This is a genomic window from Streptomyces sp. NPDC088785, from assembly GCF_044750685.1.
In the GTDB taxonomy this organism is placed as follows: domain Bacteria; phylum Actinomycetota; class Actinomycetes; order Streptomycetales; family Streptomycetaceae; genus Streptomyces.
Genome location: NZ_JBIVKH010000013.1, coordinates 1 through 115343 on the forward strand (window position 1 = coordinate 1; position 115343 = coordinate 115343).

Sequence of the window (115343 nt, forward strand, 5' to 3'; positions counted from 1 at the left end):
CCGACCTGATGGCCGGAGACGGGGTATCAACATATCTGGCGTTGATTTTTGGCACGCTGTTGAGTTCTCAAGGAACGGACGCTTCCTTTGTACTCGCCCTCTCGGGCTTTCCTCCGGGCGCTTCCCTTCGGTCTTTCGTGTTTCCAACCTTACCAGATCCTTTTTCCGTTCCGTTTCCGGTTCGGAATTTGTTTCCGGTGGCCGTTGGAGGGCCTTTGCCTTTCGGCTGCTCCGACTTTATCAGAGGTTCTGAGTCGGAATTTCCGGCCCCTTGGGGAGCTGGGTCCGAGCGCGTAATCACGTCGGGTTCCCCTCAGGCGGAGCCGTAAACGTACTGGAGCGGGGCGCCTCGATGCAAATCGAGGCGCCCCGCTCCTGAGGTGTCTCAGACCTCGACGACGACCGGGAGGATCATCGGGCGCCGGCGGTAGGTGTCGGAGACCCACTTGCCCAGCGTGCGGCGGATGAGCTGCTGCAGCTGGTGGGGTTCGACGACGCCGTCCTGGGCCGACTTCTCCAGGACGTCCTGGATCCTCGGGACGACCGCGTGGAACGCGGAGTCCTCGATGCCGGATCCGCGGGCCTGGATGTTCGGACCGCTGGTGATCTTGCCGGTGCTGGAGTCCACCACCACGAAGACCGAGATGATGCCCTCGTCCCCGAGGATCTTGCGGTCCTTCAGGGCCGGCTCGCGCACGTCACCGACGGACAGCCCGTCCACGTAGACGTAGCCCGCCTGAACCTTGCCCACGATCTTGGCCTTGCCGTCGACCAGGTCGACGACGACGCCGTCCTCGGCGATCACGATGCGGTCGTGCGGGACGCCGGTGAGGGCGCCCAGCTCGGCGTTGGCGCGCAGGTGGCGCCATTCGCCGTGGACCGGCATCAGGTTCTTGGGCTTGCAGATGTTGTAGAAGTACAGGAGCTCGCCCGCGGACGCGTGGCCCGAGACGTGCACCTTGGCGTTGCCCTTGTGGATGACGTTCGCGCCCCAGCGGGTCAGGCCGTTGATCACGCGGTAGACCGCGTTCTCGTTGCCGGGGATCAGGGACGACGCCAGGATCACCGTGTCGCCGGAGACGATGCGGATCTGGTGGTCGCGGTTGGCCATCCGGGAGAGGGCGGCCATCGGCTCGCCCTGCGAACCCGTGCAGACCAGGACGACCTCGCTGTCCGGCAGGTCGTCGAGGGTCTTGACGTCCACGACGAGACCGGCCGGCACCTTCAGGTAGCCGAGGTCACGCGCGATGCCCATGTTGCGGACCATCGAGCGGCCGACGAAGGCGACCCTGCGGCCGTACTCGTGGGCCGCGTCCAGGATCTGCTGGATGCGGTGGACGTGGCTCGCGAACGAGGCGACGATGATCCGCTTCTGGGCGCCGGCGAAGACGCCGCGGATCACGTTCGAGATGTCGCGCTCGGGCGGGACGAAACCCGGGACCTCGGCGTTCGTCGAGTCGGACAGGAGCAGGTCCATGCCCTCCTCGCCGAGCCGCGCGAAGGTCGGCAGGTCGGTGAGGCGACGGTCCAGGGGGAGCTGGTCCATCTTGAAGTCGCCGGTGTGGACGACCATGCCCGCCGGGGTGCGGATGGCGACGGCCAGCGCGTCCGGGATCGAGTGGTTGACCGCGACGAACTCGCAGTCGAACGGGCCCAGGCGCTCGCGGTCGCCCTCGGCCACCTCAAGGGTGTACGGGCGGATGCGGTGCTCCTGGAGCTTCGCCTCGATCAGCGCGAGGGTCAGCTTGGAACCGATCAGCGGGATGTCCGGCTTCTCGCGCAGCAGGTACGGGACACCACCGATGTGGTCCTCGTGCCCGTGCGTGAGCACGATCCCCTCGATGTCGTCGAGGCGGTCCCTGATGGACGAGAAGTCCGGCAGGATCAGGTCGATTCCGGGCTGCTCCTCCTCGGGGAAGAGCACTCCGCAGTCGACGATCAGCAGACGGCCGTCGAATTCGAAGACGGTCATGTTGCGCCCGATCTCGCCGAGGCCGCCGAGCGGGGTGACGCGCAGGCCGCCCTTCGGGAGCTTCGGCGGGGCGCCCAGTTCAGGATGCGGATGACTCAAAAGACTCTCCTCACCACGCACGCCACGTACCGGGAGGCACGTGGCGCGCGTGACGTTCGTGCAGTAGCTGTTGTGGTGATGACAGAGGTGTAGCTGTTCGTGCTGCTTGTTCTGTTGATTCAGTTGTGAAGCTTTGCGAAGTCTGTGTTTAGAGCTGTACCCCGCCGGCAGCAAGATCGATCTTGAGCTGCGCGGTTTCATCAGGACTGAGCTCCACGAGCGGCAGCCGCAGGGGGCCCGCGGGCAGTCCCTGGAGGGCCAGCGCGGCCTTCGTCGTGATGACGCCCTGCGTGCGGAACATGCCGGTGAAGACCGGGAGCAGCTTCTGGTGGATCTCCGTCGCCTTGTGCACGTCGCCCGACATGTAGGCGTCGAGCATGGTGCGCAGCTCGGGGGCCACCACATGGCCGACGACGGAGACGAAGCCGACGGCGCCCACGGACAGCAGCGGCAGGTTCAGCATGTCGTCGCCCGAGTACCAGGGCAGGCCCGAGCGGGCGATGGTCCAGGAGGCGCGTCCGAGGTCGCCCTTGGCGTCCTTGTTCGCGACGATGCGCGGGTGCTCGGCCAGCCGGACGATCGTCTCGCTGTTGATCGGCACGCCGCTGCGGCCCGGGATGTCGTACAGCATCACCGGCAGGTCGGTCGCGTCGGCGATCGCGGTGAAGTGGCGGAGCAGGCCCTCCTGCGGGGGCTTGTTGTAGTACGGCGTGACCGTGAGGAGGCCGTGCGCACCGGCCTGCTGGGCCTGGCGGGCCAGCTCGATGCTGTGGCGGGTGTCGTTCGTGCCGACTCCGGCGACGACGTGGGCGCGTTCGCCGACCGCCTCCACGACGGCTCGTACGAGATCCGATTTCTCCGCGTTGCTGGTGGTCGGGGACTCGCCGGTGGTGCCGTTGACGATCAGGCCGTCGTTGCCTGCGTCCACCAGGTGGGCGGCGAGCCGCTGCGCGCCGTCGAGGTCGAGTGCGCCGTCCGCCGCGAAGGGCGTGACCATGGCGGTGAGGACCCTCCCGAAGGGGGTCTGCGGAGTGGAGGTCGGAGCCATGGGTAACACGCTACTCGCTGCTCAGTGCCGGGTCCCCCCTCGGGGGATACGACAAGTCGCGACAAAGGAGGAGCCCGGCACTGCCTGCTCGGGGGTTCAAGCAGTGCCGGGTCCGTTTGATCAGGCTAGATGAACTTTACGAAATGCCGCAATACGGACACTTCGGTCGGCTCATCCGTACATGTGTGCTCCGGCCGTACGGAGCGGGCCCCGCTCGGGGCTACGGCGCCACCCTGCCGTTGGCGTTGAAGGCCGCGTAGGTGAGCGGCATGAGGGTCGCCCACTCCGCCTCCATCTTCTCGCCGACCATCTCGATCTCCCGCTGCGGGAACGACGGCACCTTCGCCAGCTCGTGCTGGGTGCGCAGGCCGAGGAAGTGCATCAGCGAGCGCGCGTTGCACGTCGCGTACATCGACGAGAACAGGCCGACCGGAAGCACCGCGCGGGCCACCTCGCGGGCCACCCCCGCCGCCAGCATCTCCTGGTACGCCTCGTACGCCTGACGGTAGGAGTCCTCCATGCAGCGGGCCGTCAGCTCCTGCTGCGCGCGAGTGCCCTCGACGAACTCGTACTTGCCGGGACGGCCCTCCTGGACCAGCTTGCGGTCGGCGTCCGGGACGTAGAAGACCGGCTGGAGCTCCCTGTAGCGGCCCGATTCCTCGTTGTACGACCAGCCCACGCGGTGGCGCATGAACTCGCGGAAGACGAAGATCGGCGCGCTGATGAGGAACGTCATCGAGTTGTGCTCGAACGGGCTGCCGTGACGGTCGCGCATCAGGTAGTTGATGAGCCCCTTGGACCGGGCGGGGTCCTTGGACAGCTCGTCCAGGGACTGCTCGCCCACGGTGGAGACACGGGCCGCGAACAGCACGTCGGAGTCGCTGGCGGTGTGCTTCACCAGTTCCACGGTCACGTCTCCGCGGAACGTCGGCTTGAGGTCTTCAAGAGGGGTTTCGGTCACGGCTCGGGGGGTCCTTCCCATCACTACGGTCGGGCGGCGCCCACTCTACGGGCCACCACCGACAACGCGGCATTCGCACCGTTCTCACCCCGTTCACCACCGATCGGGAAAAAACTTCTGGGAATTCGGCGGTTGACGGCACCTTTTGGGGCAGGCGTGCGTCTGTGTAGATGAACACACTTCGTTCGAACCCCTTGAGGAGAAGCACCACCCATGTTCCGTCGGCGCGAACCCGTACCCTTCGCCTTCATCGCCGAAGCCGACAAGTTCCGCAGTAACGTCACGCCGCCCGCGCGCGAACGGCCCTCCGTGAGCCAGCTCGCCGGCCGATGGCTGGTCGGGCTGACGGTCGTCGCGGGCATCACCGGCTCCCTGCTGTTCGGGATGCCGGCCCTGTCCGCCGATCAGTCCACGCAGCACGTCCAGCAGTCCGAGGCGTCGGACGGGCGCTGAGCCGCCGCCGGAGTGTGCCTTCCTCGTCCGGACCCCCTGAAGTGGAAGGGCTCGTGCCGCCTGGGTAGCCTCACCGGGCACAGCCCCAAGACCAGCGTGGATCGAGTGAGGACCCGTCGTGCCCCTGCCCTTCCTGACGGCCGACCGTGCTTTCGACGAGGCCGCGGACGTCGCGCTGCCCTTCGACGACCGGGACCAGTGGCGGCGCCCGTACCGCCCGGGTCCCTACCGGGTCGGCGCGGCGGCCCTGCTTCTGCTGCTGGCGTCGTACGTGCTCTTCGCAGCCGTGATCATCGCCGTGGCCGGTGACGTGACCGCCGCGACCCTGTGCGGGGTGCTGGCGGTGCTCATCATCGCGGCCGCGCTGCGGCTGCTGCGGATGGGTACCTGGGTGAGCGCGCGCGGGCTGCGGCACGTCGCGTTCTTCCAGACCCGCACGGCGCGCTGGGACCAGGTCGTGACCGCCCGCACGGTGCAGCAGCCGGTGCGCTGGCTCGGGCTGCCCCGCACGGTCCAGGGACAGGCCCTGGTCCTCGTGCGGCGGGATCGTACGGGTGAGCAGACGACGCTGCTGACCAGCCACGGCGCCGACTTCCTCGGCCGGTCCACGGCGTTCGACCGGGCCGCCGACAGCATCGAGGTGTGGGCCGAGGAGTACCGGCCGCAGAGCTGATCGACGTACGGGAAAAGGGCCCGCCGGGAGATCCCGGCGGGCCCTTCGTCGTGTGTCAGGCGCTGAGCGTGCGGCCCTCCTGGAGGGCGATCGCGCGCTGCATGGCTTTGCGGGCGCGAGGGGTGTCGCGGGCGTCGCGGTAGGCGACCGCGAGGCGGAACCAGCAGCGCCAGTCCCCCGGCGTGTCCTCCGTCTCCGCCTTGCGGCGGGCGAAGACCTCGTCGGCGGAGTCGCGGTCGATGCGGCCGTAGCCGTCCCGGCGGAGTTCGTCGACGGGCAGGCCGCCCTCCGCCTCCAGGAGCACGGCGAGCCGGTTGGCCTTGCGGACGAACTGGGTGTTCGCCCACAGGAACCAGATGCCGATGACCGGCAGGATCAGCACCGCGACGCCGAAGGTGACCGTCAGGAGGGTGCCCTGCTGGATCAGCATGATGCCGCGGTCGCCGGCCAGGACGAAGTAGACGACCAGGACCGCCGCCGTGAGGGCGTACGTGATTTTCGCGCGCATGGCCGCGGGTCAGCCGTTCAGGTCGAGGAAGTGTTCCAGGCCGAAGGTGAGGCCGGGGGCCGACACGACCTTGCGGGCGCCCAGGAGGATGCCCGGCATGAAGCTGCTGTGGTGCAGCGAGTCGTGGCGGAGGGTGAGGGTCTCGCCCTCGGCGCCCAGCAGGACCTCCTGGTGGGCCAGCAGGCCGCGCAGGCGCACCGAGTGGACGGGGACGCCGTCCACGTCCGCGCCACGCGCGCCGTCGAGCGCGGTCCGCGTCGCGTCCGGCGCGGGCGCGCTGCCGGCCTTCGCGCGCGCCGCCGCGATCAGCTGGGCGGTGCGCGCGGCCGTGCCCGAGGGGGCGTCGACCTTCTTCGGGTGGTGCAGCTCGATGACCTCGACCGACTCGAAGTAGGGGGCCGCCACCTCGGCGAACTTCATCGTCAGGACCGCGCCGATGGAGAAGTTCGGGGCGATCAGGACGCCGGTGTCCGGGGAGGCCGCGAGCCAGGAGTCCAGCTGTGCGAGGCGGTCCTCGGTCCAGCCCGTCGTGCCGACGACGGCGTGCATGCCGTGGCCGACCGCGAACTCCAGGTTCGCCATCACCGAGTCGGGCGTGGTCAGCTCGACCACGACCTGGGCGCCGGACCCGACCAGCGAGTCCAGCGCGTCTCCCCGGCCGAGGGCCGCGACCAGCTCCATGTCCTCGGCGGCCTCGACGGCACGGACCGCCTCGGAGCCGATGCGGCCCTTGGCGCCGAGGACCGCCACGCGCAGCTTGCTCATGTTCTTCCAGCTTCCTTACAGACGAAGGGGGCGAAGGGTTACGCGACGGCCTCGTGGAGGCGTGCCGCCTGCTTGTCCTTGAGCGGCCCTATCACCGACAGGGACGGGCGCTGCCCCAGGATCTCGCGGGCCACCTCGCGCACCTCGTCCGGGGTCACCCGGGAGATGCGGGTCAGCATGTCGTCGACGGACATCTGCTCGCCCCAGCACAGCTCGCTCTTGCCGATGCGGTTCATCAGCGCGCCGGTGTCCTCCAGGCCGAGCACCGTGGAGCCCTTGAGCTGGCCGACGGCGCGGGTCAGCTCGTCGTCGGTGAGGCCGTGCCGCGCGACCTGGTCCAGCTCGTCGCGGCAGATCTTCAGGACGTCGTGCACCTGGTTCGGGCGGCAGCCCGCGTAGACGCCGAACAGGCCGCAGTCGGCGAACGACGAGGTGTACGAGTACACGCTGTAGGCGAGTCCGCGCTTCTCGCGGACCTCCTGGAAGAGGCGCGAGGACATGCCGCCGCCCAGGGCCGTGTTGAGGACGCCCATGGCCCAGCGGCGGTCGTCGGTGCGGGCCAGGCCCGGCATGCCGAGGATGACGTGGGCCTGCTCGGTCTTGCGGCCGAGCAGTTCCATGCGGCCGGCCGCGCGCAGGGTCTTGCGGCCGGTGCGCGGGCCCGAGGGCGCGGCCGTGCCGGTGAGCGCGCCCGCCTTGTCGAAGGCGGTGCGGACCTGGCGGACGACCTTGTCGTGGTCGACGTTGCCGGCCGCGGCCACGACCAGGTGGGTCGGGTCGTAGTGCCTGCGGTAGAAGCGGGCGATCTGGCCGCGGCTCAGCGCGTTGATCGTGTCGACCGTGCCGAGGACCGGGCGGCCGAGCGGGGTGTCGCCGAGCATGGTGTGGGCGAACAGGTCGTGGACGACGTCACCGGCGTCGTCCTCGGTCATGGCGATCTCTTCGAGGATCACGCCGCGCTCCGCGTCGACGTCCTCCTCCTCGATGAGGGAGCCGGTCAGCATGTCGCAGACGACGTCGATGGCGAGCGGCAGGTCGGTGTCGAGCACGCGCGCGTAGTAGCACGTGTACTCCTTCGCCGTGAACGCGTTCATCTCGCCGCCGACCGCGTCGACGGCGGCGGAGATGTCGAGTGCGCTGCGCTTCCTGGTGCCCTTGAAGAGCAGGTGCTCCAGGTAGTGCGTCGCGCCGTTGAGCGTCGGTGTCTCGTCACGGGAGCCGACGTGGGCCCAGATGCCGAAGGTCGCGGAGCGGACGGAGGGCAGGGTCTCGGTGACGATGCGCAGGCCGCTGGGGAGCGTGGTCCTGCGGACGGTGCCGATGCCGTTGTCGCCCTTGATCAGGGTTTGGGTACGGGCGACGGCCCGCCCCTCCGAGGAGGTGCGGGCCGTCGTCGTGGTGCTACGGGACGTCACTTGTCGGCGTCGTCCTTCTTGTCGGCGTCGTCGCCGTCCTCGCCCTCGATGACCGGGACGAGGGACAGCTTGCCGCGGGAGTCGATCTCGGCGATCTCGACCTGGACCTTCTGGCCCACGCCGACGACGTCCTCGACGTTCTCCACGCGCTTGCCGCCGGCGAGCTTGCGGATCTGCGAGATGTGCAGCAGACCGTCCTTGCCGGGCATGAGCGACACGAACGCGCCGAAGGTCGTCGTCTTCACGACGGTGCCCAGGTAGCGCTCGCCGACCTCCGGCATGGTCGGGTTGGCGATGCCGTTGATCGTGGCGCGGGCGGCCTCGGCCTGCGAGCCCTGGGCGGCACCGATGTAGATGGTGCCGTCGTCCTCGATCGTGATGTCGGCGCCGGTGTCCTCCTGGATCTGGTTGATCATCTTGCCCTTGGGGCCGATGACCTCACCGATCTTGTCCACGGGGATCTTGACGGTGATGATCCGCGGGGCGTTCGGGGACATCTCGTCCGGGACGTCGATCGCTTCCATCATCACGTCGAGGATGTGGAGGCGGGCGTCGCGGGCCTGCTTGAGGGCGGCGGCCAGGACGGAGGCCGGGATGCCGTCGAGCTTCGTGTCCAGCTGGAGGGCCGTGACGAAGTCCTTGGTGCCGGCGACCTTGAAGTCCATGTCACCGAACGCGTCCTCGGCGCCGAGGATGTCGGTGAGGGCGACGTAGTGCGTCTCGCCCTTGATCTCCTGCGAGATCAGGCCCATGGCGATACCGGCGACGGGGGCCTTCAGCGGCACACCGGCGTTCAGCAGCGACATGGTCGAGGCGCAGACCGAGCCCATCGACGTCGAGCCGTTGGAGCCCAGCGCCTCGGAGACCTGGCGGATCGCGTAGGGGAACTCCTCGCGCGTCGGCAGGACCGGCACGATCGCGCGCTCGGCGAGCGCGCCGTGGCCGATCTCGCGGCGCTTCGGGGAGCCGACGCGGCCCGTCTCACCGACGGAGTACGGCGGGAAGTTGTAGTTGTGCATGTAGCGCTTGCGGGTCACCGGGGAGAGGGTGTCCAGCTGCTGCTCCATGCGCAGCATGTTCAGCGTGGTGACGCCCAGGATCTGGGTCTCGCCGCGCTCGAACAGGGCGGAGCCGTGCACGCGCGGGATGGCCTCGACCTCGGCGGCCAGGGTGCGGATGTCGGTGACACCGCGGCCGTCGATGCGCTTCTTCTCCTTGATGACGCGCTCACGGACCAGGGACTTGGTCAGCGAGCGGTACGCGGCGGAGATCTCCTTCTCGCGGCCCTCGAACTGCGGGAGGAGCTTCTCGGCGGCCAGACCCTTGACGCGGTCCAGCTCGGCCTCGCGGTCCTGCTTGCCCGGGATGGTGAGGGCGGCGGACAGCTCGGTCTTGACCGCGGAGGTCAGCGCCTCGAGCACGTCGTCCTGGTAGTCCAGGAAGATCGGGAACTCGGCGGTCGGCTTGGCGGCCTTCGCGGCGAGGTCCGACTGGGCCTTGCAGAGGACCTTGATGAAGGGCTTCGCGGCGTCGAGGCCCGCGGCGACGACCTCCTCGGTGGGCGCCTCGGCGCCGCCCTCGACGAGCTTGATGGTCTTGTCGGTGGCCTCGGCCTCGACCATCATGATCGCGACGTCGCCGTCCTCCAGGACGCGACCGGCGACGACCATGTCGAAGACGGCGTCCTCGAGCTCGGTGTGCGTCGGGAACGCGACCCACTGGCCGTTGATCAGCGCGACGCGGACGCCGCCGACCGGGCCGGAGAAGGGCAGGCCGGCCAGCTGCGTCGACGCGGACGCGGCGTTGATCGCCACGACGTCGTACAGGTGGTCGGGGTTGAGCGCCATGATCGTGGCGACGACCTGGATCTCGTTGCGCAGGCCCTTCTTGAAGGACGGGCGCAGCGGGCGGTCGATCAGGCGGCAGGTGAGGATGGCGTCCTCGGAGGGCCGGCCCTCGCGGCGGAAGAAGCTGCCGGGGATCTTGCCGGCGGCGTACTGCCGCTCCTCGACGTCCACCGTGAGGGGGAAGAAGTCGAGGTTGTCCTTGGGGTTCTTCGAGGCCGAGGTGGCCGAGAGCACCATGGTGTCGTCGTCGAGGTAGGCCACGGCGGAGCCGGCGGCCTGGCGGGCCAGGCGGCCCGTCTCGAAGCGGATGGTGCGGGTGCCGAAGGAGCCGTTGTCAATGACGGCCTCGGCGTAGTGGGTCTCGTTCTCCACTAGCGTTTTCTCCATTACTTTCGTCTGTTACGTCTTTTGTCCCGCTGCCCGTGTGGCAGGGGGACGGTGCGGAGAAGCGCGCCGTGTGTGCAGGCCGGTCTTCGATCGAAGCACCCGGGGATCCTCTTGCGTCTCCGGGGGCCACTACCGAGGACCGGCGGCGGCGAGGTGCGCTTCTCCTCGTCATCTTCGTGGTGGTACGCCACCACACTACAAAGCCTGCGTGCCTGTGCGCACGTACGGCAAAGGGAGCGGCCCCCGTCTTCGGGAACCGCTCCCCTTCACAGCGTCTTAACGGGCGCCGGCCGCACCGCGGCGGATGCCGAGGCGCTCGACCAGGACACGGAAGCGCGCGATGTCCTTCTTGGCCAGGTACTGCAGGAGGCGGCGGCGCTGGCCGACCAGGATCAGCAGACCACGACGCGAGTGGTGGTCGTGCTTGTGGGTCTTGAGGTGCTCGGTCAGGTCCGAGATGCGGCGGGAGAGCATGGCGACCTGGACCTCGGGAGAGCCGGTGTCGCCCTCCTTCTGGCCGAACTCGTCGATGATCTGCTTCTTCGTAGCGGTGTCGAGTGCCACGCTTACTCCTCGTAGATTCTTGAGCGCCTCCGAGCGCCCCTGGTCTACATCTCAGGGGAGCTTCCGGAACTCGGGAGGCGGGGCTCGCTGGGCGCTGTCCCCAGCTGCTGCCGGGGGCGCGTACACAAACGGCCGTGGACCAGGATAGCAGTCGCTCGACTGCTGCCCTGACCACGGCCGCCGGGGTGCGGGCCGGTCAGCTGACCATGCTGCGTACCTGCGTGTAGAGGCCGAGCACCGCCAGGCACAGCGGGACCAGGGTGAGCAGGACGAAGCCGTCGAAGAGGTCGAGGATACGGCCCCAGAACGGGGAGACGCCCTTGCGCGGCACGGTCAGGCCGACCGCCACGAGCAGCGCGGCGCCGCCGCCGATCGCCGCGGTGAACCAGAGGGTGTGGACGTTGAGCGGGCCGCTGTCGCCCTGCACGAGGCTGATGAGCAGGGACTGCGGGACGTGCAGGGACATGCCGAGGATCAGCAGGCCGAGGATGAGCAGGCCGCCCACGACCAGGGAGGCGACCTGTGCGGTGTAGTCGAACAGGCGGGCGCGGAGCATCACGGCGATGCCGCAGGCGAGGGCGAGCAGCTGGGACCAGACCTGGTCGGAGAAGCCGAGCACGACGCCGGCCGTGGCGACGGCGACCGTGGCGCAGCCGATGACGAGGCCGAGCAGCAGTTCGTGGCCGCGGCGGACCTGGGCGCCGATGCGGCCGAAGTCGACGTGCTCCTCCTCGTCGCGGCCGTAGTCGCGGCCCTGGGCGATCTGGTCGGGCGAGCGGTAGCCGATGGGGAGCCGGGCCGAGCGGGCGGAGAGGCCGGGCAGCCAGGCCACGGCGATGATCGCGACGACCGCGGTGACGGCGGCCACCTCGCGCGGGCGGGCCTCGGTGACCAGGGCGCCGAAGGTGGCGAGGGCGCCGACGGCCGAGCACAGGGCGGCGGCGACGAACACGGCGTCGCCGTGCGGGAGCAGCACCACGAGCAGCGCGGAGGCGGCGAGCACCACGACGCAGCCGGACAGCAGCTGGAGCCGGCCGGGTCCCTCGCCGCCGTCGGCGGGGAAGAGGCCGGAGCCGGCGAGGAGCAGGTGCGGCAGGGCGGCGAGGCCCAGCGCGGTGGACGCGGCGCGGTCGTCGTAGACCCGGGCGCGGACCACGGACAGGGCGACGAGCAGGACGCCGACGACGCCGGCGATGATCCCGGGCAGACCGTGCATGTCGCGGTCCGTCGGGTTCGAGAACCACAGGGCGAACGCCATCATCGTCAGCAGCAGCACGCCCGCGGCGAGGCCCACGACGCTCATCAGCTCGTCGCTCCAGCGGCGCCGGTCGCGGCGGACCGCGGAGGCGACGGCGTCGGAGACGTCGTCGAACACCGCGGCGGGCAGCGATTCGCCGAAGGGGCGCAGCAGCAGCACGTCGCCGTCGAGGACCCGCTGGTCGGCGAGGGAGCGGCCGGCGTCCAGGACGGTGCCGTCCCGGCGGACCAGGTGGTAGCCGGTGGGGTCGCCCTCGGCCTGGGTCTGTCCGGAGAGCTGGAGGATCTCGGGATAGATGTCGGCCAGGGCCGTGTCCTCGGGCAGGGCGACGTCGATACGTGCGTCCGGTGCGGCGACGGTGACGCGGCAGAAGCCGGTCCCGCCCCCGGCAAGAGCGGTGGTGCTCACCTCGCGGTTCCCCCTTGTAAAGAAATTGGTGTGGCGTCGCTGTGGAGAATTGGTGTGGCGTCGCGGATTTTCGGTGCGGACCACGTTCGTTCGGCGCCCGTGCGGCGTCCGAATGGCGTCACGCGCGGGGCGACAGCGTACCGTCCAGGTCTCATCTCACCCCATGGGCCCCGTGAGTTGACCGGAGTCAGTAGGATCATCCGGCACGCCGGAGCACTCGCTCTCCGGCCTGGGGGTACCGCCGGTAACGGGGGCGGTCCGACATATACCGATGCGCACGACATCTGTGCGTACGGAACCGAATTTACCGACGAAGCCGATGAATAAGGACTGGTGCCTCGGTGAGCGTGGTCATCGTCAAGCGCCCGCCTCGGGTATTGCCGCCCGACGTACCGACGAACGAGGTGACGCTGGAGCCGCCGCCCGAGCTGGCCCGGCCCGAAGACCAGAACCTCATGATGAGCCTGCTGCCCATGCTGGGCATGGGCACCTCCTCGGCGTTCTTCTTCACGTCGGGGCAGTCGATCATGAAGATCATGGGTGGCGTCATGATCGTCTCCACCCTCGCGATGGCCCTGGCCCAGCTGATCAAGGCGCGGCAGGGCGGCGGCGCCGAGATGGCCCAGGAGCGCCAGGACTACCTCAAGTACCTGGCCCAGGTGCGGCGCGAGGTGCGGACCACCGCGCGCAAGCAGCGGGACGGGCAGTTCTTCCTGCACCCGAACCCGGAGCAGCTGTGGGCGCTGGTCGCCGAGGGGCGGCGGGTCTGGGAGCGGCGGGCGAGCGACGGCGACTTCACTCAGGTACGGCTCGGCCTCGGCCCGCAGCAGCTGGCCACGCCGCTGATGGCGCCGGAGACCGCGCCGCTCGACGAGCTGGAGCCGCTCACCGCGCACGCGATGAAGTCGTTCCTCGACACCCACGGCACGCTCGACGCGCTGCCGCTGGCCGTGTCGCTGCGGTCCTTCTACCACGTCAGCATCTCCGGTGATCCGGACACCACGTACGGCGCGGCCCGCGCGCTGATCGCCCAGCTGTGCACCCTGCACTCCCCCGAGGACCTGCGGGTCGCGGTGGTGGCCTCGCCCGGCGCGATGGCCGAGTGGGAGTGGACGAAGTGGCTGCCGCACGTCCAGGACTCCACCGTGGACGGCGCGGGCTCCCGGCGCATGATCGTCGACGACCTCGGCGAGGTCGAGGACATGCTCGCCGACGACCTCGACGGCCGCGGCCGGTTCAACCCGAACGGGCCGCCGGTCGCCGACGCCCCGCACCTCGTGGTCGTCATGGACGGCGGCGACATCCCCGACGACTCGCTGATCGCGGGCGCCGAGGGCCTCCAGGGCGTGACCATCATCGAGGTGGTCCCCGGCATCGTCGAGGAGCTGCGCGGCTCGCTGTCCGTGCAGGTCCACCCGGGCAGCCTGCTCCTGGAGTCGCAGGGCGGAACCCAGTACACCGGTATCTGCGACACCCTGTCGGCCACCGAGGCCGAGGCCCTCGCCCGGCAGCTCGCGCCGCTGCGCGCCGGTTCGGCGGACGGCGACGAACCGCTGCTGGCCAACCTGGACTTCACCGAGCTGATGGGCATCGGCGACGCCGGTTCGGTGGACGTCTCGCGCACCTGGCGCCCGCGCACCCTGCACGAGCGGCTGCGCGTGCCGCTCGGGGTGGACCGCGACGGCCAGCCGGTCATGCTCGACATCAAGGAGGCCTCGCAGGAGGGCATGGGCCCGCACGGCCTGTGCGTCGGCGCCACCGGTTCCGGAAAGTCCGAGGTGCTGCGCACCCTGGTGCTGGCGCTGACCGTGACGCACTCCTCGGAGACGCTGAACTTCATCCTCGCCGACTTCAAGGGCGGCGCGACCTTCGCCGGCATGTCCGAACTGCCGCACGTCGCCGCCGTCATCACCAACCTGGCCGACGACCTCACCCTCATCGACCGCATGCGCGACTCGATCACCGGTGAGCTCCAGCGCCGCCAGGAGCTTCTGCGCTCGGCGGGCAACTACGCCAACATCACCGACTACGAGAAGGCGCGCGCGGCGGGTGCCCCGCTGGACCCGCTGCCGTCCCTGGTGATGGTGCTCGACGAGTTCTCCGAACTGCTCACCGCGCGGCCCGACTTCATCGAGATGTTCATCCAGATCGGCCGCATCGGCCGCTCCATGGGCGTGCACATGCTGCTCGCCTCGCAGCGCCTGGAGGAGGGCAAGCTGCGCGGCCTCGACACGTTCCTGTCGTACCGGATCGGTCTGCGCACCTTCTCGGCCGCCGAGTCCCGTACGGCGATCGGTGTCCCGGACGCCTACCACCTGCCGAACGTGCCGGGTTCGGGCATCCTCAAGTACGACACCGAGACGATGATCCAGTTCAAGGCCGCGTACGTCGGCGGTGTCTACCGGCCCGGCGGCGCGGGGCCCGGCGGGTCGCGCGCCCACCGGCAGCCGGTGCTGTTCACGGCGGCGCCGGTCGCGCAGCAGATCATCCAGGAGCCGGAGCCCGAGGAGGTGCCGGACCAGGTCGACGACGCGCTCGCGGACACCGTCCTCGACGTGATCGTGGCGCGTCTCGTCGGCCAGGGCCCGCCGCCCCACCAGGTGTGGCTGCCCCCGCTGGAGGAGTCCCCCTCCATGGACGCGCTGCTGCCGCCGCTGTCGACGACGCCGGAGCGCGGTCTGCACGCCGCCGAGTACGCGGCGCAGGGCAAGCTGGTCGTGCCGATGGCGCTGGTGGACAAGCCGTTCGAGCAGCGCCGCGACATCCAGTACCTGGACTTCTCCGGCTCGTCCGGTCACGCCCTCGTGGTCGGCGGCCCGCAGTCCGGCAAGTCGACCCTGATCCGCACGGTGATGTCGGCGTTCGCGCTCACCCACACGCCGGCCGAGGTGCAGTTCTACTGCCTGGACTTCGGTGGCGGCGGCATGCTGTCGATGGAGGGCCTGCCGCACGTCGGCGGCGCCGCCTCCCGCCTCGACGCGGAGAAGATCCGCCGTACGGTCGCGGAGGTGCGGGGCATCCTCAACGAGCGCGAGGAGTTCTTCCGCGCCAACAACGTCGACTCGATGGGCACCTACCGGGCGCGGCGCGCGGCCGGCCAGTACCCGGACCAGCGGTGGGGCGACGTCTTCCTGGTCATCGACGGCTGGGCCGCGTTCAAGACCGACTACGAGCAGCTGGACCCGGTCATCCTGGACCTGGCCGCCCGCGGTCTCGGCTTCGGCATCCACCTCTTCATCGGCGCCGCCCGCTACAGCGAGGTGCGGCCCGCCCTGCGCGACCAGCTCCTGAACCGGGTGGAGCTGAAGCTCGGCGACCCGATGGAGTCGGAGTTCGACCGCAAGAAGATGGAGGCCGTGCCGCTCGGCATGCCCGGCCGCGGCCTGACCCCGGACAAGCTCAGCTCGCTCGCCGGTCTGCCCCGCATCGACGCCTCCTCGGACGTGACGACGCTCGGCCAGGGCATCGAGCACATGGTGACGACGATCGCCGAGCACTGGCAGGGTCCGGCCGCGCCGCCGGTGCGGATGCTGCCGACGAAGCTGCACATCAGCGAGATCCCCAAGGGCAGCGACTTCCCCGAGCGGGGCGTCGCGATCGGTGTCGACGAGACGACGCTGTCGCCGGCGTTCATCGACTTCGAGAACGACCCGCTGATGGTGGTCTACGGCGAGTCCGAGTCCGGCAAGTCGGCGTTCCTGCGCATGATCGCCAAGCAGATCGCGGAGCGGTACCCGACGGACAAGGCGCTCCTGGTCGTCGGCGACTACCGGCGCGCGCACCTGAGCGAGATGCCCGAGTCGCACCTGTACAAGTACTGCGCGTCGGGTCCGCAGCTCCAGGAGGTCGTCACGAGTCTGGCGGGCTCGATGGGCCGGCGCATGCCGGGTCCGGACGTCACGCCGGAGCAGCTGCGCAACCGGTCCTGGTACGACCTGCCCGACGCGTTCATCATCGTCGACGACTACGACCTGGTGGCGACCAGCTCGGGCAACCCGCTCCAGTCGCTCCTGGAGTACCTGCCGTTCGCCCGCGACCTGGGCCTGCGCATCATCGTGGCGCGGTCGTCGTCGGGTGCGGCGCGGCAGTCCTTCGAGCCGGTCATGCAGCGCATGAAGGAGCTCGGCGCGACCGGTCTCGTGCTGTCCGGCGACCCGGCGGAGGGCCAGATCTTCGGCCCGCTGAAGCCGCAGCGCCTGCCGCAGGGCCGTGGCATGTTCATCACCCGCAAGGGCGGCGCGCAGCTGGTGCAGACGGCCTGGCTGCCGACGCACAACTGACGCGCGCGTTTCCCCGGTACGGTACGGCGCCGGAGGCACCCGCCTCCGGCGCCGTCCGCACAACCAGCTCGAAGGAGAAGTACGGTGACCACCGCACCCCGCACCACCGACGAGGCGCTCGCGATCGCGCGGACGACGTTCCAGCCGCTGTGCGCGGACGGCACTCCGGCCACGCTCAACGTCCAGGAGTTCGACATCGGCTTCCTGGTCTACGCGACCTTCCCGCCGACCGAACCGCCGAGCTACGGCGGCAGCCACCTGGTGATCTCGAAGAGCGACGGCTCGACGATGTACGTGCCGAACTTCCCGCCGGACTCGGCCATCGACGTGTACCGGCAGCAGGTGGCGCGGGGCTAGGGCCCGTCCCGGCGAACATCGGACGCTCCATGCCCGCTGTCAGCAGGCGGCACTAGACTTGACACGCAGTGGCCGGCACCGCGACCTGGTGCGGTCACGCAGACGATGAACCGGGGGAAACAGGGGTCATGAGTCAGCCAAGCAGCCCTGCGCCGCCGTCCGGCGACGGGCGAGAGCACGGTGGTGAGCTCCGTAGTGAGCTCCGTGGTGAGCTCCGTGGTGAGCACGCCTTCGAGCCGCATCCGTACATCGGCGGCCGGACCGCGGCCCTGCGCGCCCTGGCCGCGTGGCGGGCCGGCGCACCGGGCGCACCGCGCGTGGTGCTCCTCACCGGGTCGCCGGGGTGCGGGGGTTCACACCTGCTGACCGGTTTCCTGATGGTGTGCGATCCCGAGTACCGCGCCCGCATGGACCTCGGCCGCGTCGATCCCTCGACCGTCCCGCCCCCGCTGCCCGCCCCGGCCGTGCCGAGCGCCGCGGGGCGCACCGCCGCGCAGCTGCTGTGGCTGCTCGCCGACCACTACGGCATCGACGCGGTCCGGGACGCGCAGGTGTACGAGGCGCTGGGCGCCGACGGCGCCGAGCGCACCGTGGTCGTGCCCGACGTGGGCCAGGCCGGTCCGGTCCGCTCCGGGCGCGGCCCCGAGCGGCTGGCGCGCGAACTGCTGCTGCCGCTGGCCGCGCTGGACTCCGTGCGGCTCCTGGCCGAGGTGCCGCCCGGGATCGCGGAGCTGATCGCGTCGGCCCTGCCCGCCGGCACGGTCCAGGTCGTCGATCTGGACGCGCCCGAGTACGCCGACCCGGAGGGGCTCGCCCGGCAGACCGCGGCGGTGCTCGACCCGGTGTTCGGCGCGCCCGAGCTGCCGTTCACGGCGGATCCCCGGGCCCGGCAGACGCTCGCCTCCGCCCTCGCCGCGCGGGCCCTCGCCGGCCCCGGCGGGAGCCGCCTGACCGTCCAACTGGCCGCCGCGGGCTGGCTGTCGGCGCCCGACCCGGCTCCGGACCCGCACCAGCACGTGCCCGCCTCGCCCGTCGACGTCCTCGACCTGCACGCCCGCCGCCTCGGCGCCGATCCGGCGGTCCTGCGCGCGACGCTCGCCCCGCTCGCCCTCGCCGAGGGCGACGGCCTGCCCCTGCACCTGTGGGTGCCGCTCGCCTCGGCGCTCGCGGGGCGCGACATGACGGCGGAGATCGCCGACGGGATGCAGCTGGCGGGCCCGTTCGTGCGGCCCGCCGGGATCGACCCCGATGCCGCCCCGGACTCCGCCACCCGCACCGGGACCGGGACCGGCCCTCTCGTGGCGCTCGCCCATCCCGCGCTCGGCGCGGCGCTCCGGGCCCAGCTGCCCGACGTGCCGGCCGCGCACCTGTGCATCGCCATGGAGCTGCTCGGCCGGGTGCCCGACCAGGACTGGGCGCGGGCCGAGCCCTACGTGCGGGACGCCATCGCGGGCCACGCGCTCGGCGCGGGCCAGTTGCCGCGGCTGCTCACCGACCCGTCGCTGATGGCGTACGCGGATCCGGTGGTGCTGCGCGCGGCCATCGAGGAGGTCGCGGCGGACGAGGCGGCGGCCGGGCAGCTCCCGCCGCCGGCCCTGACGTATCTGCGGGCGGCCCCGCTCCTCACCCGCACCCAGGCGGATCCTCCGTTGCGCGCGCGGATCCTCGCGGCCGCGTTCGACGAGGACGGCCTGCCGGAGTACGCCCAGGCGCTGCGCGCCCGCCCGGAGCTCGCCGTCCCGGACGACCGGCCGGCCCCGGCAGCCCCTTCGACCGTGCCGCATTCCCAGCCGATGGAGACACAGGCGTGAGCACCCCCGACCACGACGACCGCCGGAACCAGGAGCCGACCCAGGCCCCGGCACCGGACCAGCAGAACGCGCCCGCCGCCACCGGCCCGGGGAACACCGCCGTGTTCACGTACGTCGACCCGCGCACCGGCGAGGAGACCTATCTGACGCGGGTCTCCGGCCCCGGCCTGCCGCCCGCCGAGTACCAGGCATGGTCGGACCTGCTCCGCGGCGACGTCCCCCCGGGCAACGTGGTGGCGATCCACACCGACCTGCGCCCCTCCTCCCTCCCCGGTGGCTACACCATGGACGCGATCGCCGCCGGGTTCCCGACGGCCGCCGTCTCGTTCGGCCACGCGTACGGCCAGGACCCGGCCGAGCGGGCGGCGGGCGTCGCCGCGCTCATCGCGCAGGTGGAGTCGATGGCGCGGCTCACGGGTCGGACACCGCCGCACCCGCACCGGGTACCGCTGCCGTCCGATGCGGCCCCGGTGCCGCGGCTGCCCGCGGAGCTGCCGGGCGGTCTGCCGGTGCAGCGCTACAGCCCGGAGGCCGTCGCCGCGGTGCCGCTTCCCGAGGCGGCCCGCGCGACGCTGACCGGCACCGGGCTCCCGGCCGACATCAGTCTCTTCTTCACCGCGGACCGGCCGGAGACGCCGCCGCCCGGCGGCCTGTTCGTCGACGCGGCGACCCATCTGCGCGCGCTGGGCACCGAGTTGTCGCCCGCCGCGGCCGACATCCTGTCCGCCCACACCCGGATCGGCTCGGACGGCCGGTACGTGATCACCGTGCAGCAGGAGGCGGGCAGTGTCTGGGCGGCCAACCCGGAGACGGGGGCCGGGCGTTACGTGAACGGCTCGCTCGCCGCGTTCGTGCACTGCCTCGCCGCGCTCGCCACCACCCGCGACCTCATGCCCGGCATGAACCCGTACGAGGCGGGCGCCGCGGTCGCCGACCTCCAGGCCCGCCTCCTCGCCCTCGACCCGACCTGCTTCGGCGATCCCGGCACCTGGTGGTCGGTGATCATCGACCAGATGTGGCACGGCCTGTTCTGACCCCGTTCCGACCCTGTTCGGACGCCGGTCCGGCCACGTTCCGGCCCCGGTCCGCCCGACCTGTCCCGTACTCCGGTTCACGTCCCCGTACTCCGGTTCACGCTCGTCACCCGAGAGGAACACCATGGCCCGCGAAGGAATCCGTACCGATACACAGTCCCTCTCCCGCGAGGGCGGCACCTTCCAGGACCTCGGCAGCCGCTTCTCGGCCGCGGCCGCGGCCCTCCAGAACGGCCTGGCGTCCGTCAACGCCTGCGCGCCCACCAGCGGCGGCCCCGCCACGGCGCAGCCCGGTCAGGTCGAGGGGTTCGTCCAGGGCCTCACGACCTTCGCCGACAAGGCGAACATGCCGCCGTGGGGCGACGACGAGATCGGCGAGAAGTTCGGCATCGCCTACGAGGGCCTCCAGACCGGCATGTTCGAGTCGATGAACCACTTGGCGCAGGAGCTGACGAACATCGGCGGCGCGCTCTCCGCCATGGCCAAGAACCACGACGAGAACGAGTCCTTCAACGAGGAGCTCATCCGGCAGCAGCGGAACGACACCGACTTCGCGGCGGGTGGCGGGGGCACCATGACGCATATGACCAAGATGGCCTGAGGGGCCGGAGAACCGGGGGGCTGGGGTCGGGAGGCCCGGGGCCTGGGGTCGGGAGGCCCGGGGTCGGGAGGCCCGGGGTCGGGAGGCCCGGAGGTCTGACGGTCTGTGGGCCTGGGGTCCGGGGGTCCGGTGGGCCCGTGGGCCGGTGGGCCGGTGGGCCTGACGGCCGGTGGGCCGGTGGGCCTGACGGCCGGTGGGCCCGTGGGCCCGTGGGCCCGTGGGCCCGTGGGTCAGAGTGCCTGGCCCACCGCGATGACCAGTGCCGATCCGACCATCAGCCACAGGCCGGTCCTGCCTGCCCCGGCCGGGCCGCGTGCGGCCTGCCACAGCGCGCCGCAGCCGCCCAGCACGCCGAGGGCGTTGGCGGTCAGAGCCACCGCGCCGGCGCCGCCGACGGCCTGTCCGACGAGGGCGGCGAGCGCCGCCGCGAGGAAGACGGCCGCGCACACGATGCCGCGCAGCCGCTCGCGGCGCAGCACCTCGGCGACCCGCGCCCGTTCCTCGGCGAGCGCGCGCTCCTCCGACGGCAGCTCGGTCTCCCACTGCCGCGCGAAGTCGCCCTCCCACTGGAGGCCGGTGCGGTCTCCACCCGTACGTGTCATGCCCGCGACCCTAACGGACCCGGACCCCGGCGGCTCACTCAGCCGGGGCGCCGTCGAGCTCGTCGAGGAGGGTGCCGTAGTCCTCGGCCTCGTACGCGAGGTCGTCGAACGCCCCCTCCCAGGCCGGGGAGTCCGCGGCGTCCGGGTCGATGGCCGCCACCCAGGACGGCAGCGTCTCGGACAGGGCCTCCATCTCCAGCTCCGAGCTGGTCAGCGGTGCGCTGAGGACGAGGTGGTTCAGGAGCGCCAGCGCGAGGAGGCGGGGCATGCTCCGCGCCACGGGCAGCAGTTCGTCGTCCTCGTCGACGAGGACCGCGCCGCTCTCCCCGTCGACGTACAGCTTCCAGGAGGCGAGCTGGCCGAGGCCTTCGAGCATGCCGGGGTGGTCGTCGGACGGCTGGAGCGGTGACTGGCCGAGGTCGAGGGTGTAAAGACCGCCGATGACGCGGGTGCACGGCCAGCCGGTCCCGCTGAGGAAGCGGCGGGACGGCTCGTGGGTCAACTCGTCCGGCAGGGCCGCCGGTTCCACGGGGCGGCAGGCGCCGTCGCGGAACGCGTCGGCACGTTCCAGGCGCTCTCGGGTGACCTCGTCGTCCGTGCGCGGGATGTCCTGGGGGAACGGCCAGGCGGCGGAGCTGGTGAGCGGTCCGGGCGCGAGCAGGTTCCGCCAGGGCGTCCGGGGCAGGTTGGAGACGGCCTTGTGGTCGACGAGCGCGCCGAAGAGGCCCCCGTATCCGGCGAAGACCCACAGCTCGGCGCCCGCGTCGTCGCGGGCCAGACGGACGGCCTCACGGACCGCCTCCGGCATCCGGGGAACGTCCTCGGCGGTTCCGCGCGAGGCCTGCCGCCAGCCGCGGCTGCGGTTCGCCGCGTAGGCGACCTCCGCGAAGGGCTGCTGCTCGGTCAGCTCCGGCCAGGCGCTGACGATCCGCTCGGGGCCGTCGGCCGGCTGCCCGGACCAGGCGTCCCAGCGTCGGCGCTCGTACACCTCTCGCGGCTCATCACCGGTGCCGTCGGTTTCGTCCTCGTCGGTCGGGGCGGCGCCGGTCTCGCGCCACTCGGCGATCAGCCGGCGGCCGTCCTCCTCGGCGGCCCGCACCTGCTGCACCCCGCCCTGGGCGGGGTACGCGACGAGGGGTCCGCCGGGCAGGCGCCAGTGGGACCAGAGGGTGCGCCAAGGGAGCGGGCCGGCGGCCTCGGCCAGGGCCTCGGCCTGTGCGCCGTCCCCGCGCGAGACGGCGGCGTGGTGGAGCGACGCGACCCATTCGCCCTGCGAACCCGGGCGCACGCCCTGCGCGTGGAGGAAGTGGACGTCGGCGGCCGTGCCCCCGCCGGGGACCCCGTCCGGGTAGGCGGTCGCGAGCCCCGACCACAGTCCGTACCAGTGGAGGGTCGCCAGAAGGGCCGGGTCGTCCAGGACCTGTTCGATGTCCTGGGCGAGGGCGGCGTGGGTGGGCAGCGCCCAGGCGGTGTACGTGGTCGTGGGGCGACGCCGGTGCAGCTGGGTCAGGGCGTTCGCGATGGCCCGGTGATCCGTACGGGACACGGGGAACGCGGCGCGCACCGCTCGATGCACGGCGGTGTCCGCGAAGCGCAGTTCCTCCGGGCGGGCGCGGTCGCCCGTGCCGTCCGCGTCTGCTCCGGATGCGGCTTCCTCGGCCCGTTCGTCGTCGGCGGTGGCGGGGCCGAGGGTCAGGACGTCGGGCCAGGCATCCACCAGGGCGCGCAGCGTCGACGTGGAGAGGGGGGACTCGGACGACGTCTCGGACGGGTCGGACGGTTGTTCCGCTGTGCCGGACGGGTCCGAGGTGTCGTCGGATGTGTGGTTGTCGAGCACGGCCTGGGCGACGGTGTGCCACACCTCCAGCGGCGCGGCCGTCTGCTCCAGCGCGGCTGCGGACGCGACCAGTTGGGCGACCGTCTCCGGTGCGATCCCCGGGACCTGCGGCAGTTCCGGCGCCTGCGCGCGGTCGGGCGCCGGGTCCGGGGAGTCGACGACGCGGGCCCGCAGCCGGAACTCGCGCTCCACCGCCAGCGGGACGGACCCCGCGACGCGCTCGGGTTCGGCCGAGGTGATCAGAGGTCCGGCGAACGGCACGTTCACCAGCTCGACCGGCTGGGGGCCGTCGCCGGACGCCTCGACGCGTTCCGCCACCGCTGACAGGACCTCGTCGGCAGTCAGGCCTGAACAGTCGATTCGCACGAGAACTCCTAGCTGTGGTCGAACAGGGCCGCTACAAGCAGCGTCGCATCATACGCATCCGGGTCGGCAGCCGCTGAGGGGTTGCCGACCCGGGCAGCCGACCCGGACTGACGACCCGGACTGTCGAGGGGCAGGGCGCTGTGGACGGAGGCCGGGCGGATCCCAATCGGCGTCCCGCGCCCTGCGCCTTACAGAGCTTCGGCTCCCCTGAGTTCCATCCAGAGCTCCACCTTGCGGTTCAGGTTCTCCTGGAAGTCCCGGCTGAAACTCCGCTGGATCTGGCTCTTCTTGGCCGTCGCCCCGTCTTCCAGGGCTCCCTTCCGGAATCCGGTGGCATAGCCGACGGGAACGCCCTCGAAGACCTTCGCACCGTGAATGTATTTCGAGCAGTCCGCCTTCGGCAGTCCGGACTTGTCTCCGCAGGGCTCGCGTTCCGTATACAGATTGCGCGCTTCGATCGGAGGCATTCCGTTCGCCTGGCGATGGGAATTGACCAGGTCCAGATAGTTTCCGAGGTGGGGTTCGGAGTGGGCCTCGTCCGGTGTCTGCTGCGGGATCGAGCTGTCCACCAGGTAGTACGTCTGGCCGTCCTGCGGGTTGAAGACCTCGACGACGGCGTAGTTGCGAGCGGTGAAGTCGGGGCGGTTCCCGCTGGTTCCCGCCGCTTCCGTCAGCCGCATCTTGCGGACGGCCTCCGGCCCGTACACCTCTTCGGCGTGCTCGTAGGCCTGGCGGCTGGGGTTGGCCTTGCCGTTGCTCTTCACGCCGAACATGTCGGCCTGCGCGTGGTAGTGGACTCCGCGCGATATGTCGTTCTGCTGCGGGAGGCCGGCCGGCGGATTCGCGTAAGGGGGATTCAGGCTCGTCGGAGGCACGCCCAGAGGAACGTGTCCCACAGCGTTCTGCCGGTGGAAGTCGAGACTCAGGCGGGCCAGGGTCGCGACGACTTCGCCTCGCTCGGAAGGCGTCAGGTCGGCGAATCCCGGGAGCGCGTCGGACAACTCGGCATGGGTATAGGGGCCGGTGTTCCCGTTCGGGCGGGAGGCCGGATCCAGTACCTGTTCCAGGTCCCCATCGTTCAGCCAGCGCCGGAGATGCGCGTCCGTGACGTCGGTGTCTATCTGGGACACCTCGTGGCTGTGGCGAAGGGTGTCCTGCGATCCCTCCGGCAGCATGCTGTAGTGGCTGTGCTGCTTCTGGCCCGGCTGCCGCTCGCCGTACGGGGTCGACCCCTCCCCCTCGGGTTCGAGCGGGACGGGCGGCTGACGCTTCGGCTTCTTCGGCGGCGGCTCGGCCGAGCCGTCGTCGTCGGAGTGGGGGTGCTTCGAGGGGGCGCCGTACGACGGGGTCTGCCCCGGCTGGGGCTGGCCGGGCGGGGTCTGCCCAGGCGGGGTCTGCCCAGGTGAGGTCTGCCCCGGCGGGGTCTGCCCCGGCTGCGGGGGGCCTTGCTGGGGCGGGGCCGTCTGGGTGGGCGGCGGTGTCTGGCCGGGGGGTGTCGTCGTGGGCGGCGTCGTGGTGGTCGGCGTCTGGCCGGGAGGTGTCGTCGTGGGCGGCGTCGTGGTGGGCGGCGTCTGGCCGGGAGGTGTCGTCGTCGGTGGTGTCTGGCCAGAGGGCGTCTGGCCGGGAGGCGTTGTGTGTGGCGTGGTGGATGCTGGCGTCGAGGTGTCGCCGGGGGTGCCGTTGTAGGTGGGGGCGGACGTCGGGGTGGACCCGTCGCCCGGCGTCGCGGTGCTCTGTGTCGTACTGGGAGACGCGTTGGGAGACGTGTTGGGCGTCGTCCCGCTGGACGTGTCGCCCGGCACACCATTCGGCGTCGGTGTCGTACTCGGCGTCGCGTTGGACGTGTTCCCGGGTGTTGTGTTGGACGTGGTGGTGGACGAATCGCCGGGCGTCCCGTTGGACGTCGTCGTGCTGGGGGTGCCCGTGGGGGAGGTGTTTCCAGGTGTCCCGTTCGGCGTCGCCCCGTTCGGCGTCGCCCCGTTCGGCGTCGCCCCGTTCGGCGTCGCCCCGTTCGGCGTCCCGTTGGGGGTCGTCGCGCTGGACGAGTTCCCGGGCGTCGTATTGGACGACGTCGCGCCCGGCGTCGTAGTGGACGTGCCGCCAGGAGTTCCGTTGGACGGCGTCGCGCTCGGCGTCGCGTTGGACGTCGTCGCGTTGGACGTCGTCGCGTTGGACGTCGTCGCGTTGGACGTCGTCGCGTTGGACGTCGTCGCGTTGGACGTCGTCGTGTTCCCCTGGTTCTCCCAAGGGGCGTTCATCGTCTGCCCGTTGGAGTCGAAGGGGACGTAGCGGACGCCCGCGGCGCCGGTGTGGATGGGGTTGGGCGAGACCTGGCCGGTCTGGTGGTCGACCCAGATGATGTTGCCGTTGTGGTTGTAGACGTTGAAGGCGTGTCCGCCACCGCCGGGCCACTGCACGCCGACCACGGCCGCGGAGCCGGGTCCGGCCTGCTGGAGGTGCTGGGCGATCCGGCCGTAGGGGTTGGGATGGTCGGCGCCGGCCCAGATCTGGGGACGGCCCGCCCAGGCGTCGAGGTTGTTGTACGAGTCGCGCTCGGGCGACATCGTGTCGAGGGAGCCGTCCGGATTCGTGTCCGGCGTGCGGGGTGCGGCGACCTGTGGGTCGCCGAACCAGGTCGACAGGCCCGAGCGGGCGTTGTCCAGACAGTTGTTGGAACGGCCGGGCTGGCTGATGCCACCGTCGTTCTGGAGCTGGGCCCAGGTCCCGTTCGGGTCCGGGTGGCGCTGCGGCGTGCCGTCGGGATTGCGCGGAACCGCGTTCAGCAGGGCCTGCTGGTCCGCCGGGTCGGGCGGGAGCAGACCGTACGGGGCGTGGTTCAGGCTGTCGCGTATCTCCTGGAGGCTCTGGCCCTGAGACAGCGGAGCGGGTGCCGGCGGCGGTGTCGGGGCCGGTGCCGGAGTGGCCGGTGTCCCCTCGCCCGGGGTGTGGCCGGGCTGCTGGTTCTGGGGCTTGCCGTTCGGGTGCTGCGTCGGGTCCGCGTACACGCCGGGCGGGATCGTGCTGGTCGGGTTCGCCGGATTGGCCTGGTTCGGCACTCCGCCGGGGGTCGTCTGACCGGGCGTCGGGGCCGGGTTCGGGGTCGGGCCCGGCGTGGGGCTCGGCGTCGGAGTCGGGTTCTGGGTGGGGCTCGGCGCCGGGTTCGGGGTCGGGTTCGACGACGGGGTCGGGGTCGGGTTCGACGCCGGGCTGTTGGGCGTGGGTGTCTGGGTGTTCGGCCGTGCCGGGGTCTGGGTGGGCGCCTGCCTGGTGGGCTGGGCCGGTGTCTGAGCGGGGTTGGCACGCTGAGGGGTGTCCGTCCGCGGCCGCGGGGTCGACGCCGCGGGGCGCGCCGGTTGCTGGGCCGGTGTGGTGGGCTGTGAGTTCGTGGCCGGTGCCGGGCCGGTCTGGGGCGCCTGGTTGGGGATGTTCGTCGCCGGGCCGGGATCGCCGGCCGGGGTGGCGCCCGGGGTGGGCCCGGGGCGCGTGGAGGTCGCGGAGACGGGTGCCTCGGTCGTCGTCACGCTCTGCGCGTGGAACGTCGGCGCCGACGAACGCGACGGCGAACCCGAACTGGAACCCGTATGCGGAGCCGGACCCCCGTTCGGCGTCGAACTCGGTGTCGAGGACTGGGGGGAACCCTGCGTGTTCCCGGGCGTGGTGCCAGGCGTGTTGCCCGGTGTCGAGGTCGAGGGCGAGGTCGAATCGGGCGTGTGTCCCGGTGTCGAGGTCGGCGTCGAACCTGGGGTGGGCCCCGGTGTGGCGCCCTGCGTCGCGTGCGCCGGGGAAGGCGTGGCGCTCTGTGTCTCGTGCGCCGGCGAGGGTGTGCTGGAAGGCGTCGTGTTCGACGGCGTCGTGTTGGACGGCGTCGATGTGTTGCTGGCCGGCGTCGTGCCCGATGGTGTCGATGCATTGCTGGCCGGCGACGTACCCGAGGGCGACGTGTTCGACGGCGAAGGCGTGCCCGAGGGTGACGACGTGTTGCCGGACTGCGGTGTGCCCGAGGGCGTCGTGTTCGACGGCGAAGACGTGCTGCTGGCCGGCGACGTGCCGGAGGGCGACGACGCAGTACTGGCCGGAGACGCATTGCTGGTCGGAGACGCGTTGCTGGCCGGAGACGCATTGCTGGTCGGAGCTGACGAAGTGTTCGCCGGGGACGACGAGGTGTTGGTCGGGGACGTCGTCCCGTCGGTGGACTGCGGCGTGCCCGTCTGGGCGGCGGCGGGCTGCTGAACCTGCGTACGCGGATCCTGCCCGGCCGACGGGTCGTGCGGGCTCCCCTGCGACGGGGTCTGCGCGGAACCCGGGGCCGGTGCCCCGTTCGTCGTGTCCTGGGCCGTCGGGGCGCTCTCCGACGACGTGTTGATGTGCTGCGCGGTCGTGCTCGACGGCGTCGGCGAGGCCGTCGACGTCTCGGTCGCCGCATGGGTCTGCGGCCCGGAATGCGGTTCCGGCGACGTGGTACCGGCGGCACCGGGATCCCGCTGCGGGCCCGAAGAGCCGGAAGACCCGTCCGCCCCGCCGGTATCGGTCTGCCCGGAGGCACCGCCGCCGGTCTGCTGCTCGTGGTAGCCGGCATCGAACGGCGTCAACGGCTTGCCACCGTCGGAGGAGGGGCCGCCGCCCCCGGTACCCGCGCTCGACCCCGTGTCGCCGGAGGCAGCCGCCGTGGTCCGCACCTGACCGCCGTCGCTCCCGGGCCCGGAGGATCCCGCGGAGGCCGAAGAGGAACCGGTGTGCCCGGCCCCGCCGCCACCGTCGCCGGACCCGGAGCCCGAGCCCGCGGGGGGGGGACCGGATCCGCCGCCCGAGCCGGTCGACGTACTTCCGGAACCGCCCGAGCCACCACCGGACCCGGACCCAGCCCCGGACCCGGCACCCGAGCCACCGCCCGCGCCCGACCCCGCTCCGGAACCGGACCCGGAATCCGCACCCGAACCCGAACCCGACGAACCGGACCCCGACCCGGAGTTCGACCCCGGACCCGAATCCGCCCCGGAACCGGAACCGGACCCGGAATCGGACCCGCTCCCGCCGTCACCACTCGTCCCGGAGTCGGAGCCGCCATGGCCGCTGTTGCCCGCGGCATGGTCGAGCCCGCCCCGGGCGTGGTGTCCGGCCCGGCCACCGGCGCCGTCCCGCAGCGACTCACCGAGCGTCGAGCCGAAGTTGTCGAAGCCGTCCTTCACCGCAGTGGTGCCGGCGTTGGCGGTGCGCCCCAGGTTGTAGCCGTCCTGCGCGCCGAAGCTCTGGTTGACGGTCTGGGCGATCAGGTCCTTGCTCATCTCCTCCAACGCGGAGATGAACGGTTCCTTCACCGCCTCCAGTACCGCCTCCAGGATGGCCTCCGCCGTCTCCTTGAGGATCTTGCGCACCGCGACTCGCGTCACCTGCGACAACGCGGCGGACGCCGCACCCGACAACCCGAACGTCAACACGGCGGTCGCCGCCGCGATCGCGATCTGGATCGCCAGCACCGTCAACTGGATGATCACCGCGATCTTCATCGCGATCACCAGCACGGCCGCCGTGTCGAACACGACCGCGATCATTTCGGCTGCCTGCCGGGCATCGTCCAGATACCCCGACCCGCCGGAGAAGTCCTGCCACTTCTCCACGAACGCGTCGATCGAGTCGCCGTAGTTGTCCGCCGTGACGTTCCCCGCCGACTGCACCGCCGACGCCTGGATGTCACCGACCTGCGACCCGAACTCCCGCCAAGTGGCGGCACACTGCGTCAGGTGGTCCTCATTGGCGGTCGGCCAGTCGAAGCCGAGCATCTCCAGCACCCACGCCAGCTCGTCCGGCAGCATCATCGCCACGACGGCATCCCCCGAATCCCCGTGTTCTGTAGCCCCGTGTCCCTGCGTCCTCGTACAACTCAACTGACGCGGGTTTGCCGCGAGTTTACCCAGTCACCCGAACAGCGGGTCAACCGCGGGCGCCCCATCCCCCGGAACTGCACACAACTCGCACGACCCGCACCGGTGTCCCGGGCCGACGTCCGGTGCGTCGGAGGCGCACGGGTCCGCGTTTCTGATGGGGGGAGGCGGCTGAAACGGCTGTGCCCCGCGTCCTGGGGACGCGGGGCACAGGTTCTCGGGCCTTACGGGTCTTACGGGTCTTACGGGTCTTACGGTCCTACTGGTGGCCGTAGGGGGACTGCGAGGGCGGAGCCTGCGGGTACGAGCCGGGTGCCGGGGGTGCCTGCTGCGGGTAGCTTCCCGGGTGCTGCGGGTACTGCTGCTGCGCCGGGTACGGGGGCTGTCCGCCGCCGCCCCAGCCGCCACCGGGAGGCGGGGGCGGTCCGCTGCCGTTGTTCTTCCTGCTCCGGACGATCAGGACGACGACGATCACCAGGACGACGAGGGCGCCGACGACGATCCCGATGATCACGCCCGGGCTCATGCCGCTGGAGTCGGAGGAGTCGGAGGCCGCCGTGCCTGCTTCGGACGACGAGGACGAGGACGGCGCCGAGGCGCTGCCGCCCTTCCCCTTCGCGATGGCGGAGTTCAGCTCGTCGATCTTCAGGGGGCCGTTCTTGGAGCCGGCCGGGATGTTCGCGGTGAGGGCCGAGTACGGTTTGATGAATCCGTAGCCGTAGTGCTCGTCGGGGAGCGTCGTCCCCTTGGCAGAGGCGGGCAGCCCGGCCGTCTTGACCAGCCGGTTGACCAGTTGGCCCGGGGTCAGGTCGGGGAACTTCTGCTTCAGGAGGGCCAGGGCGGCGGAGACGTAGGCGGTGGAGCCCGAGGTGCCATTTCCGACGTCGTAGCCATCAGCATCGAGGCCGGCGACGACGTTCTTGACTCCTGGCGCTGCGAGCAACACTTCAGGACCGTAGTCCGACTTATCCCAGATCTGTCCATTGGAGTCCACCGCGCCCACGGTGACTACACCCGGCTCGACTGCGGGATAGCTCTCGGACGACTTGGCGACCACCTCGCCGTCGTTGCCTGACGCCGTGACGACAGGTACACCATGCTCCAGGGCGTACCCGATCGCCTCCCGCTCCAATTGAACGTCCTTGCTGATGTCCCCGGCGTCTCCGATGCCCTGAGAAATGTTGATGACATCAGCGCCATGGTCAACGGCGTAGCGAATCGCCGGCCCGTAGAAACCGTCCGACGAACTTCCAACATCGCGGATGGGGAGGATCTTGGCGTCCGGGGCCAGTCCCTTCACTCCGTCGGCGCCTCCTGCGCCGTGGCCATGCGCGGCGATGACACCTGCCATGGAGGTGCCGTGCTCCGGCTTCTCCGCACTCGGGTCCGGCTCGACCGAGTCGTCACCATCGACGAAGTCCTTGCCCTTGAGGAACTGGCCTTCGAGGTCGGGGTGATCCGTCTTGAAGCCGTTGTCGATGACTGCGACCGTCACGCCCTTTCCGGTTGCGACGCCCCAGACCTTGTCGGCCGAGAAAGCGGCAAGAGGCCACTGATCGTCTCTCACCTGGTCGGCCGACGCCGTCGGCGCGGCCGCGAAGAGCAGTGCTCCCGCCGCTGCCCCGGCGCCGACCGCGCGCAGCGCTCGCGTGAAGCCCATGCCGTTACACCTCATCCCTCGCAGGTCGGGGCCCACAGCCCGAAGGCTGCGGGCCCCGTCTTGTCGTCACCGCACACTTAACCAGCAGTCCTGGCTACTCCACGACCTTGGGGTTGACGACGCGGTCGTTTGCCCAGGTCTCCTCGTCCTCGACCAGGTAGTCCGGGCGGGAGTTGTCGCGCCTCTTCTTGTCCTTGGCGTTGGTCTGGGCACCGCGGCCCATGGCGCCGTTGCGTTCCGCGCTCGTACCGGCACCACCGGTTGCGGTCTTGGGCTTCTGGCGCAGGGCAGAGCCGCCCTGCTGTCCCGATCCGGGCTTCACCACGGACTTGCCGATCTCGCCGCCCTTGGTACGGGCGAGCGAGCTGCCCTTCAGGCCCTTCGCGTCCGGTTTGCCCGCGCCGGCTCCCGTACCACCGGCACCGAGCCCGCCTCGACCAGCGCCACCGGCGCCCAGTCCACCGCGGCCACCGGCGCCGGCTCCGCCGCGCCCCACGCCACCTGCGCCGAGCGAACCGCGGCCCGCAGCGCCCCGTCCGCCTGCTCCGAGGCCCGCGCCGGCACCGATCCCGGCGCCGAGACCCGCTCCTCCGACCCCACCGGCACCTGCACCGGCTCCGGGTCCGGCGATTCCGCCGCTGATGCCGCCGCCCGTGCTGATCCCGCCACCCGTGCTGATACCGGCTCCTCCACCGGCGCCGCCGCCGAAGCTGAGGTTGCCGGCGCCGATCTGGGATCCCGTGGGAGGCTTCTGCGAACCGATTCCGCCACTGATGCCGTCGCTGCTCGCGTTCGGCGACTGCACACCTGTGATCGACGAGCCAGAGCCCGACCCGCTGGAACGGCTGAGATTGCTCGTCGCGGCACGGGCCGAGGGGCGGCTCAGGGAACCAGCAACGATCGGCACGGGGGCGATGCCACCCGGCTCACCCGGATAGTCGTCCGTGTCTTCCCGGCCCGATCCGTTCCGGTTCCACGACCCCATCGACTTGGTCTGCGCGTTGTACGCACCCCCCAAGTCCTCCATCTTCACAGCCATCTTCATCTGCGCCTCGCGCCCCGCGGACATGTCGCCCTCGCGGTTGTCCACGATGTCCTGCGCCGAGACGTTCGAGTTGGCGATGTCGCGGTCGAGGCCGTCGGTGTCGCGGCCGCCGTCGGTGAGGCGGTCGCCGATGCTGCTGGCCTTGCTCGGCTTCTGCATCGCCATGACCTCGGGCTTGATCTCCTCGAGCTTCACGGCGGCGCTCGTCATCGCGGTGGACACGTACGTCGCGTACGTCGACGTGTCCTCGATCTTCTTCGCGATGATCTTCGAGCGGGCCTGGAACTGGTCGGCCGACGAGCCTTCCCAGTCCTTGAGGACCTCGCTCACGGCCGCCTCGTAGACAGCCTTGACGTCGACCAGCTGATCGTGAACGCCCTTCCAGCCGTTGGCGGCCTGATGCACGTCCGCCGGGTTGGAGTTCTGGACCATGGCCTTCATCTGGTCCATGTCGTGGTTCTTGAAGTCGCTGGAGTGCTCGCCGACATAGCACTGGGTCGGCGCCTGATAGTTGTAGTCCGCGCCCTTGTCGCTCATCTCTGCCCCGTCTTCCCTTCGCGTCCGCTACCGGCCCAGTACGTCACGCCATCGATCCGGACGTCGTGCTGTAGTTCCCGCCCGGGGATCCGCCGGACGACGACGTCGAAGCCCCGTGCACCGAGCTGGCGGTGGTCGCTTCCGCGTCCTGGTAGGCCCCGTGCGCCCGCTTCGTCTTCGTACCGAAGTCGTCCATCACCGACTCCAGGTGGTCGACGACGGCTTCGAGATACGTCTTCATCTCGTCGTGCGCGGAGCTCAGCTTCTGGGCCTCGTCGAACCCGGTCCCCAGAGCGCCCTTCGGCAGGTACGTGTTGTGCTTGGTGTCCGCGCTGGTCTTCCCGAGGTCGCTGATGACCCCGTTCAGCTTCTTGATGACCTGGTCGAGCGCACTCAGATCGACCTTGTACCCGTCACCGGCCATGCCCTTGGCCCTCCCCGTTCGTCCCGCTAGTCCCGTTCATCCCCATGCGGGGAAGTAAGTCCGGTCCCCTGTCACAAGTCTGTCTCTAGACTATCGAACAGCACCCGCAGCCCGCCCGGTGCTCCCTGTCACAACTGCGCGACAAGCGTGGCGGATACACGGCTTGCGTCGCGGTCGCACGTGGCGGCCGGGTTCACCCGAAGGGATTCGCCCCGGCGGCGGGCCGGGTGTCCGCCGAACTGCCTTCGTGGGTCGACGTGTTGGCGCTGTCGGGCGTACGCCGCAGTGGTGCGGGCATCGCGCCGGGAGCCGAACGGGCCGTCGGGGTGTCCGCGCCCGTGCCCGCCGTCGCGCCCAGGTTCTCGAAGTCCTTGCCGGTGCGTTCGTCGTTCCATTCGTGGCCGTCGGCCGAGGCGCGGAGGTTGGCCGCTCCGGCGCGGACGCGGGCGCGGAGGCCGTCCAGGGCCGGCTTCCAGCTGGTGGAGACCTCCTGGAGCGCCGAACCGAACGCCCAGCCGGAGAGGGAGCCTCCCGCGGTGTCGGACTCCTTGACCGCCTTGTCCGCCGGGCCCTTCAGGTCGTCGGCCAGCGCGTCGGCGGCCTTGGCGGAGGCGCGGAGTTCGGCGGGGTCCACATGCGTTTCGTTCGACATTCACGGCTCCTCTGCCCTGTGCCCTCTGCTCTGTGCCCTGTGCCCTGCCGGCATCGACGGCATCTCTGCACTACTACCGCTCACCCGGCTCTCGACCACCGCCCGGTCCTCGCTCACCCGGCGCTCGCCCGTCCGGCCTCCCGGTTCAGAACTGCTGCTGCTCGGCGCCCGGCGGCAGCAGGCACGGGGTGCTCACGGAGAAGGAGAAGCGCTGCGGCTTCTTCTTGCCCGAGCCGACCGTCTCTGCCTCCACGGAGTACTGGTTCTTCTTGTTCCGCGCGCGCAGCACCGACGACTCGTAGGCGCTCTTGAACTCGCGGTAGCCGGTGACCTCGTACCCGCTCTTCCTGAGTTCGTCGCGCAGGGTGCGCACGATACGGGTGTGTTCGGTCGCGGGCGCCGGTGAATAGACGTAGTAGAGGAGGCTGTAGCGCCCGTCGTCGGCGACTTCGTCGTGTGCGCCCACGCAGTCCTCGAACACCGTCCTGGCCGTGTCGGGGAGCAGGTCGACCCCGGCGACCCGGGCCAGGTGGGCGGTGTGGTCCTTCGCCCACTTCAGCGCCGTGTCCTTGGCCATCCGCGGCAGCGGGGCGTTGCGGTCGTCGTCCTGGGACATGCATCCTCCGGTCAGCAGCATCGCGGCGCACAGGGCGACGGCGGTGCGGACGGCGCGTTCTCTAGCCGATGAAGGAGCCTTGCTCCGGATCGTCATTGACTTCCTTCGGTACTTCCGTGGGTGGTTTGCCCGCGATGATGGCGCCCTGGTTGGCCAGGGAGTCGCTGTCCCGGTCCCAGTAGCCGCTGTGCCCGTGGGTGTCGACCTCGAAGTTGTTGCCGCCGAACGGTGCCCGCAGCGGGTCGTCCCCCAGGGTGAGCCCGGCGAAGTTGTTGATGATGGGATCGTCGTCGGCGCCGCCGACCCACACGTGCTCGGGGTCCATCTGGAGGTCGGAGGCCTCGTGCACGGTCATGCCGGGGCTGCCCACGACCACCACGTCGTCGGCGCCGAGGCCGTGGCCGCCCGCCGCCGCGGCGCCGACCACGGTCGAGCCGTAGCTGTGTCCCATCACGGTGGTGTGGCCGGGGGGACCGTCGTGCGCGGCGTGCGTGCCCGCGACGAACCGCCGCAGGTCCGGCGCGGCGTCCTCGGCCCGCCCCTTCCCGCCGACGCTGTCGAAGTCGGTCCCGGACGCCTCGGGCGCGTCGTACCCGAGCCAGGTGACCATGGCGACGCTCTCGCCGTCGGACTTCTTCATGGCCGACTCCTGGAGCATGCTGATCCGGTTGAGCTGGCCGGGGACGCCCTCCATGTCGGTGTTGGTCCCGGGCACCAGGATGCCCGTGTGGTCGGCGGTGTCCGGGTTGCCCATCGCGATGATCGCCCGGCCGTCGTCCTTGGAGTCGTAGCCGATGAGGTACAGCTCCTTGCCCGGGCGCGCGCTGTCGCCCGCGTCGAGGCGGTTGCTCAGCAACTCGGCGTTCAGCAGGCGCTGGTTGACGGTCTCGTCGCTCTCGCCGGGGAAGTCCTCGTCGTAGTTGCCCTCCTGGAGGGCGTTGAGCTCCTGGCCGAGGGCGGTGCGGTTCGCGTCGTCGCGGACGTCGGTCGGCAGGCCGTCGGTCGCCCCGATCTGCTGCGGGTAGAGCGTGGTGTACTCCTGCCGCTCCTCGGGGCTGAGCGCCTTCCACCAGGCCGCCGCGCCCTTCGGGTCGTCCCGGGGGATCTGCGGGTCCTGGACGCCGATGTCCTTCATCGCCAGCCGGGTGTCGTCGGCGGACTCGGCCGCCGCGTCGTGGCTGAGCGGGTCGGTGAGGATGTCGCCGTTCAGCCGGCCGAGCGCCTTCGCGCCGTCGTCGCTGGCCTTGCGGGCGTCGGTCAGGGCCTCGTCGATCCGGGCCCGGTACTGGCCGAGCAGATGGTTGCGGTCGGCGATGATCTGCCGGGCGTCGGGGTCGTTGTGCGGGAGGTCCGCGGTGGTCGGGTCGGTGACCCAGCCGTCGCCGTCGACCGCGAAGTGGTCCTGTTCGGCGCGGCGTACGGCGTTGCGCAGGGCGGTCTGGGCCGACTCCATCCACACGCGGGTGGTGTCCACGACGCGCGCGACGGCCATCGCCTCGGTCTCGACCACGCTCAGCCGCGACTCGACGTCCTCCAGGAAGAAGAGGGCGCTGTCCGCGTCGTCGCCCTTCCAGGACCGGTGCAGAGGGCCGGTCACGGACGTTCTGTGACGGCTCGTCAGGGTGTCCGCCGTGGTGGCGAGGGCGCGCCAGGCCGCGGCCGACGCCTCCGTGTCCGAGAAGTCCTGCTTCAGCAGCCGGGCGAAGTCAGAAGCCACGACGGACCCCGCCCGCTCTGCTCGCCATCGGCATCGGCATCGGCATCGGCATCGGCGAACCGCACGTCGGAACAGGCCCTTTGGACATGGTGCGAAGCCCCCGCTTCGGATGATCTCCAGCTGCCGCCTTGCGGTCACCGACTGTAGAACAGCGAGCGAACACACGTACGCGCTTTACGGGGTTCTCCTCCGGCCACTCCCCCGGGCACGCGGGTCGCTCCCCCACGTACGCGGATCGAGTGGTGTGCCGCCCCGCGCCGGTCACCGAAGGAGTGAGCGGCGCGGGCACCCCGGGCGGTACGTCGACACGGGTCCCGCGGGTGGTGGGCGCGCGGCCGGGCCACGGGCGGTGCGCCGCGCTCCGTTGACCGTGCCCCGGTGACGCCTTCGCGCCCACTAGCGTCCGCGGCGGTAAAGCCGGTTCCAGTGGACGGAGTTGAGGGCGTGGCCGACGGCATGTACATCGACGGGGCCGGGCTGACGAGGCTCGGCAAGAGCTTCGAGGCGTACGCGTACGACCTTGAGAGCTACGCCAGGGAGTTCAGATCGAGGACCGGGAGCGAGCAGATCCACGACGGGTTCGGCGTGCTGACGGAGTCCGCCGAAGTGACCTCGGCCTACATCGAGTTGGCGGAGGGGATGGCCGCGTCGTTCGACGGCATCCGGCGCCATCTGGACGAGATCGGGGCGGGGCTGCGGGACAACGCCCACAACACCGCGTCCGCGGACGGCACCTTGGCGGACCTGTTCCACGGCGGCCCCGGCCACACCGCCGAAGGCGGCCGTGCCGGTGGTGGGCGGTGAGTGGCGAGGGGGTGGCCGAGGAGGTCTACGAGGCGGGCATCGAGGTCATCGATCCCGGTGGCCGCCCGGACGTCCTGCGGGACGCGGCCGACGGCTGGCGGGCCATGCGCACCCGCCTCGGCTCCCTCTTCTCCGAGCTGGACCAGCAGGTGGAGAGCACGCTGGGCGAGCACTGGCGGGGCGCCGCGGCCGACGCCTTCTCGGCCCACTGGAATGAGCTGACGAAGGCCGTCGACGCGACGCTGCCCCTGTTCGAGGAGGCCGCCCGCGGCCTGGACGAGGCGGCGAAGTCCATCGAGGAGGTCAACGAGGAGATCCATCAGATCTACCTGGAGATCGGTGTCTCCGTCGCCGCGGGCGTGGCGCTGTCCTTCGTCACCGTCGGATTCGGGGCGGCCGCGGGCGCCGCGAACGCGGTGCGCCTCGCCGGCCAGGCCGCCCGGGCCGCGACCCGTCTGGGCGCCCTGCTGAGCAGGGTGGCCCGGTGCTTCCGCGCGGTGCAGACCATGGCGCGTCACCACAGGGCGATGAAGTTGCTGCTGACGACGGGGGTCCAGTACGCCGGTGGCCTCGGGTCGGGCATGGCGACGAGCGTCGTCGGCGGCAAGGGCCTCCAGTGGCGGGAGAACCTCGTGAACGCCGGATTCGGTGTCCTGGGCGGCGCCGGGGCCGGGGCGGCGATCGGCGGACGGCTCGGCGGCGGGATCGTCGAGAGCGCGGTGACCGGCGGCGTCGGCGGCGCCGGAGCGAGCGTCGCGGGGGACCTGGCCACCAACGCGGTCAGGGGCGAGAGGAATGACGCCGCGCAGATCGGCATCGGCGCGGTCACCGGCGGCCTGGGCGGCGCCGCGGGTGGGGCCGCCGCCCAGCACGCCCTCCATACGCCGAGGCGGCTCGGCGGGGCGCGCGGGCTCGGCATCGACGTCGGCGTCAACGGCGCCGTCGGCGTGGGCGCGGGGACGGCCGGTGACCGCCTCAAGGACACGCGGGAGAGTGCCGCCGCGAGCGACGAACACCACGTGCGGCGCCTGCGGGGCGGGCCCGACACCGAGAAGTTCGGGGCGTTCGGATGAGCCGGCCCGGCGGGGCGGCCGGGGCGCACATACCACCGGGGGCGGCAGATGCGGATGCATCTGCCGCCCCCGGGCGGGTACCGCTGGGCGTCACGACCAGACGTTGGTGTTCCGCTGCTCGGTCTGCTGGTAGTTCTGGGCGGCCGTGTCCAGGGCGCGGGCGATGGACTCCAGCGTCGAGTGCAGGGACGCGGCGCGCTGGTCCCACTCGTTCTGCTTGGCCTGGTAGCCCTCCTGGGCGGCACCTTCCCAGCTCGAAGCGATGCGCTTGACGCCGGCCTCGAGGTCGTCGAGCTGCTGACGCACGTTGCTGGCGGTGGACTTGACGTCCTGGGACGCCTGGGAAATGGTCTGGAAATTGACCAGAACCTGACCGGACATGATCTCCCCCGGGGGATTGTGGACGAACGGTGAGAAAGCTCTGCGGGCTACGAGCTGAGAACTGCGAGCCAAGAGCTACGAGCGGCGGGCGGAAGTCCGCCGCGAGCTCGGGAAGGTCGAGCGGTCCGTGCGGCTCAGCCGAACGGGGAGGCCTCGGCACCCGAGGAGATGTGACCGATGGACGCGGCCTGCTCCTCTTCGGACGACTGGTAGTTGCTCGCCGTCGAGTCGATCGCTTCCTTGATCTCGTTGAGGACCCGGTTCAGCGCGGTCGCGTCCTCATTCACCTGGTTCTGCAGGCTGTTGTACGCGTTGGCCGCCGAGCCCTTCCAGCCGGAGGTGATCGAGTCGACCACCGTCTGGAGGCGCTGGATCTCACCCTGGATGGACTCGTTCACCTGGGAGATACGGCCGCTGAACGCGACCATCTCCTCGTGCGTGACATTAAACTGACCAGCCATGGCCACTTGCCCCCATGAGATTCGACTTCGGTCCCCGCGACTCCCGGCTTCCTCAGGGAACCCCGCGCGCGGGTGGCACTTCTCGGGAGTGCCGCGACCGTACTTTAGTCACAATTGACACGGCCACCAAGGTTGTTACCCGGGTTGGCCCGCACCGTGACAGGACTCTCACATTGTCACAGACGCATCAGGCCTCAGCCGAAGGTGGCCCTGACCCGCTCCTCCTCCGCCACAGATCCGGAACCCGAGGCCCCGGCTTCTCCCCAGGCGCCGACGGGTCCGGAGGCGCCGGGAGACGGTGGGGCCGGTGTGGTGGAAGAGGCCGCCGTGGATGTGGCTCCCGATGATACCGATGCCCCCGCCGGCCCGTCGGCACCGGACCCACCGACCTCATCGGCACCAGACCCACCGGCCTCGTCGACACCGGACCCACCGACTTCATCGGCACCGGATCCACCGGCACCCGCCCCACCGCGCAGCGCGTCCACCCCGGACCGGACCCGGTTCCCGGCCGCTTCGGTCGCCCGGTCGGTCCCCGCGTCGATGTACGTCCGCGGGTCGACGAGGCCCGTGATGCCGTCCGCCTTCTCCTGGAGCCCGTCCCTGATGCCGCTGACGGCCGTCTCCTTGAAGGACTCGTAGCCGGCCCCCGCCGCCGCGCCGAAGTCGATGCTCCGCTGCGCTCCGAAGTGGGTCTTGACGCCCTGTTCGACGATGCTCCGGCCGGCGGCCCTTCCCGCCTCGGCGGCGGCCTCCTTCAGCACCTCCACGATCATCTCCCTGATCGCCTTCACGGAGGCCTGCTCGACGGCGTCCTCGATCGTCCTGAGCACCAGCCGCTTCAGCTCGTCGAGCAGCCGGCGCACGACGAGCCGGGTGGCCTGGGTCGCGCCCGCGGCCCCGAGCTCCGACAGCCCGAGGGTGAGCGGCGCGGCGGCCTGCGCGGCGGCGATCTCGATGGCGAGCGCGATGAGCTGCGCGATCACCGCGACCTTGCTCCCGATGACCACCAGCGCGACCGCGTCGAGGGCGAAGGAGAGGATCTCGGCGGCCTGTGCCGCGTCCTCCAGATAGCCGCCGCCCGCGCCGGAGAACTTCTGCCACGCGGCACCGAAACCCTCCACCGCCGCACCGGAGTTGGCGGCGAGGACGGTCCGGGCCGCGCCGGTGCCCGTGCCCTGCGCCCGGCGGACCGCTCCCGCGAACTCCCGCCACGCCTGGGCCGCTTCGTGGATCCTGTCCTCGTCGGCGTCCGGCCAGCTGTAGCCGAGCAGATCCAGGACCCACTCGATCTCCGACGGCAAGGTCAAGGCCATGGTGTGCGACTCCCCGTGTGCGTACGTCCTGATGAACGCGCACGCCCCGTGTGTGGTGACGGGGGCGTCGGCGGAACCGCATCCCCCGTCCGGTGCTCGGTCAGTGCGTGATGCCGGGCCGCCGGGCGGCGTACGTCACGATGCTGCGGGTCCGCTCGTCCTCGGTCAGCTCGTACCGCGCGCCCATGACCGCGAGGTTCGTGCCGATCGTGTCGAGTTCCGAGGCGAGGTGCGCCATCGAGTCGAGCATGCCGTCGCGCACCGGCCCGTAGAGGCCGGCGAAGGTGCCGATGATGTCCTCGCCCCAGCCCGACTCGGCCGCTTCGAGCGACGACGCGAGCTTCTCGGTCGCGGCCTTGAAGTCGGCGCCGAGGTCCGTGAACACCCCGCCCTGGTCCTTCAGAACGGCCGGATCGACGTCGTAACCGGTGCCTGCCATGCGCTCCCCCTGAGTACCGCGGTACCGCGGAACCGCGTCGCGTGGAAAGCCGTCACTCTAGTGCTGCCGGTTACCAGCGATTCACCGCCCGCTCCATCCTCACCCCGCGCAATCCCCACCCCGCGCTCACACCCACGCCATGTCCCTGCGCTACCGTGCAGCGGCCCGCCGTCCGCGCCCCCACCGCGAGGAACCCGAGACCCCGACATGGCCGACCAGCAGCCGAATCCGTACCAGCAGGCGAACCCCTCCCAGCAGCCGCGGCCCCGGCAACCACCGTGGGGCCCACCGCCCCCGTCGCCGTACCCGGCGGGCCGGAAGGTTCCGGTCCTGGGGCGGCTGGTCGGGGCCGGCATCGTCGTCGTCGCGCTGTTCTTCGGCGGCTACTTCGCCTGGGAGGGCCTGTACGCGGCCGGGGTGCGCGGCACGCACGGCGAGCTGAAGGTCGACAAGTGCGTCACCACGTACGAGCGTCATCGCACGCACGGGCACTACCGGACGCGGCGCAGCTACGACTGCCACGGCACGTTCACCTCGGACGACGGCGGCACGAAGGACCCCGACGCGGTCCTGGACACCGAGACGCGCCGCACGGCGGGCGAGACGGTCGCGGTGACCCGGGCGGGCGGGGCCGTGTCCGCCGGGCGCGACTTCGACTACGTGCTCTCCGACGCCCGGCACGCCGGGTTCGACTTCGCCGCGGCCTGCGCACTACTCATCGGCGTCGCGCTCGGCGTCTTCTGCACCGTCACGGGCTACTTCCCCGGCAGGCGCTGCCAGGTGTCGTACCAGGAGGCCTGGCGCGCGTCGGCGCGCGGCGCGACACGGCCGGTCGTCCTCGCGCTCGGCGCGGCCGGCGCACTGGGGGCGCTGGTGTCGCTGCTCCTCGGGTACGCGCTCTAGCGCCGCCGGTCCGCGCCGCTACCGGATGCGGCTGTCGCGGACGGCGCCGCCGCCCTGCGGGTCCTCGTCCGGGTCGTACTCGCGCACCCGCTGGCGCTCCTGCGGCGACATGTTCTTCCACTGCTCGCGCAGCGGGGCCAGTCCCTCGCCGAGCGCGCGGTGGCCGGCCGGGCTGTCCAGTACGTCCTTCAACTCCATCCGGCCGGACAGGAGTTGACGGGCCAGGTCCTGGAGCGCGGCCGGGGCGTTCGGCAGGTCGCGGACCTTGCGCAGGGATGCCGTGAGGTGCTCGTTCTGCTCCTCGGTGAGGTTCTTGTCCTCGATGGGATAGTCGCGCTCGCCGAGTGCGTCGAGGCGGTCGCGGTTTCCGGGTCCGGTGTTCATGGTGTGGGGCTCCCCCTTGTGGATGCGTAGCTGGTGGTGGGTGCGTGAAGGCGTCAGCCGAACGTGGCGCGGACCTGGGCGGCCTCCGAGCCCCCGACGGACGCGGTGGCCGGTTCCGCGGGCGCGGCGGCCGGGGCCGGTGCCGGGGACGAGGACGGCGAGGACGGCGTGGACGGCGTGGACGGCGTGGACGGCTCGGACGGCTCGGACGGCTCGGACGGCTCGGACGGCTCGGACGGCTCGGACGCCGTGGTGGGGGTGTCCGCCGTGGTGGGGGTGTCCGCCGTGGACGGGGTCGAGGTGCCCGACTCCGCGGACGGCTTCTCGGTGGCGTTGTCGAACAGCTCGCCCGCGCCCTGCACGGCGGTCCGCAGCCCGCCCGGGTCGCCCGCGTCGACCGCCGCGAGGCCCTGCACGACCTTGCCGCCCGCCTTGGCCTCGAAGTCGTAGCCGTTTCCGTCGTCGTTCACGGAGATCTCGCCGGCCACCTTCCCCATCGCGGGGTTGACGGTGGCGGCCCCGAGTCCCAGCAGGGACTCCCCCAGACCGCCTCCCGCGCCGAGGCTCACCTTGATGCTCTGCGTCGCCGCCTCACTGGCGACGGACTTCAGGGTGTCCTTGGCCAGGTCCTCCAGGATGGTCTTCGCCTCCTTGACGACCCGCTCCTTGAGCGCCTCCTGGACGGCCTGCCAGACCTTCTGCGCGGCTTCCTTGAGCAGCCGCCCGACGAGCTGCCTGACCATGACGACGCGGGCGGCGAAGGCCGCCTCCGAGGCGCCGAGCGTGAAAACGGCACTGGCCTGCGCCGCCGCGAACTCGATGGCCAGGTCGATGAGTTGGATGATGATGGCCAGCTTCATCTCGGCCACGATCGCCGCACAGGCGGTGAGCGCGCCGGCCAGGGCGCCCGACGCCATGGTGATCACGTCGAGGTAGCCGACGCCCAGCGCCGCGTCCGCGAACCTGCCCCACTCGGCGGTGAACTTCTCGACGGCCTCGCCGGAGAAGGCGGTGATCGGCTGCGCCGCCGAGTTGCCCTGCGTCTGCGCGTCGGCCGCGGCCTGACCGAGCTGGAGCCACTCGTTGGCGGCCTCGATCATCTTGACTTCATTGAGGTTCGGCCAGTCGAACCCGAGCAGGTCGAGAATCCAGTCGAGTTCGGGCGGCAGTACGGTGATCTCGTCCCAGGCCACGTGCTTGCTCCTCAGCGATACGTCTACGCCGGGGCGTGCTCGCCCCGCGTCGGGTGCCCGCGCCCTGTGGGAGGGCGGACCCGGTGGGAGGGGTCAGGCCCCGCGGTTCTGCGACGCCTGCATGAGCGCCCGGTAGTGGTCCTGCTCCGTCTTGTCGTACTGCTCGGCCATGGAGTCGAGCTTCTCGCCGACGCCCTTCAGGGCCTCCGTGAGGTGTTCGAGCGAGTCCCGGATCCCGGCGCTGATCGGCTTGTAGAAGTCGAGGATCGTGGTGGCCACTCCGGCGTCGTCGTCGCCGAATCCGTCCTCGAGTTCCCCGATCGCGTCGCCCGACTTCGTCGCCGCGGATCCGAAGTCCTCGCCGAGGCGCGCGAAGGCGCGCCCCTGGGACCTCAGGACGTCCGCGTCGATGTCGTATCCAGCGCCCGCCATGGACTGCTCCCCCCGCCGCTCTGCTGCCCGTACCGGCTCCGCGAGCCGAATGTCGTACTGTAGTCGACCACATCCTCAGGCGGCACGGCAGGCACGGTGTCTTCACGCTCCGGGCCCAGCACCGCCACGGGCACCCGTCACAGCGCCGCCGACCTGGCATTTCCCCCCATCACCGGGCCTCTCACGGAAACTTCGACATGACCTCTCCCCCCTCGCCCGCCTCCCCCGCACCGCCCCCCGTGCCGGATCCCGCGGCTCGGGGGGCCGCCGCGGAGGGGTCCCCCGCCACCCCCGTACCGCCGTCCCCGGTCGGACGCTGGTTCGGGGTCGCGCTGGCCGTCGCCGCGCTCGCGGTGATCTGGTACGGCTTCTCGACCGCCGCCCTGTCCTCGGGACTCGTGGGCACGCGGGGCGCGCTGACCATCAGCACCTGCGAGACCCAGTTCGGTGCGGGCGGCGGGCGCTCCAGCGGCTCGCACCCCACCAAGCGGGTGCGTGAACTCACCTGCGAGGGCACGTTCCGCTCGTCCGACGGCTCCGTCGTGGACCGCTCCGCGCGCCTCACCCTGGACGGGAACCAGGGCGGCGGTGACGGCGACGCCATCAGCGAGATCCGCAAGCAGGACCTGGACCGCGGTTACGAGCCGGGATACGAGGTGGACGTCAACCGCTCCGCCGACGGCGGTCTGCACGTCACGAGCTGGCTGTCGATCGCCAACTGCCTGTGCCTCGGCTTCTTCGCGGTGATCGTCCTCGGCTACAGCATCACCTGTGTCGGCGCGGGCCACTTCCCCCGCAAGGGCATCGGCCCGTCGTACAGCGAGGGGACCGCGAGTCTGCCCAAGTGGGCGACGAACACCGAGAGTTGGCTGTGGGTGATCGGCGGCGTCGGGCTGCTTCTCGCCATCGTCTTCCGGGTGCTGCTGATGTTCGGGGCCTTCGCGAGCCTGCTGGTGTGAGGCCCGGTCAGGGCGCCCGGGCGGGTCGCGCCCGCCTGGGCCGCCCGGGCGCCGGGGACGGCGGCCCGGGAGCGGACGGCCACGGCATTCCGCACGTTCCTGCTCGCTGCGTTCCTCGGCTCGCTACGTTCCTCGGCTCGCCCGGGGTCGGCGCGCCCGGCGGCGAGACCACGCTGAACACCACCGCCGTGCGGCCGGGTGCACCGCCGGGACCGTTCACGTTCCCCCACGACGCCATCGACGTGCCCGCGTGGACCGCCCGGCTCGACCAGCACCCGCGGTCGTCCTTCCAGCTCTGAAGCGGGCGGATGACCGCGGGGCGCCGTACGAGGAGGGCGCCGCTACTGCGGCGGCGGCTGCTGCGTCCAGCCCGAGGGCAGGCCGCCGCCGCCCTGCTGCGGCTGCGGCTGCTGGGGGGCCTGGGGCTGCTGCGGGTAGCCGTAGCCGGGCTGGGGCGCCGGGGGCTGGGGCGCGTAGCCCTGCTGCTGGGGGTAGCCGGCCGGGGGCATGCCGGGCTGGGCGCCGAACATGGGGCCCGCCTGCAGCTGGCTCTGGCCGCGCTGCGCGAAGTCCTCGGCGATCAGGGCGGCGATCTCGAAATACGCCTCCCGGGTCTTCGGGCGCATCATGTCGAGGTCGACCTCGGCGCCCGCCGCCAGGTGCTCGTCGAACGGCACGACGACGACCCCGCGGCACCGGGTCTCGAAGTGGCTGACGATGTCGTCCACCTTGATCATCTTGCCGGTCTCGCGGACCCCGGAGATGACGGTCAGGGAACGCTGGACGAGGTCCGCGTAGCCGTGCGCCGACAGCCAGTCGAGGGTGGTGCTGGCGCTGGACGCGCCGTCCACCGACGGGGTGGAGATGATGACCAACTGGTCGGCCAGGTCCAGGACTCCGCGCATCGCGGAGTAGAGCAGACCGGTGCCGGAGTCGGTCAGAATGATCGGGTACTGCCTGCCGAGGACGTCGAGGGCGGCGCGGTAGTCGGCGTCGTTGAAGGACGTCGAGACGGCCGGGTCCACGTCGTTGGCGATGATCTCCAGGCCGGAGGGCGCCTGCGAGGTGAAGCGGCGGATATCCATGTACGAGTGCAGGTGCGGGATGTTCTGCACCAGGTCGCGGATGGTCGCGCCGGTCTCGCGGCGCACGCGGCGGCCGAGCGTGCCGGCGTCCGGGTTGGCGTCGATCGCGAGGATCTTGTCCTGCCGCTCGGAGGCGAGCGAGGCGCCGATGGACATCGTCGTGGTCGTCTTGCCGACGCCGCCCTTGAGGCTGATCACGGCGATGCGGTAGCAGGACATGACCGGCGTGCGGATCAGTTCCAGCTTGCGCTGCCGCTCGGCCTCGGCGGCCTTGGCGCCCAGCTTGAACTTGCTGGGGCCCTTGTTGTTGTTCTTCCGCTTCGGCTGGTTGCGCAGCAGGCGGTCGGAGCTCAGCTCGACCTGCGCGTTGTAGCCGAGCGGCGCGCCGGGCGCCGACCGCTGCTGGCCCGCGCCCGGGTCCCAGCCCGCACGGGGGTCGGCCGACGGCTGGGGGTACGGGGTCGGCGCGGGCGCCGGAGCGGCGGCCTGCGGGGCCGGCTGCTGGTAGGGCTGCTGCTGGCCGTACGGGCCGAACGGGGCCTGGCCCGGCTGCGGTTGGGGCTGCTGCGGGGCCGGAGGCTGCTGCTGGCCGGGCTGGGGCTGGCCGGGCTGCTGCGGGTAGCCGTACCCGACGGGCGGCTGCTGCTGCGCGGGTGCGGGCTGCTGGCCGTACGGGTTCGGTGTCTGCGGCGGCATCGGCTGGCCGGGGGCGGGCTGCTGGTGCTGCGGGTAGCCCGGGGTCGGCTGCTGGCCCGGAGCCTGCTGGTGCGGCTGGGGTTGCGGCTGCGGGTAGCCGTAACCGCCCGCGGCGGGCGGGAGCGGCGCGCCCTGCTGGGGCTGCGGGGGCTGCTGCTGGGGCTGCGGGTAGCCGTAGCCGCCGGCCGGGGGCGCGGGCTGGGCCGGGGCCTGCTGTTGCGGGTAGCCGTAGTTCTCGGCGGGCGGCAGCGGCGCGCCCGGGGTCGGCTGCGCGGGCTGCTGCTGCGGGTAGCCGTACGCCTCGGCGGGCGGCAGCGGCGCGCCCTGGGCGGGCGGTACCGGCTGGCCCGGGAGCTGCTGCTGGGGCTGCGGTGCGGCGGGCGCGGGGGTCGCCGGGGCGGGAGCGGGGGCGGGTGCCTCGGGCGCGGGGGCGGGCGGCGCGACCTGCGCGGCCTGCGGTGCCTGCGGTGCCTGAGTGGGCTGCTGTGCCGGTGCGGCGGTGTCGGCGTGGGGCTCGGCGGCCGGGGCCTCGTCGTCCTCGTCGTCGCCCCACAGGTCGCCCGTGGGGTCCACGACGCCGGACCGGTGGCTCGACTCGGCCGGGTCCTCGGCGGGAGCGGGCGGGGCCGGGGGCGCGACGGGTGCGGGTGCCGCGGCGTCCCCGGCGCCCTGCTGCTCGGCCGGTGCCGTGCCGGGGCCCGTCGGCGCGCCCGGGGTCCCGAAGCTCGGGAAGCCGGGGGCCGCCGCGGCCGCGGACTGGGCGGGCGGCGCGGGGGTCGCGGGCGTGCCGGACCGGGGGGCGTCGGGCGCCGCGGCGCCCGGTTCACCCGCATTCGTGTACCAGGACGGCGCGTCGAAGTCGAGGTGGAACTCGCCAGTCAGTTCCGTCTCGATCGATCCGTCGCCGAGGTCCGGGTTCCGCTGGTCCCGGTCACTGGTCACTACGCCTCCTGGTCTTGGCTGTGCATCTGAACGACTGGGCCTGGCAGGGCTCCCCGTTCGTCCCCCGGGCCGCTGAGGCGGTCCCGCACCATGTGCGTCATTGCCGTTCGTCACGACAGCCTAAACGCTGCGGGGCACCCACCGTAAAGGCGGTACGCACGACTCCCGTACCGCCCCTCGGCGGGGCCGGACGCAGGGTCCGGCCGTCAGTCCATGCGGCGCGGACCGCCGAGCAGACCGGTCTCCGGATCCGTCGGCTGCACCATCACGTACTGGTGCTTGCCGCCCGCGATCCACAGCATCGTCGCGTCGCTGAGCGTCGGCAGCGTCCGGGTGAGCTGCTCGGGCAGCCGCAGCACGCGCCCGATGACCTCGGCCTCCTGCGGGGAGACGCTCTGGAGGCCGATCACGTCGGCCCGGGTGAGCAGCCGCGGCGCGCGCGGGCCGAGGAACGGGACCACGGTGAGCGTCGACTGCCAGGGCATGGGCGCGAGTTGGGAGCGTCCGGGCTGGGCGCCCAGGTCGCGCACGACGAGGACGGGGCTGGCGACCGACGCGCCCTGCGCGGCGAGCTGGCCCGGCTCGTACACCGCGACGCACTGCAGACCGCCGCCCGCCGCCTGGGCCATCGGCGCCCACGCCTGGGGGCGCACCGACTCGACGGCGATGCGGGCGCCGACGGCCGCGGTGCGCAGCGCGATGATCTGGGCGGTCCACATCGAGCCGACGACGACCACGTCGAGCGGCTTGGGGCGCAGCACGTCGAGGACGGCGGGCATGCCCTGCGGGTCGACGCCGATGACGACGCCGTCGTCGCCGACGCTGACGCCGAGCGAGCCGAGGGACTTCTTCGGCAGGACGTGCCGGCGGCGGCGCGGGCCGCGCAGGCCGTAGCCCGCGTGGCTGAACTCCTCCTCGAACTCGGCGAAGTCGTCGTCGTCGGCGTCGGGCTCGTCGGGCAGCGCCCGGTGCGTGGGCCGGCCGGAGCCGACCTCGGGGGCCGGGGCGTACGTCATGGTGGTGGAGGCGGCCGGTTCCGGCGCGGGCTGCTGCTGGAGGTGGCCCGCACCGCCGGAGAAGTCGCCCTGCGCGGGGATGCCGCCCTGGAACGCGCCCTGGGGCGGCGCCTGTTGGGGCTGCGCCTGAGGCTGGGGCTGCGCCTGAGGCTGCGGCTGGGGCGGCTGCGCGAACTGCTGCTGAGCCGCCGCCTGCTGCTGCCGCTGCTGGTCCTCCCACTGGCGGCGCCGCGCCTCGGCCTCCTCGGCCCGGCGCTGCTCCTCCTGGTAGCGGGCGCGCAACTGCCGCTGTTCCTCGGCGTGCTGGGCGGCGACGGCCTGCTGCTGCGCGGCCGCCTGCTGGGCCGCGGCCTGCTGGGCGGCGGCCCGTTCGGCCTCGGCGCGCTGCTGGGCGGCCGCCTGCTGCTCCGCCGCCTGCTGCGCCTCCCACTGCCGGCGGCGCGCCTCGGCCTCGGCCGCGCGACGCTGCTGCTCGGCGGCCTGCTGCTGCGCGGCCTGCTGCTCGGGCGTGAGCTGCTGCTGCGGTTGCTGTTGTTGCTGCTGCTGCTGCTGCGGGTAGCCGTATCCGCCCTGCTGCTGGGCCGCGGCGGCCTGCTGGGCCTCCCACTGGCGGCGCCGCTCGGCGGCCTCCGCGGCGCGGCGCTGCTGCTCGGCGTGCTCCTCGGGGGTCAGCTGCCCGCGCGGGTCCCGGGGGTCGCGGTTTTCGGGGGTGCTCATCAGCTCGTGCCTCCGAGGGGAAGGGTGGCCAGGAGGCCGGGCAGCTGTTCCCGGTCGAGGCGGACGAGGCCGGCCTTGAGCGCGGTGGAGGAGCGTTCGAGCTCGCGCTTGGCCTGGTCCAGCTCGTTCTCGCTGCGCGCCGACAGCCGCACGTGCCCGCTGAGGGCGACGTCGTCGCGGCCCGCGCCGGAGACGGCGAGGGAGACGGTGGTGGCCATGGTGCGGGTGGTGGACAGTCCGCCGGTGAGCGCGGAGAGCGGCGTCGCGCCGGGGCCGAGCTGCGGCCACGTACCGACCCAGTACGAGGCGTGCCAGCGGTCGTCGCACCGCCAGGCCCGCACGGTCTCCTCGGTGCGCGGACCGGAACTGCCGCCGCGCGACTGGGCGTTGAGATTGGCGCGCGGGTTGACGCAGGCGGCCATGGACAGCGCGGAGATGATGCCGGTCTCGTCCAGGGCCTCGGCGCGGAAGCCGAGTCCGTTGAGCCGGCTGATCAGCTGGTCGGAGGCGCGCAGCAGGGCGCGCTGCGCGCCGCGCACCCCGCCGCCGCGGGCCTCGACGGCCTCGGGGCAGAGCTCGGGGTCGAGCTTGAGCGCCACCCAGGTCATCCGGACCGCGGGGGCGCCGGCCTGCGCCTGGACGGCCGCGTACGCCTGGGCGGCGAGGGCCTGCGGCGGCAGGTGCGGGGCCGGGGCGGGCTGGGTGTACTGGACCAGCTGCACCGATTCGAGGTGGATGTCCTCGACGTCCAGGGAGTCGGCGAGGAGTTCGACGGGCAGCGGCCGGGCGTCGCTCTGCGGCCGCAGCGGCCCCGGCGCGGAGTCGACCTGGACGAGGGTGGTCAGGAAGGTGCCGTCGCCGACGAAGCCGACGAGGCGCCGGTCGCGGGACTCGTACTCGTGCGTGCGCAGCGCCGGGTCCGCTTCGAGCAGCGGCGCGAAGGAGCTGTCGACCTCGGCGGGCGGCGGGCCGGTGAAGGTGCGGCGGCGGCGCTTGAGCGCGCGGCCGATCGCCATCCACTCGGGGAGCGGATGGCGCCTGCGGCGGCCGAGGTTGAAGAAGACGAGGAGTCCGCCGACGATCGCGGCGGGCACCATCAGGATGGCGCTGATCGCCGCGGCCGCCACGACGAGCGCGAGGGCGATCTGGATGATCAGCAGATGGTGGGCGCTGACCGGTCCGAAGCTGCCCGCCTTGCGCGGCAGCCTCGGACGGACCGGGCCCGCCGGCGGGCGCACGGCCGCCTCGGGCTGCGCCGGTGGTGTGGTGCGACCGCCGCGCCGGGTGGGCGGCCGGCCCTGTTGGGGCCTTCCCGTCCCGCGGCGCCCGGCCGGGGCCGGTCGCCCCTGATTGCCGCGCTGTCGGGTCCTGCTGGCGCTGGACATCCCCCGCCCTGCTCCTTCGCTCGCTGCTGTGGTGACCCGCCGGTCCGGCGGTGGCGCCGGGTCGGCCGGGGCCTCCGGGCCCTGAGTTTCACTGGCGCGTCGAAAATTGATACCCGTACGCCACGGGCCGATCGTCACACGGCATAGTAGAGGCCCGTGCGGCGCGTGCGCCGGGGGTGGTCGCGAAGTGGACCCAGGTAACTACCAGTACGGTCCGGCAAGAACGGGGAGATTACGTAACGATGGCGTCACGTCGTGATGAGCTGAATGCCTACAACTTCTCACGGAAGCGGACAGTTGCCTCTTTCCTGAAGCCGCTGCCCAACGGCTCGGTGGAGTCGGCGCCCAAGCCGCTGAAGCACGCGGTGTCGGGCATCGTGATGAGCGTCGTGATCCTCGCCGGGTTCGGGGCCTGCGGCTTGCTGAGCCCGGTGGCGCCCGAGGGCTGGGACACCCCGGAGGCCGGGATCATCGTCACCGACCCGTCGGCGACCCGGTACGTCGTCCTCAAGTCAGGCGAAAAGGACAAGAGTGGCAAGGACATTCCCGTCCTGCACCCGGTCCTGAACCTCGCCTCGGCGAAACTTCTGCTGGATCCGAAAAAGACCAAAGAAGGTTCTGTGAAGACCGTCAAGGAAAAATTCCTCGACGAGTCGAATATCGCCCAGGGTTCGATGGTCGGAATTCCGTACGCCCCCGACCGGCTGCCGAACGCCAAGGACGCGGGTACCCCGAAGGTGTGGGCCCTGTGCCAGCAGGCGAGCGCCAGCAGCACGGACAAGGCCTCGGTGCAGCAGACGATCCTCGTGCTCGACAAGAAGGACGCGAAGAAGGTCGCGGAGAAGGGGTCGGGAAAGCTGGCGGCCGGCCGGGCGCTGTACGTGCAGGACAAGCGCCGCACGCCGTACCTGGTGAGCAGCCGCGGCGTGGCCTACCAGCTCCGGGCGAGCGGCACCGGTGACCTCGACTCGGTGGTGCGCACGCTGTTCGGGGACGGCGCCGAGCCGATGACCGTCACGGACGACTGGCTGAGCACGCTCAGGACCAGCCCGCAGGCGATCTCGATGCCGTCGGTGCCGGACGACGGGCAGCCGTCGCAGGCGAAGGGCGTGCCCGCCAAGTTCCGCACCACGGGCACCCTGCTGCGCACCCGCAGGGGCCAGCACTACCTGGTGGAGCGGGACCGGCTCGTCCCGGTGACGGAGTTCCAGACCGCCCTGCTGAAGGAGGTCCTGGCCAACTCGCGTACGGAGACGGTCAATCAGACCGACATCCAGCCGGACACCGAGGGCAGGCTGGCGGGCGCCGAGTCCTGGCCCGCCCCGGCCGTCACGCTGGCCAACGGCGGCCGGACGGACACCGCCTGCTCCGTGTACGGCGGCGGCAGGTCGACCGACCTGACCACGTGGGCCGGTACGTCCCTGCCCATCCGGTCGATCGCGGCGAGCGCGTCCTCGTACGTGAGCCCGGGCAGCGGACTGCTCTACCAGGAGCAGCAGGGCACGTCGAGCACCGGCTTCAACTACCTGGTCACGGACACCGGCCTGCGCTACTACCTGCCGGTCAACAACGACTCGGGCAAGGACAAGTCGGGCTCCGACCAGGAAGAGGTCAGCAAGGCGAAGATCCGCCTGGGCTACGAGAGCGCGCAGAAGGTGACGGTGCCCTCCCAGTGGTCGAAGCTGCTGCCGTCCGGGCCCGACCTGACGACGACGGCCGCCCAGCAGACGCAGAACTCCTAGGGGGCAGTCACCGTGCGTTCCATCAACGGGCGTTCCACCGGCGGGCGCTCCATGACCTCCACGGCGCCGGCCGCCGTCGCCCGCCGGGCGGCCGCGGTCCTGGGTGCCACCGCCGCGCTGGCCGCGCTGACCAGCACTCCGGCGCTCGCCGACGGCGACGGCTCCGGCACGCAACTGGCGAGCACCGACTGCCAGTTCGGCGGTGACGTCATCAAGGGCACGCCGTGGTCGCTGCAACGGGTGATCACCGAGCAGTTGTGGCAGGGCGGCACCCTCAAGGGCGACGGGGTGACCGTCGCCGTCATCGACACCGGCGTCGACAAGAACAATCCGCAGCTGACGGGCAAGGTCCTGGACGGGAAGTCGTTCGCGAAGTCCAAGGCCACGAGCGACGGCGTCGGCCACGGCACGAAGGTGGCGGGCATCATCGCGGCCGCCGACAACTTCCCCGGCACCGGTTTCCACGGGATGGCCCCGAAGGCGCGGATCCTGCCGCTCCAGACCAGCACGGCGGAGGAGGGCGGCAACCTGGCGACGATGGTCAACGCCATCAAGGCGGCCGTCAGCGCGAAGGTCGACATCATCAACATCTCGCAGGGCACGACGGCGAACGTGAGCCAGCTCCCCTCGCTCCAGGCGGCGGTGGCCGAGGCGGAGAGCAGGAACATCCTCATCGTCGCCTCGGCCGGCAACAACGGTTCGAGCGGCCAGGAGTCCAAGACGTACCCGGCGGCGATGGACAACTCCAACGTGCTGTCCGTCGCGGCATCGGACCGCAACAACGAGCGGGCCACGTTCTCCACCCAGAACCGGCAGGTGGACATCGCGGCCCCCGGCGTCGACATGGTCTCGACGGTTCCGGTCCGGGGCCAGTGCGTCGACCAGGGCACGTCGTTCTCCGCTCCGTACGCGGCCGGGGTGGCGGCCCTGGTGAAGGAGAAGCACCCCAAGTGGACGCCGGCCCAGATCATCTGGCACCTGGAGCGGACGGCGTCGCGTTCGCACCCGTACCACGACAACCACATCGGCTGGGGTGTCATCGACCCGATGGCCGCCGTGAAGGACGACACCGAGCCGACCGGGCCGGTCACCAACGCCGATCTGCGGAGCGCGGTGACGGCGAGCAACGGCGACAAAGAGAAGATCATCGCGGCGAAGCTGACCCTCGGCGAGACCCCGGCGGAGCGCAACGCCCGCTACGGGACGTATCTGGTCATCGGGGGCGGGCTGCTGCTCGGTGTGATCTCGGCGGGGGCGATGGCCCGCCGCGACTGGCTGCGCAAGCGCGGGGCCGACGTGCTCTGAGGTGCCCTCGGGGGCCCGCGAGCGCTGTGAGCGGTTTGTGAGGAAACTTGTAAGGGGCTAGTAAAGCAGGGCACCCTGTACGTCAAGGCATGCACATGCAGGGGGCGTAAGTGGGCGCCGCGTGTAGGTCGTTGACGTTGAACGGGGAGGACAGCCGGAGATGGCTGACGGGTACGAGGTCGATCTCGACGCGCTGGACCAGGTGGTCAAGGAGCTCAATCAGGTCCTGAAGGACATGGAGGGGCCCAAGCAGAAAGCCAAGTACGGCACCGATGTGCCGGACGGGGCCTTGGGGAAGGGCTTCTCGGAGGCGCAGGAACTGTACGACGCGCACGAGAAGATGAAGACGAAGATCCAGAGCGAAATGATCGAGAAGATCGAGGATCTGGTCGACAAGTTCGGCCGGAAGACCGAGAAGGCGCGCGGCGTGTACCAGGACGCCGAGGCCGAGAACACGATCACCGACACCGGTGTTGCTGACCGCAACTCCTGAAGGGGGACGAGGGGATGATTCCGGCAGACGGCGGTTCGGGCGGCCTCCCGGGGACCAAGTTCAACTCGCACGACCTCGACAGCCTGAAGGACATGGTGTCGGGCGCCAAGCCGCAGACGGTCATGCAGGTCTCGCAGAACTGGTCGGACGTCCACGACGGTCTCGTGGGTTCGGACGGCAGCGGCGGCATCAAGCAGCGGTTCGACAACGCCGTGAAGAAGGTCCTGGAGAGCTGGAAGGGCTCGTCCGCGCAGAAGTTCCAGGCGGAGGCCGCCAAGATCAGCCAGGAGATGGCCAACGGCGGTGACCGCGCGCAGTTCACCTCGCAGGCGATGGAGAACTCCGCGGACAACCTGTACAAGATCCAGGACCAGGTCGACAGCATCGACGTGAGCTGGTGGGACGAGGCGTGGGACTCCGCCTCCGACATGTTCAGCAACATGTCGGGCACCGAGTTCGCCGCCATGCTCGCCAACCCGCTGGGCGGCGCCTACGCCCAGTACCAGGCGATGAACCGGATCCAGAACGCGCAGAGCAGCATCGAGAGCGACCTCGCCAGCGGCATGGACACGCAGTCCGTGATCGACAAGTGGGGCGACAGCATGGGGGCCCGCCGGGAGGCGGGGCTCAAGGCCGCGATCCTCATGGAGCAGTTGGGGCAGGTCTATCAGGCGAATTCGAAGCAGCTGAGCGGCGAGGACAACGACCGTCGGTATGTCGCGCCTCCCGTTGACACGGGCCGCCTGCCGAGTGACGTGAGCGTGCCTGGTTCGGGTGGTACCAATCCGAGCATTGCCGGGGGCGCCGGAGTCGGTGCGGGCGCGGGTGCGCTGGGCGGTGGCATCGGCGGGGCCGGGCTGGGCGACGTGAACTCGCCCCACCTCTCGGGGATGCCCACGCCCGACTCGACCATCTCGACGATGCCCGCGTCCGGTTCGAACCCCTTCGGCGGCGGCGCCGACGGAGGGGTCGGCGGCGGCATCGGCAGCGGCATCGGCAGCGGAGTCGGTGGGGGTATCGGCGGCGGCGTCGGCGGAATCGGCGGCGGGGCCTCCCAGATCAACACGGGCCTGGAGAGTGCCGGCGGCGGCATCGGCGGCGGAGCCGGTGGTGGCATCGGCGGCGGCATCGGTGCGGGCGCGGGCGGGCTCGGCAGCGCGGGCGGCATCGGCGGCGGAGCCGGTGGTGGCATCGGCGGCGGTGTCGGCGGCGGCGGAGCGGGTCTGGGCCCCGGTGGCGGTCTGGCCGGTGGCATGGCCGGCGGTGCGGCCGGGCTCGGCCGGACGGCCGGCGGCGCCGGTGCCGGTGCCGGACGAGGCGCGGGCGCGGCCGGTCGCGGCGGTCTCGGCCGCGGTATGGGCGGCATGGGCGGCGGCGCGGGCGGTGCGGGCGCCGGCAAGGGCGGCCTCGGCGGCGCGGGCCGGACCGGTGCCTCGGCGCGGACGAAGGGGGGCGTGGTCGGCGGCGCCAAGGGCAAGACCGGCGGCGCCTTCACCCCCGGTGGTACGGGGCTGCGCAACCGCGGCAGCAGCGCGAGCGGGACCGGCGCCACCACCGCCCGGGGCGGGAACGGCCGCAACGGCATGGGTCCCGGCGGAGCCGCCGGTGGCCGGGGCGCCGGGAAGCAGCGTGGCGAGGGCGGGAACAGCAGCCGACGTCCCGATTACCTGTACGAGGACGAAGAGACCTGGACGCCCAAGGAGCGCAAGGTCAACCCGCCCGTCATCGAGTGACCGGCTAGCCTTCGTGAGGCCCGTGACCCTCTGGTCGCGGGCCTCACGTCCGACAGCAGTCAGGGAATCCAGAGAGGTGTCAGAGCATGCGCTTCGCGCAGACGACGCTCCGCACGATGGGCGGCGCGGCGATGGTGGGAGCCTTGGTGCTCGGCACCGCACCGGCCGCATCGGCGGACGCGACCAGAGACGGCCAGTGGCAGAACAAGGCGTTCGACATCAATGCCGTCCACAAGATCGCTACAGGGAAGGGCGTCACCGTAGCGGTCATCGACGATGGCGTGAACGGCGACCAGCCTGACCTGACGGGCAATGTGCTGCCCGGTACTCGTTGTGCGGATGAGAACACCGCGGACAAAGAGAAGCTGGACAACCACGGCACAGGAATGGCCGCGTTGATCGCCGGTCACGGGCACGGCGCCGGGCAGGGCCAAGGCGTACTGGGCATGGCTCCCGGTGCCAAGATCCTGCCCATTGACATCTGGTCGAAGGACGGCGCGGGTGAGAACGAGTCCCTGACCAGGGCCTGCGAGCTGAGTGACGCGATCCGTTACGCGGTCGACAAGGGCGCCGACGTCGTCAACCTCTCCATCGGAACCGGCACCGCCACGGAGGCCGACAAGCGAGCGATCTCCTATGCGCTGGAGCACGGTGTCGTCGTCGTCCACGCCTCCGGCAACGAAGGCGACGAGGAAAGGGACACCGTCGGCACCATCCCCGGTGTGGTCCAGGTCGGTGGCTCCCTCCAGAACGGGACCGTCTGGGCGGACGAGAACTACTCCCAGTCCATGATGTTCACCGCCCCCGCCCGGAGCATCACCGTCCCGACCGCCAATGGCGCGTACGAGGACGCCGGCGGCAACACGGTCAAGGGCGACTACCTCACCACCGACGGCACCTCCATGTCGGCCGCCATCGCCTCCGGCGCCTTCGCGCTGCTCAAGCAGAAGTACCCGGACTACACCCCCGGCCAGCTCGTCAACCGGGTCGTCAAGTCCACGTACATCGCCAAGGGCGTCGACAAGGCGAAGCTGCCCGACGCCTACCACGGCTACGGCGACCTGAGCCCTCTCAAGGCCCTCACCGCCGACATCCCCAAGGGCGGCCCCGACGGTCCCTGGAAGGATCTCGGCAGCCTGCCCAAGGACGACAAGAACGGTTCGGGCGCCTCCTCGTCGCCCGCCACCGGCTCGGCCGGCGCCGCCGACAAGGCCGACGACGGTTCGCACACGATGCTCTTCGTCGGCATCGGCGCCGGTGTCCTCGTCGTCATCGTGCTGATCGTCGTCCTGGTCGCCCGCAAGAAGAACAACCGCGGCGGTCCGGGCGGCCCCGGCGGTCCCGGTGGTCCGGCGGGCTGGGGCGGCCCCGGCGCTCCGCAGCAGCCCTACCAGCAACAGCCGTACCAACAGCAGCCCTACCAGCAGCAGCCGTACCCACAGCAGCCGCCCACCGGTCCGTACGGCGGCCAGCAGCAGAACGGCCCCTCCGGCTACTGAGCACAGCTGTCCGGCTCCGCCGCGCCGCTGGTCAACTCCCGTTAAGCTGGGAGCGTTTACCGCAAGGCGACGGAAAGGGCTGATGCGGCGTGGGGACGAATGGCGAGGCTCCGAAGGAGACGCCGGAGGAGATCAAGGCCCGCAAGGAGCGCGAGAAGGACGAGCTCTACGCGCTGGACATCTCCGGCGTCGAGTGGCACAGCGCTCCCGGCACCGAGCAGCACGAGGAGCGCGTCGAGATCGCGTACCTGCCGGACGGCGCGGTGGCGATGCGGTCGTCGCTGGAGCCCGAGACCGTGCTGCGGTACACCGAGGCGGAGTGGACGGCGTTCGTGCTCGGTGCGCGCGACGGCGAGTTCGACCTGGAGCCGGCCCCGCACAACGGCGGGCTCGACGCCTAAGGCCTGTCCGGCAGGACAGGACGGGACAGTACAAGGCAGGACAGGACAGGACAGGACAGGACAGGACACCGAGGGTCCGGGCCGCCGCCGCACCGGCCGGCGCCCGGGCCCTCGTCGGTTCGTGGGTGCGGCCGGGCCTGCCGTGCTCCTGGTTTTCGTGATTAGGCTGGGTCTGGACGTGTCACGTACACCCGTGTGCGGGTGAGGCGTACGCCGGGGACCAGGGGGACGGTCCCCGGAAGTGATGACCAGACCACGCAGACCGGTCGCCCAGCACGGGACGCGGGTGGTCGACCACACCAGGAGGCATTGTGAACAGCGATCGGGACGGTCTCCACGGGGGCTCGGACTCGCCCGTCGACGATCAGTCCGACGCGCAGTCCAGTGTCGAGCGGACCGGCGAGTTCACCATCGACTACGCCCCGCCGCCCTGGTACGCGCAGAACGCGCCGGAGGCCGCCGCCGTAGCGCCGCCGCCCCCTCCGCCGCCGCCCCCCGCGCCCGCCCCGGCGCCCGCACCTGCCCCTATCTCCGCTCCTGCTCCAGCCCCTGCCCCTGCCCCTGCCCCTGCTCCAGCCCCCGCGTCCGCTCCCGCTGCCGTGCCTGCTCCCCTGCCGGAGCCCGTCGCCGAGAGCGGGGACCTGGAGAGCGGCGCCACCATGCGGTTCTCCGGGCTCGCCCAGCGGGAGCCGGAAGCGGCCCCGGCCCAGACGATCCCGGTCCAGGCACCACCGGCCCGGACAGCCCCGGCCCAGGCACCTCCGGAGCCGACGCCGCCCCCGGAGGACCGGCCCGCCGCTCCGCAGTCGGAGCGTTCCTGGGTCGACGCCCACCGGGTGCACGTGGAGTTCGACCGGAGCGGCGGCGCCACGGCGAGCGCGCCGGGCGTGGGCGAGCCCGCTCCCGTTCCCGCTCCCGTTCCCGCTCCGGGCCCCGAGACCGCACCGCCCCCTGCCCCGGCCCCGGCTCCCGTGAACAGCGGCGCCGAACCGGCCGAGCGCAACGCGCCCGCGCCGGGCGCCCCGGCGGGCTGGACTCCTCCGCCCGCACCGGACAGCGCGGTTCCGCCGCTGCCGCCCACGTTCCAGCCCGCCGCGCCGAACCCGGCGCCGCAGTGGACCGACCCCGCGCCCGGCGGTCGGCCGGCGCCGCCCGAGTCGCCTGCCGCTCCGCCCGCCTGGCCCGCGCAGCCGCAGGAGGGTTACGGCTTCCCGCAGCAGGGCCAGCCGCAGCCTCCCCAGCCCGGGCAACCGCAGCCCGAGCCCGGCGCCGCCGTGCCGCAAGGCGGTTTCGGCTTCCCGCAGTTCGACGCCCAGTCGCAGCCGCAGCCCCCTGCCCCACCGCAGGCTCAGCCGCAGCCGGGCCCCGACCCCGTACCCCCGCAGAGCGGCTACGGCTTCCCGCAGCCTCCCGCGCAGCCGGAGCAGCCCCAGCCGGCTCCCGGCCCTCCGGCCCCGCAGGGCGACTACGGCGCGCCCCGGCCCGGCGTCCCGCAGGCCGGTGACCCACCGCTCCAGCCGGGGCAACCGGGGCAACCGGGGCAACCGGGACAGCACCAGCCCGCCCCGGGCTACGGCTTCCCCCAGCCCCCGCCGCAGCCGCAGCCCCAGCCGGGCTACGGCTACCCGGCCCAGCAGCCCCAGCCCCAGCAGCAGCCCGTGGACCCCCGCACCGGTGCGGCCTGGCCGCAGCCGATGCAGCACGACCAGCGGCAGCCCACGAACGTCGGCGGCGCGCCGCTCGGCTACACGGCCGCCGTCGAGCTGTCGGCCGACCGGCTGCTCAACAACAAGCGGCAGAAGGCGAAGAGCAAGGCCCCCAGCACCTCGGGCAGCCGCTTCAAGATCGGGGCGAAGAAGGAGGAGGCCGAGCGGCAGCGCAAGCTCCAGCTGATCCGCACGCCGGTCATGTCCTGCTACCGGATCGCCGTGATCAGCCTCAAGGGCGGTGTCGGCAAGACGACCACGACGACGGCGCTGGGCTCGACCCTCGCCGCCGAGCGCCAGGACAAGATCCTCGCGATCGACGCCAACCCGGACGCCGGCACGCTCGGCCGCCGGGTGCGCCGCGAGACCGGCGCGACCATCCGGGACCTCGTGCAGGCGATCCCGAACCTGCACTCGTACATGGATATCCGGCAGTTCACGTCCCAGGCCCCGTCCGGCCTGGAGATCATCGCCAACGACGTGGACCCGGCCGTCTCGACGACGTTCCAGGACGAGGACTACCGCCGCGCCATCGACGTGCTCGGCAAGCAGTACCCGATCATTCTGACCGACTCCGGCACCGGCCTCCTCTACTCCGCGATGCGCGGGGTGCTCGACCTCGCCGACCAGCTGATCATCATTTCGACGCCCTCGGTGGACGGCGCGTCCAGCGCCAGCACCACCCTCGACTGGCTGTCGGCGCACGGCTATTCGGAGCTGGTCGCGCGCTCGCTCACCGTCATCTCCGGGGTCCGCGAGACCGGCAAGATGATCAAGGTGGACGACATCGTCAGCCACTTCGAGACCCGGTGCCGCGGAGTGGTCGTCGTGCCGTTCGACGAACACCTCGCGGCCGGCGCCGAGGTCGACCTCGACATGATGCGGCCCAAGGTGCGGGAGGCGTACTTCGAGCTGTCCGCGCTGGTCGCCGAGGGCTTCGCCCGCGGCCAGCAACAGCCCCAGCAGCACCCTCAGTCCCAGCAGCACCCTCAGCCCCAGCAGCACCAACAGCCCCCTCAGCCCTCGCCCTACCAAGCTCAGCCCCAGGCCCAACCTCCCCAGGGCTACCCCCCGCAGCCCTACCCCCAGCAGCAGCCCTACCCCGGCCAGCCCGCACCCCCCGCCCAGTGGCCCCCGCAGCCGCCCCCGCCCCACCAGTAGCAACGATTTAGCCAACTCCGTGAAAGGCCCGCACCGTTGTCGGTGCGGGCCTTTCACGTACATCACGCGGATACGTCCGCTACGTCGCCACGCGCTGGCCTGCAAAGCGACAGAGGTCTTGACCAATGTGCGTGAATTACGGGTCAACTCGTTATTTCCGCAGGCCACATGGGGTTCACCTGCCGTTGACGCACGTCAAGAGCCGCTGATAGACACCTACTTCATTCAGCCTGCTGTGAGAGTCACGACGCGAGGTGTCCGCCCCATGGCCACGAAAGCTCAGCGAGATACGCACGATCAGCACCACAGAACGGACCGCCGCGGCGCGCGGGTCCTCCTCGCGGCCGGCGCCGCGGCCCTCAGCCTCACCGCGGCCCTCGCCACGCCGCTCAACCCGGCGCCCCACGAGGCCGGGGCAGCCGACGACGGCGGCAAGAAGGTCCTCACCGTCGCGCTGGCGCAGAGCGTCGACTCGCTGAGCCCGTTCCTGGCGACGCGCCTGGTCAGCACCAGCATCCTCCGACTGGTGTACGACTACCCCACCAACTACGACCCGAAGGACAACCACGTCGTCCCGGGCTTCGCGACCAAGTGGGAGCCGTCGGCGGACAAGCTCACCTGGACGTACACGATCCGCTCCGACTCGAAATGGTCGGACGGCCAGAAGGCCACCGCGCACGACGCGGCGTTCACGTTCAACAAGATGATGACCGACGACGCGGCGGCCACCGCCAACGGCTCGTTCGTCGGCAACTTCGAGAAGGTGACCGCGCCCAGCGACACCCGGCTGGTCGTCAGGCTGAAGAAGCCGCAGGCGACGATGACCTCGCTCGACGTCCCGATCGTGCCGGAGCACGTGTGGAAGGACGTCAAGGACTACTCGAAGTTCAACAACGACCAGAAGTTCCCGATCGTGGGCAACGGGCCGTTCATCCTCACGGACTACAAGACCGACCAGTACGTGAAGCTGAAGCGCAACCCTGACTTCTGGCGCACGTCGAAGAAGCCGCAGTTCGACGAGATCGTCTTCAAGACGTACAAGGACCAGGACGCCGCCGTCGCCGCCCTGCGCAAGGGCGAGGTCTCCTTCGTCGCCGGCTCCCCCGCCCTGACCCCGGCCCAGGCCGCCTCGCTCAAGGGCGAGAAGGACATCAAGGTCAACGAGGGCCCCGGCCGCCGGTTCTACGCGATCGCCACCAACCCCGGCGCCCGCACCAAGGACGGCAAGAAGTTCGGCGACGGCAACAAGGCGCTGCTGGACCAGAAGGTCCGCCAGGCGCTGTTCCGCTCGGTCGACACCAAGACCATCGTCGACAAGGTCTTCCAGGGCCACGCCGTGCAGGGCGAGGGATACATCCCGCCGCGCTTCAAGGACTACTTCTGGACCCCGTCGGACAGCCAGAAGCTCTCCTACGACCCCGACGCGGCGGGCAAGCTGCTCGACGAGGCCGGGTACAGGCTGAAGGGCGGCAAGCGCGTCGGCAAGGACGGCAAGGCCCTCGACCTGCGCATCCTGTGCCACGCCACCGACCCGAACGACAAGGCGGTCGGCAAGTACCTCAAGGAGTGGTGGGGCAAGCTCGGCGTCGGTCTGAAGGTGGACTGCCTCGACGACGTCTCCGTCCCCTGGTACGCCGGTGAGTACGACCTCGCGTTCGACGGCTGGTCGGTCAACCCCGACCCGGACTTCGTGCTCGGCATCCACACCTGCGCGGCGCTGCCCGCGAAGGCCAAGGAGAGCGCGGCGACCGACAACTTCATCTGCGACAAGAAGTTCGACGACCTGTACGGCAAGCAGCTCGCCGAGTACGACCCGGCCAAGCGCGCGGAGTACGTCAAGCAGATGGAGTCGTGGCTGTACGACTCGGGGTACATGAACGTCATGGCGTATCCGAACGCCGTGGAGGCCTACCGCACCGACCAGATCAAGTCCATCGAGACCATGCCGACCGCCGCGGGCAACATCTACGGCCAGGACGGTTACTGGAGCTGGTGGTCGGCCGAGCCGGTGTCCTCCTCCGACAGCGGAAGTTCGGACTCGTCCGGCTCCACCGGAGTGGTGATCGGCATCGTGGTCGTCGCGCTGGTGGTCATCGGCGGCGGGATCCTCTTCGCCCGGCGCCGCCGTTCGACGGCCGACGAGCGCGAGTAACCGGCGCCCGCTCGGCCCTCACCACCCGCACGAGCAACGAGAGTTCGCATGAACAGCAGAGAACACGTGAACCATGACAGCTGACAGCACTCCGGCGCTCGTGCAGCCCGCGGACGGACCCGACGGCGACCCGGCCTCCCCGGCCGGGCAGCTGTCGGCCGGCCGCGGGCCCCGGGCCCGCACCACCGCGGAATACCTGAAGTACGCGGCGGCGAAGATCGCGGGGGCCGTGGTCTCCCTCTTCGCCGTCCTCGTCACCAGCTTCTTCCTCTTCCGCCTCATCCCCAGCGACCCGGTCAAGCAGATGACCGGCGGCCGCAAGGTCTCCACCGAGCAACTGGCCAACCTGCGCCACCAGTACGGCCTCGACCAGCCGATGTGGAAGCAGTTCACGAGTTACGTCGGCGACGCGCTGACCGGCGACTTCGGCATGTCGTTCCAGTACCACACGCCCGTCATCGACAAGATCCTGGACGCGCTGCCCGCGACGCTGCTGCTGACCGGCACGGCGTACCTGCTCTACTCGGCGCTCGGCATCTGGCTGGGCACCCGCACGGCGTGGCGCAACGGATCGCGCAGCGACCGCTTCAACACCGCGTTCGCGCTGACCCTGTACTCCATCCCGTCGTTCTGGCTGGGCCTGCTCCTCATCATCGTCTTCTCCGTCGGCATCGGCCCGATCCCCGGCATCTTCCCGACCGGCGGCCTCGAATCGGGCGGCGAGACCGGCTTCGCGTACCTGCTCGACGTCGCCCACCACCTGATCCTGCCGGTGCTCACCCTGGTCGCGGTCGGGTACGCGCAGACACTGCTCGTCATGCGCTCCTCGCTGCTCGACGAGATGGGCAGCGACTATCTGACGACGGCCCGCGCCAAGGGCCTGCGCGACGACGTGGTGCGCCGCAGGCACGCGGTGCCGAACGCGCTGCTGCCGACCTTCACCCTGATGTTCGTGAACCTCGGGCACGTCGTCGCCGGGCAGATCCTCGTCGAGACGGTCTTCTCCTGGCCGGGCCTCGGCGGGCTGTTCTACCAGGCGCTGTCCGTGCCCGATCTACCGCTGGTACAGGGCCTGTTCTTCGTCTTCGCGACCGCGGTGATCCTGGCGAACACCGTCGCCGACATCCTCTATCCGCTGCTCGACCCGAGGGTGGGACGATGACGACGCAGACCCCCGCCGCCGACAGGGCGGCCAACCCGCGCGCGCTCGCCCGCGCCCGCAAGCGCCGGTCGCTGGCCCGCTTCTGGACCGCGTACCGCTCCCACACCAGCGGACTGTGGGGCCTGGGCCTGCTCGTCCTGATCGCGCTCATCGCGATCTTCGCGCCGGCCCTGGTCGGCGCCGACTCGCAGTCCGTGACCGACGCCGACGGCTCCCCGCTGGCCGGGCCCAGCGGCGACTACCCGCTCGGCACCGACCAGTTCGGGCGCAGCGTGCTCGCGCTGCTCGTGTACGGGGCGCGCGTGTCGCTCACCGTCGGGCTGCTCGCCGCGTTCCTGTGCGTGGCGATCGGCACCGTCGTCGGGATCGTCGCCGGGCACTTCCACGGCTGGTACGCGACGGTCCTGATGCGGGTCACCGACTGGTTCCTGGTGATGCCGACGCTGGTCCTCGCGATCGCCCTGGCGACGGTGATGGACCGCTCCATGTGGACGGTCATCATCGCGATCGGCGTGACGACCTGGCCGACGACGGCGCGGCTCGTGCGGGCCCAGACCCTCGCGGTCGAGTCCCGGCCGTACATCGAGCGGGCCCGCGCGCTGGGCGGCGGCCACGGCCACATCATGCTGCGGCACGTGCTGCCGAACGTGATGCCGCTGGTCCTCGCCCAGACCACCATGATCATCTCTTCGGCGATCCTGACCGAGGCGACGCTCGCCTTCCTCGGCCTGTCCGACCCGACGATCACCTCCTGGGGCGGGATGCTCCAGGACGCGCGCGAGGCGGGCGCGGTGAGCGCGGGCGACTGGTGGTACCTGGCGCCGCCCGGCATCGCCATCGCCGTCGTGGCGCTGTCCTTCACGCTGTGCGGCCGCGCGGTCGAATCCGTCCTCAACCCGAAGCTGGGGGTGCGCTCATGACGCTGCTAGAGGTACGGGACCTCCACGTGACGTACGCGGGCGGGAGCCGGGCCGTGCGCGGGGTGAACCTCTCCGTGGCGGCCGGCCAGAAGCTCGGCATCGCGGGCGAGTCCGGCTGCGGCAAGTCGACGCTGGCGCTCGCCCTGCTGCGGCTGCTGCCCGCGAGCGCGGAGGTCACCGGCGAGATCCTGCTGAACGGCGAGGACGTCCTCGCCATGAAGTGGGGCCGGCTGCGCGCCGTCCGCTGGGCCGGGGCGTCGATCGTCTTCCAGGGCGCGATGCACTCGCTGAACGCCGTGCACCGCATCGGCGACCAGATCGCCGAGCCCGTCCTGCTGCACCAGAAGAAGACCCCGGAGCAGGCCAGGCGCAGGGCCGCCGAGCTCCTGGAGCACGTGGGGCTGCCCGCGGCGCGCGCGGCGGCGTATCCGCACGAGCTGTCCGGCGGCCAGCGGCAGCGCGTGATGATCGCGATGGCGCTCGCCTGCGACCCGGAGCTGATCATCGCCGACGAGCCGACGACCGCGCTCGACGTGATGATCCAGGCGCAGATCCTGCGTCTCATCGAGCAGTTGGTGGCCGAGCAGGACCTCGGCCTCATCATGATCAGCCACGATCTGGCGGTGCTCTCCGACACCTGCGACCGGCTCGCCGTGATGTACGCGGGCCGCGTCGTGGAGGAGGGCCCGGCCGACGAGGTCTACGGATCCGCGGTGCACCCCTACGGCCGGGCGCTGTCGGCGGCGTTCCCCACGATCGGCGACCCGGCGTCGCGGTTCGCGCCGCGCGGGCTGCCCGGCGACCCGCCGGACCCGGCGGCGCTGCCCGCCGGCTGCACGTTCCATCCGCGCTGCCCGGTCGCGCTCGACGTGTGCGCGAGCGAGGACCAGGTGCTGCGGGACGCGGGCCCCGGACGGCGCGCCGCGTGCGTCCACGTGGATTCGGACGGCTCGCCCGCACAGGGCGTCGAAGCAGGGAGCAAGACCGCATGACCGAAGCGCTGTTGAGTGCCGACCGGCTCCAGGTGACGTTCCCCGGCCGGCGCGGCGCCCCCGCGGCGCGGGCCGTGGACGGCGTCGACCTGGACATCGCCCCGGGCGAGATCGTCGCCCTCGTCGGCGAGTCCGGCTGCGGCAAGACGAGCCTGGCACGCACCCTCCTCGGCCTGGAGAGGCCGACGTCGGGGCGGGTGACGTTCGCGGGCCGGCCGCTGGACTACGCCTCGCGGGCGCTGAAGGCGTACCGCAAGCGCGTGCAGCTGGTCCTCCAGGACCCCAGCGGCTCGCTGAACCCGCGGCACACCGTGTACGAGGCGGTGGCGGAGGGGCTGCGCATCCACGGGCACCCGGGCGACGAGCGGGCGGCGGTGGCGGACGCCCTGTCGCGGGCGGGCCTGCGTCCGCCGGAGCGGTTCTTCCTGCGCTATCCGCACGAGCTGTCGGGCGGTCAGCGCCAGCGGGTGGTGATCGCGGGCGCGCTGGTCCTGGAGCCCGAACTCATCGTCGCGGACGAGCCGGTGGCGTCCCTGGACGCGTCGGTGCGCGGCGAGATCCTCGCGCTGATCCTGCGGCTCCGCGAGGAGCTGGGCCTGTCGGCGCTGGTCGTCACGCACGACCTGGGGCTGGCGTGGAACATCGCGGACCGGGTCGCCGTGATGTATCTCGGCCGGATCGTGGAGACGGGCCGGGTCGAGGACGTGCTGACGTCGCCCCGGCACCCGTACACGCAGGCGCTGTTGTCGGTGCTGCCGGAGGCGCCCGGCGAGCCGGTGGTGCTGAAGGGCGAGGCACCGGACCCGTCGCGGATCCCGGGCGGCTGCCGCTTCCACGCGCGCTGCCAGATCCTGGCGGGCGGCGAGGCGGAGCGCGCCGGGGTCGCGGGCAGGTGCCGCACGGAGGATCTGCCGGTGCTGTCCGGCGCGGGCACGTCGCAGGTGGCGTGCCACTGGGCGGCGGCCGGGGCCGCCGCGGCGTCGGGGGCCGCCGGGGTGGCGGCGGAGCAGGGGTAGGGGTGCGGCGGTCGGACCCGGTCCGGTGGGGCCGGGCCCGTCGGCCGCCGTCTCAGCTGTACATGCCGGGCTGGTAGTCGCCCGCGGGCTGCTGGGTCATCACGTTGATCCTGTTGAAGGTGTTGATCACGGCGATCGTCGCGACGAGCGCGCCGAGCTGGTCCTCGTCGTAGTGCTTGGCGGCGGCCGCCCACACCTCGTCCGGGACCCCGGCGCCGTCGGCGATCCGGGTGCCCGCCTCGGTCAGGGCGAGGGCCGCCTTCTCGGCCTCGGTGAAGACCTTGGCCTCGCGCCAGCCGGCGACCAGGTTGATCCGGACCGCGCTCTCACCGGCCGCGGCGGCGTCCTTGGTGTGCATGTCGAGACAGGCCGCGCAGCCGTTGATCTGGCTGGCGCGGATCAGCATCAGTTCGTGCGTGGCGCCGGGCACCCCGGCCTCCGCGGCGGCCTGGCCGGCCGCGACGATGTGCTTGAGGGCCTTGCCGAGGGCCGGGTTGGCGAAGAGGTCGAGGCGGGGTTCCATGGTGGGCTCCTTCGTGCGCCGTGGTGCTGACACACCTATGACGGAGCCGCCCCCGGGGATGTGACACGGCCGGACGTGACCCGTGTCACCCGCCCGGACCGGTCACGCCCCGGCGGCCCCGGTCGCCTCGATGAGTTCCCTGGACCGCTTCACGTCGTCGGCGATGGCGTCGACGAGCTGCTCCAGCGAGTCGAACTTCGACATGCCGCGCACGAAGGCGAGGAAGTCCACGGCGACGTGCAGCCCGTACAGGTCGAGCCCGACGCGGTCGATGGCGTAGGCCTCGACGGTCCGCTCGGTACCGTCGAACTGGGGGTTGGTGCCGACCGAGATCGCCGCGGGCATCGCCTCGCCGTCGACGTGCAGCCAGCCCGCGTAGACGCCGTCGGCGGGGATCGCGGTGTGCGGCAGCGTCTCCACGTTGGCGGTGGGGAAGCCCAGCTCGCGGCCGCGCTGCGCGCCGCGCACGACGACGCCCTCGACCCGGTGGGGGCGTCCCAGGATCTCGGCGGCGCCCTCGACGTCGCCCTCGGCGACGAGGGTGCGGGTCAGCGTGGAGGAGAAGGGGGCGCCGCCGCCGGCGTTCCCGCTCACCTTCAGGTCGATGACCTCGACCTCGAAGTCGTACGTGGCGCCGGCCTCGGCGAGGAACCGCACATCGCCCGCGGCCTTGTGCCCGAACCGGAAGTTGGGGCCCTCGACGACCACGCGGGCGTGCAGCTTGTCGACGAGCACCTTCGCCACGAACTCGGCCGGCGACAGCTTCGAGAACTCGGTGGTGAACGGCAGGACCAGCACCGCGTCCACGCCCAGGGCGGCCATCAGCTCGGCGCGCCGGTGGTGCGGGGCGAGCAGCGGCGGGTGCGAGCCGGGCCGCACGACCTCGCTGGGGTGCGGGTCGAAGGTGACGACGACCGCGGGGACGCCCAGCTCGCGGGCGCGCTCCACGGCACGGCCGACGATCAGCTGGTGTCCGCGGTGCACGCCGTCGTAGGAGCCGATGGTGACGACGCTGCGCCCCCAGTCCTGGGGGATGTCCTCCAAGCCACGCCAGCGCTGCACGGTGATTGCTCCTCGCAAACCTGTGTACGACGGTTCATCTCTGTGTCCGCGTATCGCCGTCACCCCTCGCTCGGGGCGGAACACGCAGGTCTAAGAGTGCCATGCCGGGGGCCCGCGCCTCTCCCCGGCCCACCCGGTGCAGGTCAGCCGGTGAGTGCGCGGGCCACGCCCAGCGCCTCGCGCACCGCGTCGGGGATGTCCGTCACCGGGAAGCGCACGTGCCGCACCACCCGGTCGCGGTCCACGACGAGGACGGCGCGCTTGAGGCGCAGCGCCTGCCCGGCCCGGAACACCGGCAGGCGCAGGGCGGCGGCGAGCCGCAGGTCGACGTCGGAGAGCAGGTCGAAGGGGATGCCCTCCTCGACGGCGAACACGCGCTGTTCGTCCGGGCGCTGGGTGCTCACCCCCCGCACCTCGGCGCCGGCCGCCCGGAAGTCGTCGTAGGCGTCGCGGAACAGCCGGTTCTCCAGCGTGCAGCCGACGGTGCCGGGGATGTCGCCCCAGCCCTCCGGCAGCGGGCTCGGGCGGCCGGTCGCCGGATAGCAGAACAGGACGGTGGCGGCGGCCCCGGCGACCGGGTCGGCCGGGCTCCCGTCGCGGTGGCGGGGCAGGGTGAGCGGCGGCAGCCGTGCGCCCGCGAGCGCGGCCGTGCGCCGCGCCTGCTCGCTCTGCTCGTCGGCGGTGCCGCTGAGCGAGCCGTCGCCGAAGACCCAGCGGTCCGCCCAGTCCTGCATGGCCAGCAGGACGGGCAGCAGGCCCCGGCCGGCGTCCGTCAGCCGGTACTCGTGGCGGACGGGCCCGCTCTGGTACGGGACCTTCTCCAGGACCCCGGCGTCGACGAGCTGGCCGAGGCGTTCGGCGAGCACCTTGCGGGAGATGCCCAGCTCCTCCTGGAGCGCGTCGAAGCGGTGGTGACCCCGCGCCGTCTCGCGGATCAGGAGCAGGCTCCACCAGTCGCCGACCACGGACGCGGCCTGCGCGATCGCGCAGGCCGCGTCCCGCTCCGGCACCGACCTGACCATGACGTCCCCGCCTTCTCCCCGTACCGCGGTCTCCTGCATCCATCTTGCGCCATCGGGTCAGTTTCCGATAGGAACTCACCTGAACGAGTGAGTTCCTAAAAGAAACCCAGTGGGGGGAGACCACCTGTGGCCGTACCGCAGACAGCGGCTGAGCCGACCGACGAACCCGACGGCAGCCGCATCGGCACGGACGGCGCGGAGGGCAGGGACGTCAGGGAAGGCAGGGACGACGGGGATTCCGCGCGCCGGTCGGCGGGCGGCTCCGCGCCGGGCGTCTTCTGGCGGTACTGGACCGCCGGCACCGTCAGCGACGCGGGCTCCGCCGTCACCGCGCTCGCCCTGCCGCTGCTCGCCCTGACCGTCCTGGACGCCACCGCCTTCGAGACGGCGCTGCTCGCCGCCGCCGGCCAGATCTCCTGGCTGCTGCTGAGCCTGCCGGCGGGGGTCGTCGCGCAGCACGTGCCGCTGCGCCGGCTCCAGGTCGGGCTCGACCTCGTCCGGTTCGTGGCGCTCGGCTCCCTGCCGCTCGCCTGGTGGCTCGGCGCGCTGACCTATCCGCACCTGCTGTTCGCGGCGCTGGTCACCGGCGCGGCGACGGTCCTGTTCGACATCGGCAACTCGACGTTCCTGCCGGCCGTCGTCCCCGCCGGGCAGCTGGCCGCCCGCAACAGCGTGGTGTCCGGCACGCACGCCGTCACCGACACCGGCGGGCCCTCGCTCGGCGGCGTGCTGGTGAGCGCGGCGGGACCGGCCGGGGCGCTGGCCGTGGACGCGGTCAGCCATCTGGTCTCCGCCGTGCTGCTGCGCACCCTGCCCGAGCTGCGTCCCGCGCCACCGGCCGGGCAGAGGCCGCTGCGGCTGATCCGCGAGGGCTGGCGGTACGTGACCCGCCACCCGGTCATGCTGCCCTGCACGGTCTGGGCGACGGCCGCCAACTTCCTGAACGCGGCCCTGGTCGCCCTCACCCCGCTCTACCTGGTCCGCGAGGCCGGTCTGAACTCCGTACAGCTCGGTCTGGTGCTCGCCATGGACGGGGTCGGCGCGCTCGCCGGGTCCGCCGTCGCCGTCCGGATCACCCGCCGCCTGGGCACCGCGCGCGGGATCATCGCGGCCGATCTGGCGGGCGCCGCGCTGCTGCTCCTGGCTCCGCTGACCACCTCGGCGGGGGACGCGTACTGGTTCGCCCTCGGCAACGCCGGGTTCGCCTTCGGCAGCGTCGTCGGCTCGATCACCACCCGCACCTACCGCCAGACCCAGTCGCCGCCCGCGCTGCTGTCCCGGGTGATGGCCACGGTCCGCTTCATCTCCTGGGGCGCCCTGCCCCTGGGCGCCCTGGCCGCGGGGCTGCTCGCGACCCTGGCCGGCACGCACGCGGCCCTGTGGACGGTGTGCGCCGCCGCGACCGTCCCCGGCCTGTACCTCCTGGCCTCCCCGGTGGGCCGCCACCGCGACCTCGCCACCACCTGACGGCCGTCTCCCGTGCCCCTGACCCGACGGAGCCCGTTCCGGCGGAGCCCGTTCCGGCGGAGCCCGGCCCGACGAAGCCCGGCCCGACGAAGCCCGGCCCGACGGAGACCAGCCCGACGGAGACCAGCCCGACGGAGACCAGCCCGACGGAGCCCGGCCCGACGGAGCCCGGTCCAGGGGCACGGGGAACCGTGCGCCCGGCCCCACCCTCACCCGGCGCCCCCACCCCGGCCCCGAACCACCACCCCCTCGGCGGCGAGGACGGCCAGCAACTCGCGAGCACGCGGGTGCCCGCACTCCGCCAGCACCCCGGCCAGCGCGTCGACGGCCCGCCGCCGATGGATGTACAGCAACGCCTGCGCGGCGGTCCCGACCGTGGCATCCGGCGACGCGGGCAGCACCCGCTCGTCACCGAACCAGCGGACCAGCTGCCCCTGCACCCGCTCCGGCTCCGCGACGAGCCGCTCGACCACGACGTCGAGGTACCGCTCCCCCGCCCCGGGCCCCGGATCCCGCACGACGAGCCGCCGCAGCAGGGCGACCCGCAGCTCGTCCGCGACCGGCAGCGCCCGCCAGAAGCCGGGCCCGAACACCCCGCGCTCGGCCAGCTCCTCCAGCACGCGCCGGTGCACGCCCGCGTCGGGAACCCGCAGCAGCACCCCGCCGAGCAGCTGCGCGGCCCACCAGCACGCCTCGCCCCGCTCCCCGGGGCCGCCCCCGGGCTCGACCCGACGGGCCAGCTCGGCGAGGCGCGCGCCCAGTTCACCGGCGCCCCGCTCCCGCCCCACCAGCAGCAGCGCCCGCACCACCGGCCCCGCCCGGTGCCGCGGCACCGGCACGGACCTCCCGCCATCCGGCCGCCGGAACACCAGCGCGTCGAGCGCCGTGTCCAGGTCCAGGTGCATGCCCTGGATCCAGTCGGCGACCTCCTCGTGCGCGAACCGGTACCCGTCCCCGGCGGGCACCAGCACCCCCTCGGCCAGCACGGCCGACGCCCACCCGGCGACCCCGTGCAGCACCCCCCACGGGAACAGCTCCTCGAACGCCGCCCGGTCCAGGTCCCCCTGCCCGGGCCCCAGACCGCGCCGCGCCGCCTCGTGCAGCCGCCCCGAGACCCGCGCCGCCAGCCGCCGCACCGCGCTCCCCCGCACCCCCGCGGGCGCCGCGAGCCGCACCGCCACCCGCAGGCACATCAGGTCCAGATACGCGCCGAAGACCTCGTCCCGGTCCGGGCATCCGGCCGGGCCCCCGCCGGGCACGGCCGCGCGCACCTCGCCGAGCAGCCGCAGCGCCAGCGGATGCCCGGCGTCGCGCGCCGCGAGCGCGCCCGGAGGGATCCCGTACCGCTCCCGCGCCAGCCGCGCCGCCTGCCCGCTCAGATCCCCCAGCGGCACACACGCGGGCAGCGGCCCCGCGGCCGGCCCGTGCAGCGTCCGCGCGCCGAACAGCTCCCCGGCCTGCTCCCAGTACTCCCCGCGGCACGCCACCACGAGCCGCACCCCGCACCGCGCGAGCCACCGCTCGGTGCGCTGCGACCAGGCGGCGAGCCGGTGCGCGAGCACCGGCGGCATCTCCTCCGGCCCGTCGAGCAGCAGGATCAGCGGCCGTCCCGCGGCGTGGGCCACGGCGGCGACGCGCTCCGCCGAGAGGCCGCCGCGCGCGCCGCCCGCGCCGGAGGCCTCCACGATCCGCCCGGCGCGGTCCAGGGCGCGCTCCAGCGCGTCCGCGACGCAGGCGTCGTCCCCCCGCAGATCCGCGCCGCGCAGCCACACCGCGGGATGCCCGGTCCGCCGCGCGGCGAAGGCCGCAAGCTCCGTCGTCCGGCCGCACCCCGGGTCGCCGACGAGGGCGAGGACGGTGGCGGCGCCGCGCGTGAAGTCGGCCAGCTCCCGGACCGTCCCGGGCCGTTCGACCGGTGCGGGTCCGCCGCCCGGCCCCGGCCCGTCGCTGTCCACGGAGACGGCGGCGACCTGGAGCACGCCCGCCAGATTGAGATCGGGGCCGTAGGCGGGCACCGTCGCCGCGTTGCGCGCGAGGAGGTCGGCGAGCGGGCCGCGGGGGTCGGCGGCGGCCGCCGCGCGCAGCGGCACCGCGAACCCGGCCGCCGGGTGCCCGGCCGTCAGCGCCGTCCCCAGCACGGCGACGACCGCACCGCTCCCGGCGTCGACGACGGGTCCGCCGGCGGCGCCACCGCCGTGCAGCAGCGCGTCGGCACCGGCCGTCCCGACCGCGAGTTCCAGGGCGCCGTCCAGCACATGGAGGCCGCCGGCCGCCGGATAGGTCACCTCGGTGCGGCCGAGCACCCGGGCCTCGCGCCAGCCGTCCGCCGGAATCCTGACGTACGCCCCGGCCCGCAGCGCACCAGACGCCGCCACCGGCACCGGCGCCACCCCGAGCCCCTCGGTCCGCACGAGCGCGAGATCGGCCTCCGGCAGCTCCACGACCGCCTCGGGCCCCACGACACAGGTCCCCCCGCCGTCCGGCGCGTGCAGCACCAGCCGGCCGAGCCCGTCGACCGCCTCATGGCTGGTGACGACGGTGCCGCGGTCGTCCGCGGCGAACCCGGCGCCGCGCGGGCGCCCCGCCGGATCGCAGATCCGGACCAGCGGCGGATCCACCATGCCCGCCACCTCCCGCCGCACCCGTCCTCCCCGACGGTAGGCGCGCGGTGATCAGCGGAACAGGACACGACCCGAACGCGCCCCCTTCCGCTCCCCCGCTTCACTCCGAGCGCCTGCTCGAAGGGGTGAAGCGGGGCGTCCGGACGGATACACCTTGGAGAGGGGGAACGTGGAGCGGCGGGCGCCGGGCGGACCTGGCAACCGCCGCTCCACCGAAAGCGGGCGCCCCGCGGAGGCGGGCTCAGCCGAAGACGGCCAGGCTCTTGGCCTTGCCCTTCGACTCCTCGACGAGCGCGACGAACCGGCCGTCCTGGTCGAACACGCCGACCGGCCCGGCGCCCGCGTACTCCCCGGGCACGTCGAGCCGCACGCCGTTCAGCAGCAGCCCGGCGCGCCGGGCGTCGACGTCCCAGCGCGGGAAGGCGGCAGCGGCGGCCTCGGCCACCGGCATCACGGCGAAGGACTCCTGGAGCTGGTCCAGCGTCCTCGCCCGGTCCAGCTTGTACGGGCCGACGCGCGTGCGGCGCAGCGCGGTCAGGTGCCCGCCCACGCCGAGGTCCGCGCCCAGGTCCCGGGCCAGGGCCCTGATGTACGTACCGGACGAGCAGACGACGGACACCACGAGGTCGAGCACCGGCGTGCCGTCCTCGGCGACCGCGTCCCGCACGTCGTACACGGCGAAGGAGGAGATCCGCACGGGCCGGGCCGGGATCTCGAAGTCCTCGCCGTCCCGGGCCCGCTTGTACGAACGCACGCCGTTGATCTTGATGGCGCTGACCTTGGACGGCACCTGCATGATGGCGCCGGTCAGCTTGGCGATCCCCGCGTCGACGGCCGTGCGCCGGACCCCGGAGGCGTCCGTGGACGAGGTGATCTCGCCCTCGGCGTCGTCGGTGAGCGTGTTCTGCCCGAGCCGGATGGTGCCCAGGTACTCCTTCTCGGTCAGTGCGAGGTGGCCGAGGAGCTTGGTGGCGCGCTCGATGCCGAGCACCAGCACGCCCGTCGCCATCGGGTCGAGGGTGCCCGCGTGGCCGACGCGGCGGGTCCTGGCGATCCCGCGCATCTTGGCCACGACGTCGTGCGAGGTGAAACCCGACGGCTTGTCGACGATGACCAGGCCGTCGGGCGGGGGGGTGCGGTCCGACATGCTCAGGCGTCGCCGTCCTTGTGGGCGGTGTCGGCAGCGTCGTCGGCCTCGTCCTCCGGCTTCCTGTACGGGTCCGCGTCGCCGGCGAACTGGGCGCCCGCGGACGCCTCGCGCACCTGGGCGTCCGAGGACCGCGCCTTGTCGAGGAGGTCCTCGATCGTCTTGGCGTTGTCCGGCAGGGCGTCCGCGACGAAGGTGAGGGTCGGCGTGAACTTCACACCGGCCGCCGCGCCGACCGCGGAGCGCAGGATGCCCTTGGCGCTCTCCAGGCCGGCCGCCACCTCGGCCCGCTCCTCGTCGTCCCCGTACACCGTGTAGAAGACGGTCGCCTCCCGCAGGTCACCGGTGACGCGGGTGTCCGTGATGGTGACGTGTGTGCCGAGCCGCGGGTCCTTGATCCCGCGCTGGAGCTTCTGGGCCACCACCTCTCGGATGAGGTCCGCCAGCCTCTTGGCGCGCGCGTTGTCGGCCACTGGTCCGTCTCCTTTTAAGTGCTTACTTCTTGTGGTGCTTCAGGCTTCAGTCTTCGTCGCTGTGGAGCCTGCGTCGAACCGAGAGCAGTTCCACCTCTGGCCGCCCGGCGACGAGCCGTTCGCAGCGGTCGAGTACATCGGTGAGGTGTCCCGTGTCCCCGGAGACCGTCGCGAGCCCGATCTCGGCCCGGCGATGGAGGTCCTGGTTCCCCGTCTCCGCGGCGCTCACTCCGTACTTGCGCTGGAGTTCGGCCACGATCGGACGGACGAGGGAGCGTTTTTCCTTCAGCGAGTGAACATCGCCGAGGAGCAGGTCGAAGGACAGAGTCCCCACGTACATGAATGGTCCGGATGTCCCGCCGGTTCGGGTTCGTATAGGTGCCCGCTCCGGACACCGATACGGGAACCGTACACGCAACGGCCGGGGCCGATCGACGGAAATAAGTCCCGCCGATCGGCCCCGAAACGTGACGCTCAGGTCAGACGCGCGGCTTCTCGCGCATCTCGTACGTCGCGATGACGTCGTCGACCTTGATGTCGTTGAAGTTGCCGAGGTTGATACCGCCCTCGAACCCTTCGCGGATCTCGGTGACATCGTCCTTGAAGCGACGCAGACCGGAGATGTTGAGGCTCTCCGCGATGACCTTGCCATCGCGCAGCAGGCGCGCCTTGGTGTTGCGCTTGACCTCTCCGGACCGGACGAGCACACCGGCGATGTTGCCCAGCTTGGACGACTTGAAGACCTCGCGGATCTCCGCCGTGCCGAGCTCGACCTCTTCGTACTCCGGCTTGAGCATGCCCTTGAGGGCCGCCTCGATCTCCTCGATGGCCTGGTAGATCACCGAGTAGTACCGGACGTCGACGCCCTCGCGCTCCGCCATCTGCTGCGCACGGCCGGCTGCCCGGACGTTGAAGCCGATGACGATGGCGTCGGAGCCGGTCGCCAGGTTGATGTCGGACTCGGTGACCGCACCCACACCGCGGTGCAGGACACGGATGTCGACCTCTTCACCGACGTCGAGCTGGAGCAGCGAGGACTCGAGAGCCTCCACCGAACCGGACGCGTCGCCCTTGATGATGAGGTTGAGCTCCTGCACCAGACCGGCCTTGAGGGCCTCGTCCAGGTTCTCCAGGGAGAACCGGACGCCGCGCCGCGCGAAGTTGGCGTTGCGCTCGCGGGCGGCACGCTTCTCGGCGATCTGACGGGCCGTACGGTCCTCGTCGACCACCAGGAAGTTGTCGCCGGCACCCGGGACGTTGGTGAGACCGAGCACGAGGACGGGGGTCGAGGGACCCGCTTCCTCCACGTTGTTGCCGTTGTCGTCGAGCATGGCCCGGACCCGGCCGTACGCGTCGCCGACCACCATGGTGTCGCCGATGCGCAGCGTGCCGCGCTGGACCAGGACCGTCGAGACGGCACCGCGGCCCTTGTCGAGGTGCGACTCGATCGCAATACCCTGCGCGTCCTGCTCCGGGTTGGCCCGCAGGTCGAGCGAGGCGTCCGCGGTCAGGACCACGGCCTCCAGCAGGGAGTCGATGTTCAGACCCTGCTTGGCGGAGATGTCGACGAACATGGTGTCGCCGCCGTACTCCTCGGCCACCAGGCCGTACTCGGTCAGCTGACCGCGCACCTTGGTCGGGTCGGCACCCTCGACGTCGATCTTGTTGACCGCGACGACGATCGGGACCTCGGCGGCCTTGGCGTGGTTCAGCGCCTCGACCGTCTGGGGCATGACGCCGTCGTTGGCCGCGACCACGAGGATCGCGATGTCGGTCGACTTCGCACCACGGGCACGCATGGCGGTGAACGCCTCGTGACCCGGGGTGTCGATGAAGGTGATCCGACGCTCTTCCTCGTTGACCTCGGTCGTGACCTGGTACGCACCGATGTGCTGCGTGATGCCGCCGGCCTCACCCGCGATGACGTTCGTCTTGCGGATGGTGTCCAGCAGGCGGGTCTTACCGTGGTCGACGTGACCCATGACGGTGACGACCGGCGGACGCGAGACGAGCATGTCCTCGCCGCCCTCGTCCTCGCCGAACTCGATGTCGAAGGACTCGAGCAGCTCGCGGTCCTCCTCCTCGGGGCTGACGATCTCGAGGAGGTAGTTCATCTCGTCCGCGAGGAGCTTCAGCGTCTCGTCGGAGACGGACTGCGTGGCAGTGACCATCTCGCCGAGGTTCATCATCACGGCGACGAGCGAGGCCGGGTTGGCACCGATCTTCTCCGCGAAGTCGGTCAGCGACGCACCGCGCGACAGACGGACGGACTGTCCGTTGCCGCGAGGCAGCATGACGCCGCCCACCGACGGGGCCTGCATGGCCTCGTACTCCTGGCGCCTCTGCCGCTTCGACTTGCGGCCGCGACGGGCGGGCCCGCCGGGACGGCCGAACGCACCCTGCGTGCCACCACGGCCACCGGGACCACCGGGACGACCGCCGAAGCCGGGACGGCCACCGCCGCCGCCGGGACGACCGGCGAAGCCGCCGCCACCGCCACCGGGACCGCCGGGACGACCGGCGAAGCCGCCGCCGCCACCACCGGGACCGCCGGGACGACCGGCGAAGCCGGGACGACCGCCGCCGCCACCGCCGCCGGGACGACCGCCGCCACCGGGACCACGGCCACCGCCGGGGCCACCACCGGGACGCGGGCCCGCGGCGGGACGCTGCGGCATCATGCCGGGGTTCGGACGGTTGCCGCCGCCGGGACGGGGACCGCCCGCGCCGGCACCGGCCGCGCCGCCCTGCGGGCGAGGCATGCCGCCCGGGGTCGGACGGGCGCCGCCCTGACCCTGGGGACGGGGACCACCCTGGCCGCCACCCTGCGGGCGGGGGCCGCCCGGGGCACCCTGGCCGCCGGGACGCGGGGCGCCGCCCGGACGGGGCGCCTGCGGGCGCGCCATGCCGGTGGAGCCACCAGAGGTGAAGGGGTTGTTGCCCGGACGGGGACCCGCGGGACGGGCACCACCGGGACGGGCGCCCTGGCCGCCGGGGCGCGGAGCACCCTGGCGGTCGCCACGGCCCTGACCGCGGTCACCGCGGTCCTGGCCGGGGGCGGGACGGCCCGCGGGCTTCGGGGCGCCCGGACGGGCACCCTGACCGCTGGGACGCGGGCCGGCCGGCGCCGGGGCCGACGGGGCGGCCGGGGCGGCGGGCGGCGCCGTGAACTCGGGCGCTGCCGGGGCCGGCGAAGCGGGCTTGGGAGCCGGCTTCGGACCCGGGGTGGGCCGCGGGCCCGGCGCCGACGAGGCGGCGGGGGCCGGGGCGGGCTTCTCCGCGGCGGCGGGCTTCGGCGCAGCCGGGCCCGGACGCGGAGCGGCAGGCTTCGAGGCCTGCGCGGGGGAAGGGGTGGGACGCGGCGCCGCGGGCTTCGCGGGCGCGGCCTTCTTCGACGCGGGCTTGCCCGCGCCATTGGTGCCCTGATTCAGGGCGTCAGTCAACTTGCGCACAACCGGCGCCTCGATCGTCGAGGACGCCGAACGTACGAATTCACCGAGTTCTTGGAGCTTGGCCATGACGACCTTGCTCTCTACGCCGAACTCCTTGGCGAGCTCGTATACCCGGACCTTAGCCACTTCGCTCCTTTTAGGTCCGGGTTACGCCGGACCGTCGCTACTTCATGGGCGTACTCATCGCGTGCTCATCGAGTGCTCATCGCAATCTCGACCTACTTCCAACTCGCGGAATACCAGGGCCGCACGGGGGTTCCGTACGGCGCTTCTTACGGTGTTGCCTGCTCGACACGGTGGCGCAGGGCCGCGGTGTCGAACGGTCCAGGGGCCTTGTAGGCCCGCTGGAACGCCCGACGGCGGACCGCCTGGTCGAGACAGATCTCGGCGGGATGCACGTAGGCACCCCGGCCGGGCAGCGTACCGCGATCATCGGGGACACATTCACCCTCGACGATCACGATCCGCAGCAGATCGCTCTTGGCCGCTCGCTCCCGGCATCCCACGCAGGTTCGCTCAGGGCAGGCGCGGGCTTGCGTCCGGCCAGACACGATTTAGTCTACCTCCCCGTAGCGGCCTCACCCCTTCGGGGGAAAAATCGAACGGCCGTCTACGTCACATTCTGTCGTGATCCAAGCGCTCTGCGCCCGGATTTATTCCCCGGAGTCGGATCCGGGCTGCTCGGTGTCCGGCCGGATGTCGATGCGCCAGCCGGTCAGCCGGGCGGCCAGGCGGGCGTTCTGCCCCTCCTTGCCGATGGCCAGCGACAGCTGGTAGTCCGGCACCGTGACCCGGGCGGAGCGGGCACCCATGTCGACGATCTCGACCTTCGAGACGCGCGCCGGGGACAGGGCGTTGGCCACCATCTCCGCCGGGTCGTCCGACCAGTCGACGATGTCGATCTTCTCGCCGTTCAGCTCGCCCATCACGTTGCGCACGCGACCGCCCATGGGGCCGATGCACGCGCCCTTGGCGTTGAGCCCGCTCCGGGTGGAGCGCACGGCGATCTTCGTGCGGTGGCCGGCCTCGCGGGCGATGGCGGAGATCTCCACCGAACCGTCGGCGATCTCCGGCACCTCCAGCGCGAAGAGCTTCTTCACGAGGTTGGGGTGGGTGCGCGACAGCGTCACCGACGGACCGCGCACGCCCTTGGCGACCCGGACGACGTAGCTGCGCAGCCGCAGGCCGTGCGGGTACTCCTCGCCGGGCACCTGCTCCTGCACCGGCAGGATGGCCTCCAGCTTGCCGATGTCGACCAGCACGTTCTTCGGGTCGCGGCCCTGCTGGACCTGGCCCATGACGATGTCGCCCTCGCGGCCCGCGTACTCGCCGAGCGTCGCGTCGTCCTCGGCGTCGCGCAGCCGCTGGAGGATGACCTGCTTGGCGGTGGTGGCGGCGATCCGGCCGAAGTCCGACGGGGTGTCGTCGAACTCCTTGGCCTCCTGGCCCTCTTCGAGGTCCGCCGGGTCCTCCGTCGCCCACACGGTCACGTGGCCGCTGTCCCGGTCCAGCTTCACGCGCGCCCGGCGGAAGCTGCCCTCGGTGCGGTGGTACGCGATGAGGAGGGCCGACTCGATCGCCCCGACCAGCAGGTCGAAGGAGATCTCCTTCTCCCGGACCAGACCCCGCAGGGCACTCATGTCGATGTCCACGGCTACGCCTCCTCTTCTTGAACGTCGTTGCCGTCGTTCTTGTTCTTGCGGTTGAACTCGACCTGGACCCGCGCCTTGGCGATGTCGGCGAGGTCGAGCCGTCGGGCGGTGGCCTTGCGGCCCTTCACGCCCGGTACTTCGAGGTCGAGACCCGTGTCGTCGACCGTGAGGATGCGCGCGACCAGTTCGCTGTCGTCCGTCAGCTGGAACCTGACGAGGCGGTCCGTCGCGCGGACGTAGTGGCGGGCTTCGGTCAGCAGGCGCTCGGCGCCCGGCGTCCCGACCTCCAGCTCGTACTCGCCGTCGCCCATGGCGTCGGTCTCGTCGAGCTTCGCCGAGAGCGCGCGGCTCACATCGGCGATCGCGTCCAGGTCGGCGCCCTCGTCCGAGTCGACGACGACACGCAGCACACGCTTGCGTCCGACCGAGGCCACCTCGATCTCTTCGAGGTCGAGTCCCTGCGAGCTGACGAGCGGTTCCAGTAGTTCCCGCAGCCTCTCGTTCTGGGTGGTGCTCATCCGGGTGACTCCTCGGCCGCGTGTGCTGTTGTGGTTACTGACATTCCCTGCGCGTCAGGTCAAAGGGTATCCGGTCCAGGGGGGTGTTGCCGTCCACCCGGCGGGTGCCGACTGTACGGTGATCACCGGTCACTCCCCGTTCCCCGCCCGCTCCGCTGCCCAAGGACGTCCGCCGTGCCGCTCACCACTCGTAGGAGTCTGCTGGCCTCGGTGGCCGGTGCCGCGCTGCTGGCCGGATGTTCGGACGGCGGTGGCGACGGCGGCGGCGCCGAGGGCGCTCCGTCGGTCTCGCGCGCGAAGCGGCTGCGGGCGAAGGCGGCCCGGGAGAGCGCCGACCTGCTCGGGCAGTACGACCGGGCGCTCGCCGCGCGGCCGTCGCTGGCCGCGCGGCTCGCCCCGCTGCGCGACGAGGTCGCCCGGCACGCGCAGGCGTTCGGCGGGGCGACCCGGCCGAGCGCGGCGAGCAGCGCCTCGACGCCGCCGGTCGCCGAGAAGGACGTACTGAGGGCGCTGGCGGCGGCCGAGCGGGAGCTGGCCGACCGCAGGATGAAGGCGCTGGCCGAGCCGGACACCCCGGCGGAGCTGGCGCGGCTGCTCGCGTCGGTGGCGGCGGCCGGTGCCGGGCACGCGTATCTGCTGGCTGAGGGGTGAGGGTCGCGATGACCGAGCAGGATGTGCTGACCGCCGTGCAGGCGGCGCTGCGGGCCGAGCACGCGGCGGTGTACGGGTACGGGGTGGTCGGCGGCCGGATCCGCGCGGGCCGCGGCGACGAGGCGAAGGCCGCGTACGACGCGCACCGCGCCCGCCGCGACGACCTGCGCCGCACGGTCCGCGAGCTGGGCGGCGCCCCGGAGGAGTCGGCGGGTGCGTACGCGCTGCCGTTCCCGGTGCCGGACTCGGCCGCCGCGGCCCGGCTCGCGGCCGACATCGAGGAGCGGGTCGCCGGGGTCTACTCGGATCTCGTACGGGCGTCGAGCGGCGCCCGGCGGCGGGCGGCGGCCGACGCGCTGCGGGAGGCGGCGGTCCGTGCGGTGCGTTGGCGCGGCGGGAGCGTAGCCTTCCCTGGGCTCACCGAACGGTCCGCGGCGCCCACGGCGTCCGCCTCCGGTTCCACGGCGACGCCCGGTACCTGAGGAGTCTTCGGAAGGGAATCACGCGCGCATGGCTTTCGAACCGCCGCAGCGGCTGGTGAACGCGCTCGGCGAGGTGCGCGACGACGGGGCGTCCGCGTGGCTCGCCCGGCTGGGCGTCCTGCTCGACGAGGCGGCGGCCCGCCGCGGGGTGACCGTGGAGCGGGTGCACCTGCCCGGCGGGCGCAGCAGCCTGGTCGCCCAGGTGCGCACCGCGGACGGCTCCCCCGCGATCCTGAAGCTGGCGCCCGAGCGGTTCCGGCCGGAGGCGGAGCGGGCGGCTCTGACGCACTGGGACGGGTTCGGCGCGGTCCGGCTGCTCGACGCCGGGACGACCGACGGCGCACTGCTGCTGGAGCGGCTGCACCCGGAGGTCTCGGTGCGGACGCTGCCGGAGGCGAAGGCGCTCCTGGAGGCGGCGGGCACGCTGCGGCGGCTGTGGGTGGACCCGCCGGCGGGCCGCAACTGCGAGACGGTGCCCGAGCGCACGGGCCGGCAGGCGACGGCGATGCGCGCGTCCGTCGACACCTTCCCCGATGTGGCGCCGCTCGTGGACGCGGCGCTGGCGGCGCGGGACGAGCTGGTGGCGGCGCCGCCCGAACTGCGGCTGCTGCACGGCACGTTCCGGCAGTCCAAGGTGCTGTCCGGGGAGCGCATACCGTGGCTGGCCGTGGGCCCGGATCCGGTGGTCGGCGAGTGCGCCTTCGATCTGGCGCGGCTCGTGCGCGACCGGGTGGAGGACCTGATCGGCTCGCCGTCGGGGCCGGCGATCACCCGGCGCCGGGTGAAGAAGCTCGCCGAGTCGCTGGACGTGGAGCAGGAGCGGCTGCGCGGCTGGACGCTGTTCCGGGCGGTCGAGTCCGGGGTGCGGGCGCTGCGCGTGGGGCGCGAGCGGGACGCCGAGAACCTGCTGGAGTTCGCGGGCTGGCTCTGAGGGGTCAGCCGGTCAGCTCGCGTACGTAGGTGATGCCCGGCTTGCCCGAGAGGGTGGTCTCGCCCGTGGGGCGGAAGCCGGTGCGGGCCAGGACCGCCCGGGAGGCGCCGTTGACGCGGGCCGCCGACGCGGTGACGCGGGTGAGGCCGTGGTCGGCGGCGGCCAGGGCCAGCACCTGGTGCACGGCGGCGGTGGCGAGGCCCCGTCCGGTGGCCGCGCGGGCGAGGCGGAAGCCCAGGTCGGCGCCGCCGTCCCGGACGTCGACCAGGTTGAACCGGCCCAGGATCGCGCCGGCCTCGCCGACCAGGACGTGCAGGTGGACGGCGCCGGTGTCCTGTTCGGCGAGCAGCGCCGCGTGGCGCTCCGCGAAGTCGGCGAAGTAGGCGTCGCCGCGGTCGGGGATGCTGGCGGCGAAGAACGCGCGGTTCTCGCGCTCGAAGACGAGGAGCGCTGCCGCGTGTTCCTGGTTCAGGCGCTGGAGTTCGGGCATGGCGCCACGATAGGGGTGGGGCGGACGCGGCGGCGCGCGCGGCCCCTGAAGCGGGCGGGACCCGCTTCAGGGGTGCGGGGAAGCCGCGACGGCGCCTATGCGCGGGGCGCGGTGAGGCGGGCCACGGCGTCCTCGACCGAGAGTTCCTCGCGCTCGCCGGTGCGGCGGTCCTTCAGCTCCAGGACACGGTCGCCGCTGCGGCGCCCGGCGACCAGGATCTGCGGGACGCCGATCAGCTCGGAGTCGGTGAACTTCACGCCGGGCGAGATGCCCGGGCGGTCGTCGACGAGGACGCGGACCCCGGCCTCGGCCAGCAGCTCCGAGACCTCCAGGGCCAGTTCGGTCTGGAGCGCCTTGCCCGCGGCGACGACGTGCACGTCGGCGGGGGCGATCTCCGCGGGCCAGACCAGGCCCTTGTCGTCGGCGTGCTGCTCGGCGAGGGCGGCGACGGCGCGGGAGACGCCGACCCCGTACGAGCCCATGGTGACGCGGACCGGCTTGCCGTTCTGGCCGAGCACGTCGAGCTGGAAGGCGTCGGCGTACTTGCGGCCGAGCTGGAAGATGTGGCCGATCTCGATGGCGCGGTCCAGCTTCAGGCCCGTGCCGCAGGCGGGGCAGGGGTCGCCCTCCTGGACCACGACGACGTCGACGTACGCGTCGACCTCGAAGTCGCGGCCCGCGACGACGTTCTTGGCGTGCACGCCGTCCTTGTTGGCGCCGGTGATCCAGACGGTGCCGGGGGCGACGCGCGGGTCGGCGACGTACTGGACCTTCTCCAGGCCCTGCGGGCCGACGTAGCCGCGCACCAGGTCGTCGCGGCCCGCGAAGTCCTCGGCGGTGACCAGCTCGACGGCGGCCGGGGCGAAGTGCGCCTCGACCTTGTCCAGGTCGACCTCGCGGTCGCCGGGGACGCCGACGGCGACGATCTCGCCGTCGACCTTGACCAGGAGGTTCTTCAGGGTGGCCGACGCCGGGACGTTCAGGTACGCGGCGAGCGTCTCGATCGTGGGGGTGTCGGGGGTGGGGATCTCCTCGACGGCCGGGGTGTCCTCGGCGGGGACCGGCTTCAGGGCGTAGGAGACGGCCTCGGTGTTCGCCGCGTAGTCGCAGTTCGGGCAGTCCGCGAAGGTGTCCTCGCCGGCCGCGGCCGGGGCCAGGAACTCCTCGGACTTGGAGCCGCCCATGGCGCCGGCGGTGGCGGCGCAGATGCGGTGGTCGAGGCCGAGGCGCTCGAAGATCTTCTGGTAGGCGGCGCGGTGCAGCGCGTAGGACCGGGCGAGGCCCTCGTCCTCCAGGTCGAAGGAGTACGAGTCCTTCATCAGGAACTCGCGGCCGCGCAGGATGCCGGCGCGGGGGCGGGCCTCGTCGCGGTACTTCGTCTGGATCTGGTACAGGATGACCGGCAGGTCCTTGTAGGACGTGCACTGGTCCTTGACCAGCAGGGTGAAGATCTCCTCGTGGGTCGGGCCGAGGAGGTAGTCGCCGCCCTTGCGGTCGTTGAGGCGGAACAGCTCGGCGCCGTACTCGGTCCAGCGGTTCGTCGCCTCGTAGGGCTCCTTGGGCAGCAGGGCCGGCAGGGAGACCTCCTGGGCGCCGATGGCGTCCATCTCCTCGCGGACCACGCGCTCCACGTTGGCCAGGACCTTCTTGCCGAGCGGCAGCCAGGACCAGATGCCCGCGGCGGTGCGGCGCACGTACCCGGCGCGCACGAGGAGCTTGTGGCTGAGCACCTCGGCGTCCGCCGGGTCGTCGCGCAAGGTCTTCACCATCAACCGGGACATGCGCTGGACCTGGGCCTTGGCCATGATTATTGACTCCTGCTGCGAAAGGGTGGTCCCAGGAGGTTAGCCGTGCGGGCCCGGCGGCCGGAAATCGGTCAGCGCAGCAGCGGGAGGGGCGCGCCCATCACGCAGTACGGCTTCGGGGCGCTCGGGAACAGCACCTGCTGTGCCAGGTCGTCGTAGCCCAGGGAGCGGTACAGGCCGCGGGCCGGGCTCTCGTGGTCGATCGCGGAGAGGATCGAGCGGGGCTGGCGCGCCGCGTCGGTGATGGTGGTGATCAGGGTGCGGCCGATGCCGCGGTTCTGGTGGCCGGGGTGCACGTGCAGCTCGGTGATGACGAAGGAGTCGTCGAGCCAGTGGTCGGTGCCGCGGGAGCGCAGGTACGGCTCGACGACGGTGGACCACCAGTGGGTGCGGTCGTTGGGCATGCCGTAGACGAAGCCGACGAGGCGGCCGGTCCCGGTGGTGGCGCCGAGGGCGCGGGCTCCGGGGTACATGATGTGCCGCAGGACGATCTGGCGGCGGACGGCGATCTCGTCGTCGCTGAGGCCGAAGGCGTGGGCCTGGACCGCGAGGGCCTCGTCCACGCGGTCGCGCAGGTCGAGGGGGCCGATGGTGACGGAGGGTTCGTCCGGGCTGCTGCGGTGCGGCATGCCCCGGAGAGTACCCCGGGGCGCACCGATGATGGGTCGGGCGGCCGGGGCGGCCGGGCCGTGCGCTAGAACAGCACGCTCATGAACGCGCCGATCTCCTCGAAGCCGACCCTGCGGTAGGCCGCACGGGCCGGGGTGTTGAAGTCGTTGACGTAGAGGCTGACGACGGGCGCCACGTCGGCGAGGGCGTAGCGGACGACCGCCGCCATGCCGGGGGCGGCGAGGCCCTTGCCGCGGTGTTCGGGCGCCACCCAGACGCCCTGGATCTGGCAGGCCTCGGGGGTCGCGGCGCCGATCTCCGCCTTGAAGATGACCTTGCCGTCGTCGTCGAGGCGGGCGAAGGAGCGGCCCGAGCCGACCAGTTCGGCGACCCGCGCCTGGTAGAGCAGGCCGCCGTCGCCCGCCAGCGGGGAGACGCCGACCTCCTCGGTGAACATCGCCACGCACGCGGGCATGATCGTGTCCATCTCGTCCTTGCGGATGCGGCGGACATAGGGGTCGGGGACGACGTGGGCCGGCAGCCGGTCGGTGACCATGAGGGGCTGGTTGGCGCGGACGTCGCGGGCGGGGCCCCAGGACGGTTCGAGGAGCTGCCACAGGCGGGCCGTGGGCTCGGCCGGGCCCACGATGGAGGAGCAGCGGCGGCCCGCCCTGCGGGCGCGGTCGGCGAAGCCGCGGACGGCTCGGTCGGTGGCGCAGATGGGGACCAGGTTGGCGCCCGCGTAGCACAGGGACCGGAGCATGCCGTCCTCGTACCAGCCCCACATCTCGCCGCCGAGCCGCCACGGGTCGAGGCCCGCGACGCGGACGCGGGCCGTCACGAAGGCGTTCACGACCGGCTCGCGGTCGAGGACGGCGAGCGCGGCGTCGAGGTCACTCGGTTCGAGGACCCGGGTGGTGGTCTGAGTCAACACGTGCGGGGCCTTTTTGGCGGGGAGGGCTGATCTCCGCACTGTACCTGCCGCCGAATGGGGGTGGCTCGGTGTGTACCGGGGTGCGGGTGCCTCCGGCGGTCTCAGCGGGGGTGCCGTCCCCTCGGCCACGTCGCCGCCGGGCTCTGGGCGGGGGCTTCTCGCGCAGGTCGTGCCTCGGCTGACGGCCGGTGGCCGCTTCTCGCGCCGTTCCCCGAGCCCCTGGGGTCGTTGCTCGTGCGCGGGCCGGTGGCCGCTTCCCGCGCCGTTCCTCGCGCCCCTGGGGTGGTTGCTCGTGTGCGGGCCGGTGGCCGCTTCTCGCGCCGTTCCCCGCGCCCCTGGGGGGCGCTTCGGGCTCGGGGCGTGCTTCGGGTCGCGGCCGGTGGCCGCTTCTCGCGCCGTTCCCCGCGCCCCTGGGAGGCGCGGGGGCGGGAGTCAGCCGGCTACTGCGACGGACGGCTCGCCGGAGGCTACGCCGTCCTTCTCCATCTGCTCGGCGATCTTGAGGGCTTCCTCGATGAGGGTCTCCACGATCTTCGACTCGGGGACGGTCTTGATGACCTCGCCCTTGACGAAGATCTGGCCCTTGCCGTTGCCGGAGGCGACGCCGAGGTCGGCCTCGCGGGCCTCGCCCGGCCCGTTCACGACACAGCCCATGACGGCGACGCGGAGCGGCACCTCCATGCCGTCGAGCCCGGCGGTGACCTCTTCGGCCAGCTTGTAGACGTCGACCTGGGCACGCCCGCAGGACGGGCAGGAGACGATCTCCAGGCGGCGGGGCTTGAGGTTCAGCGACTCCAGGATCTGGTTGCCCACCTTGATCTCCTCGACCGGCGGGGCCGAGAGGGAGACGCGGATGGTGTCGCCGATGCCCTCGGAGAGCAGCGCGCCGAAGGCGACGGCCGACTTGATGGTGCCCTGGAAGGCGGGGCCGGCCTCGGTGACGCCGAGGTGCAGGGGGTAGTCGCACTTCTCGGCCAGGAGGCGGTACGCGTTGACCATGACCACCGGGTCGTTGTGCTTGACCGAGATCTTGATGTCGCGGAAGTCGTGCTCCTCGAAGAGGGACGCCTCCCACAGGGCCGACTCGACGAGGGCCTCGGGCGTCGCCTTGCCGTACTTCTGGAGCAGGCGGCGGTCCAGGGAGCCCGCGTTGACCCCGATGCGGATCGGGGTGCCGTGGTCCTTCGCCGCCTTGGCGATCTCCTTGACCTTGTCGTCGAACTGCTTGATGTTGCCCGGGTTGACCCGGACCGCGGCGCAGCCCGCCTCGATGGCGGCGAAGACGTACTTGGGCTGGAAGTGGATGTCGGCGATCACCGGGATCTGCGACTTCTTCGCGATGATCGGCAGCGCGTCGGCGTCGTCCTGGGTGGGGCAGGCCACCCGCACGATCTGGCAGCCGGACGCGGTCAGCTCGGCGATCTGCTGGAGCGTGGCGCCGATGTCGGACGTCCGCGTGGTCGTCATCGACTGCACCGACACCGGGGCGTCGCCGCCCACGGCCACCGTGCCGACCTGGATCTGCCGGCTCTTGCGCCGCTCGGCGAGCTTGGTCGGTACGTCCGGCATGCCGAGTGAAATCGCAGTCATCTGCTGTGCAACCCCAAGGTGTGGATCGAGGATCGAGTCCAGAGGCTTCCGAGATTACGTCACCGGCGCGCGGCCGGGCACATCGCGCCCCGCAACTCCACCCGAAGGTGCACGGCCGGACACCCAGGGTGTCCGGCCGTCGTGAAGCGGGAACGCTCAGGAGATTTTCACCGGGTTAACGACGTCCGCGATCAGCACCAGGATGGTGAAGCAGACGAAGATCCCGGCGACGACGTACGCGACCGGCATGAGCTTCGCGACGTCGAACGGGCCCGGGTCGGGGCGCCGGAAGATCCGCGCGAAGTTGCGCCGCACGGCCTCCCACAGCGCGCCCGCGATGTGTCCGCCGTCCAGCGGGAGCAGCGGCAGCATGTTGAAGAGGAACAGCGAGAGGTTGAAGCCGGCGACCAGCATCAGCGACATCGCGAGCTTCTGGGTGGCGGGGATGTGGAGCGCGGCGATGTCACCGCCGACGCGGGCGGCGCCCACCACGCCCATCGGGGAGTCCGCGTCGCGCGGGCCGTCGCCGAAGGCGGCGTCCCAGAGGGCGGGGATCTTCCCGGGCAGCGCCACGATGGAGTCGACGGCGTCGCCGACCCGGTCGGTCATCCAGGACACCGATTCGCCGAAGCTCTGGTGGACGACGCCGGTGGCGGCGCTGAAGCCGAGGAAGCCGGCCCGCACGTACCCGTCGGTGATCTGGCCGCTGGAGTCCTTCTTCGCGACCTGGTTCGTGGCGATCTTCGCGGTCAGCGTCTGCCGCTGCCCGTCGCGCTCGACGACGATCGGAACGGTCTTGCCCGCGCTCTCGCGGATCTCGTCGGACAGGGTGTTCCACTCGTGCGTCGTGATGCCGTTGAAGGACACGATCTTGTCCTTCGCCCGCAGCCCGGCCGCCTTCGCCGGGGACGGCGGGTCGGACGCCTTGCAGGTGTCGCGCTGGGCGCTGGCCCGGATGACGCAGTCCGAGACGGAGGCGACGGTGTTCGTCTGCTGCGTGATCCCGAAGCCCATGAGGACCGTGAAGAAGAGCCCGATCGCCAGGATCAGGTTCATGAACGGGCCCGCGAACATCACGATGACGCGCTTCCACGGCTTGCGGGTGTAGAAGAGGCGGGTCTCGTCGCCGGGCTGCAACTCCTCGAAGGCCGCGGCGCGCGCGTCCTCCACCATCGAGCGGAAGGGCGAGGTGGAGCGGGCCTCGATCTTGCCGTCCTCGCCGGGCGGGAACATGCCGATCATGCGGATGTAGCCGCCGAGCGGGATCGCCTTGACGCCGTACTCGGTGTCGCCCTTCTTCCGCGAGAAGAGGGTGGGGCCGAAGCCGACCATGTACTGCGGCACGCGGATGCCGAAGAGCTTCGCCGTGGACAGGTGGCCCAGCTCGTGCCACGCGATGGAGACGAGCAGGCCCACCACGAAGACGACTATGCCGAGGATCATCATCAAGGTCGTCATGCACGAGCCTCCGCGGCCGTCTTGTCCTGTGCGGTCAGTTCACGGGCCCGGGCGCGCGCCCAGGTCTCCGCTTCGAGGACGTCCGCGACGGTGAGCGAAGTTCCCGATTCCGGTGTGCCGTGCTCCTCGACGACCTTCGTCACCGTGTCCATGATCCCGTTGAACGGCAGTGCGCCCTTCAGGAACGCGTCCACGCACTCCTCATTGGCGGCATTGAACACCGCCGGAGCCGTCCCCGCGAGCTCCCCCACGTGCCGGGCGAGCCCCACGGAGGGGAACGCCTCGGTGTCGAGGGGGAAGAACTCCCAGGTGGAGGCCTTGGTCCAGTCGAAGGCGGGGGCCGCGTCGGGGATCCGTTCGGGCCAGCCGATGCCGACGGCGATCGGCCCACGCATGTCGGGCGGGGTGGCCTGGGCGAGCGTGGAGCCGTCGGTGAACTCGACCATGGAGTGCACGTAGGACTGCGGGTGCACGACGACCTCGATGCGGTCGAACGGGATGTCGTAGAGCAGGTGCGCCTCGATGACCTCCAGGCCCTTGTTGACCAGGGTCGAGGAGTTGATGGTGATGACCGGGCCCATCGCCCAGGTGGGGTGCGCGAGGGCGTCCTCGACGGTGACCCGCTCCAGGTCGGCGCGGGTCCGGCCGCGGAACGGGCCGCCGGACGCCGTCACGACCAGCTTGCGCACGTCGGCGCGGGTGCCGGCGGCGAGCGCCTGGAAGAGCGCCGCGTGCTCCGAGTCGACCGGGATGATCTGGCCGGGCTTCGCGAGTCCCTTGACCAGGGGACCGCCGACGATCAGCGACTCCTTGTTGGCGAGCGCGAGGGTGCGGCCCGCTTCGAGCGCGGCGAGCGTCGGGGCCAGGCCGATGGAGCCCGTGATGCCGTTCAGCACCGTGTGGCAGTCGCCGCGGCCCGCGATCTCGGTGGCCGCGTCGGGGCCCGCCAGGATCTCCGGCAGCGGCTCGCCCGTCCCGTACCGGGCGGCCAGCGCCTCGCGCAGCGCCGGCACGGTCTCCTCGCGGGCCACGGCGACCGTGCGCACGCCCAGGCCGTGGGCCTGTTCGGCGAGGAGTTCGACCCTGCCGCCCGCGGCGCTCAGGGCGGTGACGCGGAAGCGGTCCGGGTTGCGCAGGACCAGGTCGATGGCCTGGGTGCCGATCGAGCCCGTCGAGCCGAGGACCGCGATGTCGCGCGGGGTGTCGGTGGGGGCCGGGTCGAAGACGAGGTGGGGGTCCGCGAGCGGGGACGGGCTGACGGAGCTGTCGGGGCTGTCGGTCATTGCCCCATTCTTGCGCGCGCGGGCCGCGAAGCCGACAGGGTGTCCCGGCAGTTCGCCCGCACGGGCGGTGCGGCGGGCGCCCGGCGGCCCCGCCGCCCGCCGTGACCGGCCCCCACCGGGCGCCACGGGGCCCGCGCCGGCCGCCCCGGGGAAGGACTCCGGGGCGGGGGCGCCGTCAGCGGACGGGCCGGTGCACGTTCTCGCGTTTGCTCGGGCCCGGCGTCGCGTCGGCGATCCAGACGCCGTCGCCGCTGGGGTCGACGACGCCCTGTTCCAGCCAGGTGTACGTACCGCCGAGCACGCCCTTGACGACCTTGCGGTCCAGCTCGTCGGTGTTGGTCCACAGCCGGTCGAAGAGTTCGTCGACGCGGATGCGGGCCTGGCCGCAGAAGACGTCGGCGAGCTGGTACGCCTCGCGGCCGTACTCCTCGGTGGTGCGCAGGAGTTCGGCGCGCACGCAGGCGGCGCTCATCGCGAACAGTTCGGCGCCGATGTCGACGATGCGGCCGAGGAAGCCCTGCTTGGTCTCCATGCGGCCCTGCCAGCGGGACATCGCGTAGAAGGTGGAGCGGGCCAGTTTGCGGGCCGAGCGCTCGACGTAGCGCAGGTGGCCGGACAGGTCGCGGTGGCCCGCCGGGTGGAACTCGCCGTACGAGCGCGGGAGCTGGCCGGGGCCGGTGACCAGCTTCGGCAGCCAGCGGGCGTAGAAGCCGCCCGCCCGTGCCCCCGCCCGCGCCTTGTCGGACAGCGACGTGTCGGGGTCGATGAGGTCGCCGGCGACCGACAGGTGGGCGTCGACGGCCTCGCGGGCGATCAGCAGGTGCATGATCTCGGTCGAGCCCTCGAAGATCCGGTTGATGCGCAGGTCGCGCAGGATCTGCTCGGCGGGGACGGCGCGCTCGCCGCGGGCGGCCAGGGACTCGGCGGTCTCGAAGCCGCGGCCGCCGCGGATCTGCACCAGCTCGTCCGCCATCAGCCAGCCCATCTCGGAGCCGTACAGCTTGGCGAGGGCGGCCTCGATGCGGATGTCGTTGCGGTCCTCGTCCGCCATCTGGGAGGAGAGGTCGACGACGGCCTCCAGGGCGAAGGTGGTCGCCGCGATGAAGCTGATCTTCGCGCCGACCGCCTCGTGGAACGCGACCGGCTTGCCCCACTGCTCGCGCGCCGCCGACCACTCGCGGGCGATCTTCAGGCACCACTTGCCCGCGCCGACGCACATCGCGGGCAGCGAGAGCCGCCCGGTGTTGAGGGTGGTGAGGGCGATCTTCAGGCCCGCGCCCTCCGGCCCGATCCGGTTCGCGGCGGGCACGCGCACCCGGTCGAAGCGGGTGACGCCGTTCTCCAGGCCGCGCAGGCCCATGAAGGCGTTGCGGTTCTCGACGGTGACGCCCTCGGACGCGGCCTCGACCACGAACGCGGTGATGCCGCCCTTGTGCCCCTCGGACCTCGGCACGCGGGCCATGACGACGAGCAGGTCGGCGACGACGCCGTTCGTCGTCCACAGCTTCACGCCGTCGAGGACGTAGGAGTCGCCGTCGGGGACGGCGCTGGTGGCCAGCCGGGCCGGGTCGGAGCCGACGTCGGGCTCGGTCAGCAGGAACGCGCTGATGTCGGTGCGGGCGCAGCGCGGCAGGAACGCGTCCTTCTGCTCCTGCGTGCCGAACTGCTTCAGCGGCTGCGGTACGCCGATGGACTGGTGCGCGGAGAGCAGCGCGCCGATCGCCGGGGACGCGGAGCCGACCAGGGCGAGCGCCTTGTTGTAGTACACCTGGGTGAGGCCGAGGCCGCCGTACCTGGTGTCGATCTTCATGCCGAGCGCGCCGAGCTCCTTGAGCCCGTTGATCGTCTCGTCGGGGATCCGTGCCTCGCGCTCGATGCGGGCCGCGTCGATCTCCGTCTCGCAGAAGTCGCGCAGCTTGGCCAGGAACTCCTCGCCGCGCTGCGCGTCCTCGTCGGCGGGCATCGGGTGCGGGTGGATGAGGTCGATCCGGAACCGGCCGAGGAACAGCTCCTTCGCGAAACTGGGCTTGCGCCAGTCCTGTTCGCGTGCGGCCTCGGCGACCTGCCGTGCCTCCCGTTCGGAGACCTTCGCCTGCTGCTGGGGTGTTGCGGACATGAGGTTCACCTCGCCGCGCGTCGGGTCCACCGGCCCGGTTCCGTTACCGGCCGGTGCTACTCGATCGTATGTACTCGAAAACCGGCATGTCGGCCAGTCCTCGGGCCCTAGTCGGCGTCGATGCCGCGCTCCGCGAGGACGGCCAGCAGGTCGGGGGCGAGGAACTCCGAGCCGGATATGCGCCGCAGGTTCGGCAGCAGGGCGAGGTCGTCGAGCACCGTGATGTCGAACAGGTCGTCCTCCCCGTCCCACACCGGCGCGCACTCCCGGTAGATCCGCAGTCCGCCGTCCAGCGTCAGCTCCTCGACGGACGCGAGGAGTCCGTCGGAGATCTCCAGCGCCGCGAAGTGCTCGCGCGCCTCGGGCACGATCTTGTACGCCAGGTCGTGGTCGTACGCGTACCTCCACGGATCGTCGCCGAGCCCGCGCTCCTTGAGCAGGTCGGCGAGGCGGAAGGCGGGCGTGAGCGTCCGGTCGTCGTACATGAGGCGCTCGATGACGACGAGCTTGAAGTTCAGGTCCGTGAAGGAAGTCATGGGAGGACGGTAGGAGACGGCACTGACAACGGGGGCGCTCCGCCGCTCCGTCGCCGGACCGGCCGGGACCGCGGCGGGCCGGAAACGGAACGGCGGCCCGAACCCCCGCACAGTGGGTTCGGGCCGCCGTTCGGCCGGGTGGCTACAGGGCGAGGCCGGTCAGGACCAGGACGCGCTCGTAGGTGTAGTCGTCCATCGCGTAGCGCACGCCCTCGCGGCCGACGCCGGACTGCTTGGCGCCGCCGTACGGCATCTGGTCGGCGCGGTAGGAGGGGACGTCGCCGACGACGACGCCGCCGACCTCCAGGGCGCGGTGGGCGCGGAAGGCGGTTTGCAGGTCGTGGGTGAACACGCCTGCCTGGAGGCCGTACTTGGAGTCGTTGACGGCGTCGAACGCCGCGGCCTCGCCGTCGACCTTCTTCACGGTGAGGACCGGTCCGAAGACCTCCTCGCAGGAGATCGTGACGTCGGCCGGTACGTCGGCCAGGACGGTCGGCGCGTACGTGGCGCCGTCCCGCTTGCCGCCCGTGAGCAGCGTGGCGCCGGCGTCGACGGCCTCGGTGACCCAGGACTCGACGCGCCGGGCCGCGTCCTCGCTGACCAGCGGGCCCACGTCGGTGGCGGCGTCGGCCGGGTCGCCGGTGACCAGCGCCTCGACGGCGCTGACGATCTTCGGGAGCAGCCGGTCGTGGACGGCGGCGTCGACGATGACGCGCTGCACCGAGATGCAGGACTGGCCGCCCTGGTAGTTGGAGAAGGTGGCGATGCGGGTCGCGGCCCAGTCGAGGTCCTTCTCGGAGGCGTAGTCGGCGAGGACGACCGCCGCGCCGTTGCCGCCGAGCTCCAGGGTGCAGTGCTTGCGCGGGACGCTGTCCATGATGGCGTAGCCGACCGGGCCCGAACCGGTGAACGAGATCACCGGGAGGCGCTCGTCCTGCACGAGGGCGGGCATGCGGTCGTTCGGGACGGTGAGGACCGACCACGAGCCGGCCGGGAGGTCCGTCTCCGCGAGCAGTTCGCCGAGGATCAGCGAGGAGATCGGGGTCGCGGGCGCCGGCTTCAGGATGATCGGGGCGCCGACCGCGATGGCCGGGGCGACCTTGTGGGCGCTCAGGTTCAGCGGGAAGTTGAACGGCGCGATGCCGAGGACGACGCCCTTGGGGATGCGGCGGGTCAGGGCGAGGCGGCCCTGGCCGCCGGCGTCGGTGTCGAGGCGCTGGGCGTCGCCGCTGTTCCAGCGGCGGGCCTCCTCGGCGGCGAACCGGAACACGGAGACCGCGCGGCCGACCTCGCCGCGGGCCCACTTGATGGGCTTGCCGTTCTCGGCGGAGATCAGCTGGGCGATCTCCTCCGTGCGCTCGGTGAGGCGGTCCGCGACGTGGTTCAGGGCCTGTGCGCGGACGTGGGCCGGGGTCGCCGCGAACTCGTCGACCACGGCGTGGGCGGCGGCGACGGCCTCTTCCACCTGGGCCTCGGTGGGCACGGCGACGGTGCCGACGAGGCGGCCGTCGTAGGAGTTGTGGACGTCGAAGGTGTCGTCCCCGGTGGCCTGGCGGCCGGCGAGCCAGAAGGCGTGGGTGGCGGTCATGTGTCTTCTACCGGCCTCTCCGTGTTCGTGGGCTTGTGCGGGGTCCACGTTAGGTGGGGGGTCGGGTGGTTCGGCTTGGCCGGGCTGGAGTGTTGCTGCCGCCTTGTTGGCCGGTTCGTCAGGTGCCGGGGGGGTGGGGGCTGGTCGCGTGGTTCCCCGCGCCCCTGGGTCGTTCGTCGTGCGCGGGCCGGTGGCCGCTTCTCGCGCAGTTCCCCGCGCCCCCAGGCCGGACGTCGTGCGCGGGGCGATGGCCGCCTCCCGCACCCCTGGGTCGTGTGTCGTCCGCAGGCCGGTGGCCGCTTCTCGCGCAGTTCCCCGCGCCCCCAGGGCGCATCTCGTCCGCGGGCCGGTGGGCGCTTCTCGCGCCGTTCCCCGCGCCCCCAGGTCGCACGTCGTGTGCGGGCCGGTGGCCGCCGCCCCCGAGGCAGAGCCGCGGAAGTCGCCACCGGTGCTCGGACGGGATACGGCCCAGGGGGTGCGGGTGGGGGTCAGGATCCTGTGGCCTTCAGGGCCAGCCAGAGTTCCATGCGGACGTCCGGGTCGTCGAGGGAGCGGCCCAGGATCTCCTCCACGCGGCGCATCCGGTAGCGCAGGGTGTGCCGGTGGACGCCGAGATCCGCGGCGGCGGCGTCCCACTGCCCGTGCCGGGACAGCCAGGCCCGCAGGGATGCCACCAGGTCGCCCCGCCCGGTCGCGTCGTGATCGCGCAGCGCCCGCAGCAGGCCGTCCGCGAACGCCCGTACGGCGTCGTCCCCGAGCAGCGGCAGCACCGACCCGGCGACGACGTCCTCGTGCTCGACCAGGACCCGCCCGCGCCGCCGCGCGACCGACAGCGCCTGCTCGGCCTGCTTGAACGCGGTGGCCGCCGCGATCGGTCCGGCCGGCGCCGAGAAGCCGATGACCAGCTCCTCGTCGTGGCCGGAGGCGGCGCCGCCCGTGCCGCCCACCGCGGCGGACCGGGTCGCCTCAAGGGCCTCGGCGTAGAGCGTGCACGCCTCGGCCGCCGCGCCCCCGTCCACCACGAGCAGCACCACGCGCTCCCCGTCCGGCACGACGAGCACGGCCTCTCCGGAGCGCGCGGCGGCGGACTCCGCGATGTCGATGAGGACCGCGACCGGGTCGCCGGACGGGCCGCCCGCGCCGGTGGCCGCCTCGGCGAGCAGCAGCGCGGTGCCGGTCTGCCGGTCGCCGCTCGGCGCGACCCCGGTGGGCGGCGGCGCCACGGCCTCCGCGAGGACCATCCGGAAGGGGGCGTCGAGCAGGGCCCCGTACAGGTCGCCCGCGACGGCCCGCGCGTGGTCGGGTTCGCCGGCGAGCAGCATGCGCAGCACGGCGGCGCCGATCCGCTGTTCGGCCGCGTACAGGGCCCGGGAGCGTTCGGTGGTCAGGGTGAGCAGGGCGATGGCGGAGTGCAGTGCGTACCGTTCGGCGGTGCCGAGCGCGGCCGCCGTGCCGACGGCGAGCGCGGCGCGCGGCCTGCGTCCGGTGCCGATGGAGTGCAGCTCGACGCGGTCGGTGCCGTTGTCGGAGCCGCCCGCGACGACGGCGCTGGCGGGGGCGGGCCGGTCCCGCAGGCGTTCGACGTCGGGGGTCAGCCGGGCCGCGCGCCGGCCGGCCCATTCCGGGGCGGTGGCGACGACGGCGCCCGAGGCGTCGTACAGCGCGGCCCAGCCGTCGACCTGGGCGGCGAGCACGGCGAGCAGTCCCTCGGGGCCCTCGCCGAGCGCCTGCTTGGTCAGCTCGCGCTGGGCGGCGAAGCCGGAGGTGACGGCCCGGTACTGGTCGGCGGCGATGGCGGCGGACACGGCCTTGCTGATCGCGATGAACGGCGTCCTGGGCGGCACTTCGAGCAGGGGCAGGCCCTCGTCCTGGGCGGCCCGCGCGAGCGCCTCGGGCACGGCGTCGTAGTTGACGCCGACCGCGAAGCCGAGTCCGACGACGCCCGCGCCGACGAGCCGCTTCACGTAGCGGCGCATCGCCTCCGGGTCGTCGGCGTCCAGCTTGAGGGCGGTGATGAGCAGCAGCTCCCCGCCCTCCATGTAGGGCACCGGGTCGGCCAGCTCGCTCACGTGGGCCCAGCGAACGGGGGTGTCCAGGTGCGCCTCGCCCGCGCGCACGGTGAGTTTGAGCGCCGAGTGGTGGACGAGTGAGGCGAGCGTGGGCGGCATGGCGGCCTTCGGGTGGGCTGTGGGGGGATGTACGGCGGCGGGGCGGTCGGAGCCTGTGAAGCTTTTGGACTCTCCGTATGAACGCCTCGTGCCGATTCTGCCTCACCGTACGTACTGCCGGACCGCGCCCGTCGCGTCGCGGGGTCCCGCGCGGTGTCCGGGGCCCGCCGCGCGGGCCGCGTTCAGCCGCGCAGGTCGACCAGGAGCGGCGGCGCGTGCTCACCGCGCACGGTGGTGAGGGAGAGCACGGCGTGGCCCGGCGGGACGGCGTGCGCCAGGTCGGAGGCCGACCAGCGCTCGCGCTCCACCTTGCGGACGGTGACCGCGCGGGCGGTCGGCGCCCGGCCGGTGATCACCCGGCGCACCGCGTGCAGCGCCTTGCCCGCCGGGGTCTCGGCGATGATCTGCCGGTCGGTGACGTCGCGGGTCTCGGTCCACTCCTTGCCCCAGACCTCGGCGAAGTCCTGCCCGTCCCACGGGGTGAGCCCGGACAGCGCCATCCGGCAGCCGACCGCGCCGAGCAGCGGGGAGCGCAGGGCGCGCGGCACGTCGTCGAGGGTGCGCAGGGTGAGGACGGCGCCCGCGTTGGCCGAGCGCAGGCGCTGCACGGCGCGCACGGTCTGCGGGGTGACGACCCCGGTGGCGTCGTCGAGGATCAGGCAGGCGAACAGGGAGCGGTCCTCGCGCACCGCGACGTTGGCCGTGAACTGGGCGAGGACGAGCCGGGCCAGGATCCGGGAGGCGTCGGCGTGGCCGCGCTCGGGCAGGTCGACGCGGACCCGGACGGGGTGGTCGAGGGCGCGCAGGGAGAACGGCCTGGTCCGCCCCGAGGTGTCGAAGAAGGAGGCGAAGGCGGGCCGGTCGAGCAGGGCGATCCGGTCGGCGAGGACGGCGCCCACGTCACCCGGCTGGCTCAGCTGGCGTTCGCGGGCGTCCAGCTCGCGCAGCATCGCCTCGTGCCCGGCCTCGGTGAGCGCCTTGCGCAGCGCGCCGAGGGCGACGGGCGCCCCGTCGAGCAGCTGCCGCAGTTCGGGAACGGACGGGAAGCGGCCGTGCACCGCGTGGTACGGGCCGAGCAGCTGGCCGAGGACGGTCGTGGAGCGGCGGCTGTCGCCGCTGGGGTGCGGGTCGGCGAGGTCGCCGACGAGGGCCTCGGCGAGCACGGCCGCGGCCTCGTCCGGGTCGGTGGAGCCGCCGTACAGGTCGAGGTCGTAGACGGAGTCGGCCTGGCCGACGCGGATCACGACGTCGTAGGCGTCCTGCGGGCCGAGTCCGGCGCCGGCCGCGCCGACGACGATCACGGCGGCCCGGCCGGCGAGCGCGCCCAGGCACAGCGACTCGGCGAGCGGCCAGACGACGCCGCTGGTCTTGCCGGCGCCGGGCGGGCCGACGGCCAGCAGCGAGGTGCCGAGCAGGTCGGGGCCGACGCCGAGGCCGACGCCGCGGTACGCGTACGGGTTGCGCTCGTCGTCGGCGGCCGCGCCGAGCCTGACCTGCGCGGTGCCCAGGTCGTGGCGGGCGGCGCGGGAGGGCAGGTCGCGCAGGCCCGAGGGGTGCGGGCAGGCGGCGGCGCCGTCCTTCACGACGGCGGCGGAGAACGAGGCGAGGGAGTGCTTGCCGCGCTTCACGCCCTGCCAGGCGCGGGCGATCCGGGCGTGGTCGACGTCGCGCATCAGGCCCGCGCGGGCGTCGGCGCCGAGCCGGTCGGCGGCCTGGACGGCGCCGGCCTCGCGCAGGGTGGGCCACTGGACGGGGTCCTTCTCGGGGGCGACGGGCCGGGCGGCCTGCACCGGCTCGGCGGCCTTGCGCCAGGCCGGGTAGCCGAAGCGGCGCCAGATCTCCGCCCAGCGGCCCAGCCGTCCGACGGCGACCATGATGCCGACGGCGAAGACGGCGTAGTAGAGGTACACGACGACGACGGAGGTGAACGAGTGCGGGGACGCCCAGGAGTCCGGGATCATCGCGTAGAGCGGGAGCAGCCACCAGCCGCCCAGGTAGCCGTTCCACAGCAGCGACCAGACCAGCCAGCCCACCAGGAACGCGATGACCGCGCCGCTGAGCAGCTGCCGGGTCGGGGTCGTCGCCGGTTCCGCCGCGGGCCGCGGCCGGTGTCCGAACCGCCACACGCCCGGCGCGGCGGTCGGCCGCGGGGTGCGCAGCCAGGTCAGGAACTCCGACCCGGCGGCCGCCTCGTCGCGCACGCCCGGCGCCTGCGCGGGCCGCGGCGGCGGTGCGACCGGGCGGGCCGGGTGCGGCACGGCGGCGCGGCCCTGCTCCGCGGCGGCGCCGTTCGTGCCCTGCGTGCCCTCGGTGTCCATGGCCCTTGCCCCCTGCTCAGCGCATTGCTCTGCCCATCGGCCTCAATGTAGTGCCCGTGCCTGGGGAGTTCACCGGTTACGCGCCCCGTGACGCGCGCCGTCCGCCGGTCCGGGCCCGCGGACGCATATGTCCACGGCGGACAACGGCCGGCCCCGACCGCACCCCGATGGAGCATGACCGTCCCCTTCCCTCGCCCCTAACCTGCGAGGAGAGCCCCCGTACATCCCGGCGAAACCGGACCAGAGCCCGGTGACACGCCTCTTCAGAACCTGGAGCCCCGCATGAGCGACATCCCGCAGGAGCGCCGCGTCGTCACCGCCATCCCCGGCCCGAAGTCGCAGGAGTTGCAGGAGCGCCGCCTGGCCGCGGTCGCGGCCGGCGTGGGCTCCACGCTGCCCGTGTTCACCGCCCGCGTGGACCGCGGCATCATCGAGGACGTCGACGGCAACCGTCTGATCGACTTCGGTTCCGGCATCGCCGTGACCTCGGTCGGCGCCTCCGCCGAGGCCGTGGTCCGCCGCGCCTCCGCCCAGTTGCAGGAGTTCACCCACACCTGCTTCATGGTCACGCCGTACGAGGGCTACGTCGAGGTCGCCGAGGCGCTCGCCGAGCTGACGCCGGGCGACCACGCCAAGAAGTCGGCGCTGTTCAACTCGGGCGCCGAGGCCGTCGAGAACGCCGTCAAGATCGCCCGCGCGTACACCAAGCGCCAGGCGGTCGTCGTCTTCGACCACGGCTACCACGGCCGGACGAACCTGACGATGGCGCTGACGTCGAAGAACATGCCGTACAAGCACGGCTTCGGCCCGTTCGCCCCCGAGGTCTACCGGGTGCCGGTGGCCTACGGCTACCGCTGGCCGACCGGTGCGCAGAACGCGGGCCCCGAGGCCGCCGCGCAGGCCATCGACCAGATCACCAAGCAGATCGGCGCGGACAACGTCGCCGCGATCATCATCGAGCCGGTGCTCGGCGAGGGCGGCTTCATCGAGCCGGCCAAGGGCTTCCTGCCGGAGATCGTGAAGTTCGCCGAGGCCAACGGCATCGTGTTCGTCGCGGACGAGATCCAGTCCGGCTTCTGCCGCACCGGCCAGTGGTTCGCGTGCGAGGACGAGGGCATCGTGCCCGACCTGATCACGACCGCCAAGGGCATCGCGGGCGGCCTGCCGCTGGCCGCCGTGACCGGGCGCGCCGAGATCATGGACGCCGCGCACGCGGGCGGCCTCGGCGGCACCTACGGCGGCAACCCGGTGGCCTGCGCGGGTGCGCTCGGCGCCATCGAGACCATGAAGGAGCTCGACCTCAACGCCAGGGCGAAGGAGATCGAGTCGACGATGAAGGCCCGCCTGACGGCGATGCAGGAGAAGTTCCCCGTCATCGGCGACGTGCGCGGCCGCGGCGCGATGATCGCCGTCGAGCTGGTCAAGGACCCGGCGACCAAGGAGCCGGACGCGGCGACCACCGCGGCGCTCGCCAAGGCCTGCCACGCCGAGGGCCTGCTCGTCCTCACCTGTGGCACCTACGGCAACGTGCTGCGTTTCCTGCCGCCGCTCGTCATCGGCCAGGACCTGCTCAACGAGGGCCTGGACATCATCGAGAACGCCCTCGCCGCGCTCTGAGCGGTAGTGCGGGGCCCGCGCGCGGGCTCTAGGGTCGGGCCGTGTGAAGAACGTGTGGGGGCCCCATGTCAGCTTGCCGAACCGGCTGTCGTGGCCCCCGTCCCCTGACGTACGGTTTCCGCAGATGAGAGAAACACCCCGTCCGCAGGGGACTGCGGACGACTCGGGGTCGGAGCCTCCCCAGCCCCGCCCTGGTCGTGCCCTCGCGCACACACCCGGAGCCTCGCGCTCCGGAACTCCTCACCGATCGGACGGTCGCCCGCCCCACACCCCCCGGGGCGCGCGGCACGCCGATCAGATCGGGCGCCCCGGAGCCACCCCCCCTGCTCCGGGGCGCCCGGCCATTTTCCCGGCCGCCCTCGCGGTCCTGCTCCTCGCGGTGCTCACCTGGCAGGTGGCCGTGGACGGCCCCCTCCTCGCCCCGGACGAGCGGCTCGGCGACGCGATCCGCACCAGCGGCATCCCGTCGGGCCCGGCCGAGTTCTTCGCGGACCTCGGCAATCTCCAGGTGGCCCTGCCGGTCCTGGCCTGCACCCTCGCGTACGTCACGTACCGCACCCGCCGCATGCTCCCGGCGGTGACCGCGCTCGCGACCATGGCGCTCGTGCCGGCCCTGGTCGTCCCCCTCCAGCACCTCCTGGCCCGCCCCGGCCCGCCCCCGATGTCCCCGGCGACGGGCTTCTTCCCGTCGGGTCACGCGGCGACGGCGGCGGTGGCGTACGGGCTGTGCGCTCTGCTGCTCGCCGGACGCGCCGCGGCCCACGGCTGCGTCGTGGTGAACGCGGCCGTGGGCCTCGGGCTGGTGCGGCAGGGCTATCACTGGCCGCTGGACGTGGTGGGGAGCTGGTGCCTGGGCGTGCTGCTCCTCACCGCGGCGGCCCGGGTGACCGGCGGTGCGGTCAGCCGAAGTACGCGTCGAAGTTCTTCTGGAACTCCCAGTTGTTGAAGCGGTCCCAGTTCACCGACCACGTCATCAGGCCGCGCAGCGCCGGCCAGGTGCCGTGGGTGGTGTACGCGCCGCAGCCGGTCTTCTTCGTGAGGCAGTCCAGGGCCTTGGTGACCTCGGCGGGGGCCACGTAGCCGTTGCCCGCGTTGGTCGAGGCGGGCATGCCGATGGCGACCTGGTCGGGGCGCAGCGGCGGGAAGACGTTGTTGGCGTCGCCCGCGACCGGGAAGCCGGTCAGGAGCATGTCGGTCATGGCGATGTGGAAGTCGGCGCCGCCCATGGAGTGGTACTGGTTGTCGAGGCCCATGATCGGGCCCGAGTTGTAGTCCTGGACGTGCAGCAGGCTCAGGGCGTCGCGCATGGCGTAGATGACCGGGAGGTAGGCGCCGCAGCGCGGGTCCTGGCCGCCCCACTTGCCGCTGCCGTAGAACTGGTAGCCGTTCTGGACGAAGAAGGTCTCCGGGGCCATGGTCAGGACGAACGCGTCGCCGTACTTGGCCTTGAGGGTCTTCAGTGCCGAGATCAGGTTGACGATCACGGGGGTGGTCGGGTTCTTGAAGTCCGTGTCGCCCGTGTTCAGGGACAGCGAGTGGCCCTCGAAGTCGATGTCGAGGCCGTCGAGGCCGTAGGTGTCGATGATCTTGGAGACGGACGAGACGAAGGTGTCGCGGGCCGCGGTGGTGGTCAGCTGGACCTGGCCGTTCTGGCCGCCGATCGAGATGACCACCTTCTTGCCGGCCGCCTGCTTGGCCTTGATGGCGGCCTTGAAGTCGGCGTCCGACTCGACGTTCGGGCACTCGGTGACCGGGCAGCGGTTGAAGCGGATGTCGCCGGAGGTGGTCGAGGTCGGCTCGCCGAAGGCGAGGTCGATGACGTCCCAGCTGTCGGGGACGTCGGCGAGGCGGGTGTAGCCGGAGCCGTTGGCGAAGCTCGCGTGGAGGTAGCCGACGAGGGCGTGCGCGGGGAGGCCGCCGGAGCCGCCGCCGGGGTTGCCGGTGCCCTGGGCCGTGGTCGCCGTGACGGCGGTCGACTTCGAGGACTCTCCCGCGTCGTTGAGCGCGGAGACCTGGAGGCTGTACGCGGTGGCGGGCGTGAGGCCGGTCAGGGTGGTCGAGGTGCCGGTCACGGTCCGGGACTTGGCGCCGTTGACGTAGACCGCGTAGCTCGTCGCGCCGGAGACGGCGGGCCAGGACAGAGCGAGGGAGGTGGCGGTGACGGAGCCGGTGGTGAGGCCCGTCGGGGCGGCCGGGACGACGGGTGCCGCGCCGCCGGGGCCGATCAGGCTGAGGTCGTCGGCGGTGTAGGCGGGGGTGCCGTACCAGCCGTGGGTGAAGAGGGTGACCTTGGTGGTGGACGGGCCGGTGGTGAACGTCGTCGTCAGCTTCTGCCAGTCGGTGGCCGACTGGGTCCACGTCGAGACGTCCGTGGTGCCGGTGCCGGTCGCGCCGAGGTAGACGTACGAGCCGCGGACGTAGCCGGAGAGCGCGTACGTGGAGCCCGGCTTCACCGTCACCGTCTGCGTGCACTGGGCGTTGTCGGAGGCGGTCGGGGTCCCCTGGAGAGCCGAGGTGCCGCTGTGCGTCGGCGAGCCGACCACCTTGCCGGTGCCGGCCGAGCACGTCCAGCCGTCGAGGCCGGACTCGAAGCCGCCGTTGCGGGCCAGTTCGGTGTCGGCGGCGTGCGCGGGCACGGACAGGGCGGTGAGACCGGCGGCGGCCAGGGCCGCCGCCGTCACGGCGGTCAGGAATCTGCGGGGTGGTCCGGTACGGGCCATGACTGCCTCCGGGCGTGGCGGGGGAAGGGGCACGGTGGAGCGAAGTGCGCCCAACTTGGTCCAGACCAATTGAGTTGTCAAGGGTTCCGTGCGCCCCGAGATCGACTTGTGCCCGGCTACTCCCCCGATTCCCGGGCCAGTTGGGCCGCGGCCTCGTGCATGGCGAGTTCGAGGAGCGCCGGATCGGTCAGCGTGCCCCGGCCGTCCGGGGGCACCAGCCAGCGCACGCCGCCGGTGGTCCGGCCCGGGTAGGGGACCACGATCCAGGTGCCGTGGCCCGCGCCGCGCACCCCCGTGCCGAGCCAGCGCGCGACGGTGCCCGCGGGCACGAAGAAGCCCATCCGGGCGTCCCCGAAGTCCGCCAGGACGGGGCCGGGGCGGTCGATGACCCGGGTGAGGACGTCGAGCGTGGGGTATCCGAGCTCCCCCGGCAGGATCAGCACGTCCCACTCCCGGCCCGCGGGCAGCAGCGCCACCCCGAGCGGATTGCGCTCCCACTCCCAGCGGCACGCCTCGGGATCCGGCGCCACCGACACCAGCCACTCGACCGCCGACTTAGCCGCGCCTGAGCCAGTCATGGCGGGACCTCCCTCTCGCTTCGACTTCAATGGGTCACGAGCGAGAGGGAGGTGGGGGCCCGAGCATTACGCGACTTCGGGCTACTTGTTGGTAGTGAGCCGGGTCACAGGGGGTGACCTGGGCGTACGCCGGCCCGGCCGGGGCCAGGCGCCGGGCCTCAGCTGTCGAAGCCGAGACCCAGCGTGTCCATGGTCCGCAGCCACAGGTTGCGCCGCCCGCCGTTGTCGTCGGCGCAGGCCAGCGCCCACTTGGTGAGCGCGATCCCGGTGTAGGCGAACGGCTCGGGCGGGAACGGCAGCGGCTTGGAGCGGACCATCTCCAGCTCCGTGCGCTCGGTGCGCTCCCCCGACAGCAGGTCGAGCATCACGTCCGCGCCGAAGCGCGTCGCGCCGACGCCGAGCCCGGTGTACCCGGCCGCGTACGCCACCCTGCCCGCGTGCGCGGTGCCGAAGAACGCCGAGAAGCGCGAGCAGGTGTCGATCGCGCCGCCCCACGCGTGGGTGAAGCGCAGGCCCTCCAGCTGCGGGAAGCAGGTGAAGAAGTGGCCGGCGAGCTTCGCGTACGTCTCCGGGCGGTGGTCGTGCTCCGCGCGGACCCGGCCGCCGTAGGGGTAGATCGCGTCGTAGCCGCCCCACAGGATCCGGTTGTCGGCCGACAGCCGGAAGTAGTGGAACTGGTTGGCGCTGTCGCCGAGGCCCTGGCGGTTCTTCCAGCCGATCTCCGCCAGCTGGCCGGCCGTCAGCGGCTCGGTCATCAGCGCGTAGTCGTAGACCGGGACCGTGTACGGGCGGACCCGCTTGACCAGCGACGGGAAGACGTTCGTGCCGAGCGCGGCCTGCCGGGCGAAGACCCGGCCGTAGGGGGTGCGGACGGCGACGCCCGCGCCGTTCGAGGCGAGCCCCGTCGCGGGGGTGTGCTCGTAGACGCGCACGCCGAGGTCGAGGCACGCCTGCTTGAGGCCCCAGGCGAGCTTGGCCGGGTGGAGCATGGCGACGCCGTCGCGGTCGAAAAGCGCGCCCCGGAACGTCGGCGAGTTCACCTGCTCGCGGGTCTGCCCGGCGTCGAGGAGCTCCAGGCCGTCGGTGAGGCCGGCCCCGGCCAGTTCCTCGTAGAACTCGCGCAGTTCGGTGACCTGGTGCGGCTGGGTCGCCACGTCCAGCTCGCCGGTGCGCTCGAAGTCGCAGTCCATGGAGTAGCGGGCGACCGCCGCCTCGATGGCGTCGAGGTTGGCGGCGCCCAGCTCCTCCAGCTTCTTGATCTCCTTGGGCCAGCGGGCCAGGCCGTTGGCCGTGCCGTGCGTGAGGGAGGCGGCGCAGAATCCGCCGTTGCGGCCGGAGGCGGCCCAGCCGATCTCCCGGCCCTCGACGAGGACGACGTCGCGGCCGGGGTCGCGCTCCTTGGCGATCAGGGCCGTCCACAGTCCGCTGTAGCCGCCGCCCACGACCAGCAGGTCGCACGTCTCGTCGCCGGTGAGGGCGGGGCGGGCCCCGGGGCGGCCCGGGTCGTCGAGCCAGTAGGCGACCGGCTTGGCGTCGGCCAGTGCCGCGGTCCAGCGATTCATGGCACGTGCGGCCATGATTCCAACTCCCTCAGAAATCCGAGAGTCCTGTGGTTCAGGAGCTCTTGTTCTTGCGCTTGCCGGCCATCATTCCGACGAGCACGCACAGTACGGCGACCAGGAACATGGCCGTACCGATGACATTGATCTGAACGGGCGTACCGCGTTGCGCCGATCCCCACACGAACATGGGGAAGGTCACGGTCGAGCCCGCGTTGAAATTCGTGATGATGAAGTCGTCGAAGGAGAGCGCGAAGGCGAGCAGGGCGCCCGCCGCGATCCCGGGGGCGGCGATGGGCAGCGTCACCCGCAGGAAGGTCTGCACCGGACCGGCGTACAGGTCCTGCGCGGCCTGCTCCAGGCGCGGGTCCATCGACATCACGCGCGCCTTGACGGCCGTCACCACGAAGCTCAGGCAGAACATGATGTGGGCGATGAGGATCGTCCAGAAGCCCAGCTGAGCGCCCATGTTGAGGAAGAGCGTGAGCAGCGAGGCGGCCATCACGACCTCCGGCATCGCCATCGGCAGGAAGATCAGCGAGTTCACGGCGCCGCGGGCCCGGAAGCGGTAGCGCACCAGCGCGAAGGCGATCATCGTGCCGAGCGCGGTCGCGCCGAGCGTCGCCCAGAAGGCGATCTGGAGGCTCAGCGAGAGCGAGCCGCACATGTCGGCGACCCCGCACGGATTCTTCCAGGCGTCGAGCGAGAAGTCCTGCCACTCGTAATTGAAGCGGCCCTTCGGCCTGTTGAAGGAGAAGACCGTGACGACGACGTTCGGCAGGAGGAGATAGGCGAGCGTGAGCAGGCCCGCGATGACCACCACATTGCGGCGTATCCAGCGTACGAAGGGCATCAGACCAGGTCCTCCGTTCCGGAACGGCGAATGTAGAAGGTGACCATGAAGAGAATGGCCGCCATGAGGATGAAGGAGAGCGCCGCCGCCGTCGGATAGTCGAGGATGCGCAGGAACTGGGTCTGGATGACGTTGCCGACCATGCGGGTGTCGGTGGAGCCGAGCAGGTCCGCGTTGACGTAGTCGCCGGTCGCCGGGATGAAGGTGAGCAGCGTGCCGGAGACGACGCCCGGCATGGACAGCGGGAAGGTCACCTTGCGGAAGGTGGTCACCGGCGACGCGTACAGGTCGCCCGCCGCCTCGTGCAGCCGTCCGTCGATCCGCTCCAGCGAGGTGTAGAGCGGCAGCACCATGAACGGCAGGAAGTTGTACGTGAGTCCGCAGACCACGGCGAGCGGGGTGGCGAGGACCCGGTCGCCGTCGGTCATCCCGAGCCAGGTGGTGACGTCGAGCAGGTGCAGCGAGTTGAGGGTGCTCACCACGACGCCGTTGTCCGCGAGGATCGTCTTCCAGGCCAGCGTGCGGATCAGGAAGCTGGTGAAGAACGGGGCGATCACCAGGACCATGATGACGTTGCGCCAGCGGCCCGCGCGGAACGCGATGAGGTAGGCCAGCGGGTAGCCGAGCAGCAGGCACAGGATCGTGGCGAGACCCGCGTACAGCACGGAGCGCAGGAACTGCGGCCAGTACTCGGACAGCGCGTCCCAGTAGGTGGCGAAGTGCCAGGTGACGGTGTAGCCGTCCTCCAGCGACCCCTGCTGCACGGAGGTGGAGGCCTGGTAGATCATCGGCAGCGCGAAGAAGACGATCAGCCAGAGCATGCCGGGCAGCAGCAGCCAGTACGGGACGAGGCGGCCGCGCCTGCGGGGCTTGCGGGGGGCCGGCTCCGCCGCCTCGGGCGGTGCCTCGGTGAGTGTCGTGCTCATGCGCTCGCGTCCTCCGAGACCTTCTCCACGCCCGCCCCGGCGTCCTGGGCGGCGTCGAGGCCGAAGGTGTGCGCCGGGTTCCAGTGCAGGACGACGTCGGCGCCGGGCACGAGCCGGGCGTCCCGCTCGATGTTCTGGGCGTAGACCTCGAAGGCGTCGCAGAGCGGGCTGTCGACGACGTACTGCGTGGAGACGCCGATGAAGGAGGAGTCGGCGATCCGGCCGGTGATCCGGTTGCGGCCGTCGGGGATCTCCGCGGCGTCGTCGGCGTGGGTGAGGGAGATCTTCTCGGGGCGCACCCCGAGCAGGACCTTGTCGCCGACGGCGGTGGAGGCGGTGGAACATCGCGCGCCGGGCAGCACGAGCTTGCCGTCGCCGGCCCGCAGCGTGAGGTCGTCGCCGGCCCGGCCCGCGATCTCGGCCTCGATGAAGTTCGAGGTGCCGAGGAAGTTGGCGACGAACGTGGAGCCCGGGTTCTCGTACAGGTCGGTGGGGGCGCCGAGCTGTTCGACGCGTCCCGCGTTCATCACGGCGACGGTGTCGGCCATGGTCATGGCCTCCTCCTGGTCGTGCGTGACGTGGATGAAGGTGATGCCGACCTCGGTCTGGATGCGCTTGAGCTCCAGCTGCATCTGGCGGCGCAGTTTGAGGTCGAGGGCGCCGAGCGGCTCGTCGAGCAGCAGCACCTTGGGGTGGTTGATGAGGGCGCGGGCGACGGCGACGCGCTGCTGCTGGCCGCCGGAGAGCTGGTGCGGCTTCTTGCGCTTGTGCTCGCCGAGCTGGACCAGGTCGAGCATGTCCTCGACCTGCTTCTTCACCGACTTGATGCCGCGGCGGCGCAGGCCGAAGGCGACGTTCTCGAAGATGTCGAGGTGCGGGAAGAGCGCGTACGACTGGAAGACCGTGTTCACGGGCCGCTTGTAGGGCGGCAGGTTCGTGACGTCCTGGTCGCCGAGGAGCACGGTGCCGGTGGTCGGCTCCTCCAGGCCCGCGATCATGCGCAGGGTGGTGGTCTTGCCGCAGCCGGAGGCGCCGAGGAGGGCGAAGAAGGAGCCCTGCGGGACGGTGAGGTCGAGCGGCTGGACGGCCGTGAAGCCGTTGTCGTAGGTCTTGCTGATGCCGGTGAGGCGTACGTCGCCGCCGTGGTCGCTGTGGGGTTGCGTCGTCATGGTGAGTCCAAGGGAGTCCGGAGGAAGGGGTGGGCAGCGGGCACCGGTTCAGCCGCCGGTGAGCTGGGCGAACTTCTGCTCGTACGACGTCTCTTCCTTGGCGCTCAGCGAGCGGAAGCCGTGCGCCTTGGCCGACATCGCCTTGTCGGGGACGATCAGCGGGTCGTCGGCCGCGTCCTTGTCGAGCTTGGCCAGCTCCGGCTTGACGACGGTGCTCTCCAGCGGGGTGACGTAGTTGATCGCGTCGGCGAGTTCGGCGCCGACGGCGGGCTCGTAGAAGTAGTCCATGAGCCGCTCGGCGTTCGTCTTGTGACGCGCCTTGTTGGGGATCAGCATGTTGTCGGTCGACGTGATGTAGCCGGCGTCCGGTATCGCGAACCGCACGTCGGGGTTGTCGGCCTGGAGCTGGACGACGTCGCCGGCCCAGGCGAGACAGGCGGCGAGGTCGCCCTGGTTGAGGTCGGCGATGTAGTCGTTGCCGGTGAAGCGGCGCACCTGCTTGTTGTCGACGGCCTTCTGGATGCGGGCGACGGCGGCGTCGAAGTCGTCGGTCCTGAAGTCGCGGGGGTCCTTGCCGAGGTCCAGGAGCGTCATGCCGATGGTGTCGCGCATCTCGGACAGCAGGCCGACCTTGCCCTTGAGGGCGGAGTCGTCCAGGAGCTGGGAGACGGAGGTGATCTCCTTGCCGCCGGTCGCCTTCACGTTGTACGCGATGACCGTGGCGATGCCCTGCCAGGGGTAGGAGTAGGCGCGTCCCGGGTCCCAGTCGGGGTCGCGGAACTGGGTGGCCAGGTTGGAGAAGGCGTGCGGCAGGTGCGACGCGTCGAGCTTCTGCACCCAGCCGTAGCGGATGAGGCGGGCGGCGAGCCAGTCGGTGAGGACGATGATGTCGCGCCCGGTGTCCTGGCCCGCCGCGAGCTGCGGCTTGATCTTGCCGAAGAACTCGACGTTGTCGTTGATGTCCTCGGTGTACTTGACGGTGATCCCGGTGCGGCGGGCGAACGCGTCCAGGCTCGGGTGGTGCTTCTTGTCCTTGCTGAGGTCGATGTACTCCGTCCAGTTGGAGAAGTTGACCTTCTTCTCCTTGGCCGAGTGGTCCTCGGACGAGACGCCGCCCGAGGACTTGCTCGCGGCGGGGATGCCGCAGGCGCTGAGCGCACCGAGCCCGCCGACGGCGAGCGCGCCGCCCGCCGAGGCGCGCAGGAGGGAGCGGCGGGCCAGGGGCGCCGCCGCCCTGCCGGTGCGCAGGCTGCGCCTGATGGCGGCCAGTTGGGCCGGGGACGGGCGGTCGGGCTCGTACTGCTCCATGCGCGTGGTTGCCCTTTCGGGAGTCCCTTGCGGGAAGGTGGAGTGCGGCCGCGGGTCAGGCGGCCCGGTGGCTATCGGTCCCCGAAGACGGTGCGGTGCCAGTCCTTGCGGACGACCGCGGTGTTGTCGAACATGACGTGCTTGATCTGCGTGTACTCCTCGAAGGAGTAGGCGGACATGTCCTTGCCGAAGCCGGATGCCTTGTAGCCGCCGTGGGGCATCTCGCTGAGGATCGGGATGTGGTCGTTGACCCAGACGCAGCCGGCCTTGATCTCCCGGGTGGCGCGGTTGGCGCGGAAGACGTTGGTCGACCAGGCGGAGGCGGCGAGTCCGTAGGGGGTGTCGTTGGCCAGCGCCAGTCCCTCGTCGTCGCTGTCGAAGGGCAGCACGACCAGGACCGGGCCGAAGATCTCCGACTGGACGATCTCGCTGTCCTGCGGGGCGTCGGCGACGAGGGTCGGCCGGTAGTAGGCGCCGGGGTGGTCGGGGGCCTCGCCGCCGGTGACCACGCGCGCGTAGCCGCGCGCCCGGTCGACGAATCCGGCGACGCGGTCGCGCTGGGCGTGCGAGATGAGCGGTCCGAGGTCGGTGCCGTCGGCGAAGGGGTCGCCGAGCCGGACGGTCTCCATGAGGGCGGCGGTCTTCTCGACGAACGCGTCGTAGAGCGGGCGTTGCACGTACGCGCGCGTGGCCGCGGTGCAGTCCTGGCCGGTGTTGATGAGCGCGCCGGCGACGGCGCCGTGCACAGCGGCGTCGAGGTCGGCGTCGTCGAACACGAGGAACGGGGCCTTGCCGCCCAGCTCCAGGTGGAGGCGCTTGACGGTCGCGGTGGCGATCTCGGCGACGCGCTTGCCGACGCCGGTCGAGCCGGTGAAGGAGGTCATGGCGACGTCGGGGTGGCCGACGAGGTGTTCCCCGGCGTCCCGGCCCGCGCCGCTGACCACGTTGACGACGCCCTCGGGCAGCCCGGCGGCGACGGCGGCCTCGGCGAACAGCAGGGAGGTGAGGGGGGTCGTCTCGGCGGGCTTCAGGACGATGGTGTTGCCCGCGGCGATGGCCGGCAGGACCTTCCAGGCGGCCATCTGGAGCGGGTAGTTCCAGGGCGCGATGGAGCCGACGACACCGATCGGCTCACGCCGTACGTACGAGGTGTGGTCGCCGCTGTACTCCCCCGCGGACTGGCCCTGGAGGTGCCGGGCGGCACCCGCGAAGAAGGCGGTGTTGTCGACGGTGCCCGGCACGTCGAACTCGCGGCTGAGCTTGATCGGCTTGCCGCACTGCAACGACTCGTACCGGGCGAACTCCTCGGCCCACTCGCCGAGCACGGCCGCGAACCGGTGCATGGCGTCGGAGCGCTCGCCCGGGGTCAGGCCCGACCAGCCGGGGAAGGCGGCCCGGGCCGCGGCGACGGCGGCGTCCACGTCGTCCGGGCCCGCCAGTTCGTACGTGAGGACCTCGGCGCCGGTGGCCGGGTCGACGATCGCCTGGGTGTGGCCGGAAGTGCCCTTGGTGAGGCGGCCCGCGATGTGGTTCGCACCGGCGGCGAACCGTTCTTGCACGGCGGCGGTGACGGACGCGGCCGAGAGGGGGGTGTCCGAGGTGGGGTGGTGCATGAGTGCTCGCTCTCGCTCTCCTCCGCCAGGCGTCCCGTCCCACGGGCCCCGGCGTGGCTCCAGCTCGATTTGAGTGCCGATCCTGACAGAGCCCTCCTACTCCAACAAGTGATTCCGTTGTTGCCTTTTGGTTACGCGACGGAATCTGTCGACCAGGTGTCGAGTCCACCTGGAAAACCCAGGACGGAGTGTCAGTGGTGCGTGCCAAACTCCCGTGCATGGCGATCGAGAGCAGGGAATCCCTGGTGGCGGCCGTGCGGGCGGGGGCCCGGGTGAAGTTCCTGCACTTCTGGGGGCACGCGCCGCGGGCGGACGGCACGCTGGGGGCGAGCTGTCTGAGCCAGTGGTGGCCGTCGCCGTTCACGGTGGACGGGGTGCGGTACGCGACGGCCGAGCACTGGATGATGACGGCCAAGGCCCGGCTGTTCGGTGACGTCGAGGCGGAGCGGAAGGCGCTCGGAGCCGGTCATCCGTCGCAGGCCAAGACGGCGGGGCGGCTGGTGCGCGGCTTCGACGACGCCGTGTGGGAGCGGGAGCGGCTCGGCATCGTCACCGAGGGCAGCGTGCACAAGTTCGCCTCGGACCCGGCGCTGCGGGCGTTCCTGCTGGCCACGGGCGAGCGGGTGCTGGTCGAGGCCAGCCCCGTGGACCGGGTGTGGGGCATCGGCCTGACGGCCGACGACCCGGCGGCCCAGGACCCGGAGCGGTGGCGGGGGCCCAATCTGCTGGGCTTCGCGCTGATGGCGGCGCGGGCGCGGTTGCGCTGAGACGGGCGGTGCGGGCGGCTGGTGCCGTGGCGCCCGCTTCCGTGGCCGGGTGCCGTGGGCCGACCGGGCCGGGGCTCGAAGGCGGCCTAGGAGCTGGCGACGACCAGCACGACGAAGCCGACGGCCAGCGCCGCCCCGGCCGCGCCGCAGATGATGCCGGTGAGCGCCTGCCCCGGGTTGGTGGCCTCGCCGCGCCGGACCCTGGCGCGGCCCATGGCGCCGAAGATGATGCCGAGGACGCCGCAGATCAGGGCGATGGGCCACATCAGGAACAGCACGGCCGCGACGATGCCGAGGACCATCCCGGCGATCCCCAGCCCGTTGCTGGGCTGCGCGGGCAGCGCTCCCGGCCAGTACCCGTACTGCTGGGGATGCTGCGGGGCCTGCGGACCGGGATACCCGTACTGCGGTCCGGGATACCCGTACTGCGGTCCCGGGTAGCCGTACTGCGGACCGGGCTGGGCGCCGTAGGGCGGCAGGCCGGGGCCGTCGGGCGCGAGGGGCGGCGGCGGCACCGGGCCCTGCTCGCGCGGCGCGGCCGGCGGTGCGTACGGGCCCGGGGCGGGCGGGGCCGCGTACGGGCCCGGGGCGGGCTGCGGCGGCGGGGGCGTCTGCGGTCCGGGGACCAGCGGCACCGACGTCACGGTCTGCCGGTCGTGCAGGTCCGGCGGCGTGTCCCCGGCCTTCGCGAGGGACACGTCCTGCGGCGGGGCCCAGGGGTCGCGGTCCTGCGGTGTGCTGCCGCCGGCCATGGCGGGCCCCCTCCGTCGTCTGCTGGCTTCCGCCCGACATGCTAGGGCCTGTTCGGCGGATCAGGTCGCAGTCGGGTGGCCCGCGCGCTTCTGTGCTGGTGAGCGGGGTCCGGTGCGTCGAGATGCAAGGCGGAGGAGGGCGTCAACGCGGAGCGTTGGCAACCGACGACAACGCCGCAGGTCGGCGTGCCGGACCCCGCGCCCGCGACAAGATCCGCCGGGCAGGCCCCAGGCCGTGGCCCGCTCGCCGCACCTGGCAGGTCCCGGTCCGCCTCGGTCCCGCGGCTCGTGCGGAGGTCCGGCCGGAGCGTGCGGGGCGGCCGCATACGATGCCCGGGACCCCGATCAGCCGATCACCCGAGTTCCTGGGGAGGAATCCGTGAGCTCCGAGAGCAAGACCCTTCAGACCTTCGTCGCCGGACTGCCGAAGGCCGAACTCCACGTCCACCACGTGGGTTCGGCCTCTCCCAGGATCGTGTCGGAGCTGGCCGCCCGGCACCCCGACGCGGGGGTCCCGGCGGACCTCGACAAGCTCACGGAGTTCTTCACCTTCAAGGACTTCGCCCACTTCATCCAGGTCTACCTGTCCGTCGTGGACGTGATCCGCACCCCGGAGGACGTCCGGCTGCTCACCTTCGAGGTGGCCCGCGACATGGCCCGGCAGAACGTGCGGTACGCGGAACTGACCATCACCCCCTTCTCGTCGACCCGGCGCGGCATCGACGCCCGCGCGTTCATGGACGCGATCGAGGACGCCCGCAAGGCGGCCGAGGCGGAGTTCGGCACGGTCCTGCGCTGGTGCTTCGACATCCCCGGCGAGGCGGGCCTCGAGTCGGCCGAGGAGACGGTGCGGCTGGCCACGGACGACCGGCTGCGCCCCGAGGGCCTGGTCTCGTTCGGCCTCGGCGGACCCGAGATCGGCGTCCCGCGCCCGCAGTTCAAGCCGTACTTCGACCGGGCGATCGCGGCCGGTCTGCACTCGGTCCCGCACGCCGGCGAGACGACCGGCCCGGAGACCGTCTGGGACGCCCTGACCGCACTGCGCGCCGAGCGCATCGGGCACGGCACCTCCGCCGCCCGGGACCCGAAGCTGCTCGCGCACCTCGCCGAGCACGGCATCCCGCTGGAGGTCTGCCCGACCTCGAACATCGCCACGCGCGCCGTGCGCACCCTCGACGAGCACCCGCTGCGGCAGTTCGTCGACGCGGGCGTGAGCGTCACCATCAACTCCGACGACCCGCCGATGTTCGCCACCGACCTCAACACCGAGTACGAGGTCGCCGCCCGCCTCCTCGACCTCGACGAGCGGGGCGTCGCCGAGCTCGCCAAGAACGCGGTGCACGCCTCGTTCCTCGACGCGGCGGGCAAGGCCCGGATCGCCGGTGAGATCGACGCGTACACGCGCGACTGGCTCGCGAACGCGTAGCGCCGCCTCCCGGGACGCCAGAATGGGCCCATGCGCACCGTGACTGCCGTGGCCCACCGAGGCGACCCCTACCGCGTCCGCGAGAACACCCTGCCGTCCCTGCGCTCCGCGCTGGACCGCGGCGCGGACGCGGTGGAGGTCGACGTACGCCCGACGCGCGACGGCGTGCCCGTCCTGCTGCACGACGCCACGCTGAAGCGGCTCTGGGGCCACGACCGCCCGCTGTCCGCGCTCTCCGCCACGGAGGTGCGCGAGGTGACGGCGGGCGGCGTGCCCACCCTGGCCGAGGCGCTGGCCGCGACGGCCGGCACCGGCGCCCGGCTGATGGTCGACCTGCCCGGCGCGACCGAGAGGGCGGTCCGCACGGTCGTCGGCACCATCCGCGACGCCGGTGCCGAGGACCGCGTCTACTACTGCGCGGGCGCGCGGACGATGCTCACGGTGCGGGCCGCCGACCCGGCCGCCGAGATCGCCCTGACCTGGACGATCCTGGCCCCGCCGCGCCCGGCCCTGCTCGCCGCGGTCCGCCCGCGCTGGCTCAACTACCGCTTCTCCCTGATCGACCGGGACCTCGCGGCCCGCATCCACCGCGACGGCCTGCTCGTCTCGGTCTGGACCCCCGACACCCGGTCCTCGATGCGCCGGCTCCTCGGTCTCGGCGTCGACTCGATCACCACGAACCGCATCGACGTCCTGGCCGGGCTGCGCGGCGCCGCCGCCTGACCCGGCCGACCCGGCCGACGCTGCGTCAGCCCCGCGCCGACCCGGTGGGCGACTGCCCGGCCTTGTCGACCACCCCCTGGGCGAGCACGGCGTCGCTGGACATGAGGGTGCCCGCCCTGCCGTAGCGGGTGTCCCGGAACAGGTAGCTGCGCGAGCCGAGGAAGGCCAGGTCCTCCTTGTCGAAGACCCACT

The 115343-nt window shown here is 72.1% G+C and carries 97 protein-coding genes (1 of these 97 running past the window's edge); 36 read left to right on the forward strand and 61 right to left on the reverse strand.

The window, feature by feature from the left end; all coding sequences use genetic code 11:
- Positions 1–385 precede the first annotated feature (385 nt).
- The 3 genes from ACIP5K_RS28025 to thyX all read right to left on the reverse strand — a co-directional run bounded on the left by ACIP5K_RS28025 (position 386) and on the right by thyX (position 4080).
- Positions 386–2071, reverse strand: coding sequence for a ribonuclease J (locus ACIP5K_RS28025; RefSeq protein ID WP_401413900.1), 1686 nt, complete (start codon positions 2069–2071; stop codon positions 386–388).
- A 148-nt stretch (positions 2072–2219) separates the two neighbouring features.
- Positions 2220–3119, reverse strand: coding sequence for a 4-hydroxy-tetrahydrodipicolinate synthase (gene dapA, locus ACIP5K_RS28030; RefSeq protein WP_401413902.1), 900 nt, complete (start codon positions 3117–3119; stop codon positions 2220–2222).
- 220 nt (positions 3120–3339) lie between these two features.
- Entirely contained in the window at positions 3340–4080 is a 741-nt protein-coding gene (thyX, locus tag ACIP5K_RS28035; RefSeq protein WP_401413904.1) for an FAD-dependent thymidylate synthase, read from the reverse strand.
- 213 nt (positions 4081–4293) lie between these two features.
- On the opposite strand from thyX, the gene ACIP5K_RS28040 reads away from it, so the two are divergent.
- Entirely contained in the window at positions 4294–4533 is a 240-nt protein-coding gene (locus ACIP5K_RS28040) for a hypothetical protein (RefSeq protein ID WP_401413906.1), read from the forward strand.
- 118 nt (positions 4534–4651) lie between these two features.
- Complete coding sequence (locus ACIP5K_RS28045) at positions 4652–5206, forward strand: hypothetical protein (protein WP_401413908.1); 555 nt, start codon at positions 4652–4654, stop codon at positions 5204–5206.
- 55 nt (positions 5207–5261) lie between these two features.
- Here the strand turns inward: ACIP5K_RS28045 and ACIP5K_RS28050 are convergent, their stop codons facing one another.
- From ACIP5K_RS28050 to eccD, 6 genes are all read right to left on the reverse strand, one after another.
- Positions 5262–5714 (reverse strand): hypothetical protein, encoded by a 453-nt coding sequence (locus tag ACIP5K_RS28050; RefSeq protein WP_401413910.1) that lies wholly within the window; start codon positions 5712–5714, stop codon positions 5262–5264.
- 9 nt (positions 5715–5723) lie between these two features.
- Positions 5724–6479 carry a 4-hydroxy-tetrahydrodipicolinate reductase gene (gene dapB, locus ACIP5K_RS28055; protein WP_401413912.1) on the reverse strand — a complete coding sequence of 252 codons (756 nt, stop codon included), beginning with the start codon at positions 6477–6479 and terminating at the stop codon, positions 5724–5726.
- Positions 6480–6517: 38 nt separating this feature from the next.
- The gene (locus ACIP5K_RS28060) at positions 6518–7894 is read right to left on the reverse strand and encodes a M16 family metallopeptidase (protein ID WP_401413913.1); all 1377 of its coding nucleotides are present in this window, start codon (positions 7892–7894) and stop codon (positions 6518–6520) included.
- Positions 7891–10113 carry a polyribonucleotide nucleotidyltransferase gene (locus ACIP5K_RS28065; RefSeq protein ID WP_401413915.1) on the reverse strand — a complete coding sequence of 741 codons (2223 nt, stop codon included), beginning with the start codon at positions 10111–10113 and terminating at the stop codon, positions 7891–7893. The genes ACIP5K_RS28060 and ACIP5K_RS28065 overlap by 4 nt, the downstream gene beginning before the upstream one ends.
- Positions 10114–10404: 291 nt before the next feature.
- Positions 10405–10692, reverse strand: coding sequence for a 30S ribosomal protein S15 (rpsO, locus tag ACIP5K_RS28070; RefSeq protein ID WP_383489508.1), 288 nt, complete (start codon positions 10690–10692; stop codon positions 10405–10407).
- Positions 10693–10888: 196 nt separating this feature from the next.
- Positions 10889–12358, reverse strand: a complete 1470-nt coding sequence (gene eccD / locus ACIP5K_RS28075; RefSeq protein ID WP_401413917.1) for a type VII secretion integral membrane protein EccD — start codon at positions 12356–12358, stop codon at positions 10889–10891.
- A 341-nt stretch (positions 12359–12699) separates the two neighbouring features.
- On the opposite strand from eccD, the gene eccCa reads away from it, so the two are divergent.
- The 5 genes from eccCa to ACIP5K_RS28100 all read left to right on the forward strand — a co-directional run bounded on the left by eccCa (position 12700) and on the right by ACIP5K_RS28100 (position 20441).
- Entirely contained in the window at positions 12700–16638 is a 3939-nt protein-coding gene (gene eccCa, locus ACIP5K_RS28080; protein ID WP_401413919.1) for a type VII secretion protein EccCa, read from the forward strand.
- 84 nt (positions 16639–16722) lie between these two features.
- The gene (locus ACIP5K_RS28085) at positions 16723–16995 is read left to right on the forward strand and encodes a hypothetical protein (RefSeq protein WP_401413920.1); all 273 of its coding nucleotides are present in this window, start codon (positions 16723–16725) and stop codon (positions 16993–16995) included.
- Positions 16996–17372: 377 nt separating this feature from the next.
- Positions 17373–18806, forward strand: a complete 1434-nt coding sequence (locus ACIP5K_RS28090) for a hypothetical protein (protein WP_401413922.1) — start codon at positions 17373–17375, stop codon at positions 18804–18806.
- The gene (locus ACIP5K_RS28095) at positions 18803–19840 is read left to right on the forward strand and encodes an SUKH-4 family immunity protein (RefSeq protein ID WP_401413924.1); all 1038 of its coding nucleotides are present in this window, start codon (positions 18803–18805) and stop codon (positions 19838–19840) included. The genes ACIP5K_RS28090 and ACIP5K_RS28095 overlap by 4 nt, the downstream gene beginning before the upstream one ends.
- Positions 19841–19964: 124 nt before the next feature.
- The gene (locus ACIP5K_RS28100; protein ID WP_401413925.1) at positions 19965–20441 is read left to right on the forward strand and encodes a hypothetical protein; all 477 of its coding nucleotides are present in this window, start codon (positions 19965–19967) and stop codon (positions 20439–20441) included.
- A 230-nt stretch (positions 20442–20671) separates the two neighbouring features.
- On the opposite strand, the gene ACIP5K_RS28105 is transcribed toward ACIP5K_RS28100, so the two are convergent.
- The 3 genes from ACIP5K_RS28105 to ACIP5K_RS28115 form a co-directional block, all read right to left on the reverse strand.
- Positions 20672–21043 (reverse strand): hypothetical protein, encoded by a 372-nt coding sequence (locus ACIP5K_RS28105; protein ID WP_401413927.1) that lies wholly within the window; start codon positions 21041–21043, stop codon positions 20672–20674.
- A 34-nt stretch (positions 21044–21077) separates the two neighbouring features.
- The gene (locus ACIP5K_RS28110; RefSeq protein ID WP_401413929.1) at positions 21078–23198 is read right to left on the reverse strand and encodes a hypothetical protein; all 2121 of its coding nucleotides are present in this window, start codon (positions 23196–23198) and stop codon (positions 21078–21080) included.
- Between the two features lie 236 nt (positions 23199–23434).
- Entirely contained in the window at positions 23435–26302 is a 2868-nt protein-coding gene (locus ACIP5K_RS28115; RefSeq protein ID WP_401413930.1) for a toxin glutamine deamidase domain-containing protein, read from the reverse strand.
- 55 nt (positions 26303–26357) lie between these two features.
- Here ACIP5K_RS28115 and ACIP5K_RS28120 point away from each other — a divergent pair, with 55 nt between their 5' ends.
- The 3 genes from ACIP5K_RS28120 to ACIP5K_RS28130 all read left to right on the forward strand — a co-directional run bounded on the left by ACIP5K_RS28120 (position 26358) and on the right by ACIP5K_RS28130 (position 28886).
- Positions 26358–26534, forward strand: a complete 177-nt coding sequence (locus ACIP5K_RS28120) for a hypothetical protein (protein ID WP_401413932.1) — start codon at positions 26358–26360, stop codon at positions 26532–26534.
- A gap of 195 nt (positions 26535–26729) precedes the next feature.
- Positions 26730–27476, forward strand: a complete 747-nt coding sequence (locus ACIP5K_RS28125) for a hypothetical protein (protein ID WP_401413934.1) — start codon at positions 26730–26732, stop codon at positions 27474–27476.
- 1134 nt (positions 27477–28610) lie between these two features.
- Positions 28611–28886, forward strand: a complete 276-nt coding sequence (locus ACIP5K_RS28130; protein WP_401413935.1) for a hypothetical protein — start codon at positions 28611–28613, stop codon at positions 28884–28886.
- 498 nt (positions 28887–29384) lie between these two features.
- Here the strand turns inward: ACIP5K_RS28130 and ACIP5K_RS28135 are convergent, their stop codons facing one another.
- From ACIP5K_RS28135 to ACIP5K_RS28160, 6 genes are all read right to left on the reverse strand, one after another.
- Positions 29385–30785: a S8 family serine peptidase gene (locus ACIP5K_RS28135; RefSeq protein WP_401413937.1), complete on the reverse strand. Its 1401-nt coding sequence runs from the start codon at positions 30783–30785 to the stop codon at positions 29385–29387.
- 94 nt (positions 30786–30879) lie between these two features.
- Entirely contained in the window at positions 30880–32367 is a 1488-nt protein-coding gene (locus tag ACIP5K_RS28140) for a WXG100 family type VII secretion target (RefSeq protein ID WP_401413939.1), read from the reverse strand.
- A gap of 43 nt (positions 32368–32410) precedes the next feature.
- Complete coding sequence (locus ACIP5K_RS28145; protein WP_401413941.1) at positions 32411–32791, reverse strand: hypothetical protein; 381 nt, start codon at positions 32789–32791, stop codon at positions 32411–32413.
- 193 nt (positions 32792–32984) lie between these two features.
- The gene (locus ACIP5K_RS28150; protein WP_401413942.1) at positions 32985–33443 is read right to left on the reverse strand and encodes a type VII secretion target; all 459 of its coding nucleotides are present in this window, start codon (positions 33441–33443) and stop codon (positions 32985–32987) included.
- A gap of 145 nt (positions 33444–33588) precedes the next feature.
- On the reverse strand, positions 33589–34155 hold the full coding sequence (locus tag ACIP5K_RS28155; RefSeq protein ID WP_401413943.1) for a hypothetical protein: 567 nt from the start codon (positions 34153–34155) through the stop codon (positions 33589–33591).
- Positions 34121–35776, reverse strand: a complete 1656-nt coding sequence (locus ACIP5K_RS28160) for an alpha/beta hydrolase (RefSeq protein WP_401413946.1) — start codon at positions 35774–35776, stop codon at positions 34121–34123. Before ACIP5K_RS28160 ends, ACIP5K_RS28155 begins: the two co-directional genes overlap by 35 nt.
- A 444-nt stretch (positions 35777–36220) precedes the next feature.
- Here ACIP5K_RS28160 and ACIP5K_RS28165 point away from each other — a divergent pair, with 444 nt between their 5' ends.
- The gene (locus ACIP5K_RS28165) at positions 36221–36580 is read left to right on the forward strand and encodes a hypothetical protein (protein WP_401413948.1); all 360 of its coding nucleotides are present in this window, start codon (positions 36221–36223) and stop codon (positions 36578–36580) included.
- Positions 36577–37653 (forward strand): WXG100 family type VII secretion target, encoded by a 1077-nt coding sequence (locus ACIP5K_RS28170; protein WP_401413949.1) that lies wholly within the window; start codon positions 36577–36579, stop codon positions 37651–37653. The genes ACIP5K_RS28165 and ACIP5K_RS28170 overlap by 4 nt, the downstream gene beginning before the upstream one ends.
- 90 nt (positions 37654–37743) lie before the next feature.
- Here the strand turns inward: ACIP5K_RS28170 and ACIP5K_RS28175 are convergent, their stop codons facing one another.
- The 4 genes from ACIP5K_RS28175 to ACIP5K_RS28190 all read right to left on the reverse strand — a co-directional run bounded on the left by ACIP5K_RS28175 (position 37744) and on the right by ACIP5K_RS28190 (position 40250).
- On the reverse strand, positions 37744–38034 hold the full coding sequence (locus ACIP5K_RS28175) for a WXG100 family type VII secretion target (RefSeq protein WP_018532910.1): 291 nt from the start codon (positions 38032–38034) through the stop codon (positions 37744–37746).
- 134 nt (positions 38035–38168) lie between these two features.
- The gene (locus ACIP5K_RS28180; RefSeq protein WP_401413952.1) at positions 38169–38495 is read right to left on the reverse strand and encodes a WXG100 family type VII secretion target; all 327 of its coding nucleotides are present in this window, start codon (positions 38493–38495) and stop codon (positions 38169–38171) included.
- Positions 38496–38689: 194 nt separating this feature from the next.
- Positions 38690–39811, reverse strand: a complete 1122-nt coding sequence (locus ACIP5K_RS28185; RefSeq protein ID WP_401413953.1) for a PE-PGRS family protein — start codon at positions 39809–39811, stop codon at positions 38690–38692.
- Positions 39812–39911: 100 nt separating this feature from the next.
- Positions 39912–40250 (reverse strand): WXG100 family type VII secretion target, encoded by a 339-nt coding sequence (locus ACIP5K_RS28190; RefSeq protein WP_401413955.1) that lies wholly within the window; start codon positions 40248–40250, stop codon positions 39912–39914.
- A 207-nt stretch (positions 40251–40457) separates the two neighbouring features.
- Here ACIP5K_RS28190 and ACIP5K_RS28195 point away from each other — a divergent pair, with 207 nt between their 5' ends.
- The gene (locus ACIP5K_RS28195) at positions 40458–41153 is read left to right on the forward strand and encodes a hypothetical protein (RefSeq protein ID WP_401413957.1); all 696 of its coding nucleotides are present in this window, start codon (positions 40458–40460) and stop codon (positions 41151–41153) included.
- Positions 41154–41171: 18 nt separating this feature from the next.
- Here ACIP5K_RS28195 and ACIP5K_RS28200 read toward each other — a convergent pair whose 3' ends face one another.
- The 3 genes from ACIP5K_RS28200 to ACIP5K_RS28210 all read right to left on the reverse strand — a co-directional run bounded on the left by ACIP5K_RS28200 (position 41172) and on the right by ACIP5K_RS28210 (position 43162).
- Complete coding sequence (locus tag ACIP5K_RS28200; RefSeq protein ID WP_401413958.1) at positions 41172–41537, reverse strand: hypothetical protein; 366 nt, start codon at positions 41535–41537, stop codon at positions 41172–41174.
- 53 nt (positions 41538–41590) lie between these two features.
- The gene (locus tag ACIP5K_RS28205; RefSeq protein ID WP_401413960.1) at positions 41591–42730 is read right to left on the reverse strand and encodes a hypothetical protein; all 1140 of its coding nucleotides are present in this window, start codon (positions 42728–42730) and stop codon (positions 41591–41593) included.
- A 93-nt stretch (positions 42731–42823) separates the two neighbouring features.
- On the reverse strand, positions 42824–43162 hold the full coding sequence (locus ACIP5K_RS28210) for a hypothetical protein (RefSeq protein ID WP_401413962.1): 339 nt from the start codon (positions 43160–43162) through the stop codon (positions 42824–42826).
- 197 nt (positions 43163–43359) lie between these two features.
- Here ACIP5K_RS28210 and ACIP5K_RS28215 point away from each other — a divergent pair, with 197 nt between their 5' ends.
- Positions 43360–44121, forward strand: coding sequence for a hypothetical protein (locus ACIP5K_RS28215; protein WP_401413963.1), 762 nt, complete (start codon positions 43360–43362; stop codon positions 44119–44121).
- Complete coding sequence (locus ACIP5K_RS28220; RefSeq protein ID WP_401413965.1) at positions 44118–44420, forward strand: hypothetical protein; 303 nt, start codon at positions 44118–44120, stop codon at positions 44418–44420. Before ACIP5K_RS28215 ends, ACIP5K_RS28220 begins: the two co-directional genes overlap by 4 nt.
- A 42-nt stretch (positions 44421–44462) precedes the next feature.
- Here ACIP5K_RS28220 and ACIP5K_RS28225 read toward each other — a convergent pair whose 3' ends face one another.
- The 3 genes from ACIP5K_RS28225 to eccE all read right to left on the reverse strand — a co-directional run bounded on the left by ACIP5K_RS28225 (position 44463) and on the right by eccE (position 49962).
- Positions 44463–46844: an AAA family ATPase gene (locus tag ACIP5K_RS28225; RefSeq protein ID WP_401413967.1), complete on the reverse strand. Its 2382-nt coding sequence runs from the start codon at positions 46842–46844 to the stop codon at positions 44463–44465.
- 206 nt (positions 46845–47050) lie between these two features.
- Positions 47051–48577: a hypothetical protein gene (locus ACIP5K_RS28230; protein ID WP_401413968.1), complete on the reverse strand. Its 1527-nt coding sequence runs from the start codon at positions 48575–48577 to the stop codon at positions 47051–47053.
- A complete protein-coding gene (eccE, locus tag ACIP5K_RS28235; protein WP_401413970.1) occupies positions 48577–49962 on the reverse strand; it encodes a type VII secretion protein EccE in 1386 nt (461 codons plus the stop codon). The genes ACIP5K_RS28230 and eccE overlap by 1 nt, the downstream gene beginning before the upstream one ends.
- 242 nt (positions 49963–50204) lie before the next feature.
- Between eccE and eccB the strand changes: the two genes are divergently transcribed.
- From eccB to ACIP5K_RS28295, 12 genes are all read left to right on the forward strand, one after another.
- Complete coding sequence (eccB, locus tag ACIP5K_RS28240) at positions 50205–51704, forward strand: type VII secretion protein EccB (protein WP_401413972.1); 1500 nt, start codon at positions 50205–50207, stop codon at positions 51702–51704.
- Between the two features lie 12 nt (positions 51705–51716).
- Positions 51717–53009 (forward strand): type VII secretion-associated serine protease mycosin, encoded by a 1293-nt coding sequence (mycP, locus tag ACIP5K_RS28245; protein WP_401413974.1) that lies wholly within the window; start codon positions 51717–51719, stop codon positions 53007–53009.
- A gap of 160 nt (positions 53010–53169) precedes the next feature.
- Positions 53170–53502 carry a hypothetical protein gene (locus ACIP5K_RS28250; protein WP_401413976.1) on the forward strand — a complete coding sequence of 111 codons (333 nt, stop codon included), beginning with the start codon at positions 53170–53172 and terminating at the stop codon, positions 53500–53502.
- Between the two features lie 14 nt (positions 53503–53516).
- Positions 53517–55235: a hypothetical protein gene (locus tag ACIP5K_RS28255; protein ID WP_401413978.1), complete on the forward strand. Its 1719-nt coding sequence runs from the start codon at positions 53517–53519 to the stop codon at positions 55233–55235.
- A gap of 86 nt (positions 55236–55321) precedes the next feature.
- On the forward strand, positions 55322–56734 hold the full coding sequence (locus ACIP5K_RS28260) for a S8 family peptidase (protein WP_401413979.1): 1413 nt from the start codon (positions 55322–55324) through the stop codon (positions 56732–56734).
- An 89-nt stretch (positions 56735–56823) separates the two neighbouring features.
- Positions 56824–57135, forward strand: coding sequence for a DUF397 domain-containing protein (locus ACIP5K_RS28265; protein ID WP_401413981.1), 312 nt, complete (start codon positions 56824–56826; stop codon positions 57133–57135).
- A 311-nt stretch (positions 57136–57446) separates the two neighbouring features.
- Positions 57447–60002 carry an SCO5717 family growth-regulating ATPase gene (locus ACIP5K_RS28270; protein WP_401413983.1) on the forward strand — a complete coding sequence of 852 codons (2556 nt, stop codon included), beginning with the start codon at positions 57447–57449 and terminating at the stop codon, positions 60000–60002.
- Positions 60003–60267: 265 nt separating this feature from the next.
- The gene (locus tag ACIP5K_RS28275) at positions 60268–62154 is read left to right on the forward strand and encodes an ABC transporter substrate-binding protein (protein WP_401413985.1); all 1887 of its coding nucleotides are present in this window, start codon (positions 60268–60270) and stop codon (positions 62152–62154) included.
- A gap of 73 nt (positions 62155–62227) precedes the next feature.
- Entirely contained in the window at positions 62228–63316 is a 1089-nt protein-coding gene (locus tag ACIP5K_RS28280; protein ID WP_401413987.1) for an ABC transporter permease, read from the forward strand.
- Positions 63313–64236 carry an ABC transporter permease gene (locus ACIP5K_RS28285; RefSeq protein WP_401413989.1) on the forward strand — a complete coding sequence of 308 codons (924 nt, stop codon included), beginning with the start codon at positions 63313–63315 and terminating at the stop codon, positions 64234–64236. The genes ACIP5K_RS28280 and ACIP5K_RS28285 overlap by 4 nt, the downstream gene beginning before the upstream one ends.
- Positions 64233–65228 (forward strand): ABC transporter ATP-binding protein, encoded by a 996-nt coding sequence (locus tag ACIP5K_RS28290; RefSeq protein ID WP_401413991.1) that lies wholly within the window; start codon positions 64233–64235, stop codon positions 65226–65228. Before ACIP5K_RS28285 ends, ACIP5K_RS28290 begins: the two co-directional genes overlap by 4 nt.
- Positions 65225–66244: an oligopeptide/dipeptide ABC transporter ATP-binding protein gene (locus tag ACIP5K_RS28295; protein ID WP_401413992.1), complete on the forward strand. Its 1020-nt coding sequence runs from the start codon at positions 65225–65227 to the stop codon at positions 66242–66244. Before ACIP5K_RS28290 ends, ACIP5K_RS28295 begins: the two co-directional genes overlap by 4 nt.
- A gap of 52 nt (positions 66245–66296) precedes the next feature.
- Here ACIP5K_RS28295 and ACIP5K_RS28300 read toward each other — a convergent pair whose 3' ends face one another.
- From ACIP5K_RS28300 to ACIP5K_RS28310, 3 genes are all read right to left on the reverse strand, one after another.
- Positions 66297–66767 (reverse strand): carboxymuconolactone decarboxylase family protein, encoded by a 471-nt coding sequence (locus tag ACIP5K_RS28300; protein ID WP_401413994.1) that lies wholly within the window; start codon positions 66765–66767, stop codon positions 66297–66299.
- 102 nt (positions 66768–66869) lie between these two features.
- Positions 66870–67829 (reverse strand): bifunctional riboflavin kinase/FAD synthetase, encoded by a 960-nt coding sequence (locus ACIP5K_RS28305; RefSeq protein ID WP_401413996.1) that lies wholly within the window; start codon positions 67827–67829, stop codon positions 66870–66872.
- A gap of 143 nt (positions 67830–67972) precedes the next feature.
- Complete coding sequence (locus ACIP5K_RS28310) at positions 67973–68851, reverse strand: winged helix-turn-helix transcriptional regulator (protein ID WP_401414206.1); 879 nt, start codon at positions 68849–68851, stop codon at positions 67973–67975.
- A 126-nt stretch (positions 68852–68977) separates the two neighbouring features.
- Between ACIP5K_RS28310 and ACIP5K_RS28315 the strand changes: the two genes are divergently transcribed.
- On the forward strand, positions 68978–70318 hold the full coding sequence (locus ACIP5K_RS28315) for an MFS transporter (protein ID WP_401413997.1): 1341 nt from the start codon (positions 68978–68980) through the stop codon (positions 70316–70318).
- 209 nt (positions 70319–70527) lie between these two features.
- Here the strand turns inward: ACIP5K_RS28315 and ACIP5K_RS28320 are convergent, their stop codons facing one another.
- The 8 genes from ACIP5K_RS28320 to rimP form a co-directional block, all read right to left on the reverse strand.
- A complete protein-coding gene (locus tag ACIP5K_RS28320; protein WP_401413999.1) occupies positions 70528–72939 on the reverse strand; it encodes a hypothetical protein in 2412 nt (803 codons plus the stop codon).
- A 241-nt stretch (positions 72940–73180) separates the two neighbouring features.
- Positions 73181–74086, reverse strand: coding sequence for a tRNA pseudouridine(55) synthase TruB (truB, locus tag ACIP5K_RS28325; protein WP_401414000.1), 906 nt, complete (start codon positions 74084–74086; stop codon positions 73181–73183).
- 2 nt (positions 74087–74088) lie between these two features.
- Positions 74089–74559: a 30S ribosome-binding factor RbfA gene (gene rbfA, locus ACIP5K_RS28330; protein ID WP_401414002.1), complete on the reverse strand. Its 471-nt coding sequence runs from the start codon at positions 74557–74559 to the stop codon at positions 74089–74091.
- Between the two features lie 46 nt (positions 74560–74605).
- Positions 74606–74899, reverse strand: coding sequence for a DUF503 domain-containing protein (locus ACIP5K_RS28335; protein WP_401414003.1), 294 nt, complete (start codon positions 74897–74899; stop codon positions 74606–74608).
- 139 nt (positions 74900–75038) lie between these two features.
- A complete protein-coding gene (infB, locus tag ACIP5K_RS28340) occupies positions 75039–78137 on the reverse strand; it encodes a translation initiation factor IF-2 (RefSeq protein WP_401414005.1) in 3099 nt (1032 codons plus the stop codon).
- Between the two features lie 146 nt (positions 78138–78283).
- A complete protein-coding gene (locus tag ACIP5K_RS28345; protein ID WP_401414006.1) occupies positions 78284–78562 on the reverse strand; it encodes a YlxR family protein in 279 nt (92 codons plus the stop codon).
- Positions 78563–78664: 102 nt separating this feature from the next.
- A complete protein-coding gene (gene nusA / locus ACIP5K_RS28350; RefSeq protein ID WP_401414008.1) occupies positions 78665–79663 on the reverse strand; it encodes a transcription termination factor NusA in 999 nt (332 codons plus the stop codon).
- Between the two features lie 2 nt (positions 79664–79665).
- Complete coding sequence (gene rimP, locus ACIP5K_RS28355; protein ID WP_401414010.1) at positions 79666–80181, reverse strand: ribosome maturation factor RimP; 516 nt, start codon at positions 80179–80181, stop codon at positions 79666–79668.
- Positions 80182–80355: 174 nt separating this feature from the next.
- Between rimP and ACIP5K_RS28360 the strand changes: the two genes are divergently transcribed.
- The 3 genes from ACIP5K_RS28360 to ACIP5K_RS28370 are packed head-to-tail and all read left to right on the forward strand — an operon-like array spanning position 80356 to position 82245.
- Positions 80356–80832, forward strand: coding sequence for a hypothetical protein (locus ACIP5K_RS28360; protein WP_401414011.1), 477 nt, complete (start codon positions 80356–80358; stop codon positions 80830–80832).
- A gap of 8 nt (positions 80833–80840) precedes the next feature.
- On the forward strand, positions 80841–81314 hold the full coding sequence (locus tag ACIP5K_RS28365) for a ferritin-like domain-containing protein (protein WP_401414013.1): 474 nt from the start codon (positions 80841–80843) through the stop codon (positions 81312–81314).
- A 28-nt stretch (positions 81315–81342) separates the two neighbouring features.
- A complete protein-coding gene (locus ACIP5K_RS28370) occupies positions 81343–82245 on the forward strand; it encodes an aminoglycoside phosphotransferase family protein (RefSeq protein ID WP_401414015.1) in 903 nt (300 codons plus the stop codon).
- 4 nt (positions 82246–82249) lie between these two features.
- Here the strand turns inward: ACIP5K_RS28370 and ACIP5K_RS28375 are convergent, their stop codons facing one another.
- The 12 genes from ACIP5K_RS28375 to ACIP5K_RS28430 all read right to left on the reverse strand — a co-directional run bounded on the left by ACIP5K_RS28375 (position 82250) and on the right by ACIP5K_RS28430 (position 99140).
- A complete protein-coding gene (locus tag ACIP5K_RS28375; protein WP_401414017.1) occupies positions 82250–82735 on the reverse strand; it encodes a GNAT family N-acetyltransferase in 486 nt (161 codons plus the stop codon).
- A 95-nt stretch (positions 82736–82830) separates the two neighbouring features.
- Positions 82831–84540, reverse strand: a complete 1710-nt coding sequence (locus ACIP5K_RS28380; protein ID WP_401414019.1) for a proline--tRNA ligase — start codon at positions 84538–84540, stop codon at positions 82831–82833.
- Positions 84541–84611: 71 nt separating this feature from the next.
- Positions 84612–85169 (reverse strand): GNAT family N-acetyltransferase, encoded by a 558-nt coding sequence (locus ACIP5K_RS28385; RefSeq protein WP_401414021.1) that lies wholly within the window; start codon positions 85167–85169, stop codon positions 84612–84614.
- A 65-nt stretch (positions 85170–85234) separates the two neighbouring features.
- Positions 85235–86083: a GNAT family N-acetyltransferase gene (locus ACIP5K_RS28390; RefSeq protein ID WP_401414023.1), complete on the reverse strand. Its 849-nt coding sequence runs from the start codon at positions 86081–86083 to the stop codon at positions 85235–85237.
- A 432-nt stretch (positions 86084–86515) separates the two neighbouring features.
- On the reverse strand, positions 86516–87673 hold the full coding sequence (gene ispG, locus ACIP5K_RS28395) for a flavodoxin-dependent (E)-4-hydroxy-3-methylbut-2-enyl-diphosphate synthase (protein ID WP_401414026.1): 1158 nt from the start codon (positions 87671–87673) through the stop codon (positions 86516–86518).
- A 156-nt stretch (positions 87674–87829) separates the two neighbouring features.
- Complete coding sequence (locus ACIP5K_RS28400; RefSeq protein ID WP_401414028.1) at positions 87830–89131, reverse strand: M50 family metallopeptidase; 1302 nt, start codon at positions 89129–89131, stop codon at positions 87830–87832.
- Positions 89128–90414: a 1-deoxy-D-xylulose-5-phosphate reductoisomerase gene (dxr, locus tag ACIP5K_RS28405; RefSeq protein ID WP_401414029.1), complete on the reverse strand. Its 1287-nt coding sequence runs from the start codon at positions 90412–90414 to the stop codon at positions 89128–89130. Before dxr ends, ACIP5K_RS28400 begins: the two co-directional genes overlap by 4 nt.
- Positions 90415–90589: 175 nt before the next feature.
- Positions 90590–92530 (reverse strand): acyl-CoA dehydrogenase family protein, encoded by a 1941-nt coding sequence (locus tag ACIP5K_RS28410; protein WP_401414030.1) that lies wholly within the window; start codon positions 92528–92530, stop codon positions 90590–90592.
- 107 nt (positions 92531–92637) lie between these two features.
- Positions 92638–93066 (reverse strand): DUF6892 domain-containing protein, encoded by a 429-nt coding sequence (locus ACIP5K_RS28415; RefSeq protein ID WP_401414032.1) that lies wholly within the window; start codon positions 93064–93066, stop codon positions 92638–92640.
- A 142-nt stretch (positions 93067–93208) separates the two neighbouring features.
- Positions 93209–94654: an aldehyde dehydrogenase family protein gene (locus ACIP5K_RS28420; protein WP_401414033.1), complete on the reverse strand. Its 1446-nt coding sequence runs from the start codon at positions 94652–94654 to the stop codon at positions 93209–93211.
- A 488-nt stretch (positions 94655–95142) separates the two neighbouring features.
- Complete coding sequence (locus ACIP5K_RS28425) at positions 95143–96822, reverse strand: PucR family transcriptional regulator (protein ID WP_401414034.1); 1680 nt, start codon at positions 96820–96822, stop codon at positions 95143–95145.
- 182 nt (positions 96823–97004) lie between these two features.
- The gene (locus ACIP5K_RS28430) at positions 97005–99140 is read right to left on the reverse strand and encodes an ATP-binding protein (protein ID WP_401414036.1); all 2136 of its coding nucleotides are present in this window, start codon (positions 99138–99140) and stop codon (positions 97005–97007) included.
- 282 nt (positions 99141–99422) lie between these two features.
- On the opposite strand from ACIP5K_RS28430, the gene gabT reads away from it, so the two are divergent.
- Together gabT and ACIP5K_RS28440 are read left to right on the forward strand one after the other, a co-directional pair.
- Positions 99423–100757: a 4-aminobutyrate--2-oxoglutarate transaminase gene (gene gabT / locus ACIP5K_RS28435; protein ID WP_401414038.1), complete on the forward strand. Its 1335-nt coding sequence runs from the start codon at positions 99423–99425 to the stop codon at positions 100755–100757.
- Between the two features lie 379 nt (positions 100758–101136).
- Positions 101137–101703, forward strand: a complete 567-nt coding sequence (locus ACIP5K_RS28440) for a phosphatase PAP2 family protein (RefSeq protein WP_401414040.1) — start codon at positions 101137–101139, stop codon at positions 101701–101703.
- Here the strand turns inward: ACIP5K_RS28440 and ACIP5K_RS28445 are convergent.
- From ACIP5K_RS28445 to ACIP5K_RS28480, 8 genes are all read right to left on the reverse strand, one after another.
- Positions 101657–103477: a chitinase gene (locus ACIP5K_RS28445; protein ID WP_401414041.1), complete on the reverse strand. Its 1821-nt coding sequence runs from the start codon at positions 103475–103477 to the stop codon at positions 101657–101659. The two genes, ACIP5K_RS28440 and ACIP5K_RS28445, sit on opposite strands and share 47 nt — an antisense overlap.
- A 116-nt stretch (positions 103478–103593) precedes the next feature.
- The gene (locus ACIP5K_RS28450; protein ID WP_401414044.1) at positions 103594–104055 is read right to left on the reverse strand and encodes a hypothetical protein; all 462 of its coding nucleotides are present in this window, start codon (positions 104053–104055) and stop codon (positions 103594–103596) included.
- A 158-nt stretch (positions 104056–104213) separates the two neighbouring features.
- Entirely contained in the window at positions 104214–105632 is a 1419-nt protein-coding gene (locus ACIP5K_RS28455; RefSeq protein ID WP_401414046.1) for an NAD(P)/FAD-dependent oxidoreductase, read from the reverse strand.
- A 37-nt stretch (positions 105633–105669) separates the two neighbouring features.
- Entirely contained in the window at positions 105670–106467 is a 798-nt protein-coding gene (locus tag ACIP5K_RS28460) for an ABC transporter permease (protein ID WP_401414049.1), read from the reverse strand.
- Entirely contained in the window at positions 106467–107393 is a 927-nt protein-coding gene (locus ACIP5K_RS28465) for an ABC transporter permease (RefSeq protein ID WP_401414051.1), read from the reverse strand. Before ACIP5K_RS28465 ends, ACIP5K_RS28460 begins: the two co-directional genes overlap by 1 nt.
- A complete protein-coding gene (locus tag ACIP5K_RS28470; RefSeq protein ID WP_401414052.1) occupies positions 107390–108562 on the reverse strand; it encodes an ABC transporter ATP-binding protein in 1173 nt (390 codons plus the stop codon). Before ACIP5K_RS28470 ends, ACIP5K_RS28465 begins: the two co-directional genes overlap by 4 nt.
- A 48-nt stretch (positions 108563–108610) precedes the next feature.
- Positions 108611–109870, reverse strand: a complete 1260-nt coding sequence (locus ACIP5K_RS28475; protein ID WP_401414054.1) for a spermidine/putrescine ABC transporter substrate-binding protein — start codon at positions 109868–109870, stop codon at positions 108611–108613.
- 71 nt (positions 109871–109941) lie between these two features.
- Complete coding sequence (locus ACIP5K_RS28480) at positions 109942–111483, reverse strand: gamma-aminobutyraldehyde dehydrogenase (protein ID WP_401414056.1); 1542 nt, start codon at positions 111481–111483, stop codon at positions 109942–109944.
- A 218-nt stretch (positions 111484–111701) separates the two neighbouring features.
- On the opposite strand from ACIP5K_RS28480, the gene ACIP5K_RS28485 reads away from it, so the two are divergent.
- Entirely contained in the window at positions 111702–112250 is a 549-nt protein-coding gene (locus tag ACIP5K_RS28485; protein ID WP_401414058.1) for an NADAR family protein, read from the forward strand.
- Between the two features lie 86 nt (positions 112251–112336).
- Here the strand turns inward: ACIP5K_RS28485 and ACIP5K_RS28490 are convergent, their stop codons facing one another.
- The gene (locus tag ACIP5K_RS28490; RefSeq protein ID WP_401414059.1) at positions 112337–113002 is read right to left on the reverse strand and encodes a DUF4190 domain-containing protein; all 666 of its coding nucleotides are present in this window, start codon (positions 113000–113002) and stop codon (positions 112337–112339) included.
- A 379-nt stretch (positions 113003–113381) separates the two neighbouring features.
- Between ACIP5K_RS28490 and ACIP5K_RS28495 the strand changes: the two genes are divergently transcribed.
- Positions 113382–114428, forward strand: coding sequence for an adenosine deaminase (locus ACIP5K_RS28495; protein ID WP_401414061.1), 1047 nt, complete (start codon positions 113382–113384; stop codon positions 114426–114428).
- Between the two features lie 30 nt (positions 114429–114458).
- Entirely contained in the window at positions 114459–115151 is a 693-nt protein-coding gene (locus ACIP5K_RS28500; protein ID WP_401414063.1) for a glycerophosphodiester phosphodiesterase, read from the forward strand.
- A gap of 25 nt (positions 115152–115176) precedes the next feature.
- Here the strand turns inward: ACIP5K_RS28500 and ACIP5K_RS28505 are convergent, their stop codons facing one another.
- A protein-coding gene (locus ACIP5K_RS28505) for a CU044_5270 family protein (RefSeq protein WP_401414064.1) crosses the window boundary here: on the reverse strand, positions 115177–115343 show its end. The gene runs 919 nt beyond the window's last position; only the last 167 of its 1086 coding nucleotides appear in the window; the start codon falls outside the window, past its right edge; it ends in the stop codon at positions 115177–115179.

Coding starts and splice junctions, on each gene's coding strand:
- ACIP5K_RS28410 (WP_401414030.1), bottom strand. CDS start 92,530: ATGTCCGCAACACCCCAGCAGCAGGCGAAGGTCTCCGAACGGGAGGCA.
- eccE (WP_401413970.1), bottom strand. CDS start 49,962: ATGTCCAGCGCCAGCAGGACCCGACAGCGCGGCAATCAGGGGCGACCG.
- truB (WP_401414000.1), bottom strand. CDS start 74,086: ATGTCGGACCGCACCCCCCCGCCCGACGGCCTGGTCATCGTCGACAAG.
- dapB (WP_401413912.1), bottom strand. CDS start 6,479: ATGAGCAAGCTGCGCGTGGCGGTCCTCGGCGCCAAGGGCCGCATCGGC.
- ACIP5K_RS28455 (WP_401414046.1), bottom strand. CDS start 105,632: ATGGCCGCACGTGCCATGAATCGCTGGACCGCGGCACTGGCCGACGCC.
- rimP (WP_401414010.1), bottom strand. CDS start 80,181: ATGAGCACCACCCAGAACGAGAGGCTGCGGGAACTACTGGAACCGCTC.
- ACIP5K_RS28155 (WP_401413943.1), bottom strand. CDS start 34,155: ATGACGATCCGGAGCAAGGCTCCTTCATCGGCTAGAGAACGCGCCGTC.
- ACIP5K_RS28280 (WP_401413987.1), top strand. CDS start 62,228: ATGACAGCTGACAGCACTCCGGCGCTCGTGCAGCCCGCGGACGGACCC.
- ACIP5K_RS28365 (WP_401414013.1), top strand. CDS start 80,841: ATGACCGAGCAGGATGTGCTGACCGCCGTGCAGGCGGCGCTGCGGGCC.
- ACIP5K_RS28190 (WP_401413955.1), bottom strand. CDS start 40,250: ATGGCAGGCACCGGTTACGACGTCGATCCGGCCGTTCTGAAGGACCAG.
- ACIP5K_RS28180 (WP_401413952.1), bottom strand. CDS start 38,495: ATGGCTGGTCAGTTTAATGTCACGCACGAGGAGATGGTCGCGTTCAGC.
- ACIP5K_RS28420 (WP_401414033.1), bottom strand. CDS start 94,654: ATGACCGCCACCCACGCCTTCTGGCTCGCCGGCCGCCAGGCCACCGGG.
- ACIP5K_RS28145 (WP_401413941.1), bottom strand. CDS start 32,791: ATGGCCGGTGACGGGTACAAGGTCGATCTGAGTGCGCTCGACCAGGTC.
- ACIP5K_RS28465 (WP_401414051.1), bottom strand. CDS start 107,393: ATGAGCACGACACTCACCGAGGCACCGCCCGAGGCGGCGGAGCCGGCC.
- ACIP5K_RS28425 (WP_401414034.1), bottom strand. CDS start 96,822: ATGCCGCCCACGCTCGCCTCACTCGTCCACCACTCGGCGCTCAAACTC.
- ACIP5K_RS28370 (WP_401414015.1), top strand. CDS start 81,343: ATGGCTTTCGAACCGCCGCAGCGGCTGGTGAACGCGCTCGGCGAGGTG.
- ACIP5K_RS28195 (WP_401413957.1), top strand. CDS start 40,458: ATGGCCGACCAGCAGCCGAATCCGTACCAGCAGGCGAACCCCTCCCAG.
- ACIP5K_RS28290 (WP_401413991.1), top strand. CDS start 64,233: ATGACGCTGCTAGAGGTACGGGACCTCCACGTGACGTACGCGGGCGGG.
- ACIP5K_RS28210 (WP_401413962.1), bottom strand. CDS start 43,162: ATGGCGGGCGCTGGATACGACATCGACGCGGACGTCCTGAGGTCCCAG.
- ACIP5K_RS28100 (WP_401413925.1), top strand. CDS start 19,965: ATGGCCCGCGAAGGAATCCGTACCGATACACAGTCCCTCTCCCGCGAG.
- ACIP5K_RS28375 (WP_401414017.1), bottom strand. CDS start 82,735: ATGCCCGAACTCCAGCGCCTGAACCAGGAACACGCGGCAGCGCTCCTC.
- ACIP5K_RS28475 (WP_401414054.1), bottom strand. CDS start 109,870: ATGGAGCAGTACGAGCCCGACCGCCCGTCCCCGGCCCAACTGGCCGCC.
- ACIP5K_RS28150 (WP_401413942.1), bottom strand. CDS start 33,443: ATGTCGAACGAAACGCATGTGGACCCCGCCGAACTCCGCGCCTCCGCC.
- ACIP5K_RS28040 (WP_401413906.1), top strand. CDS start 4,294: ATGTTCCGTCGGCGCGAACCCGTACCCTTCGCCTTCATCGCCGAAGCC.
- ACIP5K_RS28480 (WP_401414056.1), bottom strand. CDS start 111,483: ATGCACCACCCCACCTCGGACACCCCCCTCTCGGCCGCGTCCGTCACC.
- ACIP5K_RS28460 (WP_401414049.1), bottom strand. CDS start 106,467: ATGCCCTTCGTACGCTGGATACGCCGCAATGTGGTGGTCATCGCGGGC.
- ACIP5K_RS28135 (WP_401413937.1), bottom strand. CDS start 30,785: ATGGGCTTCACGCGAGCGCTGCGCGCGGTCGGCGCCGGGGCAGCGGCG.
- ACIP5K_RS28285 (WP_401413989.1), top strand. CDS start 63,313: ATGACGACGCAGACCCCCGCCGCCGACAGGGCGGCCAACCCGCGCGCG.
- ACIP5K_RS28090 (WP_401413922.1), top strand. CDS start 17,373: ATGGTGTGCGATCCCGAGTACCGCGCCCGCATGGACCTCGGCCGCGTC.
- ACIP5K_RS28490 (WP_401414059.1), bottom strand. CDS start 113,002: ATGGCCGGCGGCAGCACACCGCAGGACCGCGACCCCTGGGCCCCGCCG.
- ACIP5K_RS28215 (WP_401413963.1), top strand. CDS start 43,360: ATGACCTCTCCCCCCTCGCCCGCCTCCCCCGCACCGCCCCCCGTGCCG.
- ACIP5K_RS28400 (WP_401414028.1), bottom strand. CDS start 89,131: ATGACGACCTTGATGATGATCCTCGGCATAGTCGTCTTCGTGGTGGGC.
- dapA (WP_401413902.1), bottom strand. CDS start 3,119: ATGGCTCCGACCTCCACTCCGCAGACCCCCTTCGGGAGGGTCCTCACC.
- ACIP5K_RS28250 (WP_401413976.1), top strand. CDS start 53,170: ATGGCTGACGGGTACGAGGTCGATCTCGACGCGCTGGACCAGGTGGTC.
- ACIP5K_RS28175 (WP_018532910.1), bottom strand. CDS start 38,034: ATGTCCGGTCAGGTTCTGGTCAATTTCCAGACCATTTCCCAGGCGTCC.
- ACIP5K_RS28450 (WP_401414044.1), bottom strand. CDS start 104,055: ATGACTGGCTCAGGCGCGGCTAAGTCGGCGGTCGAGTGGCTGGTGTCG.
- ACIP5K_RS28105 (WP_401413927.1), bottom strand. CDS start 21,043: ATGACACGTACGGGTGGAGACCGCACCGGCCTCCAGTGGGAGGGCGAC.
- ACIP5K_RS28485 (WP_401414058.1), top strand. CDS start 111,702: ATGGCGATCGAGAGCAGGGAATCCCTGGTGGCGGCCGTGCGGGCGGGG.
- ACIP5K_RS28275 (WP_401413985.1), top strand. CDS start 60,268: ATGGCCACGAAAGCTCAGCGAGATACGCACGATCAGCACCACAGAACG.
- ACIP5K_RS28445 (WP_401414041.1), bottom strand. CDS start 103,477: ATGGCCCGTACCGGACCACCCCGCAGATTCCTGACCGCCGTGACGGCG.
- ACIP5K_RS28230 (WP_401413968.1), bottom strand. CDS start 48,577: ATGAGCACCCCCGAAAACCGCGACCCCCGGGACCCGCGCGGGCAGCTG.
- ACIP5K_RS28200 (WP_401413958.1), bottom strand. CDS start 41,537: ATGAACACCGGACCCGGAAACCGCGACCGCCTCGACGCACTCGGCGAG.
- ACIP5K_RS28300 (WP_401413994.1), bottom strand. CDS start 66,767: ATGGAACCCCGCCTCGACCTCTTCGCCAACCCGGCCCTCGGCAAGGCC.
- ispG (WP_401414026.1), bottom strand. CDS start 87,673: ATGACTGCGATTTCACTCGGCATGCCGGACGTACCGACCAAGCTCGCC.
- ACIP5K_RS28140 (WP_401413939.1), bottom strand. CDS start 32,367: ATGAGCGACAAGGGCGCGGACTACAACTATCAGGCGCCGACCCAGTGC.
- ACIP5K_RS28260 (WP_401413979.1), top strand. CDS start 55,322: ATGCGCTTCGCGCAGACGACGCTCCGCACGATGGGCGGCGCGGCGATG.
- ACIP5K_RS28500 (WP_401414063.1), top strand. CDS start 114,459: ATGCGCACCGTGACTGCCGTGGCCCACCGAGGCGACCCCTACCGCGTC.
- ACIP5K_RS28320 (WP_401413999.1), bottom strand. CDS start 72,939: ATGGTGGATCCGCCGCTGGTCCGGATCTGCGATCCGGCGGGGCGCCCG.
- ACIP5K_RS28430 (WP_401414036.1), bottom strand. CDS start 99,140: ATGGACACCGAGGGCACGCAGGGCACGAACGGCGCCGCCGCGGAGCAG.
- dxr (WP_401414029.1), bottom strand. CDS start 90,414: ATGACCGACAGCCCCGACAGCTCCGTCAGCCCGTCCCCGCTCGCGGAC.
- ACIP5K_RS28295 (WP_401413992.1), top strand. CDS start 65,225: ATGACCGAAGCGCTGTTGAGTGCCGACCGGCTCCAGGTGACGTTCCCC.
- ACIP5K_RS28255 (WP_401413978.1), top strand. CDS start 53,517: ATGATTCCGGCAGACGGCGGTTCGGGCGGCCTCCCGGGGACCAAGTTC.
- ACIP5K_RS28385 (WP_401414021.1), bottom strand. CDS start 85,169: ATGCCGCACCGCAGCAGCCCGGACGAACCCTCCGTCACCATCGGCCCC.
- ACIP5K_RS28310 (WP_401414206.1), bottom strand. CDS start 68,851: ATGGTCAGGTCGGTGCCGGAGCGGGACGCGGCCTGCGCGATCGCGCAG.
- eccB (WP_401413972.1), top strand. CDS start 50,205: ATGGCGTCACGTCGTGATGAGCTGAATGCCTACAACTTCTCACGGAAG.
- ACIP5K_RS28050 (WP_401413910.1), bottom strand. CDS start 5,714: ATGCGCGCGAAAATCACGTACGCCCTCACGGCGGCGGTCCTGGTCGTC.
- ACIP5K_RS28380 (WP_401414019.1), bottom strand. CDS start 84,540: ATGGCCAAGGCCCAGGTCCAGCGCATGTCCCGGTTGATGGTGAAGACC.
- ACIP5K_RS28335 (WP_401414003.1), bottom strand. CDS start 74,899: ATGTACGTGGGGACTCTGTCCTTCGACCTGCTCCTCGGCGATGTTCAC.
- ACIP5K_RS28185 (WP_401413953.1), bottom strand. CDS start 39,811: ATGGCCTTGACCTTGCCGTCGGAGATCGAGTGGGTCCTGGATCTGCTC.
- gabT (WP_401414038.1), top strand. CDS start 99,423: ATGAGCGACATCCCGCAGGAGCGCCGCGTCGTCACCGCCATCCCCGGC.
- ACIP5K_RS28470 (WP_401414052.1), bottom strand. CDS start 108,562: ATGACGACGCAACCCCACAGCGACCACGGCGGCGACGTACGCCTCACC.
- ACIP5K_RS28415 (WP_401414032.1), bottom strand. CDS start 93,066: ATGACTTCCTTCACGGACCTGAACTTCAAGCTCGTCGTCATCGAGCGC.